This is a genomic window from Pseudomonas rosaeacicularis, assembly GCF_057128745.1.
The window spans coordinates 109516-223320 of sequence record NZ_JBSKHT010000014.1 but is presented as its reverse complement, the minus strand read 5'-3'; the positions used below and the strand labels follow the sequence as shown (position 1 = coordinate 223320).

The following is a 113805-nucleotide window of genomic DNA, read 5'->3' as shown; positions in this document are numbered from 1 at the left end:
TCGCTGATCAGGGGTGATCAAGCCTGCATTGGACGCGATGGCAACAGGGGCGAAGGGTTCAGGGGAGGGAAGAGTGCGGCGAGAAGGGTGAGCTGAAACTGCATACGCTGGCTCGTGGATGCCGTGTAGTGCAGATCTCAAACTGTTTCACCAGTCGACCAATAACGCTTCCGTCCCTCAGGACAACCTCGTTCCAGTCGCAATCTCATCAAACTGCCTTGTGGGCGATACAGACACGAAACGGCTCAAGTTGGGTGGGTTAGAGCGTCGATCCGGAGGCTTTGTGCAAACCTCTGATTAGCGGGAGCGAGGCAATCATGCCTCGTCGGTTCAGACTCGTCAAACGTTTTGTAGTGCTTTTTTACAGGCACTACATATTTGGTCTAATACGACTCATCAGTCAGTTTTGGTCCGATTGGTGTTGGTATTGCGAGGGATATTCGACACTTTGCCATTGCACGGCGAACACGGCTCCCTGTAGGAGCGAACTTCTTCGCGAGACGTCAGGCCGGTTGCACCCGATGACACCGCTTCGCGAACAAGTTCGCTCCTACAGAGAAAAAAGCGTCATCAATCCAGGCTATCGACCTTGACCCGCAAGGTCATGTCCTCACGCCCTTGAGTGGAGTAGCGACGAATCACCCCTTGCTCATCAGCCCGCGATTGATCGCTGGTGCCGGCCAAGGTGATCCACTCACCCAATCGGCCACTGACTTGAGTGTCCGTGCTCTGCACCTTGATCGCGTCCGGTCGTTCCTGACTCATGCGATCACGATTGGTGCTGATGCTCAGATGCACGATGTCACCGGTAATACTGGCGGTCACGTAAAACCCTTGGGTGACATTGCGGTATTGGGTGTTGCTCTGCGGATAGCCGTAGCCATCGGTTTGAGTGGTGGTGATGGGTACGCTTTGCCCAACCTGTATCAACGCCGGTGTCCCTTCGTTGGCCTGCACTTGCTGCACGCCACCGTCACGGCTGGTGGATCCGTAGTTGATGATCCGCGTCTGGTTGCGCCCGCTGACCTGGCCATTCTGCGCGACCACCTGGCCGTTCACCGAGTAACCCGAATTGCTCTGATTGCTACTGTCGCTGGTATCGACGCTGATCAGTAGCCGTTTAGGCGCAGTGTCCAGTTGGCCCAGCAAGTCACGAATTTCGCTGATCTTGTCCGGCTCAGCATTGATGATCAGCTTGTTGCCATACGCGCTGACGGTGCCTTCATTGCCCAGCATCGATTTGACTGTGGGCAACAGATCATCGCTGGTGCGGTAGTTTAGCGGGAGGACTTCAGTGGCAGCAGCGGCAGCAAAACTACACGCCAACAGCAGGGAAGCGAGCAGGGGGCGTAACGACATTTCTGTGATCTCCGCGATGGGGCGCAGCAAAGCGTTGAGTGTGACAGGGTGTCGGCCCCGACAGAGCCAAGTTGAATGGCAGACGGCAAAACGCCCCAACAGTTCCAGCATAGTCAGCTGCAACCCGGGGCGTTCAGGGTCAAGCAACGCTCGACTTATTTTGAATGGCGGACCATATCAACGTGGGCCAAACCCGCTTCGAGGAACTCGTCGCTGACCACGGTGAAGCCAAAGCGCTCGTAGAATGCGGTGGCATACACCTGAGCACTGAGTTTCTGTTGCTTGAGGTCCCGTTGCTCGGCCTGCTCGATGGCTGCATTGAGCAAGGCGTCGCCGACATTCAGCCCGCGCCAGTCCTTTAGCACCGACAGACGACCAATCTCTCCGTCTGGCAGCAAACGCACAGTGCCGATGGGAAAGTCGCCTTCGTAAGCCAGAAAATGCTGGGCACTGGCGTCTTCCGCGTCCCACTCAAGTTCTGGCGGGATCGATTGTTCTGCGACGAACACGGCTTCTCGGATGCGCCGGATGTCGGCATTGTTCTTGTGCCAATCGGCCTTGCGTACGCGGATGCTATTCATCGGCAAATCCCAGACTTCCTTGTTTGACCAGTTCACACACCAGGTCGCGTCCGTTTTCGTCTGCCAGCCAAGGGCCGAGGTTATCGCTGTGCAGCGAGTCGGCGGCGCAGATCAGCTTGAGCAATTCGCGCAGGCTACCTGGCAACAGACGGCTCTGACCGCTGGCGAACAGCAGCAGATCATCGTCAACCTCAGACCACGCCAGACGTGCGCTCGGGTTGCGAATCAGCACGGCGCCCTGTTCCAGGCTGTCCAGCAGTTCGGCTTCTTCCAGTTCCGGTCCGACGACCAATTCCGGATAACGCGGCTCGGTCATGAACTGGCCGAACCAGGTCAGCAGCAGGCGCTCATCGCTCATGTGTTCGGCGAGCAACGCCTTGAGGCGATCCAGCGCGTCGTGCTGGATTTGATTCGGATCACTGACCGGCTGCGCGTCGGCGTCGGTGTAACGCTCTTCGTCAGGAATGAACTGGCTGAGGAAGTCGGTGAAATGCGTCAGCACTTCAGCGGCGCTTGGCGCGCGGAAACCCACCGAGTAGGTCATGCAGTCGTCAACGGCAACGCCGCAGTGGGCCAGACGCGGCGGCAGATACAGCATGTCGCCCGGCTCCAGCGTCCACTCTTCAGTGGCCTGGAAGTCAGACAGAATGCGCAGATCAGCGTGTTCGAGCAGCGGCGTTTCACCGTCGCACATCTGACCGATCTGCCAGTGGCGTTTGCCTTGGCCTTGCAGCAGGAACACATCGTAGTTGTCGAAATGCGGGCCGACGCTGCCACCCGGCGTGGCGAAGCTGATCATCACGTCGTCGATGCGCCAGCTCGGCAGGAAGCGAAAGTTTTCCAGCAGCTCGCTGACTTCCGGCACGAACTGATCAACGGCCTGCACCAGCAGGGTCCATTCGCGTTCCGGCAGTTTGCTGAACTCATCTTCGGCGAAGGGGCCGCGACGCAGTTCCCACGGGCGCTCGCCGTTCTCGATGACCAGACGCGACTCGACTTCTTCTTCGAGGGCCAGGCCAGCCAGCTCGTCGGCGTCGATCGGGTTTTGAAAGTCCGGGATCGCCTGACGGATCAGCAGGGGTTTTTTCTGCCAGTAATCGCGCAGGAAAACGCGTGCGCTAATGCCGCCAAGGAGCTGAAGAGGAATATCAGGATTCATGTGTAACCTATTGAAAAAATGTATTTTTCTGAATGAAATAAAAACGCCCGGCTCAGCCGGGCGTTCAGAGCGCAGGTGCTGTGGTCAGATGCGCTTTGCCTGGGCCACGGCATTGCCAATGTAATTGGCCGGTGTGAGCTTTTTCAGTTCGGCCTTGGCGGCAGCAGGCATGTCGAGGCCGTCGATGAAAGTCTGCAGCGCTTCAGGGCCGATGCCCTTGCCGCGGGTCAGTTCTTTCAGTTTTTCGTACGGGTTTTCGATGTTGTAGCGACGCATGACGGTCTGGATCGGCTCAGCCAGGACTTCCCAGCAGGCGTCCAGATCCGCGGCGATCTTCTGCTCGTTGAGCTCCAGCTTGCTAATGCCCTTGAGGCTCGCTTCGTAGGCAATCACGCTGTGAGCAAAGCCCACACCGAGGTTGCGCAGCACGGTGGAGTCCGTCAGGTCACGCTGCCAGCGGGAGATCGGCAGCTTGCTCGCCAGATGCTGGAACAGCGCATTGGCGATGCCAAGGTTGCCTTCGGAGTTTTCGAAGTCGATCGGGTTGACCTTGTGCGGCATGGTCGATGAACCGATTTCGCCCGCGATGGTGCGCTGCTTGAAATAACCCAGGGAGATGTAGCCCCAGATGTCACGGTCGAAGTCGATCAGGATCGTGTTGTAACGCGCGATCGCATCGAACAGCTCGGCGATATAGTCGTGCGGCTCGATCTGTGTGGTGTACGGGTTGAAACCCAGACCCAGTTCGTCTTCGATAAACGCGCGGGCGTTGGCTTCCCAGTCGATGTCCGAATAAGCCGACAGGTGCGCGTTGTAGTTACCGACAGCACCGTTGATCTTGCCCAGCAGCGGAACGGCGGCGACTTGAGCGATCTGGCGCTCCAGACGGTAAACAACGTTTGCCAGTTCCTTGCCCAAGGTAGTCGGAGAGGCCGGCTGGCCGTGGGTGCGCGACAGCATCGGCACTGCAGCGAAACGGATTGCCAGCTCGCGAATGGATTCGGCGATCTGGCGCATCAGCGGCAGCAGCACGGTGTCGCGGCCTTCGCGCAGCATCAGCGCGTGGGACAGGTTGTTGATGTCCTCGCTGGTGCAGGCAAAGTGGATGAATTCACTGACTTTGGCCAACTCCGGCAATTTGGCCGCCTGCTCCTTGAGCAGGTATTCGATCGCTTTCACGTCGTGGTTAGTGGTGCGTTCGATCTCTTTCACGCGCTCGGCGTGTTCGAGGGCGAAGTCATCGGCCAGCGCGTCGAGGATTGCGTTGGCTTCGGCGGAAAAGGCCGGGACTTCAGGGATTTGCGGGTGAGCCGCCAGGCGTTGGAGCCAGCGAACTTCTACCAGGGCACGAAAACGGATCAGGCCGTATTCGCTGAAAATAGGGCGCAGGGCCTGGGTTTTGCCGGCGTAGCGGCCGTCTACAGGGGAAACCGCAGTGAGCGAAGAAAGCTGCATGGGGTGTTCTCGGACAGTCGGGCAACGAAAAGGGGCGCGTATCATACATTAAAAATTCGCCGAGCCGACTTGGACTCGTCGACGTAGATCGCGCAGTGCATGAAAATTGGGTGGTGGATGGCCTGAAATAAATCAGCCGTGCATCAACGGGTACAGTTCTTTCAATAACTTGCGACGGCTGACGACCAGCTGCCAGCGATGACCGCCCACTTGTCGCCAAAGACGAGCGGAGCGAATACCGGCCAGCAACAGCGCGCGGATCTTCGATGCATTGTTTGGTTGTTGCAGATTGCGCATATCGCCGTGGACCTGAATCCGCTGGCGCAGAGTGCTCAGAGTGTCCTGATACAGCGCGCCGGTGGCCGCAATCACGTTCTCATGGGCGATGCCGAAGTGTTCAACCTGGGATTTGATTTGCGGCAGGCGTTTGCCGATGACCTCCAGCATGTCGTCGCGCTTGGACAACTGACGCTCCAGGCCGAGCATCGACAATGCGTAACGCAAAGGTTCGCGCTGCAGGGTGCCAGGGTCTCTTTCAAGGGCACTGGCGAGGGCGCGATAGCCTTCGCGCAGGTTCAGGTCGTCACCGCCGTAGACCTCAAGCGTGTCCTTGGGGTCCAGCACCAACAGGCTGCCGAGCATACAGCCAACGGCGGCTTCACCGGCCTGCCCGGTCTTGGCGATGCGATCGACCAGCACCGCCGCCTGAAACACACCGCCCAATGCCACCAGTTGCTCTTGAAGCGGACTCATCAATGCCCATCCTTGCTGTGCCAGGGTTCGGCAGTTTCAATGACGCCGCCGCCCAGACAGATCTCGCCATCATAGAAGACAACCGATTGGCCCGGCGTAACGGCGCGTTGCGGTTCGTCGAACGTGGCGCGGTAACCGGTGGCGGTGCGTTCAAGGGTGCATTGCTGGTCGCCCTGGCGATAACGCACTTTGGCGGTCAGTTGGCGCGGGGTGGTGAGATCAATTTCATTGACCCAGTAGATTTCCGAAGCGAGCAGGGCGCGGGAGAACAGCCAAGGGTGTTCGTTGCCCTGGCCGACGATCAGCTCGTTGTGCTCCAGGTCCTTGACCAACACGTACCATGGCTCATCGCCTGCGTCTTTCAATCCGCCGATGCCCAGGCCCTGACGCTGGCCGATGGTGTGGTACATCAGGCCCGCATGGCGGCCAATGACTTCGCCTTCGGTGGTCTTGATTTCGCCGGGCTGCGCGGGAAGATACTGCTTGAGGAAGTCGGTGAAGCGACGCTCGCCGATGAAGCAGATGCCGGTTGAGTCTTTCTTCTTCGCCGTCGCCAGCTCGTACTTCTCGGCGATGGCGCGCACCTGCGGTTTTTCCAGCTCGCCCACCGGGAACAGCGTCTTGGCGATTTGCTCGCCGCCGACCGCGTGCAGGAAGTAGCTCTGGTCCTTGTTCGGGTCCAGGCCCTTGAGCAGTTCGGTGCGCCCGTCGATATCACGGCGACGCACATAATGGCCGGTGGCGATCAGATCGGCGCCGAGCATGAAGGCATAATCAAGGAAGGCTTTGAATTTGATTTCGCGGTTACACAGGATGTCCGGGTTCGGCGTGCGGCCGGCTTTGTACTCTTCGAGAAAGTGCTCGAAGACGTTGTCCCAGTATTCCGAGGCGAAATTGACCGTGTGCAGTTTGATGCCAATGCGGTCGCACACGGCCTGGGCGTCTGCCAGGTCGTCCATGGCGGTGCAGTATTCCGTTCCGTCGTCTTCTTCCCAGTTCTTCATGAACAGGCCTTCCACCTCATAGCCCTGCTCCATGAGCAGGAGGGCGGAAACTGAAGAATCCACGCCGCCGGACATGCCGACAATGACGCGCTTCTTTTCTGTAGGGGAAAAGGCTGAATCAGACATAGGAATTCATTGGGTGACTTGGAAAAGGACGCGATTCTAGCAGGGAGTCGGCGCCAAGGCGAAAAAGCTGTTCAGTCACGTATGACCTCCAGGCTGTGAATCGGCCCGGCAAGGTATTCGTCGATGCAACGCAATACCAGTTCGCTGCGCCAGCGCTCGGGTTGGCTCGCCAGTTCATCGCGGGTCATCCACGGGGCGCCGACGATGCCAGTGTCCAGCGTGCGCTCAGGATGATGCTTGACGGTTTTGGCCGTGAAGCAGACTCGTTGATAGGTCACGCTGTTGCTGGGGGCCGTGTACAGGTAAATGCCCACGACACCGGTGAGTTCAACGTCCCAACCGGTTTCCTCCAGGGTTTCGCGGATCGCGGCGTCACGCAGGGTTTCATCGGGGTCCAGATGACCGGCCGGTTGATTGAGCACCAGCTTGCCGCTTTTCTGTTCTTCGACGAACAGGAAGCGGCCGTTGTCTTCGACGATGGTGGCGACGGTGATGTGGGGTTTGAAATCCATGTGGCAATCTCCCGAAGGCGGACAGGGGCGCTTTGTTGGAGCGAGGCTTGCCCGCGAAGCCAGCGGCGCGGTCAATCAGTTTCGCTACCTCATCGTTAGCTTCGCGGGCAAGCCTCGCTCCAACATCAATAAAAAACCCCGGCACTGGGCCGGGGCTTTTAGTTGCGATCCAGCAAACCTTACTTGAGCGCGTCGATCGCCTCGTTCAGGGTTTTGCTTGGACGCATTGCCTTGCTAGCCAGTTCTGGCGTGGCGAAGTAGTAGCCGCCGATGTCCAGTGGCTTACCCTGCACCGAGTTCAACTCTTCGACGATAGTCGCTTCGTTGTCAGCCAGAGTTTTTGCCAACTGAGTGAACTGCGCTTGCAACGCGGTATCTTCGGTCTGCGCAGCCAGCGCCTGAGCCCAGTACATGGCCAGGTAGAAGTGACTGCCGCGGTTGTCGATGCCGCCGACTTTGCGCGATGGAGACTTGTTGTTGTCCAGGAATTGGCCAGTGGCCTTGTCCAGGGCAGTCGCCAGTACCAGCGCTTTCGGGTTGTTGTAGATCGTGCCCAAGTGCTCCAGAGAGGCTGCCAGTGCCAGGAACTCACCGAGCGAATCCCAGCGCAGGAAGTTCTCTTCAACCAACTGCTGAACGTGCTTGGGTGCCGAACCGCCCGCGCCAGTTTCAAACAAACCGCCGCCATTCATCAGCGGAACGATCGACAGCATCTTGGCGCTGGTGCCCAGTTCCATGATCGGGAACAGGTCAGTCAGGTAGTCGCGCAGCACGTTGCCGGTCACCGAAATGGTGTCCCTGCCAACGCGAATGCGCTCCAGGGACACTTTCATCGCATCGACTGGCGACTTGATGGTGATGTCCAGACCGCTGGTGTCGTAATCCTTCAGGTATTTTTCGACCTTGCTGATCATCACGGCATCGTGGGCGCGCTCAGGGTCCAGCCAGAAAATGGCCGGAGTGTTGCTGGCGCGGGCACGGTTGACGGCGAGCTTTACCCAGTCCTGGATCGGCGCGTCTTTGGTCTGGCACATGCGCCAGATGTCGCCGGCTTCAACAACCTGTTCCATCAGCACAGCGCCTTTGTCGTCCGTTACGCGGACAACGCCATCGGTGTCGATCTGGAAGGTCTTGTTGTGCGAACCGTACTCTTCGGCTTTCTGCGCCATCAGGCCGACGTTCGGCACGCTGCCCATGGTGGTCGGATCGAAGGCGCCGTTTTTCTTGCAGTCTTCGATGACGGCCTGATAGATGGTCGCGTAGCAACGATCGGGGATCAGAGCCTTAGTGTCTTGCAGGACGCCTTCGGTGTTCCACATTTTGCCGGAATCACGAATCATCGCTGGCATCGAGGCGTCGACGATCACGTCGCTCGGTACGTGCAGGTTGGTGATGCCTTTGTCCGAGTTGACCATCGCCAGAGGAGGGCGGGTCGCGTAGACCGCTTGCAGGTCTGCTTCGATCTCGGCTTGCTTGTCAGCTGGCAACGACTTGATGCGCGAGTACAGATCGCCAATGCCGTTGTTCAGGTTGAAGCCGATTTCTTTCAGTACGTCGGCGTGCTTGTTCAGCGCGTCCTGATAGTACTCGGCAACGATTTCGCCGAACATGATCGGGTCGGAAACCTTCATCATGGTGGCTTTGAGGTGCACGGAGAACAATACGCCCAGCTTCTTGGCGTCTTCGATCTCTTTGGCAACGAAAGCACGCAGGGCTTTCTTGCTCAGGGTGGCGCAGTCGATCACTTCACCGGCCAGTACCGAAGTTTTTTCCTTCAGGACCGTGGTAGTGCCGTTCTTGCCAACCAGTTCGATCTTCACTGCGCCGTCTGCTGCGATCAGCGAGGATTTTTCGCTGCCGTAGAAGTCGCCATTGTCCATGTGCGAGACATGGGATTGGGAGTCTGCACTCCAGGCGCCCATCTTGTGCGGGTGCTTGCGAGCGTAGTTCTTCACCGAAAGCGGGGCGCGACGATCAGAGTTACCTTCACGCAGTACCGGGTTCACGGCACTGCCTTTCACTTTGTCGTAGCCAGCCCTGGCAGCCTTGTCAGCGTCGGTGATCTCTTCGTCCGGGTAGTTGGGGACGTCGTAGCCCTTGTCCTGCAGCTCCTTGATCGCCGCTTTCAACTGCGGAACCGAGGCACTGATGTTCGGCAACTTGATGATGTTGGCTTCAGGCGTAGTCGCCAGCGCGCCAAGCTCTGCCAGATCGTCGGACACTTTCTTGTCACCCAGGCGCTCGGGAAAGCTGGCCAGAATACGGGCGGCGAGGGAGATGTCGCGAGTTTCAACAGAGATATCAGCAGAGGAAGTGAAGGCTTCGATGATAGGCAGGAGTGAATAGGTGGCGAGGGCAGGCGCTTCGTCGGTGAAGGTATAGATGATCTTCGAACGGTTGGGCATTTCGGGATAACTCTCTTCTTTGCTGAGCGTACACAAAATTTCGAGATGCGCAGGGTAGGCACTTTCGCCCAAGGTATCGATGAGCCGAAAGTCGAGAATTTCGTCGCGTGATATGGGATGTATCAGTCGAGCGTCAACAGGTTCTGTCTCGGGGTCAAAGTCTCGTGTGAGATGGCTTGGCCCCCGATGACCCAGTGGTCACCGGCCGCAGTATACCACCGGTCCCCAGCATTAATAGGAGGGTAGTGTGAACGCCGTAGGGTCGTGGGAGTGGGTTTGGCGCCATTGGTCGCTGCGCCGAAGTCCCGAAAATTCCCTCAGCCCACGCGTTGCGCGCCCTGCGGCAAGGTGTCGCAGGTTTGTAAGGCGCAACTGAGCAAGTGAATCTCAAGTCGGTTTTCGACTAAAGGCGCATGCGGTTCGCCGTCTTTATGGGCGTGACACTACCCGACCGCGCACGCTGGAATGCCCCTCAGGAAGCGCAAGGCAGCAGCCTGAGGTTTGAAAGCGGTTCTGATTTGCCACGAAGGCGATTTGCAGGCAAAAAAAAGCCGGTCAGTCCGAGGTGTGTACTGACCGGCTTTTCAGGTCTCGCGCTTGAACGGTCCGGCTCAGGCGTGATCTCTTTGCTGCACTTGCGTGTGCGGCTCCTGATTCACTGCTGGGGTTACCGATTCGGTTGCAGAAGCAATATCTACCGCATGCAACCCTTTAGGACCCTGGATAATGTCGAACTTGACCGGCTGGCCTGCCTTCAACGTTTTGTAGCCGTCCATCTTGATAGCCGAGTAGTGGGCGAACAAATCCTCTGTTTTCCCATCCTCAACGATGAACCCATAACCCTTGGCATTGTTGAACCATTTGACTTTACCGCTTGCCATAGTCACATCCCTCTGCAAAGGACTCCGTTGGGAGTATCATCCACCTCATCCGCCGGACCTAAAAAATTTTGGTTGACTGCGCGGACCCTTTTTACCCAATGTGGGTTCTATTGTTTGTAACACCGTTTAGCCGATAGTCAAGGTCATGCGGCGATCCATTTGAAAACCGGTCAGACTGCGACGCACTATTTCAATTCGCCCCCTAACGAACCTTTCTTTCCATGCATGCAATCAGCAAGATTCGACTAACATTCAATCAGGATGATCCGCAATCCCATGAGGATGAAGCGGCAGGCGTCGCGGTTCAGGATGCCAAGCCGATTTTGCAGGTGCCACCGATGTACAAGGTGGTTTTGTTCAACGACGATTACACGCCGATGGATTTCGTTGTTGAAGTCCTCGAGGTCTTTTTCAACCTGAATCGTGAGCTGGCGACCAAGGTCATGCTGGCCGTCCATACAGAGGGACGGGCAGTTTGTGGATTGTTTACCCGCGACATCGCCGAGACCAAGGCAATGCAGGTGAACCAATACGCCAGGGAAAGCCAGCATCCGCTACTCTGTGAGATCGAGAAGGACGGTTAAACGCCGGACACTTGGGTATGAGGTGAAGCTATGTTAAACCGTGAGCTCGAAGTCACACTCAATCTGGCTTTCAAGGAGGCCCGTTCCAAACGTCATGAGTTCATGACCGTGGAACACCTTCTGTTGGCTTTATTGGACAACGAAGCTGCAGCCACCGTACTGCGTGCCTGCGGCGCAAACCTCGATAAACTCAAGCATGACCTGCAGGAGTTCATTGACTCCACCACACCGCTGATCCCCGTCCATGACGAGGATCGTGAAACCCAGCCAACCCTGGGCTTCCAGCGCGTCCTGCAACGAGCAGTCTTTCACGTACAAAGCTCCGGCAAGCGTGAAGTCACCGGTGCCAATGTACTTGTCGCAATTTTCAGTGAACAGGAAAGCCAGGCAGTGTTTCTGCTCAAACAGCAGAGCGTCGCCCGAATCGATGTGGTCAATTACATCGCTCATGGCATTTCCAAGGTGCCGGGCAACGGCGATCATTCTGAAGGTGAGCAAGATATGCAGGACGATGAGGGCGGTGAGTCTTCTTCTTCGGGCAATCCTCTGGATGCCTATGCCAGCAACCTGAATGAATTGGCCCGTCAAGGCCGCATCGATCCGTTGGTGGGCCGCGAGCTTGAAGTCGAGCGTGTCGCTCAGATCCTCGCGCGTCGCCGCAAGAACAACCCGTTGCTGGTGGGTGAAGCTGGCGTGGGCAAGACCGCCATCGCTGAAGGGCTGGCCAAACGCATCGTCGACAATCAGGTCCCTGACCTGCTGATGAACAGTGTCGTGTATTCGCTGGATCTCGGCGCGTTGCTGGCGGGCACCAAATACCGCGGCGATTTCGAGAAGCGCTTCAAGGCGTTGCTTGGCGAGCTGAAAAAACGGCCTCACGCGATCCTGTTCATCGATGAAATTCACACCATCATCGGCGCAGGCGCTGCGTCGGGTGGGGTTATGGATGCTTCCAACCTGCTCAAGCCCTTGTTGTCGTCAGGCGATATTCGCTGCATCGGCTCTACCACGTTCCAGGAATTTCGCGGGATCTTCGAAAAAGACCGTGCACTGGCCCGTCGTTTCCAGAAAGTCGATGTGTCCGAGCCTTCGGTGGAAGACACCATCAGCATTCTGCGTGGCCTGAAAGGGCGTTTCGAGCAGCACCACAACATCGAGTACAGCGACGAGGCACTGCGTGCGGCGGCTGAACTGGCATCGCGCTATATCAATGACCGGCACATGCCGGACAAGGCTATCGACGTGATCGATGAGGCCGGTGCCTATCAACGTCTGCAACCGGTCGAGAAGCGTGTCAAGCGCATCGAAGTCCCTCAAGTTGAAGACATTGTCGCCAAGATCGCGCGTATTCCGCCAAAACACGTCAACAGCTCGGACAAAGAGCTGCTGCGTAATCTGGAGCGCGATCTCAAGCTCACCGTATTTGGTCAGGATGCTGCGATCGACTCGCTGGCAACGGCAATCAAGCTGTCCCGTGCGGGCCTCAAGTCGCCGGATAAGCCGGTCGGTTCGTTCCTGTTCGCCGGGCCTACCGGGGTCGGCAAGACCGAAGCGGCTCGTCAGTTGGCCAAGGCGCTGGGTGTCGAGCTGTTGCGTTTCGACATGTCCGAGTACATGGAGCGTCACACCGTGTCGCGTCTGATCGGTGCGCCACCAGGTTATGTCGGTTTCGATCAGGGCGGTCTGTTGACCGAAGCCATCACCAAGCAGCCGCACTGCGTGTTGTTGCTCGATGAGATCGAAAAGGCGCACCCAGAAGTCTTCAACCTGCTGCTGCAGGTCATGGACCACGGGACCCTCACCGACAACAACGGTCGCAAAGCGGATTTCCGCAATGTCATCGTGATCATGACCACCAACGCCGGTGCTGAAACGGCCGCGCGTGCTTCGATCGGTTTCACCCATCAGGATCACTCCTCTGATGCGATGGAAGTGATCAAGAAGAGCTTCACGCCGGAATTCCGGAACCGTCTGGACACCATCATTCAGTTTGGTCGCCTCAGCCATGAGGTCATCAAAAGCGTGGTGGACAAGTTCCTCACCGAACTTCAGGCGCAACTGGAAGACAAGCGTGTGCTGCTGGAAGTGACCGATGCTGCACGCGGTTGGCTGGCAGAAGGTGGCTATGATGCGCAAATGGGCGCTCGCCCAATGGCGCGTCTGATCCAGGACAAGATCAAGCGTCCTCTGGCTGAAGAAATCCTTTTTGGCGAATTGGCCGAACATGGCGGTGTTGTACACATCGACCTGAAAGACGGCGAAATCACCTTTGATTTCGAGACCACGGCAGAGCTTGCCTGACGCTTCACCGCACTAAAGCAAAAGGCGCCGATTGGCGCCTTTTTGCTCAGTGCCTACCCTTGAAAGCACCCACTTCCTGTAGGAAGGTTCCTGTCGTTGAGCCGTCGAGCCGTCGCCCAGCAAATGCTGATCCTGTTGGAGCGAGGCTTGCCCGCGAAACTAACAACGCGGAGCGTCAGATCAACCGAGGGGTCAACTTCGCGGGCAAGCCTCGCTCCAACAGAGGATGGCCTACAAATCGCACGCACACAAAAACGCCCGGCATAGGCCGGGCGTTTTTGTTAAGACCTGCTTAACGGGCGCGGTATGTGATGCGCCCTTTGCTCAAGTCGTAGGGCGTCAGCTCAACACGCACCTTGTCACCGGTAAGAATACGAATGTAGTTCTTGCGCATCTTGCCGGAGATATGCGCGGTTACGACGTGCCCGTTTTCCAACTCCACACGAAACATGGTGTTGGGCAGGGTGTCGACGACAGTGCCTTCCATTTCGAAGCTGTCTTCTTTCGACATGCAGTAAAGCCCTCGGTATCCAATGAATGGCCCGGTGCAACTGGCAGCCAGGCAAAAGCGGGCTGCATTGTGCCCGAAAACTGAGGGTTAAGCCAAGGGCTTAGTAAAGAGTGACCCATCTTTGGTTAGTCAACAGCTCAATGGGCCTGTATTGCGTCTTGTAATTCATCTTTTTGCAGTTTTTTATCCAGTAACCCAGATACACCGCATGTAATTCCATTCGCGCCGCTTCAGCGATCTGCCACAGAATCGCGTATCGCCCCAGGCTGCGGCGTTCTTCGGCCGGTTCATAAAAGGTATAAACCGCGGAAAGACCGTTGGGCAGCAGGTCGGTAACGGCTACCGCGAGCAGTCGTCCGTCTACACGGAATTCATAGAAACGAGAAAACGGCAGGTCGCGCACCAGAAACGTCGAAAATTGATCGCGGCTGGGCGGAAACATATCGCCGTCGGCATGCCGCTGTTCGATATAACGCTTGTAGAGGTCGAAATACTCTTCGCTGAAATGCGGCTTGGTACTGGTTACTTCAAGATCCGCGTTTCGCTTGAAGATGCGCTTTTGCTGACGGTCAGGCTCGAACAGTCCCACGGGAATGCGGGCCGGCACGCATGCGCTGCAATTCTGGCAGTGCGGGCGATAGAGATGATCGCCGCTACGGCGGAAACCCATGTCCGAAAGGTCGGCGTATACCTGCACGTCCATCGGCTGGCTGGGGTCGAGGAACAGCGTGGTGGCCTGCTCCTCGGGCAGGTAGCTACAGGAATGGGGTTGAGTGGCATAAAACTTAAGCCGCGCCAGCTCTGTCATGATCAACCCTCGAGAAAAAAGCTTTGGTAAGAGTGTATGTCAGGCGAGTCAAACTCGCCTAGGCAGCCAGTCGGCACAATTGCTCTGATCGAGGTGCTGGCGCAAGTAATCGGCAAACGTTGAGCGAGGAATCGAGCGCGCGCCCAGGCTTTGCAGGTGCGTAGTCGGCATCTGGCAGTCAATGAGCACAAAACCCCATGCATCGAGGTGCTCAACCAACGTTGCGAAGCCGACCTTGGACGCATTGTCAGCGCGGCTGAACATCGATTCGCCGAAGAACAGCTGCCCCATCGCCAGCCCATAGAGCCCGCCGACTAACACCTCGCCGTCCCAGACTTCAACGCTATGGGCCAGGCCGCGCTGATGCAGTTGCAGATAGGCCGCCTGCATAGAGTCTGTTATCCAGGTGCCATCAGCGTAACTGCGCGGCGCTGCGCAGGCCTGAATCACCGCGCTGAAATCCTGATCGAAGGTCACTTGATAGCGTTGTTGACGCAGCAATTTGCTGAGACTTTTGGACACGTGAAGTTCATCGGGCAACAGTACCGTGCGTGGATCCGGCGACCACCAAAGGATCGGCTGACCCTCCTGAAACCAAGGAAAACAACCATGTCGATAGGCCTGGATCAGTCGGTCAGGCGACAGATCGCCGCCAGCCGCGAGCAATCCGTTGGGCTCGCGCATGGCCTTTTCCAGTGGCGGGAATTCGAGCTTATTGCGTTGTAACCAGGTCAGCATGACATCCAGACCTTACGAGAGGGGAGGGCGGTAGAGGTCAGTTTGCAACTCCGTGCCGGTAACGCGGTCACACGCGGTTGTCCGGTGTAGCAAATGGTGGCCATTAGGTGTCGAGTCAGCAGTTCATCACCTGTGCCAAAGCAGCGTTTGTCGATCAGTTGCGTCACCTTGAGATAAACCCGTCATAAGCCTTTGTCAGCAAAGAGAATGCATGCTCAAATTACCCGGTCCCGCCTGTGCTTGAACATCTGCGTAGTGCAAGCCAGACTAACGTGGCACGCGGCGTGCAAATCCGTACAATGTGCGACGTTGTTTAACCTCATTTCAAGTCACCTGTCGAGCGTGGGTTCAACATTGTTGACCTCTCGTGGCTGGCCGGATCGGTCAGCGTTACTTCGTCAATGCAGTCGTTCATAGTCAATCATCAGATGTTCGCGCTAGCGCGCAGGAATTGAAGCGTTTTGAAGAAATCCAACGTAGCACCCAGTCCCGTTCCGCTTTGGCGGCAGCATTTGCACTACCGGCTCAAGGAAGGTGCGCTGATTGCCTTTGGCGCCCTGTGCCTGTACCTGATGATGGCCCTGTTGACCTACGATCAGGCCGACCCGGGCTGGAGTCACACCAGCAGTTCCCTCCAGGTACAAAACGCTGCCGGCCGCGCGGGCGCATTTTCCGCCGACATCCTGTTCATGGTGCTCGGCTACTTCGCCTACATCTTCCCGCTGCTGTTGGCCGTCAAGGCCTATCAGGTATTTCGTCAGCGCCACGAGCCTTGGCAGTGGAGCGGCTGGCTGTTTTCCTGGCGCATGATCGGTCTGGTGTTCCTGATTCTTTCCGGCGCCGCGCTGGCCCATATCCATTTCCATTCTGCCGCCGGTCTGCCGGGTTCTGCGGGTGGCGTGCTGGGCGAAGTGCTTGGGGATCTGGCCAAGCGCGCGCTGAATATCCAGGGCAGTACGCTGTTGTTCATCGCGTTGTTCCTGTTCGGGCTGACGGTATTCGCCGACCTGTCGTGGTTCAAGGTTATGGACACCACTGGCAAGATCACCCTGGACTTGTTCGAGTTGTTTTCCGGCTCGATGAACCGCTGGTGGAGCGCGCGCAACGAACGCAAGGAAATGCTGGCGCAACTGCGCGAAGTCGACGCGCGAGTCGATGAAGTCGTAGCCCCGATCGCCCCGGATCGTCGTGAGCAGGCCAAGGCCAAAGAACGTCTGATCGAGCGTGAACAAGCGCTCACCCAGCACATGACCGCTCGTGAAAAGCACATTCCTGCAGTCATTGCTCCTGCACCGGCCAAGGCGCCAGAGCCGAGCAAGCGTGTGCAGAAAGAGAAGCAAGCGCCGTTGTTCGTCGACAGTGCTGTGGAAGGCACCTTGCCGCCGATTTCGATTCTTGATCCGGCAGAAAAGAAGCAGCTTAATTATTCGCCTGAGTCCCTGGCTGCGGTCGGGCACTTGCTGGAAATCAAGCTCAAGGAATTCGGCGTGGAAGTCTCGGTGGACTCGATCCATCCTGGCCCTGTCATTACCCGTTACGAGATCCAGCCGGCTGCGGGCGTCAAGGTCAGTCGTATTTCCAATCTGGCAAAAGATTTGGCCCGTTCGCTCGCTGTGACCAGCGTGCGTGTGGTTGAAGTCATTCCTGGCAAGACCACAGTCGGTATCGAAATCCCCAACGAAGACCGGCAGATCGTGCGCTTCTCCGAAGTGTTGTCGACACCGGAATATGACGACGCTAAATCCCCGGTCACGCTGGCGCTGGGTCACGACATCGGCGGCAAGCCAGTCATCACCGATCTTGCGAAGATGCCGCACCTGCTGGTGGCCGGTACGACCGGTTCCGGTAAGTCGGTGGGTGTGAACGCGATGATCCTGTCGATCCTGTTCAAGTCCGGCCCGGAAGACGCCAAGCTGATCATGATCGACCCGAAAATGCTTGAGCTGTCGATTTACGAAGGCATCCCGCATTTGCTGTGCCCGGTCGTGACCGACATGAAGGACGCCGCCAACGCACTGCGCTGGTCCGTGGCTGAAATGGAACGTCGATATAAGCTGATGGCGAAAATGGGCGTGCGTAACCTGTCCGGCTTCAATCAGAAGGTCAAGGACGCCCAGGACGCCGGTACTCCATTGGTGGATCCGCTTTACAAGCGCGAAAGCATTCACGATGAAGCGCCACTGCTGGTGAAATTGCCCACCATCGTTGTGGTGGTCGATGAGTTTGCCGACATGATGATGATCGTCGGCAAGAAGGTTGAAGAACTGATTGCGCGTATCGCGCAGAAGGCTCGTGCTGCGGGTATCCACTTGATCCTCGCCACCCAGCGTCCGTCGGTTGACGTGATCACCGGTCTGATCAAGGCGAACATTCCGACGCGCATGGCGTTCCAGGTGTCGAGCAAGATCGACTCCCGGACCATCATCGACCAGGGTGGCGCTGAACAATTGCTCGGCCACGGTGACATGCTTTACATGCCTCCGGGCACCAGCTTGCCGATTCGGGTTCACGGCGCGTTCGTTTCCGATGACGAAGTTCACCGTGTGGTGGAAGCCTGGAAACTGCGCGGCACTCCTGATTACAACGAAGACATTCTGGCGGGCGTTGAAGAGCCCGGCAGTGGCTTTGATGGCGGCAGCGGTGGTGGCGACGGCGATGACAGCGAAAGTGATGCGCTGTACGACGAGGCAGTCAAATTCGTCCTTGAAAGCCGCCGCGCGTCGATCTCTGCGGTTCAGCGCAAACTCAAGATTGGCTACAACCGCGCTGCTCGCATGATCGAAGCGATGGAGATGGCGGGGGTCGTGACTTCAATGAACACCAACGGTTCGCGTGAAGTGATTGCGCCAGCCCCGATGCGTGACTGATTGTCAGCACCGCGTCCTATTGACCTGGCGGTGCGCAGCGCATCGTCAGCCTTGAACTGAATCAAAGAGGACTCCCATGCGCCTTATCCGCATGTTGTTGGTATCTGCACTGGCTTTCTCCGCTGTCTCGGCCCATGCCGACAGCAAGGACGTCGCGCGTCTGACACAACTGCTCGAAACCTCGAAAACCCTGACCGGGCGCTTTTCACAGCTGACCCTCGATGGCGGCGGCACGCAACTGCAGGAAACCTCCGGCGAAATGACCTTGCAGCGCCCTGGCCTGTTCAACTGGCACACCGACGCGCCGCAAGAGCAGTTGATGGTGTCCGACGGCAAGAAAGTTTCGCTGTGGGACCCGGATCTGGAGCAGGTCACGATCAAGACCCTCGACCAGCGTCTGACCCAGACGCCGGCGCTGTTGCTGTCGGGTGACGTGTCGAAGATCAACGAAAGCTTCGACATCACCGCCAAGGAGGCGGGCGGCGTGATTGATTTCGTGCTCAAGCCCAAATCCAAGGACACGCTGTTCGACAGCCTGCGCCTGTCGTTCCGTAACGGCCTGATCAACGACATGCAACTGGTCGACAGCGTCGGACAGCGCACCAATATCCTGTTTACCGGCGTCAAGGCCAACGAGCCTGTGGCCGCGAGCAAATTCCAGTTCCAGATCCCGAAGGGCGCTGACGTCATTCAGGAATAAGAGGCTCGGCGTACGTCAATGGACCTGTTCAGCAGTGAACCGATCGCTCAACCCTTGGCCGCCCGCTTGCGTGCGACCAATCTGGATGAGTACGTCGGTCAGCAGCATTTGCTCGCTCACGGCAAACCTCTGCGTGAGGCGCTGGAGCAAGGCGTGCTGCATTCGATGATTTTCTGGGGGCCGCCGGGCGTGGGTAAAACCACGCTGGCAAGGCTTCTGGCGAAAGTCTCGGACGCTCACTTTGAAACAGTCTCGGCGGTGCTGGCAGGGGTCAAAGAGATCCGTCAGGCCGTTGAAACCGCCAAGCAGCAGGCCGGACAATACGGTCGCCGCACGATCCTGTTCGTCGACGAAGTGCACCGTTTCAACAAGTCGCAGCAGGATGCGTTTCTGCCCTACGTTGAAGACGGCACGCTGATCTTCATCGGCGCCACCACCGAAAACCCTTCTTTCGAGCTGAACAACGCGCTGCTGTCCCGGGCCCGTGTCTACGTACTCAAAAGCCTTGATGAAGTCGCCCTGCGCAAGTTGGTGGACCGTGCCCTCACTGAAGAGCGCGGTCTGGGCAAGCATCACCTGAGCCTGGGCGATGAAGGTTTCAAGATCCTGTTGGCCGCCGCTGACGGTGACGGCCGCCGCCTGCTCAACCTGCTGGAAAACGCCTCTGATCTGGCCGAAGACAACAGCGAGATCGACGTCGAGCTGTTGCAAAGTCTGCTGGGCGACAGTCGTCGGCGTTTCGATAAAGGCGGTGAAGCGTTCTACGATCAGATTTCCGCGCTGCACAAATCGATTCGCGGTTCCAATCCCGACGCCGCGCTGTACTGGTTCGCGCGGATGATCGATGGCGGCTGTGATCCGCTGTACCTGGCCCGCCGCGTGGTGCGCATGGCCAGTGAAGACATCGGCAATGCCGACCCGCGCGCGTTGCCATTGTGTATGTCGGCGTGGGATGTGCAGGAACGTCTCGGCAGTCCGGAAGGGGAGCTCGCGGTGGCGCAGGCGATTGTTTATCTGGCTTGTGCGCCGAAAAGCAACGCGGTGTACATGGGCTTCAAAATGGCGATGCGCGAGGCCACCGAGCACGGCTCGCTGGAAGTCCCGCTGCACTTGCGCAATGCGCCGACCAAACTCATGAAGCAGTTGGGTTACGGCGAAGAATACCGTTATGCCCACGACGAACCCGATGCGTATGCGGCCGGCGAAGACTACTTCCCGGACGAGCTGGAGCCGCGTCAGTATTACCAGCCGGTGCCCCGCGGCCTTGAATTAAAGATCGGCGAAAAACTCAGACATCTGGCCGCGCTGGACAGCGCCAGCCCTCGCAAGCGGAGAAAGTAGTGATTCCATTGATTGTTGCTGTGTCCATCGGCGGCGTGGCTGGTACATTATTGCGCTTTGCCACTGGCAATCTGGTGGTTGCCAACTGGCCGCGTTACTTCTATACGGCCACACTGGCCGTTAATATCGTCGGCTGCCTGTTGATCGGCGTGCTGTACGGGCTGTTTCTGATCCGCCCGGAAGTGCCTATCGAGATTCGCGCAGGCTTGATGGTCGGGTTTTTAGGCGGCCTGACGACTTTTTCTTCCTTTTCACTGGACACGATTCGTCTGCTGGAAAGCGGTCAGGCACCCCTTGCCATTGGCTATGCCCTGATCAGCGTACTGGGTGGGCTGCTCGCGACATGGGCTGGCCTGTCCCTGACCCGAATTTAATAAACGTTTAATCAACGAGAGAACGATATGCTCGATTCCAAACTGTTACGTACCCAGCTTCAGGACGTAGCGGATCGCCTGGCTTCCCGGGGTTTCACACTGGACGTGGCCCGCATCGAAGCGCTGGAAACCCAGCGCAAGACGGTGCAGACCCGCACCGAGCAGCTGCAGGCCGAGCGTAACGCGCGTTCCAAATCCATCGGTCAGGCCAAACAGCGCGGCGAAGACATCGCGCCGTTGATGGCCGACATCGACCGCATGGCTGAAGAACTGAGCACCGGCAAGAAAGAGCTGGACGCCATTCAGTCCGAACTCGACGCCATGCTGCTGAGCATGCCGAACCTGCCCCACGAATCGGTGCCGGTGGGTGCCGACGAAGACGAAAACGTTGAAGTGCGCACCTGGGGCACACCTGCGACTTTCGACTTCGAAGTCAAAGACCACGTGGCCTTGGGCGAAAAATACGGCTGGCTGGATTTCGAAACCGCCGCCAAATTGTCCGGCGCCCGTTTTGCTTTGCTGCGCGGCCCGATTGCCCGCCTTCATCGTGCGCTGGCTCAGTTCATGATCACGCTGCACATCAACGAGCACGGCTACGAAGAGGCTTACACCCCGTATCTGGTTCAAGCACCGGCGCTGCAAGGCACCGGGCAACTGCCGAAGTTCGAAGAAGACCTGTTCAAGATTTCCCGCGAAGGCGAAGCGGATCTGTATCTGATCCCGACGGCCGAAGTGTCGCTCACCAACATCGTGGCCGGTGAAATCCTCGACGCCAAGCTGCTGCCGATGAAGTTCGTCGCCCACACCCCGTGCTTCCGCAGCGAAGCCGGCGCGTCGGGTCGCGATACCCGCGGCATGATTCGTCAGCACCAATTCGACAAGGTCGAGATGGTGCAGATCGTCGAGCCTGACAAATCCATGGAAGCACTGGAAGGCCTGACCGGCAATGCCGAGCGCGTCCTGCAGCTGCTGGAATTGCCGTATCGCGTGTTGGCGCTGTGCACTGGCGACATGGGTTTCAGCGCGGTGAAAACCTACGACCTGGAAGTCTGGATTCCGAGCCAGGACAAATTCCGTGAGATTTCTTCGTGCTCCAACTGCGGTGATTTCCAGGCGCGTCGCATGCAGGCGCGCTGGCGCAACCCGGAAACCGGCAAGCCTGAGCTGGTTCACACGCTGAACGGCTCCGGTCTGGCGGTGGGTCGTACGCTGGTGGCCGTGCTGGAAAACTACCAGCAGGCTGACGGTTCGATCCGGGTGCCCGAGGTACTCAAGCCGTGGATGGGTGGGATCGAGGTCATCGGCTAAATGGAATTTCTGCCGCTGTTCCATAACCTTCGCGGCAGCCATGTGCTGGTCGTTGGCGGTGGCGAGATTGCCTTGCGCAAATCTCGCTTGCTGGCTGACGCCGGCGCAGTCCTTAAGGTCGTCGCGCCGCAGATTGGTCCGGAAGTGCGCGAGCTTATCCAAAGCAGCGGCGGTGAGCAGGTGTTGCGCGGTTATCTTGAATCTGACCTGGACGGCTGCGTTCTGGTGATTGCCGCCACCGATGATGAGACCCTGAATGCGCAGGTCTCTCACGATGCCCGCAAGCGCTGTGTGCCGGTCAACGTGGTCGATGCGCCTGCGCTGTGTAGCGTGATTTTCCCGGCGATCGTTGACCGTTCGCCATTGGTGATCGCGGTGTCCAGCGGCGGTGATGCGCCGGTCCTGGCGCGCTTGATTCGCGCCAAGATCGAAACCTGGATACCGCCGACTTACGGCCATCTGGCGGGGCTGGCGGCGCGGTTTCGGCATCAGATCAAAAATCTGTTTCCCAATGTCCAGCAGCGTCGGGCGTTTTGGGAAGAGGTGTTTCAGGGGCCGATTGCCGATCGTCAACTGGCCGGGCAGGGCGCCGAAGCCGAGCGCTTGTTGCAGGCCAAGATCGACGGAGACGCGCCCAGTGCGGCGGGCGAGGTTTATCTGGTCGGCGCGGGTCCGGGCGATCCGGATCTGCTGACGTTCAAGGCGCTGCGCCTGATGCAGCAGGCCGACGTAGTGCTATACGACCGCCTTGTAGCGCCAGCGATTCTCGAGTTGTGCCGTCGAGATGCTGACCGCGTCTACGTCGGTAAGCAGCGCGCCGATCACGCGTTGCCGCAGGATCAGATCAACCAGCAATTGGTGACACTGGCCAAGCAAGGCAAGCGTGTTTTGAGATTGAAAGGCGGTGATCCGTTCATTTTCGGACGCGGCGGCGAGGAGATCGAAGAGCTCGCGGCCCATGGCATTCCGTTTCAGGTGGTGCCGGGTATTACCGCCGCCAGCGGTTGCGCGGCATATGCCGGCATTCCGCTGACTCACCGCGACTATGCTCAGTCTGTAAGATTCGTCACTGGCCATTTGAAAAACAACACCACCGACCTACCGTGGAATGACCTCGTATCCCCCGGCCAAACGCTGGTGTTTTACATGGGGCTGATCGGTTTGCCGATCATCTGTGACGAGTTGATCAAACACGGACGCTCGGCAGATACGCCCGCGGCGCTGATACAGCAGGGTACAACGGTCAATCAGCGTGTATTCACTGGGACGCTCGCCAACCTGCCGCAACTGGTGGCGGAGCATGAAGTGCATGCGCCGACGCTGGTGATCGTAGGAGAAGTGGTCATGCTGCGCAAGAAACTGGCCTGGTTCGAAGGGGCTCAGGCCAGCGTTTGACTGCTTTAGTCTGTAGGAGCCAACTTGTTGGCGAGACTGCTCTGGTGGTGACCCATGAGACCGCTTCGCGAACAAGTTCGCTCCTACAGGGTTACGCGTTTCGCCAAATGCCTTGGCCACTCAACCGCTCGCGGTCATGGGGTGCATTCAAATCCTGCTCCGGCCCTTTCGGCACAATTCCCGTCGGATTGATCGTGCTGTGGCTGGCGTAGTAGTGATGCTTAATGTGGTAGAAATCAACCGTCTCCGCGACGCCCGACCATTGATACAGCTCACGCAGCCAATGGCTTAGGTTTGGGTAATCAGCAATCCTGCGCTGGTTGCACTTGAAGTGGCCGTGGTAGACCGCGTCGAACCGAACAATCGTCGTGAACAACCGAATATCCGCCTCGGTCAGGTATTCCCCGGTCAGGTAGCGTTTTTCGCCCAGCACCGTTTCCAGCTCATCAAGTTCGGCAAACACTTCATCGAACGCTTGCTCATAAGCGCCCTGTGAAGTGGCGAAACCGGCGCGATACACGCCATTATTAACGGCTGGATAAATACGATCGTTCAACTCATTGATCGACGATTGCAACGCGTCCGGGTACAAATCCAGATCGTTGCCAGTCAGGTCGTCAAACGCGGAATTGAACATGCGGATGATCTCCGCCGATTCGTTGCTGACGATTCGCTGCAGCTTTTTGTCCCAAAGCACAGGTACTGTTACGCGGCCGGTGTAGTTCGGGGTGTCGGCCAGGTAGCGCTGATAGAAGAATTGGTGACCGTCGAGAGCATCGCCGCTCGAGCCTTTCTCGGTGTCGAAGGTCCAGCCGTTTTCACGCATCAGCCAGCTGACCACGGAAACGTCGATCAGGTTTTCCAGACCTTTGAGCTTGCGATAGATCAGCGTGCGGTGCGCCCATGGGCAGGCGAGCGAGACGTACAAATGATAGCGCCCGGCCTCGGCCTTGAAGCCACCTTCACCGGACGGGCCTGGCCTGCCATCGGCAGTGATCCAGTTGCGGCGTTGTGCTTGTTCGCGCTGAAACGCCCCGTCTTTGCTGCTTTCGTACCACTGGTCTTGCCAGCGCCCTTCAACAAGAAGGCCCATGTCTGACTCCAAAGTTTGTGTACTTACGCACGTTGGAGAACAGTCTAAGGCCAATCGTTCTAACGAATAACGCAAAGGGTCGGGGCTAATGATCGGTTAAATTGATGCGTTCCGATTCAGCCAAAACTGCTCGGCTTTCACAAACGCCTCGTCACGGCTCAAGCCCAGGCCTTTGAGCGCCAGCGCCATGGTGGAAATCAACGCCAACTGCGGGTAGCTGTCCTGCACCTCACCTTTCCACAGCGCGACGAGATGCGCAGGATCGAGGGTTGCCGGCTTGACGTGTCGACGATCCGACAGCGCTGGCCATTCTTCATCCCACGGATGCCCATCAGTGGTTCCGTACAAATGGCTGATAGTGTCTGGATTGATCTCGACTTCGCCGCCATCCCCCTTCACCACGATCGCGTGATCGCCCAGCAAGCTGCTGGCATCCCGGTGTACGGCCTGATAGCCCGGGTGGAAAATGCTCTGCAGGCCGCAGCGAGCGCCCAGCGGGTTGAGAATTCGAGCCAGTGAGTGGATCGGCGAGCGCAGCCCCAAAGTATTGCGCAGATCGATCATGCGCTGAAGTTGCGGCGCCCAGTCCACCAGCGGGATAAACGCCAGATTGTGCTGCTCCAGTGCATTCCCCACCGCTTGCCAGTTTCGGCACAGCGGGATGCCCAGCAAGTCGAGCAATTGTTCGCTGTAAAGGCGGCCTGCGGTGTGGGCGCCGCCGCCATGCATCAATACCCGAACACCGTTTTGCGACAGGCATTTGGCGGCCAGCAGGTACCACGGCAGATGACGCTTTTTACCGGCATAGGTCGGCCAGTCGATGTCCACTGCAAGCGCCGGGGCATCGAGACGTTCGCGCACGGCCTCGGTGAAACCGGCCAGTTCCTCCGCGCTTTCCTCTTTATGACGCAAAAGCATCAGAAACGCGCCCAGTTGTGTGTCTTCGACCTTTTCGTCCAGCACCATGCCCATGGCTTCGCGAGCTTCTTCGCGGGTCATGTTGCGAGCGCCGCGCTTGCCTTTGCCAAGGATCCGCACAAAAGGGGCAAATGGGTGTTCGGCAGGCGTTTCGGTAACCAGGGCAGTCGGGATGTTCATAGGCAGTTGGTCGGCTTGGGCAGGCCCGCCAGCTTGGCGGCAAGTTTGGCGGGAGTGCCGTTGAACAGGCGATTTAGGTGCAGGCTGTTGCCTTTTTCGGTACCGAGCTTCAGCGCGGTGTACTTGACCAGTGGGCGGGTGGCGGGGGACAACTGGAATTCGGCATAGAACGCGCGCAGTAGCTCGAGGATTTCCCAGTGGTCTGCAGTCAGGACGATATCTTCTTCGAGGGCAAGGGACTCGGCCACAGGGTTCGACCAGTCGTTGAGGTCTTCAAGATAGCCGTCCTTGTCCAGCGCAATGGTGCGCCCGTCCACGATGAGTTGTTTCATAGCCAGGTGTTGACTCTGTCGTACTGGATAGAAAGCTCGACGAAGCCGGGGTAATCAACGGTTTTCACCCAGCGCGGAACGGGAATACTGCGGGCCTTGATGTCTTCATCGAGGGCGAACAGCGTCAGTTCACCGACCCGTGCTTCAAGCACTTTCAAGGGGGCGCTGGATTCGGTCAGCGCGTAAGTAGCGTCGCCGCACAGTAAAATAGCGTCATTGGCGCCCAGCAGGCGCAGGCAACTGGTGAGCCGGGTGTCGGCGAAAGGCGAGTGGGACAGTACGTGTAAGGTCGACATCAGATCGTGATTACCTGGTCGTAGCGGTCCATGAGCGCGCTCATTTCCTGGTCATAAACCAGCGTCAGTGGCTCGACATTCAATTCGTGAGGAAAGATGCCCCGGTCGCCCAGGCTGATGCCGCAGGCGTAGACGTCTTCGACGCCAAACATCGCCAGCGCTTTCAAATTGGCGATCAGGTCTTTCTGCTGCAACTGACTGGCGTCTTGCCGGGATGAGAGCTGAAACACCCCGTCGTCGAGAAACAACATGCCGATCGGCAAATCGAACGCGCCGCCGGCCAACGCTATATCCAGCGCCTCACGGGCACTCAGACCCGACCATGGCGCCTGGCGGGTGACGATCAAGAGAGACTTCGCCATGTCAGGGTCCTCCGAAGCAGATCAGTCGATCAGCCGATTGCACGGCATCGTGCAACTGGCCCAAACCGGACAAATCCCAAGTTGCGGGCAGATTTGCCGCAGGACGGCTGTAACGCTGGGCTTCCTCTTCATTTAGCACTCCACGGCGCAGGGCGGCCGCGATGCACACCACGCCATCGAGTTGATGTTCTGTCACGAACGCGCGCCACTGGGCGGCGATATCCTGTTCATCCTGAGGGGCCACAACATTGGCTGACGCGCTGTATACGCCGTCCTGGTAAAAGAACAGCCGCACGATTTCATGCCCGCCGGCCACGACGGCCCGGGCGAACAGCAGCGCGCGGCGCGAGGAGGGCGCGTGGGCGGCGGAATATAGGGCGATGGCGAACTTCATGGTTGGCTCTGTCGGCGGATGGGCACGGCTAATGGCGCAATGATAAAGAATTCACGATCCCGAGACAGCAAAAAGCCCGCCGAAGCGGGCTTTTTGTTGATACGCGGTCGGTGATCAGTCGTCGCGGCTCATGATGCCGAATATCTGCAACAAGCTGATGAACAGGTTGTAGATCGAAACATACAGGCTGATCGTGGCCATGATGTAGTTGCGCTCGCCGCCCTGAATGATGGCGCTGGTCTGGAACAATATCGCTGCCGAGGAGAACAGCACGAAACCTGCGCTGATCGCCAGTTGCAGGCCGCTGATCTGGAAGAACAGGCTGACCAGCACTGCACCCATCAGGACAAAGAAGCCAGCGGTGATGAAACCACCGAGGAAGCTCATGTCCTTGCGGGTGATCAGTACGTAAGCCGACAAACCACCGAATACCAATGCGGTCATGGCGAATGCGGAGCTGACGACTTCCGCGCCGCCCTGCATGCCGAGGTAGCGGTTCAGGATCGGGCCAAGGATGAAGCCCATGAAGCCGGTGAGGGCGAAGGTCGAAACGATACCCCAAGCCGAATCACGGAGTTTGTTCGTGAGGAAGAACAGACCGTAGAAACCGATCAGCACCACGAACACGTTGGGATAACGGACGTTCATTTGCTGAGCTACGAAGGCCATGACACCACTGAAAACCAGGGTCAGGGCCAAAAGACCGTAAGTGTTGCGCAGGACGCGGCTAACCTCTAGCTGCTCGACCTGCACGCTGTTGTTGACTGCGTAATCCTGTTCGCGCATGGCGCTACTCCTGGTGGTTGAAATGTGAAGTTGCAAAGATCATAACAGAGCGCTTGCCATGGGGTAGTCGCAGAGTTTGACAGCGTGTTTCATTCGGGTATTATGGCGCCCGCAACGCACTGGCCTGCTTGGCTAGCGCACGGGGAATTGGCAGAGTGGTTGAATGCACCGGTCTTGAAAACCGGCGAACGTTAATAGCGTTTCTAGGGTTCGAATCCCTAGTTCCCCGCCAAACAGAAGTACGAAAAAGGGCTGAGCTAATCCTCAGCCCTTTTTTTGTGCTCAGCATTTGGCGCATTCCACCTTGTCCAGCAGCGTTTCGAGTTCTGGCAGCGCAAGCGGCTTGCTGAACAGATACCCCTGACCGTGATCGCAACCCTGTTCCTTGAGCAGCGCCCACTGCTCTTTGGTTTCGACGCCCTCGGCAATCACCTGAAGATTAAGGCTGTGCGCCAGCTCAATGATTGTTCGGGTAATGGCTGCATCTTGAGGGTTGCTCGTCACTTCGCGGACGAACGCGATGTCGATCTTCAGTTTGTCGATGGGAAACCTGCGCAGGTAGGCAAGGCTGGAATATCCCGTACCAAAGTCATCGATAGAGATTTTCACGCCCAGCGTGCGCAGCCGTTGCAGGCTGGCTATGGTGTGCGCGGTGTTCTCCATCAGCGAGCTTTCTGTCAGCTCAACTTCCAGCCAACGCGCTTCGATGCCGTTATCCTCGAGCGCCTGGCTGATGTCGGCGATAAGATCGCCTTCGATGATCTGTTGACCCGACACGTTCACAGCGACCTCCAGCGGCGGCAGGCCGGCACGCTGCCAGTGGGAGATCTGCTTGCACACAGTCGCAATCACCCATTGGCCAACGCGTGAGATCAACCCCATGCTTTCGAGCATTGGCACAAACACCGCCGGGGAAACATTGGGCAGGCCAGCCCGTGGCCAGCGCAGCAATGCTTCCAGCCCACAGACCTGGCCGTCGCTTAATCTGAATTTGGGTTGATAGAACAGTTGAAATGCCTGGTCGTGCACCGCCTGGCGCAAGGCGCTTTCCATTTCCAGCCGTGCCAGCACATCGGCATTCATCTGTGCGGTATAAAACCGATAGGTGTTGCGTCCGACCTGTTTGGCACGGTTCATCGCTGTGTTGGCGTATTTGGTCAGCACATGCGCATCAAATCCATCATCGGGGTAGAGCGAAATCCCGATGCTGGCGGTCATCGAGGTTTCGTGACCGCCGAGCTTGTACGGCTTCTGCAGCACCTCACGGATGTTGTCGATCATTTCCTGGGTGCCGCGTTGCCCCTCGCGCACCATCAGGATCAGCGCGAACTCGTCACCGTCCATTCGGCCTAGTGTGTCGCTGACGTCCAGACAATGGCCCAGCCGTTGGCTCAACTCGACCAGCATCTGATCACCGATCAAATGGCCCCAGGTCTCGTTGACCATCTTGAAATCGTCCAGGTCCACCGTGACCACGGCCAGTTGCCAGCCACTGATCGCCGCCTGGGTCAGGCCCATTTGCAGCGTGGTGTAGAACAGATTGCGATTGGGCAACCCGGTCAGGGTGTCGTAGTGCGCCATTTTAAGCAGGCGCTGGTCAGCTTCCTTGCGATAGGTGATGTCGCGCACGATGCCGACGATGATCCAGTCATCGCCCGTCTTGTAGGCCTGCCGGTGAATCTCTACCGGTACGTGACTGCCGTCCTTGCGGCGGATACGGCTTTCAACGGGCTCGATAGGGCCTTTACCGGCGATGATCTGATCGTAGAGCACTTCAAGCTCGGCAATCGAGGCGTCGCTCAGCTCGGCCAGGCTCAAGCGCAGAAGTTCGTCAGGTGGGTAGCCCATGACGGTGCACGCGGTCCGGTTGAATTCAATCAGTGTCATGGTGGTACGGTTTATCAGGAAGATCGAGTCCTCCGAGGCATCCATCGCGGAGCGGAAGCGTTCCAGGTCGATGGTCCGCTGCTGCAGCTGTTCCTCAATGATCAGGCTCCGGCTTTTCAGATAATCGCCGAAGGCCTTGAGCCGCAACAGGTTGCGCACCCGCAGGCACAACTCTGCGGTCTCCACCGGTTTGCTGAGAAACTCCTCGGCGCCTGCTTCAAGCCCTGCCACACGGGCGCTGTGTTCGCCCAGTGCGGTCAGCATGATGATCGGAATGTTCGCCGTGATTTTGCTCGCCTTGAGCCGGCGCGCGACTTCATAGCCGTCCATCCCCGGCATCATCACGTCCAGCAGGATCAAATCAGGTGGATCGTCCTCGACCATGTCCAAGGCCTGTTCCCCGGAACGGGCAATGAGCGTCTGATATCCCTGATTTTTCAGCACCAGGCTCAGCAGTTTCAGAACGTGCGCTTCGTCGTCGACGATCAACAGTGTGGCGGGGGTATCTGACATAGCACGAACTCAGGCAATGGGGCGCGAGGGCAGAGTGTTTTCCAGCAACGTATCAATCACCCGGTACAGCTCCTGATAACGCAGGGGCTTGACGATGTAGGCGTCACAGCCGGCAAGACGGGTTTTTTCTTCGTCTTCTTTCATGGCCATTGCGGTGAGGGCGATCACCGGGATCGCCGCCGTCTGCACGTTCGATTTCAACAGCGAAGTGGCCGCCAGCCCGTCCATGCCTGGCAACTGAATGTCCATCAGGATCAACTGGGGTTGGCGTTCGCGCGCAATCGCAAGGCCGGTTTCGGCGTCTGCGGCGCATAACACGCTGTGGCCCGCGTTGTTCAACAGCAAGCACGCCAGGCGCATGTTGGCCGCGTTGTCTTCGACGATCAGGATATTGGCCACACAGCCTCCTTCCCGACTGGGCGCAGGGGCAGCCAGGCGACAAAACGGGCTCCGGAGCCTTTACGGCTGGACACCGCGACGCTGCCGCCATGCAGTTCGGTCAATTGCTTGACCAGCGCCAAACCCAGGCCTGTTCCATCAAATTTGCGCGCCAGGCTGCTGTCGATCTGGCTGAAGGCCTTGAACAACTTGCTCATGTCCTCCTCGTCGATACCGATGCCATCATCGCTGACGCTTAATTCGAGAAACTGCGAATAGTTGCTGGGTGGGACTGCAAAGCTGTGCACGGGCCAGTCGCCCGGGATATGTCCAACCTGATCTCGCGCCACCGGTCGCACGGCCAGTGTCACCGATCCGTCCTGCTGGCTGAATTTCACGGCATTGGAAAGCAGGTTGTAGACGATTTGCTTGGTCTTGCGCAGGTCCAGTTCAAGCTCGCCAAAATCAGTGTCGGTTTCCAGCTTCAGCTGAATGCGCTGCCCGGCAGCCTTTTCGCGGACGATCAACAAGCTGTTGCTCAAAAGACTCGCGAGCTCCACAGGTTCCAGTTCCAGCGCCATCATTCCGGCTTCGACCTTGGACAGGTCGAGGATGTCGTTGATCAGCGAGAGCAGATGCTGGCCGCTGGTGAATATGTCGGTGATGTATTCGCGCTGGGGCTCACTCAGGGGGCCGACCATTCCGTCCTTGAGTACCTCGGAGAAGCCGATCACGGCGTTGAGCGGGGTGCGCAACTCATGGGACATGGTCGCCAGAAACTCGGACTTCATGTTGCTGGCGCGTTCGAGTTCGATGTTCTTCTCTTCCAGGGTGCGCTCGAAGCGTTTGCGCTCGGTGACGTCCCTGGCAGCGGCAAACACCCCTTGCAGCTTGCGGTCGCGGTCGTGGAAAGTGGCTGCGTTGTAGGACACCACGGTCTCAGTGCCGTCATAGGCGCGTACGGTAAGTTCGTAATCGCTGACCTTGTGCTCGCTGAGCACGCGTTTGATAGCGGCTTCGGCACGCGCAGGATCGGTGAAGAAGTTTTTGCAGGGCGCCCCGATCAGCTCGTCACGGGTACGGCCGGTCAGCGCCATCATCTGTTTGTTAACGTCCGAGATGATCCCCTGAGGGTCCGTCATCATCAGCGCGTCGATGTTCGATTCGATCAGCGAGCGCGTATAGAACTGTTGATCACGCAAGCGTTGATCGAGCAGGGCTTGAGCGGCTTCTTCCTGTTTGCGGGCGGTGTTGTCGGTGCCGATCAACAGGTAGCCGATGATGGTTTCAGCACTGTCGCGCAACGAAGTCACGGATACCATCGCTGACAGGCGGCTGCCATCCTTGCGGATGTAGGTCAGCTCATAAATGTCTTCGATGCCGCGCGACGCTTTGAACACCAGAGCCTCAAAGCCCGGTGTGATTTCCGTGTTGAGTTCCAGACTGAGGGCCGCAGCGCGCGTGATCAGCTCGGCAGGATCGGAAATGTCCGCCGGGGTCACCCGATTGACGACGTCTTCGGACAAGTAACCGAGCATGCGTTCGGCGCCCACGTTGAAAATCTGGATAACGCCTTTTTCGTCAGTGGCAATGCTGGAGAAGTAAGCGCTGTTGAAAATAGCGTCTTGCAGAGCCCCTGTTTTGAGCAAGGTTTTCTGGCGTCGAAACTCAACAATCTTTTCAGCGCGGGACTGGGGCTCGACGGGTGGACTATTTATCGGCTGTTTGTCCATGGCTCGGATTACCGGTGGCTCGCAAGACTGCTCGCGATAAGTGGGGTTGCCGCATGCTCACGGATAATCGTAGGGAAGAAGTCGAACCAGGTTGACCCTACCAGACTAATGCAAATGAATGGCCTTGAGCCATGACCATCGATCGAAAATCTGTAGGTCCTTCCCGGAAAATACGTTGTTAACATTAATGTTTCCGCAAAAAAAAGGCGGCGTTAAATGACGCCGCCTTCATTAGAGCTAATCCATTTGGATGTACTGACAGTATGGGCTTTTTAGCTGTCCGCTAATTGCTCTTCGTATTCCTTCACATAATCACCAGCCAGTGACTCTTTCTGCTTGTCATCGAGCAGTTTGCCAGCCATTTGGAAAAATTTCTGTTCTTCTTCTTTGAGATGGTGATGAACCTTCTCCGACAGCTTCTTGGCAGTGGCTAACCAAGCCGGGCTCGACATCTCGGTCTCGTCCAGCTCTTCCATCATCTCGTCCATCTCATGATGTTCGGAGATGGCGTGACGGCTCAGGTCGACACCGTTGTCGTATTGCATCAACGGAATGTAAAAGTAGCGTTCTTCGGCGGTTTCGTGGGCTTGCAGCTCAGCCTTCAGCTGTTTATAGGCATCTACACGCTCCGCGCTGTCGCCATGGGTCTGGATGAGGGCGTCGGCATAGCCGCGCTGCCGCTCGTGGCTTTCTCGCAACGCTTCGAAAATGTTCAACGGCAATCCTCCTGATGGCCTTCTGGATTAGAAGTGCTAATGGCTAGACACCTGCGGCAGACGCAGGGTTCAAGAAGTCGCTGACCAGTGATCACTCGATTGCCAGTTCGCTACCCTGCGCCAACGTCCACCGGCGCGCGTGCGAGAGGCTAAGCGTCGGACCAGCGCCCGCTAATCGCCTTGGCCTCAGGCTCTATAGGCAGCTAGAATCGCCGCCTTGCCGAGTAATGACGCCTTTTCAAGCGCAGCTTCGGTCCAGCCCGGAAACAGTCATGGCAAACGCACGCGCGAAGTTCACCGAAGGTTCGGTGGCGCGCCACATTCTAGTAATGACCAGCACAAGTGCCTTGAGCCTGCTTGCGGTGTTTCTGGTGGATATCCTCACGCTCGTCTATGTCGCCAGGCTCCATGATCCTGTGCTGCTGGCGGCGGTCGGCATTGCGAAGGTGTTGATCTTCTTCAACGGCGCGATTGCCAGCGGCCTGATTATCGCGGCCGCCTCTGTGCTTTCGGAGCGCATCAACGAGCGCGAGACGCAAGGCTTCGCCCGGTTCGCCGGGAGCTTGATGGTGATGGTGATGATCGCGTCCGGACTGACAGCCGCCGTGCAATTGGCGGTGATATTCCCGGTGACTCATTTGCTGGGCGCCGACGACATCACTTACCCGGCGGCGCGCAGCTTCATCTGGCTGACCTTGCCTTTTACCGTGGCGCAGTCGGCGATGCAGATGTCCGCGCAAATCCTGCGAACCACCGGTGACAGCCGTCGGGCGCTGTGGGTCGTGCTATCCGGCGCCGTCACGCTGGCGGTTGCCGATCCATTGTTCATCTTCGTGTTCGGCCTGGGGCTCAAGGGGGCAGGGCTTGCGTACGCGCTGTCGGCCGTGGTCTCGGCATCGCTGGGCGTGTTCTGGCTGCGTGGTCGGGTAGGCTTGCTGTTTTCAACTGATCGGGCGCTGCTGCGAGAGCACATGCGGTTAACATTCAAAATCGCGTTGCCGGCGATCATCGCCAGTCTGGCGACGCCCGTTGGCCTGGCGTATCTGTTTTCGTCGCTGGCTGCTTACGGGACATCGACCCTGGCCGCGATGGCGGTGGTGGACCGAGTGATGCAGTTTTCGTACTGCGCTTTTTTCGCTCTGCCCAGCGCGCTGGCCCCGGTACTGGGGCAAAACATCGGCGCGCGGCGGGATGATCGTGTCGGTGCGGCAATCATCTTTACGCGACGGCTGGTGGTCGTCTATGGTCTGGCGGTCTGGGTGGTATTGATCCTGTCGAGCGGGTTTATCGCAGATCTGTGTGAGCTAGAAGGAGCAGGCCGCACGATGTTCATTGCGTTCTGCCAGTTTGGCGGCGGTTTGTGGACAGTCATCGGGCTGGATTTCGTGGCAATCTCGGTCTTCGTTACGATGGGCCGTTCGTGGCTGGTGGCTGCGTTCGGCTGGGCCCGGGCCACGCTGGGGACGGTGCCATTCATTTATGTGGGCAGCCATTTTTTCGGCGGCAGCGCAGCGTTGCCCAGCATGTTTACCGGCAATGCCGTGATTGCAATAATCTCTATATTTACCGCATCCCTGACCGCGCACCGGTATTTTCAACGCAGGGCTCTGCCTGCCTGAATCAGGGGCATCACACTTCTACGCTACGGATCTTTATGTCAGACGATGAATCAGGGACTGAATCAGTCGAAGTCGCATCGCCCAAGCGTCGCAAGGCGCCTAAAGGTGAAATGCGAAGAGCGGCTTTGCTGGATGCTGCAACGGTAATCTTCGCACGGGACGGATACTCGAATTCGTCCATGAAAGATGTCGCGATTCTGGCGGGTATCACGACGGTAGGCTTGCTGCATCACTTCCCCAACAAAGGGGCACTTCTTGATGCGCTTCTGGAGCGCCGGGATCAGCGGGTAATTTCCAGATTCAATGACCTGACGATGGAGATGACTCTTGATGGGTTCATCAAGTTTCTCCGGCTGAGCATGGGGTTCAGTGTGATAGATGCGGCAGAGTGTCAGGCAGCGCTTTTGCTTAATACCGAGAGTCTCTCGGCTGGGCATCCGGCATGGTCCTGGCACAAAGAGCGGTTTGATATGACCCACCGTCATGCTCAGAATCATTTGAAGTTATTGGTACAGGCGGGTGAGATCCGGGCCGATGTTGACGTAGCGGCGTTGGCCCAGGAAATCTTTTCGGTCATGGACGGCTTGCAGATCCAGTGGCTCAGAAGCCCGGCGGATGTGAATGTCAAAGCCGTCTTCGATATCTACCTGCGCCGCTTGCAGGCGGACATTCAAGCTCGTCCATGAGCTTGAGTCCTTCTTCGCTTAGTAAGTCTGTGCCGTCGTCACTTGTACTGCTTTACGCAATGGTACGGGCAGCGGGTTGCTGTCGCGGGTAGTGAGATGTTCCGGGAACAGCGTGATCAGAGTGCGATCAAGCGGCAATGTCTCGGAGTCCGGACCGACCAGGATCTTGAACTTGCCAGCATCGACATCCCAGCTGTCGGTCCTCTCGACGTAATAGGCCAATGAGCGAGAATCGATCGGAATGCTGACAGTCTTGCTTTCGCCGGGCTGCAGGTAAACCTTGGTAAAGCCCTTGAGCTCTTTTTCCGGGCGGTCGACTGCTGGGGTAACCGGATGCACGTACAGCTGTGCCACTTCAAATCCTGCTTTATCGCCGGTGTTGGTCACTTTGAACTTGACGTCGATGGTGCTGCCAGGCGCGAGCACGTTGGTCGACAGTTTCAGATCGCTGTAGTCAAACGTGGTGTACGAAAGCCCGAAGCCGAAAGGATACAGCGGCTTGGCGTGCTTCTTGTCGTAGCCGCGGTAGCCCAGGTAAATACCTTCGCTGTAGTTCATCACGGTCAACGCGTTGTCACCCAGGTACTGCTTGGGATCGGAATAGGACGGATAGCTCGGGTTGTCCTGGATTTTTTTATCGATGGTGATAGGCAGTTTGCCCGACGGGTTGACCTTGCCGAACAGAATCTCGGCAATCGCCTGACCGCCTTGCTGACCTGGGAACCAGGCATGCAGGCTGGCGCCGACTTTGTTGGCCCACGGTTGCATGTCCATCGCGCCGCCGCTGTGCATGACCACAACGGTGTTCGGATTGGCCTTGGTCGCGTAGGTGATCATGTCCGATTGGTACTCGGGCAACGCGTAATCGTGGTCGTTGGATTCGCCCTCGTTTTCGAAGTTGCTGCCGGCAGCGATGACCACGGCGTCATACTTGGACAGATCTTTTGGCGGACGCAACGACGCCCAGCTCATCTGCACCCCGTTCAGCCCACCCAGAACCGGCGTGAAGTTGCCTTGAAGGCGACGATATTCCAGTTTTACGGTGTATTGCTTACCCGCTTTGAGCTGAGCAGTCTTACCCGAGGTGACCAAGGCGTTGATCAAGTCGAAAGACTTCTCCGTGCCATCATTTTCCAGTACCAACTCGTTATTTACCCAGAGCTTGAATGCGCCATCGGCCCGCACCTTGAACACCTGCTCGCCGGAAATGGTCGGCTTGATGGTGGAGGTGAAACGAGCAGAGAAAGCGCCCGGAGTGGTACTGAAACCGGAAACGGCTGTGGCGCCGCTGTCGGTGACGTTGGTGTTGGTAGTCCAGTTCAGGTTTACACCCGGCTCGACTCGCGTGAGGGTGGGCGAACCTGCCAGTTCAGTGTTGGAAAAGTACTCGGCCTTGACACCGCTATTGCTGACGTTGTTGTCACCCTGGCTTGGCTGATACCAGACAGCGGCGTTGGGGTTAAGGCTCATCTCGCGCAGGTATTCTACGTTTGAGGGCTTGGACGCCAACTGCTGCAATCCGCTTAGCTCGGTCACGTAAGTGTTGGCCGGTGAATTTGGTGTGCCAAACGGGGACGTTGGAGGCTGAAACGCCAAGTCGCCAATGACTGCGATTTTAGCGGTCCGCGCCAGAGGTAGCAGAGCACTGCCGCTGGATGTCTTCTCGTTGCGCAGCAGGACAATCGATTCTCGAGCCATGTTCAGCGATGCGCGCATGCCGTATTCAGGATGCTCGAGTGTCTGAGCCTTGTTTATCTGCTTATCGAAGCCGTAGCTCACAAGGCCGCGCAGGTTGCGCTTCACCTTGTCATCGATCACGTTCTGAGTGAGCTGGCCGCTCCACAGATACGGCAACAGCTTGGCTTCGGTAAATTGCAGGCCAGAAGGCATGTCAATGTCGGTGCCGGCCCAAGCGCCTTTGAACGCATCCTGTACCGAGTTGAAGTCGCTCATCACGAAGCCCTGAAAGCCCCATTCGCCTTTGAGCACATCGGTCAGCAAGTGATGGTTCTCGCAGGCGTAATCGCCGTTGATTTTGTTGTATCCGCACATGATCGAGGCCACGTTGGCGTTCTTGACCAGCGACTCGAAGCCAGGCAGATAAAGCTCACGCAGCGTGCGCTCGTCGGCGCGAATGTCGACGTAGTGACGATTGGCTTCTTGCTCGTTTGCCAGGAAGTGTTTGCCGGCAGCCTGAATGCCTTGCGCCTGGATGCCGTTGGCAATTGCAGGGCCCATGACAGCGCCGAGGAACGGATCTTCACCGCTCACGTATTCGGCAGAGCGGCCGCCGAAGGGGGTGCGATACAAGTTGACGCCTGGAGACAGCATTTGCTGACCGCCGGAAATCCGCGTCTCGTAACCGATCGCAAGACCGAACTCTTTGGCGCGATTGATGCTCCAGGTAGCAGCCAGCGCTGACTGCGCCGGGTACTGAGCCCCAAACGTTGCGCCGTTGACGTGTACACCCATCGATGAGTCGTAGGCTACGGTCCCTTCCATGCCCCATTTGCTCAGGCGCGGAATCATGTGGCCGTCATCCACACGCGTGAAATTGATCTTTTCCGACGTATTCATGTTATCCAGCACAGAGCTGACGCGGGCTTCGACGTCGTTACCCGTGGCTGGCGTTACGGCGGCGAGCGCCAGATTGGCCTGCACGATGCTGAAGGTCAGCAGGCTCAAGCCCAGGGTGTGTTTGAAGGCTGACAAGGCATGTGTCCTTTTGGCTGATGTGCTCAGGCTTTGAAGGCGGGCAGGGGTCATGGTCGGTTCACCTGCGCAGGCGCGTCGCCGGTGTCCACGGGTGTATCCAGCAGGCTGGACGCACCTTTTTGCGCGGATGCTCCGAGCGTCGCGGCACCAGACAATTGATCGCGTTTGGCCTCGATCTGCTGCCGAACCACTTGTGCCGAAGAGTCAGTATTGGTCGTGGAAGTTGAGTCCGCGGCGAGGGCGGGTAAACATTGCGCGCATAGAAGTACTGCGCCTATTACAGGCGGCATGAATCGCATCATCGATACGGTCTCGATAGTAAGGGAATGTTGATAGATCAGCCGTCGCAGGTTAAATCCTGGAAGCGGACCGAGGTTAAGTCTGGATGATTACTTAAAAGTTCAATACCTACAAATGCGCTCAAAGAAACACACGTAGTTTTTCGTGAAAGGGGGTCTTTGCATGAGATTTGAACGGGTGGCGAAACGCCCTGTTCTTGAGCTAAAGCTTTTATAAATGCAAATTATTGGTATTTACGGTCTATAAATTTAATTTATTGGCAATTAATCGTCATTTTACAGGCTATTTTTGGAATTAAAATAGAGCATCTAAACCTAGTTGCAATTAGGTTTAGTCACCTGATATGCTTGCTCCGCGTCGAATCCTGATGCGGTTTGATCGCTTGTTATTTTACTTTTTACTTGTCAATTCTGTTTGAGGGTTAAAACCTTTAAGTTTCTCTTCAGTGCTGATTAGTTATCTGTGCGTTTTATGTGGGCAACAAAAAATCTCAAGCCCGATGCTTACAAGTTTCGGGCGTTTTCGTTGTCTGCGCTGACTTCAAAGCCAAGCTCTTTAACAAGCCAAAATATTAAATGACCGGGTCGGCACACGCGGGGCAATACAGCCAATAGCAACGGGCGCGTATTTTTTTGTCTGCCCGGTGCGGTAGCTATGTCCAGTGTTTGCTGAGCGCCATAAGCGAACATTGGCGGCGAAGGCTCATCGCGTTGCCGGGCAGGTTTGCGGCACATCTGTGTTGTCGGTACCCTACGCGGCTGTCGATCAAGGAGTATGAGATGACGCCGCCAACCCCGTCTGACGTGGGCATCGAGCCGCCGACCGTCACCAAACACCGACGCGCACCCAAGGGCGAGAAGCGTCGTGAAGAGCTGCTCGACGCGGCACTGCAAGTATTTTCCCTGGAAGGGTACACCGGGGCCTCTATGGCTCAGGTCGCCGGCATCGTCGGTATTTCGGTAGCCGGGTTGCTGCACCACTTCCCAAACAAGGTCTCTTTGTTGATGGGGGTGCTGGAGCGACGCGATGCGATCAGCCAGAAAATCGCCGACGAGGTGCGCGGTGATAACAGCCTCAGTGGATTGCTCGGCAGTCTGCGGGCAATCAATCGCTCAAACTCGACTGCCCCTGGCGTGGTGCGCGCGTTCACCATTCTCAATGCCGAAAGTCTGTTGAACAATCAACCGGCGTGGGAGTGGTTTCAGAGCCGCTATCGTATGATCCACGGGCGGTTGCTGGAGCAGTTTCAGGGGTTGGCAGACGCGGGGGAGGTTCGGCGGGATGTCAATTTGTCGGGGCTGGTGGAAGAGATTCTGGCGATGATGGATGGGCTACAGATTCAGTGGCTGCGTTTCCCGGAACGATTCGATCTGGTGCAGCGCTTTGATGACTACATCGCCCGGGTCGATGCCGCGATTCGGGTTGCTCCTTAAATGTCGATGCTGCGGTTCGGCTTGCTCCTTAACTGTCATCTGCGATTCGGGTGGCTCCTTGACCGTAGGAGCGCGCTTGCCCGCGAAGCTTTTGATTCGGGGCCAAGCCCGTAGGAGCGCAGCTTGCTCGCGATCCGGTGCGCAGCGCTGGCAGCAATTGTGAATGCCACATTTCTACGACTGCTGCGCAGCCGATCGCGGCCTCGCGTTGCTCGTGCGCTCCTACAGGATTTCGTGTTCACCCACTGACGCCTGATGTACGCAAATCCTCTGTAGGAGCCAACTTGTTGGCGAGCGCTTGATGCGGTGTATCAGGTACATCGCCTCGCGAACAAGTTCGCTCCTACAGGTTCATTGGGCGAACGCGTCGTGTGCCAGTGTTGATCTGTAAAAACCTGCGGGAGCGGGTTCATTTGTAAAAGGGTGGTGCATCCGACGCCGCTTGCATTGTCAGGCCAGTCCCTCACGAATAAACCCGTTCCCCCAGGTTCTCGTGTTTTAAAAAGAGGCTCATCCCTGAGCCAGCGATCTATCCCTGATTCAACGCATCAATTGCCAGCGGCGCTCGACTTGTTGGTGGTGGTAGTGGTGTCGTCGGTGCTGTAACCGTCGCCTTCGCTGGTGTCGCTGTCGTCAGCTTCGTTCTGGTGCATCACGCCGCCGGTGGTAACCGGTGGCAGAGTGACCTTCGTCGAGTTCAACGCTGAACGTGGCAGCGGGTTGCTGGTGGCGGTGGAGAGTTCCTGACGGAACGGATTCACCAGTTTGGCGTTCAGGCGAATGTCCTGCGACGACGAACCCAGGGCGATGTTGAAGGTGTCGGCATCGACCACCCACTGCTTGCTCTTGACGTCGAAGTAGGCCAGCGAACGGTCGTTCAGCTCGATGGTCACGCGCTTGCTTTCACCCGGCTTCAGGAAGACTTTCTTGTAGCCCTTGAGCTCCTTGATCGCGCGTTCAACTTTCGGGTTCTTCTGACCGACATACAGCTCGGCCACTTCAGAGCCGCCGACCTTGCCGGTGTTGCTCAGGTCGAACGACACTTTGATCGGCGCGCCTGCCACCGCAACGCCTGGCGTCACGCTGATATTGCTGTAACCGAACGTGGTGTAGGACAGGCCGTAGCCGAACGGGTAGAGCGGCTTGATGCCTTTCTTCTCGTAGCCGCGATAACCCAGCATCAGGTCGTTCGCGTAGCTCATTTCCTTCAACTGCTCTTCGTTGTCGAAGTTTTTGAAGGTCGAGTAGATCGGGTTGTCTTCGATGTTGCGTTCGATACTGATCGGCAGCTTGCCCGACGGGTTGACCTTGCCGAAGAGGATTTCAGCCAGAGCCTGACCGCCGTTCTGACCTGGGTAGAACGCGTGCAAAGCAGCTGGCACCTGATCGATCCAGTCACTCATCTTCAGACCGGTACCGCCATGCATGGCGACCACGGTGTGCGGGTTGACCTTGGCGATGTTGTTGATCAGATCGTTCTGGAATTCCGGCAGATCGAAGCTGTGGTCGAAACCTTCGCCTTCGTACTGGTTGCTGTTGCCGACCGCGACAACCACAGCGTCGTACTTGGACAGATCTTGCGGAGCGACCAGCGAGGCCCAGCTCATCTGCACGCCGACCAGGCCGCCCATGGTGGAGAGGTAACCGTCACGACGCGAGTATTCGAGCTTGATGTCGTAAGACTTGCCCGCTTCGAGCTTGAGCTTGGCGAAGACCGGAATGGTCGGCGGAATGCTGTTGCTCGGCAGGTGTTCGCCGTCACCGTTGTCGATGATTTTTTCGCCATTGACGTACAGGCGCACCGCGCCGTCAGCCCGGACCTTGAACACTTGCTCACCGCTGACGGTTGGCGTGACCTTGCCGGTGTAGCGGATCGACGTGTTGGAGGTGTCACCACTGACTGGCAGATCTGAATCGCTCGACCAATCCAGATTGACGCGGGTGTCTGTGCGCGTGGCGGCCGGATCACCGGACCAGTTGGCGTTGGTGAAGAACTCGGTTTTGAGGCCCGGGACGTCTTTGCCTGCACTGTCGGTGTTGCTCCAGACGGTGGTGGTCGGGTCCAGTGACAGGCCGTCGATGAACTCGACCTTGGCGTTCGGCGCGATCTGCTTGAGGCCGCTCAACTCGCTGACGTAATGAGCTGCCATGACGTTGGCGCTACCGAAACCGGTAGGCGGTGCGTACTTGGCCAGCTCACCGACCACGGCGATGGATTTGACCTTGGTCTTGTCCAGCGGCAGCAGATTGCTCTGGTTTTTCAGCAGCACGATGCCTTCGCGGGCAGCGTTCAGCGCGATCTTGTTGCTGGTGGCGCTGTTCATGTTGTGTACGGTCGACGGGGTCTTGCTGTCGAACTTGTACAGGTAGATGTTTTTGAGGATGCGACGGACTTTGTCGTCGATGGTCGCCGCGCTCAGTTCACCGCTGTCCAGGTGAGGCTTGAGCACCGAGCTGTTCATCTGGTAGCCCATCATGTCCAGATCGGTACCGGCCTGCGCTGCTTCATAGCCATGCACGACCGCGTTGTAGTCGCTCTGGACGAAGCCTTTGTAGCCCCATTCTTTCTTCAGAATGTCGCGGATCAGGTGCGTGCTTTCGCAGGCGAAGTCGCCGTTCACCTTCTGGAAGGAGCACATAATCATCGCGGTCTTGCCGTTCTTCGAGGCAGACTCGAAACCGGGCAGGGTCATTTCGCGCAGTACGCGCTCGTCGATGGTCTCGTTCAGGTTGAAGCGGTTGGTTTCCTGATCGTTGGCCGCGTAGTGCTTGGTGTTGGCCCACACGCCGCGCGATTGAATGCCGTTGACCACCGCAGGCACCAAGCTTGCACCCAGGAACGGGTCTTCACCGGACAGGTATTCGAACGCACGACCGCCGTACGGCATGCGATACAGATTCACGCCGGGTCCGGTGATGAACTGATAGCCGCCGGTGGCGGTGTCGTAGCCCAGCGCGCGACCCAGATCGATGGCGCGACGCGGGTTCCAGGTGGCGGCAAGGTTAGGGCCGGATGGGTAAACCACACCCTGGTCGTTGCCTTCGCTGGTGTAGCGAACGCCGACACCGCCGTCTGCGCCGTGGATTTGCGGAATGCCTTGTGAGGCCAGCGGCTTCACATCCCAGCCGCCGGTACCGCCGATGTACGCCAGTTTTTCTTCCTGGCTCAATTTCGCCAGGGTTTTTTCAGCGGCCTTGTCGGCGCGCATTTCGCGAGCGGCGAGGGTGGAGTCATCGGCTGCATAAACCTGTGATACCGCCAATGCCAGCAGGGCCAAAGCCGAGTGAGCACCGATCATTTTTTTATTGCGCATATAAAGCTCCAACACATTTAACTGAGTCAATTAGTCGCAGGGCGACTGTTGATGTTTTGTAACTTTCTCCGGGCAATAAAGTGCCGTTATCGTGACTTTTAATTGAAATTAAAAAGACGATATTTGCCGTGTTTCACTGATTTTGTTTTATAGGATTTGTGTTGTAGACGGTGTTTTTGTGACATCGAAGTGATATCGCGTGATATCACTTTGAATCAAAAAAGCGGGTAAATTAAGAGCTTTCTTGCAACAAAAAGTCAAACGAAAGCTGTAAATTGCGTGATTTGACACTTTCTTTTACAAAGTACTGAACCTTCGCTAAACCATTGGGTCGATAGGTTTAAGAAATTTCGGGTGCTCGTCGCTGTTCTTCTGGTGGCACTTAGCTCCACTTTCTTAGTTTGAGCCTCTGGTCTGGTAATTTCAGGGCAGTGCGCACTGCTTTTTATTTAATTGATGTGGAGAAAGTTTATGAAACTGCCCCTGATTGGTGCGAGTGTTGTTCTTGGCCTGACACTTTGTGGCGCTGCAATGGCTGCAGAGTCCACGGATGCCGACGCCACTTCCGGCGCAACGGACTCCACGGTAATGACCCAGTCCCAAGACGCCAAGGCTGTGAAAAAGCAGAAAACCGAAGTGACCAAAGGCGGCCGTCCGCAGAGCAGCAGCTCAAGCACGACCACCAGTGGCACCTCGTCGAAATCCTCGAACTGATGTTCTGAGGTTTCTCGACCGGCTCCCTCCCCAAGCGGGAGCCGTTTGCTCCTTCGATCTACACAGAATTCTTGCTGCTTATGTCTCCAAACCCCGTCGACGCTACCCAATTGCAGATTCCGGATGCCGAGCAGCTCTGCGCCTGGCTGGGCGAGAACGCAGGCCTTAAAGCCGCTGATCTGGACCGCGCCCGGCGCTTGCTTGCTGAGTCCGAAGGCGCCGAGTTGCTGGCGCTGCTGACGCGACTGGGTCTGGTGTCCGAGTTTGAAATGGCCCGCGCCTGGGCCGCCTTGCTGCAGGCACCGTTGATCGTCGCCGATGCAGCTCCCGCGCTGATCGATCCGCTGCCGCCGTTGACCGAGCGCTTCATGCGCCACTATCAGGTGGTGCCGCTGGAATGGCGGGATGACGGTTTGCACGTTCTGGCCGCCAATCCAACCGAGCTGTTCGCCCTTGAAGCGATTGCCTACGGCTGTGAAGTCCCGGTCCGGCTGTCAATCGGGCCACGCAATGACGTGGAAACCCTGATCGAGCGTTATTACGGCCAGGGCCGTTCGGCGATGGGCACCCTGATCGAAAACCTCGACGAAGAGGGCGGTTCGCTGGAAGACATCGAGCACCTCAAGGACCTGGCCTCCGAAGCGCCGGTTATTCGTCTGGTCAACCTGATCCTGCAACGCGCCGTCGAACAGCGCGCCTCCGACATTCATATAGAGCCGTTCGAAAGCCAGCTCAAAGTGCGTTACCGCATCGACGGCGTGCTGCACGAAGCTGAAGCGCCGCCGTCCAGTTCTTCGGCGGCGGTCATCTCCCGAGTGAAGATCATGGCCCGGCTGGACATCGCCGAGCGTCGCCTGCCCCAAGACGGCCGGATCATGCTGCGCATCCAGGGCAAGGAGCTGGATTTGCGGGTGTCCACGGTGCCCACCAGTTTCGGCGAATCGGTGGTCATGCGTTTGCTGGACCGGCAGACCATCAATTTCGATTTCCAGAGCCTGGGTTTCGACGGCGACCGCCTCGATGCGTTTCTCGATGTGCTCCAACGGCCCCACGGCATTTTGCTGGTGACGGGCCCGACTGGCTCCGGCAAAACCACCACCCTTTATACGGCGCTGTCGCAGCTCAACACCGCCGAGCGCAAAATCATCACCGTGGAAGACCCGGTGGAATACCAACTCGAAGGCATCAACCAGATTCAGGTCAAACCGGCCATCGGTCTGGACTTTGCGGGCGCGCTGCGTTCCATCGTGCGTCAGGACCCGGACGTGATCATGATTGGTGAGATGCGCGACCTGGAAACCTGCCGCATCGCCATTCAGTCCTCGCTCACCGGCCACCTGGTGCTCTCGACGCTGCACACCAACAGCGCCGCGGCGAGTATCACGCGGCTGCTGGACATGGGCGTCGAAAGTTACCTGATCGCCTCGACCGTCAACGGCATTCTGGCCCAGCGCCTGGTGCGTCGCCTCGATCCAGAAACCCGCGAAGCCTTCGAAGCGCCGCAGGAGTTGATCGACGAACACGAACTTCATCGCTTCACCGATGAGCGCCCGATTCGGCTGTATCGTCCGCGCGCCGATGCGCCCGGTGGCGGTTATCGCGGCCGCAGCGCGATCACTGAATTGCTGGTGATGAATGAAGAGTTGCGCGGCCTGCTGATGCGCCACGCCGACGCCTCCACGCTGGAGCAGGCCGCCCGCCGTTCGGGTTTGCGCACGCTGCACGAAGAAGGCCTGCGCCAGGCGGTGGCTGGCGTCACTTCGCTCGAAGAAGTGCTGCGCGTAACCCGAGGCGAATGACATGACCCCGTTCAAATACCGTGCCCTTGACGGCCAGGGCGCCGAACAACACGGCGTGCTCGAAGCTAAAGACAAAGACACGGCCGTCGCGCTGCTGCACAAACGCGGGCTGATGCTGCTGCATATAGAAGCTTCAAGTCTGGGCGGCCTGCGGCAGGCGTTGGGTCGCGGCACCCTGAATGGCGCGGCGCTGATGAGCTTCACCCAACAACTGGCGACCCTGCTGGGCGCCGGTCAGCCGCTGGAACGCTCGCTGACCATTCTGCTCAAGCAACCCGGCCAGCCGCAGACCCGCGCCTTGATCGAGCGCATTCGCGAACAGGTCAAAGCCGGTAAACCGCTGTCGGTGGCGCTGGAAGAAGAGGGCCGCCAGTTCTCGCCGCTGTACATCAGCATGGTCCGTGCGGGCGAGGCGGGCGGGGCGTTGGAAAACACCCTGCGCCAGCTCAGCGATTATTTAGAGCGCAGCCAGCTGCTACGCGGCGAAGTGATCAACGCTCTTATCTACCCGGCCTTTTTGGTAGTCGGCGTTCTGGGTGCGCTGGCGCTTTTACTGGCGTACGTGGTGCCGCAGTTCGTGCCGATTTTTCGAGATCTGGGCGTCCCGATTCCCTTTATTACCAAAGCCATTCTGTGGCTCGGGCAATTTCTCGGCGCCTACGGATTGTTGGTGCTGGGCGGGATCATCGCGCTGGTGTGGGGAATGGCCTTGCGCCTGCGCGATCCGCAACGCCGCCTGCGCCGCGACCGCCGTTTATTGAAAACCCGAATCATCGGCCCGCTGTTGCAGCGCATCGAAGCGGCGCGATTGGCGCGCACCCTTGGCACGCTGTTGAGTAACGGCGTGGCGTTGCTGCAAGCGTTGGTGATCGCGCGACAGGTTTGCACCAATCGCGCATTGCAACAGCAGGTGGAACAGGCCAGCGAGTCGGTGAAAGGTGGCGGCACCCTGGCCAGTGCCTTTGGCGCTAATCCGCTGTTGCCGGACCTTGCGCTGCAAATGATCGAGGTCGGCGAACAGGCCGGCGAACTGGACAAGATGCTGCTCAAAGTGGCCGACGTATTCGACGTCGAAGCCAAGCGCGGCATCGACCGCATGCTGGCGGCCCTCGTCCCCACATTGACCGTGGTCATGGCCGCACTGGTGGCGGTGATCATGCTCGCCATCATGCTGCCGCTGATGAGCCTGACCAGCAATATTTGAACCCTTTTTGACGATTTTCACGAGGAAAGCCCTGCAATGAAGCGCACCCAATTCAACGCTCCAACCCGCCGCCAGCGCGGTTTCACCCTGCTGGAAATGCTCGCCGTGATCGTGCTGTTGGGCATCGTCGCGACCATCGTCGTGCGTCAGGTGGGCGGCAACGTCGACAAGGGCAAATACGGCGCGGGCAAGGCGCAACTGGCAAGCCTGTCGATGAAGGTCGAGAGCTACGGCCTGGACATGGGCTCGCCACCGAAAAGCCTTCAGCAACTGGTGGAAAAACCGGCCAACGCCGCCGGCTGGGCTGGTCCATACGCCAAACCTTCGGACATCAAAGACCCGTTCGGCCACGCGTTCGGCTATCGCTTCCCCGGTCAGCACGGCTCGTTCGACCTGATCTTCTACGGTCAAGACGGCCAACCCGGCGGCGACGGCTACAGCGCTGACCTGGGCAACTGGGAATAATCCGACGCCATGATCGCGCCTGCTAAAAGCCGTGGTTTTACCCTACTGGAAATGCTGGTGGTCATCGTCTTGATGAGCATCGGCATCGCGCTGGTCGGGTTCGGCTTGTCTCAGGGTTTGCGCTCGGCCAGCGAACGGCAAGTGGTCGGGCAGATGGTGCAGGCGCTGCGCACGACCCGCAGTGCGGCGATCGTCAGCGGTCAGATTGCCGAGACGAAATTCGATTTGAAACAGCGCACTTTTCAGGCGCCGGGTCAGCGCGTACAGCAATGGCCTGCGGACTTGGGCGTGCAAGTCAACACCGCCGCCGATCTGGACTCCGCCTTTGCTTTCAATCCTGACGGAAGCTCCAGCGGCGGCAATCTGGTGTTGTTTCATGGCGAGCGCAACTGGCGCATCGACGTGGGCTGGCTCACCGGCAGCGTCAAGAGTCGAGCGCTGAAATGAACAGGCGCGAACAGGGTTTTACGTTATTGGAAATGCTCGCCGCGCTGGTGGTCATGGCCGTGTGCAGCAGCGTATTGCTGGTGGCGTTCGGGCAGAGCGCGCGCTCGTTGCAACAGGTCGAGCGCAGTGATCGTCTTAGCCAGGCAGCGCGCTCGGTGCTCGATGATCAGGGCATAGGCGCACTGCAAAGCGGCACCCAGGAAGGCGTATTCGATGGCGACATTCACTGGGCATTGGCGGTCTCGGAGCAGTCCTCCAAAGCCGGACAATCGCGCTTGATGCGTTTGGACCTGACCGTCAGCGAAGGCCGACGTCGCGCCCAGTTCAGCACCTTGCGACTGGTCAGCCCTGCCAAGGGGGCCAGTCTGTGATCAGGCACTCACATCAGCATCAGCGTGGCTTCACGCTGCTGGAAATCATGATCGTGCTGAGCCTGCTGGCGGTGCTGTTGACCCTGGTCGGCGGCGCGATTCTGGGCGCCAATCGAGCGGTGCTCAAGGCCGATCGCTACACCGCGAGCCTGGATGAACGCCGCGCCGCGCAGACGTTTTTGCGCAGCGCCATCAGCCAGGCGTTGCCGCTGGACACCTCGGAAAATGACAGCGAAAGCTCGGGGTTTTTCGAGGGTTCTGCCCAGCGCTTGCAGTTCGTTGCGACCTTGCCCGGTAATCTCGGCGGCGGCATTCAACTGCACACCGTTGAGCTGGGCGGCCCTGAATCGGATCGGCGCTTGCAGATCGCCTTCGCTCAGGTGCAAGGCAATGTGCTGCGCGCCTGGGGCGAACCGCAGGTGTTGTTGCACGGGGTGCGCAGCATGAACCTGAGTTACCGCGGCTTCACGGCGAAGGGTGAGCCCACCGGTTGGGTCTCGCCGTGGCCGTGGCCCAACCGTTTACCCCGTGCGGTACGCATTGAGGTGCAGATGAAAGGCCCGGTGGGCTGGCCGACCGAAGTGGTTGCCTTGCGTCTGGACTTGTCCGGCGGGACGGGCGGATGAAAAGACAAAAGGGCATCGCCCTGTTGCTGGTGTTGTGGGCACTGGCCTTGCTCAGCCTCTTGCTCGGCGGTCTGGCCGGTTGGGTGCAACTTGAAACCCGTCAGGGGCTCTGGCAACGCCAGCACACTCAGGCGTTACTGGCCGCCGAGGCGGGGATGAATCAGGCGGTGCAGGCGCTGCTCGACAAGTCACATCGCCCACGCTGGGTCGCTGACGGTCGCGGCACGCCGCTGCGTTTTGACGAGGCGCAACTGGTGGTGGGCGTGACCAGCGAGCGCGGCAAGCTGGACCTGAACGCGGCGCAGGTCGATGACGTGTCGAAGGTGGCTCAGGCCTGCGGCGCCACTCGCAATCAGGCGGCGCAGCTTGCCAAAGCGCTGCAAGCCAGACGTGGCGGTGATGAACCGCCACTGCGGGTGATCGAAGAACTGCGGCAACTGCCGGGCATGACGCAAGTGCTCTACAGCCGTCTGCTCCCGGAAGTCACGCTGTGGAGCGGTCTGGACCGGCCGGAACCGGCCTTCGCCACGCCGCTGTTGAAGCGCGCCTTGAACATGCCCAATCAGGCGGCGGTCGGCGCCGATCCGGGGGACGTGGTCACCATCGAAAGTCAGGCACAGCTGCCGAGCGGTTACAGCGCCCGGTTACAAACCACTGTTTTATTGAACCCATCGGAGGGTAACGCTCAGCCTTATCGGGTGCTGCGTTGGCAAGAATGAGTCTTTTATCTTCAGCGCGAATGGCGCCGGTCCGTGCCCGTCTCGACGTGATCGTCAGGCAGTGGCGGGCAAGCCCCGCGCAACGCTTGTGGCAGCTGTGGCTCGACGAGTTGCGCGGCTGCTTGCCTGCGCGCGCGCGGCATTGGCTGGTGGACGAAACCCCGGTGCAAACTTGGCAATGGCCTTTGAGCGCGCCATTGGCGACCCGCCGCAGCGATGCTCGACAAGTGCTGATGTTGCCGGTTTCAGCGGTGATGGTTCAGCGCCTGCAATTGCCCTTGGCGGCGTCCCGGGACTTGATGTCGGTGGTCGGCTACGAGCTGGACAAGTTCACGCCGTTCCCCCGCGATCAGCTGTATTACGTGGCGCGGCAGGACGGCCGCAGCGCTGGCTTGGTGCAAGTCACGCTGGTCGCCATTGCCCGCGCACGGCTGGACAAGATTCTCGCGGAATGCGCGGACCTTGGCCTGACGCCCAATATCGTCGACGTGTCCACCAAAGAAGGCATGCAGATGGGCATTGATCTGCTGCCCCATTCGCTGCGTCCCGCGCAAGCCCGAACCGGACGCGGCTGGCAGCGTAAACTGGCCTGGCTGTGTGGCGGATTGCTGATCGCGGTGATGGTGCTGTGGTTGCAGGATCGCCAGCAGTTGCTGGATGAGATGCAGGCCACCGTGCAGGCACAAAAAGGCGATGTCGCGCAGATCCAGCAACTGCGTCAGCAACTGACCAACACCCAGGGCGCCGTTCAATACCTGGCGCAACGCAAAGCCGCGCAGCCGACCATGGCCGCTTTGCTCAGCGAACTGACAGCGTGCCTGCCCAAAGACACCTGGATCGATCAGCTGGAAATCGATGACAGCGCCGAGGTTTCGCTCAGCGGCCAGAGCGCGAAGGCCAGCGCCTTGATCGCCCGTCTCAAGGACTGCCGCAGTTTGGAGAATCCGCAATTTCAGGGCGTGATTCAGCCCGATGCCGACACCGGCAAAGACCACTTTTCCCTGCGCGCCCACTTACACCAGGAGGCCGCACATGCGTCGACCCCTGACACCCCGTGAACGTCGCGGCGCCGCGCTGATCGTCCTGGCTTTCGTGCTGTGCGCCGCGTATTGGCTGCTGATCGACAGCTGGTTCGCCGGTCCCTTGCGCAATCTCGACGAGCAGGCCGATCAGCTGCGCAGCCAGCAACAGCGATACGCTGGCCTGCTGCAACAGGGTGACTCCCTGCGCAAGCAACTGCAAAAGGCGCAAAAGGACCCGGCCAGCAGCACCAGCCTGTTGCCCGGCGAAGACCCCAGCGCCGTGGCTGCCGATTTGATGCAGCGGGTAGCCGATCTGATCGCCAGTCATGCCGACACCGGCGCCGGTTGCAGCCTGACCCAGCGCATGCCGATCACCCCGGAACAAGAGGGCAACGAGCCTTATCGTCAGGTCAAAGTCAGTTTGACCCTGGAGTGCGGCATCGAGCCGTTGATGGCGATCCTGCATGAACTGGAGTACCAGCGGCCCTTTCTGTTCGTCGACGACATGAGCATTCGTCGCGACGCCAACGCACCGCTCAAGGGTGGCGCGGGCAAGCTGGTCGCACATTTGCTGGTGCGCGGTTATCTGCAACCGGCGCCGATTGCGCAGGCGGCCACTGCCGGCCAAGACACCGCCGCTGAGCAGGCCACGCCATGATCGGTTCATTGAAAACAGTCGAAATAGCCTTGGCCGCTGTCGCCGCACTGCTGCTGTTGCTGGTCGCCTTCGTGCTCAGCGGCATGGGCCATTCCGCCGATTGGCTGGAAGCCCGTGCGCCTCGTCAAAACGTCGCTGCGCAACAGGCACCGAACGTGCCCGCCGCTGAACTGGCCAGCCTGTCGAACACCTGGCAAACGCCGTTGTTCAGCACTGATCGCACCCCGGATGTGTCGCTGCGCAAATCCACGCAGGCCTCAAGTCTGGCCGGTCTGACCCTCACTGGCGTCATCCTCAACGGCGACATGCAGGTTGCGTTCATCCGCGAGAAAAGTGGCCCGGCGCTCAAGGTCCATCGCGGCGAGCGCCTGCCCAACGGCTGGACGCTTGAGTCACTGACGCCGCTGCGAGCGCGTTTCACGCTCGATGGCCGCAGCGAGTCCCTGACTCTGCCGGTGCTGAAACTGCCTCCGCCGTCCACCGAACCCCCGATTTCCCTTTCCAACGAATCCACGCCATGAACCCTTTCTCAGGAGTGAGTAACATCGCTACTTTGCGCACACCCTTGCTTTGCCTGGCCACCGCCGTCGCCCTTGGTGGCTGCGCGACCTCGCCCAACACACTCGATCCAGACAGCGGGATGCTGCGTGAAGCGCTACAGGGAACAGGTTCGCAACGTCCGCCGGTGGACCCGCGCAGCGAGCAGATCCCGCTGGATTCGCAACAGCAACCTGCGGCCAGCGCGCCGACCCGCCAGGTGATCAAGGGCAATCAGCGCTTCGTGCGCACGCCTGCGGTCAAGGCCGTGGCTCAGCCGGTTGGCGCCACGGGGAACCAGGAAGCCGCAGGCGGCGATATCGTCTTCAACTTCACCAACCAGCCGATTCAGGCGGTGGTCAACAGCGTCATGGGCGACCTGCTGCATGAGAGCTACAGCATCGCCGAAGGGGTGAAGGGCGATGTCAGTTTCTCCACCTCCAAACCGGTGGACAAGCAGCAGGCGTTGTCGATTCTTGAGACGCTATTGTCGTGGACCGACAACGCGATGATTCGCCAGGGCAATCGCTACATGATTCTGCCTGCCAGTCAGGCGATCACCGGAAAAATGGTGCCGCAGATGTCCACCGCGCAGCCGTCGGCAGGGTTGTCGGCGCGGCTGTTCCCGTTGAGCTACATCTCCGCCACCGAAATGCAGAAACTGCTCAAGCCGTTCGCTCGGGAAAATGCCTTCTTGCTGGTGGACCCGGCGCGAAATGTGTTGAGCCTGGCGGGTACGCCCGAGGAGTTGGCGAACTATCAGCAGACCATCGACACCTTCGATGTCGATTGGCTCAAGGGCATGTCGGTGGGCGTGTTCGGTTTGCAGCGCGCTTCGGTGGGCGAGTTGATGCCCGAGCTGCAAAAAATGTTCGGCCCCAACAGCGGTATGCCGCTGGCGGGCATGGTGAGATTCCTGCCCATCGAACGCACCAACTCGGTGGTGGCGTTCTCCTCGCAGCCGGAATACCTGAACGAAGTCGGCACCTGGATTCATACCATCGATGAAGGCGGCGGCAACGAGCCGCAGATGTACGTCTACGACGTGCGCAACATGAAGGCCACTGATCTGGCCAAATACCTGCGCCAGATCTACGGCACCGGGGCGATTAAGGAAGAGTCGGCGGCCAAGGTCGCGCCCGGTTTGCGCACCCGCTCGATGTCTTCGCTGACCAGCAACAGCAGCGGCTCAGGTGGCCTGGGCGGCGGCCTCGGCGGCAACAGCAGCAGCGGTGGACTGAGCAGTGGCGGTGGTTTGAATAGCGGAATGAATCAGCAGGATTCAGGCGCTGAGGATCAAGCGACTGCCGGCGAAGATGAAAGCGCTGACAGCGAAACCGGCGACGGCACTGAGTCGGCAGGGTCGGATGAGTCCGGCAGCAAAAAAGGCCTGGACGCCAGCACCCGGATTTCCGCCCAGAAGAGCAGCAATCAGTTGCTGGTGCGCACGCGCCCGGCGCAATGGAAAGAGATCGAAGCGGCCATCAAGCGTCTGGACAATCCGCCGTTGCAGGTACAGATCGAGACGCGGATTCTCGAGGTCAAACTGACCGGCGAACTGGATCAGGGCGTGCAGTGGTACCTCGGTCGTCTGGCCGGTAATTCCACCAGCACCACTGTCGCCAATACCGCTGGCAGCCAAGGCGCGCTGGGCGGTGGCGGGGCCTCGTTGGGCTCGACCGATTCACTGTTTTATTCCTTCGTCAGCACCAATTTGCAGGTGGCGATTCACGCGCTGGAAAGCAATGGCCGCACGCAGGTGCTGTCGGCGCCGTCGCTGGTGGTGATGAACAACCAGAACGCGCAGATTCAGGTCGGCGACAACATCCCGATCAGCCAGACCACGGTCAACACCAGCACCTCCGACACCACCCTGAGCAGCGTCGAGTACCTGCAAACCGGCGTCATCCTGAACGTCGTGCCGCGGATCAATCCGGGCGGTCTGGTGTACATGGATATCCAGCAGCAGGTTAGCGATGCCGACGACAGTGTGCTGGTCAACGGCAACCCGCGCATCTCTACCCGTTCGGTGTCCACGCAAGTGGCGGCGCAGAGCGGGCAGACGGTGTTGTTGGGCGGTTTGATCAAGCAGGACAACAGTGAATCGGTCAGCGCTGTGCCGTATCTGGGGCGTGTGCCGGGGCTGAAGTGGTTGTTCGGTAATAGCAGCAAGTCCAAGGACCGTACTGAGTTGCTGGTGCTCATCACCCCGCGCGTCATCAATAGCAGCAGCCAGGCGAGGCAGGTCACTGATGATTATCGTCAGCAGATGCAATTGCTCCGGCCGCAGGGGGCAGTGCAGTCGATGCAGATGAACTAATACGTTGAGGATCACTCGATCCCCTGTGGGAGCAATCGGAGGTAACAACGGTCGCGATGCGGTATTTCGGGTGTATCGGGATGGTGTGTATATCCGTTATCTACGGTGGACGATCTTGCTGCGTGTCACTCGGTCCCTTGTAGGAGCAATCGGAGGTAACGACGGTCGCGATGCGGTGGGGCTGGTGTACCGGGATGGTGTGTATATCCGTTATTTGTGTGGGCTGTGGTTATGGTTCCGCCCTTACGGCGGGTCACTTTTTTCAAGAGCCAAAAAAGTAACCAAAAAGGCCCTGCTCCTGGTTTGGCCCGACTTCGTCGGATTCCCTCACTCCGGAGACGCTCCGTGGGCACGCGCCGAACGGACATCCATGTCCTGACGGCGCTTGGCGGGCGTCCCTGCCCGCCATCCCACTGCGCGCCGCCTGCGTTCGGCCTGCACCCAAGTCGCGTTTTGTGGTGTCTGGGCTGGCGTGGATGAAGATCAAAAGCGAATGAGAAAGCCTGATCGTTCCTCACGCTCCGCGTGGGAATGCAGCCCGGACGCTCCGCGTCCAATGACGCGGAGCGTCATGAGAAGCGCTACCACGCAGAGTGGGGGAGCGATCATCTTTGGATTGTGTATATATCCGTTATCTGCGTGTGCTGTTGTTATGGTTCCGCTTTTACAGCGGGTCACTTTTGTAAAAGCGACAAAAGTAACCAAAAGTGCTTTGCTCCCGGTTTGGCCCGACGAAGGAGGGCCGGACATCGGAGCAGGGCCTTTTTGGTTACTTTTTCGGCTCTTGGAAAAAGTGACCCGCTGTAAGAGCGGAACCAATATCAGCAACACCAAAAACAACGGATATACACACCATCTGAAGCGTGTCAGCTACACCGCATCGCAGCCTCGCGGTGCTCGTCAGCTCCTACAGGGGATCGCGTTATCCGCACCAGCGAAATCGATATCAGACACACCCAAATAACGGATATACACACCATCTGAAGCGTGTCAGCTGAACCGCATCGGTCGAGCGCGACCCCGAAGCCTCGCGTTGCTCGTCAGCTCCTACAGGGGCTCGCGTGACCCGGACTGCCGCTTATCTCACACCAACTGCACTAACGTGAAACCCTCAGGTCGGATACCGGAGCTGCCAATATAGCTTGCAGCGTTTGAGGAGCGCAGTGAATGATTGAGGCCGTGCTTGCCCGTGAAACCAATCGCCGTCAGTTACAGCAGATCATCTCGGGGTTGTCCGATGGCGTGATCTTGCTCGAACCCGACCAGACCATCCTCTGGGCCAACGAAGCCGCGTTGCAAATGCACGGCGTCAGCAAGCTCGCCGAGCTTGGCACCAACGGCGACCAATACCGCGAGCGCTTCGCCTTGCGCTACCGCAACAACCACCCGCTTGATGCCGATCAATACCCCTTCAGTCGGGTCGCGGCGGGGGACAGCTTCAGCGATGTGGTCGTTGAAGTGAGCGCGGTGGGCGATGAACAAGAGCGCACGAAAGTCCACCGCATTCGCAGCATGATCATCGAAGACCAGCAAGGCGCGCCTGAATCGCTGGTGCTGATCATCGCCGACGCCACCGAATGGGCCAGCGCCGAACAGCGCTTCGAGAAAACCTTCAACGCCAATCCCGCGCCTGCCGTGATCTGCCGCCTGAGCGACTTGCGCTACATCAAGGTCAATCAGGGCTTTCTGGAGATGACCGGGCACACCCGCGACAACGTCATCGGTCGCTCGGTCTATGAACTCGATGTACTGGAAAACGCCGAGCGCAAGGACCTCGCCATCGAGCGTCTGAACCAGGGTGCGACCATTCCGCAAATGCAGGCCGAGCTGAGATTGCCGGAGGGCGGCACCAAGCTGGTGATCGTCGCCGGCCAGCCGTTGGACATGAATGAGGAGGACTGCATGTTGTTCTCCTTTACCGACCTGGAACCCCGGCGCAAGGCTGAAACCGCCCTGCGCCAGAGTGAAGAGCGTTTTGCCAAGGCGTTCCGGCTGACACCGGTGCCGACCCTGGTGTGCAGCGCCGACCGTCAGCACGTCGTGGATGCAAATGAAGCGTTCCTCAATACCTTCGGCTACAGCGCGATGGAGCTGACGGGGCGCTCGGTGGCGGAGCTTGATTTCATCGAGGGCAAAGGTGTCACAGAGCAACTGTTCGATGGCCTGGAAAAAACCGGGAACGTCCAGGGCCTGGACATCAAGCTGCGCAAGAAGGGTGACGAGGTCATCGACTGCGTGCTGGCGGCTGACACTGTGATCATTCAGGACAAAGCCTGTTATCTGCTGGTGCTGATGGACATCACCGAACGCAAGCGCTCAGAGCTAGAGTTGGTGGAAGCGATCGAGGAAGTGATGCAGGACGCATCGTGGTTCAGCCAGACACTGATCGAGAAACTGGCGAATGCCAAAAGCGTCAATGCGAGCACCGTGCCCAATGCCTCGTTCACCGATTTGACCGCACGCGAACGTGAAGTGTTGGGCTTGATCTGCGAAGGCCTGGCCGACAAGGAAATCGCCGCGCGGCTCAAGCTGGCGCCCAACACCGTGCGCAATCACGTCGCGACGGTGTACTCCAAACTCGACGTTCATAGCCGCAGCGAAGCCATCGTCTGGGCCCGCGAGCGCCACCTGTTCGCGGGTAAAAAGCGCGAGAAGGGCAAGTAGATGATTGATGACTGTAAGTCGGAGTGATCATAAACCGGCGTTTTTGACTGGGCGGGAGACCGTGGGAGCGGACCTGTCCGCGAAGGGGACGGTACATCCGACACATGTGTATTGACCATGACCTCGTCTTCGCGGACAGGTCCGCTCCCACGGAATTTAGGCCAGCTGCGCGATAGCGTGGGGTCATGGCGACGGTAGGCTAGCGCGACAGTCAGGTGCAAATGCACTACGCCAACCCCCTCGAATTCACCTGTTGGCCGATGAACGCTTTTTCTACTCTTGATCACATGCCGGGCAACCAATGCATTGCGCGTCCGGCTTCTCATTCAAGAAAGCAGATAAGGAAAACACCATGAAAGCCGAACAAATCAAAGGCGCGGTAGAGCAGGTTGCAGGCAAGGCTCAGGACTGGGCCGGTGACCTGACCGGCAATGATCGCCTGAAAGCCGAAGGCAAAATCCGCCAGACAGCAGGTGAACTGCAAGAGCAGTACGGCGACGTGCTGGATGAAGTCACTTCATTCGCCAAACGCCGGCCCCTGGCAAGCGTGGCCATCGCCGCAGGTGTCGCGATGTTGCTGACTCGGTTGTTGAGCCGTCGTAACGACTGATCATGCGCCAAGGCAGACGGCCCATGTGGCGTCTGCCTTCAGGATCACGCTTCGGGAATCACCGCAATCACGTCGATTTCCATCAGCCATTGTGGCTGCCCCAACGCCGACACCACCAACCCGGTAGAGATCGGAAACACCCCCTTCAGCCATTTCCCCACCACCAGATACACCTCCTCGCGGTAGCGCGGGTCGATCAGGTAAATGGTGATCTTGACGATGTCCTGCAACTGGCTGCCAGCTTCTTCCAACAGCTGCTTGATGTTCTTCATCGCCTGCTCAGCTTGAGCGCCGGCGTCCCCCAAGCCAATCAGATTGCCTTCGAAATCAGTCCCCAACTGCCCGCGCACGTACACGGTATTGCCTGCGCGCACGGCTTGGCACAGGTCGTTGTCGAGCTTCTGATTGGGGTAGGTGTCCTTGGTGTTGAACATGCGGATGCGAGTATGAGTGGGCATGATGGGCCTGCTATTCATCGAACGATAAAAGTGAAGTCGGCCGTTCCCTGGCCTCGATTAAAAAAGGTCAAACGACCGCGTCGGACACCGGCGGCGCGTCGAAATAATCAGCCCGCACAGCGGCGCCGATCAGGTTGACAATCAAGCGTCCGGCCGTGATGCAGCTGATGTTGTTGACGTCGGTGCTCGGAGTGATTTCGACGATGTCCATGCCGACCACTTTGCCCTTGTTCACCAGCCCGTGAATCAGCTTGCGGATCTGCACGTAAGTGATGCCGCCCAACGCAGGTCCGGCCACACCCGGCATGATCGAAGGATCAAGGCCATCAGCGTCGATGGTCAGGTAGTAATTGCCGTTGTCCGGAATCATGTCCAGCACCGACTGCATGCCGTTGTCGTGCACGTCATACGCGGTGATCAGATGCGCGCCGTAATCCACCGCCGCCTGGAAGTCCCCTGGGCGGCCGCTGCCCTGGGCGCGCAGGCCGATCTGGAAGATCTCGCCGATATGCTCCATCTCCGAAGCGCGGCGGATCGGGCTCGACAAGCCGTCGCGCACGCCGTTGATCTCATCGCGCCAATCCAGGTGCGCGTCGATGTGGATCAGGGTGATCTCGCCGCGACCTTCGTAGGCGCGCAGGATCGGGATCGGAATGCTGTGGTCGCCACCGAGGATGATCGGCAACGCGCCCGCATCGAGAATCTTGCGGATCGCCTGCTCGGAACGCAGGCCGTGGCTGTTGAGGTCGGTCGGGTCCGCCGGGACGTTGCCGCAGTCCACCACTTTCAGCGCGCGGTTGTCGTAGATCGGGCCGCCGACGTCGAAGTCGTAGTGGTGCAGGGCGCGGCAGATGCGATCGCTCATGGCACGAATCGCATCCGGCGCTCTGCTTTGGTCGCAGGTGATGTGCTCGGCCACGTAGGCCTTGCCGAACGGCATGCCGATGATCGCGACGTGGGCGTCAAGGGTGTCAAGGTCAGTGCAGATCGGCGACCACAAAAAGCTCTGGTGTTTCTTGGACGGTGGAACGGTCAGTGGGAAGTCCATGGGTGTCTCCTGAACAAAATAAGTAAAAACCACAGCGAAAAAGCGATCAGCCTTCCATCGAAAGGAAGCGGCGCAGCTCGGGGGTTTGGGGATTGGAAAAGAGGGTTTCGGGTTCGCCGGACTCATGCACCAGGCCTTGGTGCATGAAGATCACCCGGTCACTGACCCGGCGCGCGAAGGCCATTTCGTGGGTGACCATGATCAGCGTCATGCCTTCTTTGGCCAGGCCTTCGACCACCTGCAACACTTCGCCGACCAGCTCCGGGTCGAGCGCAGACGTGATCTCATCGCAGAGCAAGACCTGCGGGTTCATCGCCAGCGAACGGGCGATCGCCACTCGCTGTTGCTGGCCACCGGACAACTGATCCGGGAAGGCATCGAAGCGCTCGCCCAAGCCAACCCGCGTGAGCAATTTGCGCGCGTGACGTTCGGCCTCGGCGCTTGAAGTTTTCTGCACAAGACGCGGCGCAAGCATCACGTTCTGCCCGGCGCTCAAATGCGGGAACAGGTTGAAATTCTGAAAAATCATGCCGACGTTCTGGCGCAGTTCGCGCAGCCCATTGCGGTCATCCGGACGCACCAACTGGCCGTCGACCGTGACGCTGCCTTCCTGATACGCCTCAAGCCCGTTCATGCAGCGCAGCAGCGTGCTCTTGCCCGAACCGCTTTTGCCGATGATGCACACCACTTCCTTGCGGGCGATCTGCAGGTCCACGCCCTTGAGCACTTCGTTGTCGCCGAAGCGTTTGCGCAGGCCGCGAATGTCGACCAGTGCAAAGCCGGGGGAGAGGTGTTGAGTGGGTGAAGTCTTCATGTTGTCGGCCCTCTATCGGCGCAGTTTCTGTTCAAGCACGCGGCTGTACCAGGACAGCGGAAAGCACAGCGCGAAGTACATCAACGCGACCGAGCCATAGATGAAAAACGGTTGGAACGTGGCGTTGGTGATGATCTGTCCGGCGCGGGTCATTTCGACGAAACCGATCACCGAAGTCAGCGCCGTGGCCTTGACCACCTGCACCATGAAACCGACGGTGGGGGCGATGCCGACGCGTACTGCCTGGGGCAGGATCACGTAGCGCATCTGCTCGCCGAACGTCAGCGCCAGACTGCTGGACGCTTCCCATTGGCCCAGCGCGATGGACTCGATGTTGCCGCGCCAGATCTCGGTGAGATAAGCGCTGGCGTACAAGGTCAGGCACACCGACGCGGCCACCAGCGGGGTGGTTTCGATGCCGAACATGGCCAGACCGAAATACACCAGAAACAATTGCAACAGCAGCGGCGTGCCCTGAAACAACTGCACGTAAAGCATCACCAGCCCGCGCACAAAACGGTTGCCGGTCAAGCGCAGCACCACCAGCAGTGCGCCCACCAAACCGCCGCCGATGAAGGCGATCAGCGACAAACCGATGGTCCAGCGCATCGCCAGCAACAGGTTTCGGGCGATGTCCCACAGCGTGAATTCGAACATGGGTTTTCCCTCAGCGACCGAAGATGAAACGCGGACCGACCCAGTTCAGCAGGCGGCGCAGGGCGATGGCGAGCAGCAGGTACAGGGCTGCCACGACGATGTAGGTTTCGAAATTACGGAACGAGTTACTGGCGATCTGGTTGGCGGCGTAGGTCAGCTCTTCGGTGGAAATCTGGCTGCACACCGCCGAGCCGAGCATGATGATGACCATCTGCCCGACCAGCGTCGGCCATATGCGTTTGAGCGCAGGTGGCAGCACCACGCGGGTGAACACCTGCCAGCGATTCAGCGCCAGGCTTTGCGCCGCTTCGATCTGGCCATCGGGCGTGGCTTCGATGCCGGAGCGGGCGATCTCGCTGACGTAGGCGCCCAGGTTGATCACATTGGCGACGATCGCCGCCGTCAGCGCGGTCATTTTCAGGCCCAGCCCTGGCAAGCCGAAGAAGATGAAAAACAGCTGAATGATGAAGGGCGTGTTGCGGATCAGCTCCACGTAAAGCCCCACTGTCCAGCGCGCCCACTTCGGGCCTTTGCTGCGAACCAGCCCGCAGGCGATGCCCAGCAGGGTTCCGACCACTGCTGAAAACAGCGTCAGGAAAATCGTCAGCAGCATGCCGTCCAGTATCAGCGGCCACTGCTTGAATACGACCGAGAAATCTAAAGTCATGAGGCGTTTGGCTCCACGGAATTCAAATGGGGGAGCAACTCGCGAATGCGCGGCAGGTGTTCCAGGTGTTCAAGCCGTTCGAGCAAGGCCTGTGCATCAGTGGCGCCCATCACGGGCCTGACGCAGTGCATGAATTTGCTCCGCAATTGCGCCTGCGAGAGTGGGTTGAACGCCGAACCCAAAGGCATGGCGCAGAAGCGTTCGGTGCAGGCGCCGTCGCTGCTGATGACGTTGACCCACGCGCCTTCAGGCGCTGAGACCAACAGGTCCGACTGCCAGCGTTCACTGCTGATCATCCGCACGCGGCGCATCAACTGTTGCAGGTCGGCACGGTTGATCGTGGCGTCGTTGAGTGAATCGAGGGTGATCTCGTCCAGCAGGCAGGTGGCCGCCATGGCGAATGGCATGCTGAATTGCGCCTGCTGGCGCTGGGTCGGCGCGTCGTGAATCAGGTTGGCGATGACGATCGGCGGGACGTCACAGATGATCTCGGCGATGTCATCTGCGTTGATAGATGCCAGCCGCAGGATCTCACGCAAGGCATCCACCGCTGCGTGTGACGACAGGCAGATCGGGATGCGTTTGATGTCCACGCCCGGGGCGAGCAGGCTCCATTCGTGACCTAGCGCTGGCAATGGCGAGAGCACGCCGCCGTTGAACATCACCGACAAACCTCTGCTGTGCTCGACGATGTCCAGCGGGCCCTGGCTGCCGTGGCTGGCCAACAGTGCGGCGATCACGCCTGCCTCGCTGGTTCGTCCGGCGATGAGCATTTTTGCGTCGGTGCCGAAACCGGCTTTCATGCCGCCAGTGCCGGTCAACGCCAGTCCCAATGCCGAAGCGGTTTGCGTAGCGTTCAGGCCCAGTGCGTGGCACGCCGCTGCGCAGGAACCGACAACGCCCAGCACACCCGTCGTCCACCAACCACGATCATAAATCTGCCGGTTCAGCGCCTTGGCCAATGCGTATTCACATTCGGCCCCCACCACAAACGCTGTCAGCAGCACCGCACCGCTCAGGTCACGCATCTGCGTCACGGCCAGCGCTGCGGGCAGGATCACCACCGAACCATGGACGAAACCCGGGTAGGCGTTGTCGTCGAAATCCAGTGCATGCCCGGCGGTTGAGTTGACGAAAGCCGCCGCTGGCGCGCTGAGCAATTGTGTATCGCCCAGCACCGTCGAATGGCCCGCAGCGGCGGTCAATTGGCAGACCGCCCGCGCCTGGCTGGCGACCTCGCTGTGGCTGCCCGCCACCGCGACGCCGAGGGTGTCGATCAGGCAGCGCTTGGCGGCGTGTTGCACCGAAAGCGGGATGTCCGCCAGCCGAACCGCTGCGCTCCAGCGCGCCAGTTCGACCAGGGTGGGGGAGAGGGCGCCCATGCTTACTCTGGAAGCTCGCCAGCCGGTGCGCCCAGCCATTTCTGGCTGATGGCGTCCAGGGTGCCGTCGGCCTTGGCTTCACGAATGATCTCGTTGACCTTGGCGCGCAGTTCCGGCTGATCCTTGTTCATGCCGATGTAGTTCGGCGCGTTGGACAGCACCACCTTCAGCTCGATGTCCATCTTCGGATTCTTTTGCTTCAGCGCGGCAGCGACGGTGGTGCCGATGGCGACCATTTGCGTCTGCCCGGAAAGGAACGCTGAGATGGTGCTGTTGTTGTCTTCAAAACGCTTGGTTACGGCTTCCGGCGCGGCGTCGGTCAGCTCTTTGTCCTGCATCGAGCCACGGGTCACGGAAACGGTTTTGCCGGCCATGTCGCCCAGGGTTTTGACCGGCAGTGCCGCTGCGCCGAACACCGCGTCGAAGAACGGCGAGTAGGCAATGCTGTAGTCGATCACCTTCTCGCGCTCGGCGGTTTTGCCCAGGGAGGAGATGGTGAAATCAGCCTTGCCCGACTGGATGTAGGCCACGCGGTTAGGCGCGGTGACCGGCACCAGTTGCAGCTTTACGCCGAGCTTTTTCGCCATCAGCGTGGCGACGTCGATGTCCAGACCCTGGGGTGCCATGTCCGGCCCGACGTAGCCATACGGCGGATAATCTACCGGCACGGCAACGCGCAGCTGGTTGCTTTTCATGATGCGATCCAGCGCGTCGCCGGCCTGGACGAAGGTGCTGGAAAACAGGGCGCAGAGTCCCGCCACGATCAGTGTTTTAGTAAAGGGCTTGCACGGATTGACGTTCATGGTGGTGCTCCGAGGGTTAAGCGGTTCGAGGTTCAAATCAGTTGCAGATGCAGGAAAGTGTTCAGCCCAGATCCCACCATTCGCCCAGGCTCAGCAGTTTTTCTTCGGTGCGGGTAACCGAGGCTTCGCCGTCCTGGTTGGCGTGCGCCGACATCAGCGCCACCAGCATTTCGCTGACCAGCATGGCCGGCACGACGGTGTCGTAGAAGGACGGGGTCTGGTTCTTGACGATGATGGTTTCAGCGGCCATCCGCGCGGTGGGCGAAGTGACGCTGTCGGTGATGGTGATGATCCGCACGCCTTGCTGGTGCAGGTAATTGGTCAGGGTGATCAGGCGTCGGGAGTAGCGCGGCAAACTGCACACCAGCGCGACGTCTTTGGCGCTGGTCTGGTTGATGATCGACATCACGCCGCTCTCGCCGGCGCCCTCGACCAGCCGCACGTTTTTCGCGAAATAAGAGGCCACATGGGAGAACTGAAACGCCACGCCGAACGAGGAGCGCATACCCAGGCAATAGACTTGTCGTGCGCCGGCCAGCAGGGCGACGGCGCGGGACATCGCCTCGAGGTTGTCGGGGTTGCACATCGACTGGATCTGCTCGATGGCGTTGTTGGCCATGTCCTCGATTACCTGATGCTCACCGACGCGCTGCTTGAGTTCGACCAATCCATGGGCTCGCGAGCCGTAGGCGTTGCTGTTGCCGCGTAACGAATCGATGAACAGCTCGCGCAGCTCGTCATAGCCCGACAGGCCCATGCGTTTGGCCAGGCGGGTCATGGTCGAAGGCGGAACATTGGCCAGCCGCGCCAGATCGCGCATCGACATCACCGCGACTTCATGCAGGTTGTCCAGAATGAAGCTGGCCGCCGCGCGCTCCTGCCGAGGGAAAGTCTCGAACTGCTGCTTGAGCTGTGCGCAAAGAAGGTCACGGTTCATCGGCAATGCCACGCATGAAGGCGGAAGATGCGAGAGAATTTGCAACAGCTGTGCCAGAAAATTTTGAAATGATTCAAGTGAACCACTTTGCAGGCGCGGTGTTTTGTCACACGCACCTGCGTGGCCCGCGTGGGTCATTCGATTTCGGTTGGTTTGATTCAAAGATTGATTGAGATGAATCGTTTTGGCTTTGCGGCCGTTGCGATTGGTTTCGGTTAAGGCCGCCTATGCAGTCGATTACCGCAACCCAATGGTGCGCCGCACCGCAGCAGTGCGGCGATTGATCAACCTGCGCCTGGCTTGGAACCGTGGGAGCGGACGTGTCCGCGAAGAGGCCAGTGAATCCGACACATCTACAGCGTCTGATAGATCGCTTTCGCGGACAGGTCCGCTCCCACAGTTTTGTGGCCTGCGCGGGTTACCAACTCTCGAGGCAACGTCATGTATTGAATTGGGGGAGCAGTCGAAATCTGCATCCCCGACAGCATCCCGACAGCTTCCCCCGGTCAATTGCGGGCTGACATCCGGATGATGCTGCGTATGATGGGCCGGACGTTTTTTGCATAGGGCCTTGCCACAATGATGAAGTTTTTCGCCGCGCTGTTGTGCGTATTTTCCGGACTGGCCCACGCCCAGCCTGCCTTGCTAACCGACCTTGCCTTGCCGTATCTCGCTTCAAGTCCCGCCGCTGCCAAAGACGCGCCGCTGGTGATCTTTCTTCACGGCTATGGCAGTGACGAGCGCGACCTGTTCGGTATCAAGGACGACCTTTCCCCCGATTACACCTATCTTTCCGTTCGCGCGCCGCTGGACATCGACGGCGGCGGCCACAAGTGGTTCAGCCAGGACACCGACGTCGCCGACTACGAAGGCGTGATCAGCGACATCGATACGAGTACCACGTTGCTGACGCAGTTCATCGAGCAGGCGACCAAGAAGTACGACACCCAGCCCGACAAGGTGATCCTGATCGGTTTCAGTCAGGGCGCGATGATGACCTATCAAATTGGCTTGCAGCACCCCGAGCTTGTGCGCGGCATTGCGTCGCTCAGTGGCAAGATTCTCTCGGCGCTGAACGCTCGGTTGAAACCTGATGATCGGCTCAAGAACCTGAAAGTATTCATCGGCCATGGCACGGCGGACACCCGTGTGGCGTACACCGGTGCGACCAATGCCAACGTGGCGCTGAAAAAGCTGGCCTTGGTACCCGAGCTTCATTCCTATCCCGGTTTGGGGCACAGCATCAACGGCAACGAAATCAGCGATCTGGATAAGTGGCTGGACGCGTCGCTGGGTCGTGCTGATCAGGATTGAGGACGGGACGATCAACGATCCCTGTGGGAGCGGACCTGTCCGCGAAAGCCATTGATCAGCCGATAGAGATGTGTCGGCTGTATGGACCTCTTCGCGGACAGGTCCGCTACCACGATTTATGTAGGCCGCGCGCGCAGTGGAGTTCTACAACCCCTGACTCCCGCGAATCAACTCATACGCCCGGCGTGCCAGCGGGTTGACCGTGTTGGGCCGGATCCAAAGGTGATACGTCACATCCGGCAGCCTCGGCAGGCCGTCCGCCTCACCCAGCACGCGCATGTCGGGGCCGAGCATTTCCATGCTGCGCGGCGTCACGCCCAACCCTGCGCGGGTCGCAGCCTTGATGCCGATCAGGTTTGACGCCAGATACGCCTGTCGCCACGGGATGTTTGCCCGCTCCAATGCCTCCAGCGCATAGCGCCGATAAATGCTCGGTTCATCCACCAGGATCAGCGGAATCGGCTCCCCCGGCACATGCTGGTACTGCGCCGAACAAATCCACCAGACCGGCGAGGTGCGCAACGCAAAGCCCTCAAGCCCTGGATCTTCGCGGGTGGAAATCACCATATCCACCTTGCCGCGATGCAGGTCCTCCATCAGAAACGGACTGCGCCCGACGTCGATCTCCAGCCGCAAGCGCGGTGCCGACCGGGCGATGTGGCTGAGGATCGGCGGCAGAATGGTGTCGGCGATGTCATGGGGCGAGCCAATGCGCAGCACACCGCTGAGGCTGCTTTCACGCAGGGAATTGAGGGCGTCGTCGTTGAGCGAGAGCATCTGCCGTGCATGGCGCAACAGTTGTCGGCCGGGGTCGGTGAGCTGTTTCTGCCGGCCCTGTTTCTGGAACAGGCTGACGCCAATCTGTTGCTCCAGACGCTGCATGTGCTGGGTCACCGAAGATTGCGTACGCGCCAATTGCACTCCGGCTTCGGCGAAGCTGTGGTGGTCGACGACAGCAACGAAAGTGCGCAGCAGTTCGAGGTCGAGGGTGGTGGACATGGTGGTGGGCTCAGCAAAAATTAGGTCGTAACTCGATCAAATTGTAGGAGCTGCCGAAGGCTGCGATGCGATTGCCGGGGCAATGTCGGTTTTACTGACACTGCGTTTCGCAGCCTTCGGCAGCTCCTACAGGGATAATTATTCATATCATCGAAGAAGGTAAATACATTACGTTTTTTTATGAATTACGAAAATATTTTTCCACGTTGATCAGCTAAGGCCCACGATTTACGAGCTTTTAGCAAATTGTTCCAAGCGCTGAATCCTAAAAGTTATAACCATATTTGATATTTGCATTTCCGTTCTCAACCCCCTGTCCCTAGGATGCCCCTCATCCGTAAGCCCTTCTTCAGAAGGGGCGACGACCATGACCTGAGGGGAACATCCATGCCGTACCTGCGCTCGCCTGCCACACGATTTCTGCCGCTGCTGTTCGGCGCTCTGCTCACGCTGGGCGCCAGCGCGATGGTTCAGGCCGATGCCACGCTGGACAAAATCCAGGAGCGTCATCGTCTGGTAGTCGGCGTGCTGCTGTCGGGCGGACCGTTTGGTTCGATTGATCCCTCCACGCAAAAACCACTGGGCCTGAATGTTGATCTGGCTCAGGACATCGGCCGCCAGCTCGACGCCGAAGTCGAGCTGGTGCCGGTGCTGCCTGCCAACCGCGTGCAGTTCCTGCAACAGGGCAAGGTCGATCTGCTGATCGCCAACATGGAATGGACCGCCGAGCGCGGGCAGATTCTGGGCTTCGTGCCCACGCCGTTCTATCGCGTGGGCGGTACCGCAGCCGTGCTCAAGGACAGCAAAATCACAAAATGGGAAGACCTCAAAGGCCAACCGGTCTGCACCTCCCAGGGCAGCAGCTACGTCAAGCCGCTGACCGAATTCGGCGCCGAACTCAAGGCGTTCAAAAGCTCATCCGAATCGCTGCTGGCCCTGCGCGGCAACAACTGCGTCGCCGCTGTGCATGACGCCACGCTGATCAACCCGTTGATCGCCGACAGCGCCGAATGGAAGGACTACCGCGCCATCAGCCCGGAGCTGAACCCGGCGCCTTCGGTGATCTGGACCCGTCCGGGCGAAACCGACACCCAGGCCAAACTCGATGCCATCGTCAAACAATGGCACCGCAGCGGCTGGTTGATCGACGCTGAAAAGCGCCACCACATCACCCCGGCATCGCCTGCATTGGTCGAGCTGCAAAAGCAGTTCCAGACCGGCGCCTGATCCCGTTTCCTTTGATCATCCGACGTTCAGGCGTCGGGGCTCTCTCAATAAGCTCGCCCCAGGCAATCACCCATGAATAGCTTCGCTTTTGGCAAAACCCTCACCGCACTCGGCCTGATCCTCTGCGCCTCGCTCGTCCACGCCGACGCGACGCTGGACAAGATTGCCCAGCGCCACAAAATCAGCATCGGCGTGATCCTCAGCGGCCCGCCGTTCGGCACCATCGACCCGAAGACCGGCGAGCATCTGGGCTACAACGTCGAGTTGGCCAAGGGCATCGGCCAGAAGCTGGGTGTGGAAGTGGACACCGTTTCAGTGCTGGCGCCCAACCGCGTGCAGTTTCTGCAACAGGGCAAGGTCGACATCCTGATCGCCAACATGCAGTACACCGATGAGCGCGCCGAGATTCTCGATTACGTGCCGACCCCCTATGAAGAAGTCGGCGGCGCGGCCTTGATCCGCAAAGGCGCGGGCATCAGCAAGTGGGAAGACCTCAAGGGCAAACCGGTATGCGTGTCCCAGGGCAGCAACTTCATCAAGCCGTTGCAGGAAACCTACGGCGCCGAGATCAAGGCCTTCCGCAGCCAGTCCGAGTCGCTGTTGTCCCTGCGCGGCAATGGCTGTGTGGCGGCGGTACACGTCAGCCCGACCATGCACGCCTTGCTCAGCGATGCCGATTGGGCCGGTTTCGAAATCCCATTGTCCACGGACCTGATCCCGTCCAAATCGGTGATCTGGGTCCGCAAGGGCGAAAAAGACACTCAGGCCAAGCTCGACGCCATCGTGCGCGACTGGCACCGCAGCGGCTGGCTGATCGAAGTGGGTGAGCGCACCGGCATGGCGCCGTCCCAAGCCCTGCGTGACCTGCACGAGCAGTTCCGCAACGCCGCGCCGCTTGCCAGCCAGTAAGCCCTTGAGCGAGAAACCTGATGAGCAATGACCTTTTTCAGACCCTGCAGCAGTTGCTGGGCGACAAGCACGTGCTACGCGCCGATGAAGCCGCCGACCAGTTGACCGACAAGCAAGGCACGTACGTTGGCAGCGCGCTGGCGGTGGTGCATCCGGCCAACACCGAAGAAGTCGCTGCGGTGGTCAAGGCCTGCGTCGCGCATCAGGCGCCGATTGTGGTGCAGGGCGGCAACACCGGTTTGATGGGCGCTGCAACGCCGGATGCCAGCGGGCGTTCGGTGTTGCTGTTGCTTGACCGTCTGAACCGCGTGCGCCAGGTCGATACCGACAACGACACCCTGACCGTCGAAGCCGGCTGCATCCTGCAAAACGTGCAGGACATCGCGCGTCAGGCAGGGCGGCTGTTTCCCCTGAGCCTGGGCGCGCAGGGCAGTTGCACCATTGGCGGCAACCTCGGCACCAACGCTGGCGGCACGGCGGTGTTGCGCTATGGCAACACCCGCGAACTCACGTTGGGCCTGGAAGTGGTCACCGCCGAAGGTGAAATCTGGAATGGCCTGCGCGGCTTGCGCAAGGACAACACCGGTTACGACCTTCGGGACCTATACATCGGCAGCGAAGGCACGCTGGGCATCATCACTGCCGCCACGCTGAAACTGTTCCCGTTGCCCAAGGCGCAATGCACGGCGCTGCTGGCCTTCGATTCGCTTGCCCAGGCGGTGAGTTTTCTGTCCCACGCCCGCTCAGGTTTTGGCGCCAGCCTGACCGCCTTCGAGCTGCTGACCGCCGATTGTCTGGCGCTGCTGCGCGAGCAATTCCCGGACGGCCCACAACCGTTCATCCACGCAGCCCAACCCTGGTTCGCCCTGCTGGAACTGTCGGACAACCACAGCGAAACCCACGCCCGCGAATCCTTCGAGCATGTGCTGGGCGAGGCGTTTGAAGCCGACTTGCTTGCTGATGCGTTGATTGCCGAGAGCGTAGCGCAGAGCGAAGCGTTGTGGCTGCTGCGCGAGAACATGAGCGAGGCGCAGAAGAAAGCCGGTCGCAACATGAAGCACGATATTTCGATCCCGATTTCGCGCATCGTCAGTTTCGTCACCGAGACCGACGCGCTGCTGCAACGGCACTTCCCCGGCGTGCGCAACTTCACCTTCGGCCACTTGGGCGACGGCAATCTGCATTACAACGTCGCCCATCCGCTGGACTCGACGGTCGAGGCACACATGAAAAACTACGCAGCCCTCAGCCAGATCGTGCACGACAGCACGGCGGCCCATGGTGGTTCGATCAGCGCCGAACACGGCATCGGCCAGCGCAAACTGGCGATGCTGCCGCGCTACAAAAGCCCGGTGGAACTGGACCTGATGCGCCGCATCAAGCAGGCGCTGGACCCGCACAACCTGCTCAACCCAGGCAAAGTCCTGGCGAGTGTCGCCACTCAAACAGAAAGGACAGCGCCATGACCGTTCATTTGTCACTGCGCGTACAACGCGTTTCGTTGTCAGCCAACGCGGCGGCGAAATCCCGCGTCACCGAACTGCGCGAGGCCGGTCGCGACATCATCGACATGACCACCGGCGAGCCGGATTTCGACACCCCGGAGCACATCAAGCAAGCGGCGTACAAAGCCATCGACGGCGGGGCGACCAAGTACACGCCGACCCCCGGCGTGCGCAAGTTGCGTGAAGCGGTGCAGCGCAAGCTCAAGGCGGAAAACCGTCTGGACTATCCGCTGCCGTCCATCGTCATCGCCAACGGCGCCAAGCAGATCATTTTCAACGCCTTCGCCGCGACCCTGGACGACGGCGATGAAGTGCTGGTGCCGGTGCCTTACTGGCCGTCGTTCCCGGACATCGTAAGGATCAACGGCGGCGTACCGGTGTTCATCGAATGCGGCCTGGAGCAGGGCTGCAAACTGACCCCGGCGCAGCTCGAACACCACATCACCGAGCGCACCCGCTGGTTGATTCTCAACGGCCCCGGCAACCCCAGCGGCGCGGTGTACAGCGAAGCGGAGTTGTTGGCGTTGGCCGAGGTGTTGCGCCGTCATCCGCAGGTGCTTGTGCTGCTGGACGAGCTGTACGAACACATCCGCTTTGACGGCCAATCGGCATTGAGCCTGCTCAACGTCGCACCGGACTTGCAGCCGCGCGCGCTGCTGGTGGGCGGTGTGTCGAAAACCTACGCCATGACCGGCTGGCGCATCGGATTCGGCGCAGGCCCGAAAGAATTGACCACCGCCATGACGGTTGTGCAGTCCCAAGCCACCTCCGGCGCTTCGTCGGTGGGGCAGGCCGCCGCATTGGCCGCGTTCGAAGGCGGTCTGGATTTCCTGCCGGCGCAGGTGGCGGCCTATCACCGGCGTCGGGACATTCTGGTCAGCGCTTTGAAAGAGGTGGACGGCCTGCAAGTGCTCACGCCTCAGGGCGGGTTTTTCGTGTTCGTGCGCTGCGCCGGATTGCTTGGCCGCGTGCGTCCCGATGGCCAGCGCTTGAACAGCGATGACGACGTGGTCGATTACCTCCTCGAAGAAGGCGTGGCCGGTGTCGCAGGCAATGCCTATGGCCTGTCGCCTTGGTTTCGCTTGTCGATTGCCACCGCCACCGACAGCGTGACCGAAGCCGGGCGGCGCATTGCGGCCGCTTGTGCGCAGCTGCGCGTCGAGGCGTTGGCATGAGTCATTGGCTGGAAATGTTTGTGCAGTGGACGGCGAAGCTGGGGCTGAACTACAGCTTCCTGCTGGACGCCTATCAACGCGGCTCGATGGTCGACGGCGCGCTGACCACCATTGCGCTCTGCGCCTGCACCATCGTCGGCAGTCTGCTGGCCGGTGTGAGCCTGGCGGCGATGCTGACGTCGGGCAAACCGTGGTTGGCGAAACCTGCGCGGGTGTTCATCGAAGTCACCCGCAACACCCCGACGCTGGTGCAGCTGTACTGCGCGTTCCTGGTGCTGAACATGCTGTTGACCCAGGCCGTGGGCGCGGCGAATCCGCTGACACCGTTCGCCTGGGTGGTGATCGTGATTTCCCTGCACAAGGGTGCGTTCCATGCCGAGGCCCTGCGCGCCGGGATCGAAGCGGTGCCCGCCGTGACCATGGAGGCCGCCAGTTCGCTGGCCTTCAGCAGCCGCCAGCTGCTGTGGAATGTGCAGTTGCCGCTCGCGGTGCGCTTCGCCTTGCCGTCACTGATCAACAACCTGATCGATCTGGTGAAGATGACCGCCGTGGCCTCGGCCATTGCGGTGGGTGACATCACCTACGCCTCGATCATGATCTGGACCCAGAGTGACAACGTGCTGGAGCTGATGATTTTGCTGCTGACTTTTTTTGGCCTGTTGAGTTTTATCGTCAACTGCGCCGGTCGTGCCCTGGAAACCCGACTGAGGATGCCCGGTTATGGCCATTGAATCCTCCGCACCTGCGCCGCTGAACTGGCCGCGCCGGCACGTGGGCAAACTGTCGTTGCTGTTGATCGCCGTGCTCTGGCTGGTGTTCGGCGCACCCAATAGCCCGGTGTTCAAATCGCTGGTGGAATGGTCGCCGGCGCTGGCAAAAGGGTTTGGACAGAACATTTTGATCAGCCTGTTGGCGATTGCCATCGGCTCGCTCTTGGGCCTGCTGGTGGGCGCGCTGGCAATGTCGCCGTTCTGGCTGACGCGCTTACCGGCCAAGGTCTGGGTGCAGATCTTTCGCAATGCGCCGTGGCTGGTGTTGATCTATTTCACGACCTACGTGTTCCCGTTTGAGATTCATATTGGCAGCAGCTGGATCTCGTTTCCGGACTGGGTGAAAGTCACCATCGGCCTGGCACTGCCGGCCAGCGCCAATGTCGCGGAAATCTTTCGCGGCGCCATCGGTTCGATCCCCAGCACCCAATGGGAAGCGGCTCGTTCGCTTGCATTCACCCGTGGGCAGATTTTCCGTTCCATCATCCTGCCGCAGTGCTTCAAACGCATGCTGCCGCCGTGGATGAACCTCTACGCCGTAATCACCATGGGCACCGCGCTGGCCTCGCTGGTGGGCGTGCATGACCTGATCGACACCGCGCAGATCGCCAGTAACACCGTCAACCGCACCGGCTTTACCGTGCTGATTTACTTCAGTGTGCTGGCGCTGTTTTTCGCCTATTGCTACCCGATTTCCCGACTCACTCAACGCCTGGAGCGACGTTATGCCTTCTCCTGAAACGCTCGCCGCCGAACCCCTGGTCAGCCTGCGCGATATTCATTTGTCGTTCGGCCAGAACCGCGTGCTCAAGGGCATTGATCTGGACGTGCAGCGCGGTCAGGCGGTGTCGATCATCGGCCCGTCCGGCTCGGGCAAATCCACCATCCTGCGCTGCATCACCGGATTGCTTTCGCCCCAGCGCGGCAGCATTCGCGTGGGCAGCACCGAGGTGCAGAAGCTGACCAGTGAGGCGCAGCGCATCGAGCTGCGCAAGAAGGTTGGGTTCGTGTTCCAGCAGTACAACCTGTTCCCGCATCTGTCGGTGCTGGAAAACCTGGTGATCGCGCCGCGCAAAGTACTGGGTCGCAACTCGGTGGATGCCGAGAAAGAAGCGCGAGCGTTGCTGGCCAAAGTGCGCATGGAGCACAAGGCCGATGCGTATCCGGGCCAGTTGTCTGGCGGTCAGCAGCAGCGGGTGGCGATTGCCCGGGCGCTGGCGATGCGGCCTGAGTTGATCCTGTTTGACGAAGTGACTTCAGCGCTGGACCCGGAAACCGTGGGCGAAGTGCTGACGGTGATTCGCGAACTGACCGAGGAGGGCATGACCTGCGTGCTGGTGACCCACGAAATGCGTTTCGCCGAGGACATCAGCGACGTGGTGTATTTCACCGAGAACGGCCTGATTGTTGAAAGCGGCAGCGCCGAACAGATTTTCCAGCGGCCCACCAGCGAGCGTACACAAGAGTTTTTGCGCCACGCCCTGGGCGACGCCGGCCGCCGCCCTGCCGTGAATGGCGACCCGTATTTGTTGAGCAATATCAGCCGGTACAGTTTGTCGGTGTGATGACTGGCATCGCCCTCTCTGGAACGACTGAATACCCGTGGGAGCGGACCTGTCCGCGAATGCAATCTGCCAGACGATAAATTTGTATCGGCCTTGCCGGCCCCTTCGCGGACAGGTCCGCTCCCACAGGGATCGAGTCACAACTGAACTAATAAAAGGAGCACCTGATGAGCACCGAAAACCGCAGCCAAGTGATCGAAGATTTCCTGCAGAAAATCCGCGTCATCCACGCCCGTGGCGTTGACCGCGACGCGCTGACAGAAATCGTCAGCCTGCTGGAAGACCTCGCCCAGCGGCACGACCTTTTCAACTTCGCAAGCTTCCCCTCGCCAGTGCCGGGGGAGGGTGATACCGCTTTCCGTTACCGCCTGAACGATGACGGCGAAACCCCGACGCTGTACATGAACTCGCTGCTGCCGGGCAAAAGCACGCTGCCGCACAACCACGAAACCTGGGCGGTGATCGTTGCCGTACAAGGTCAGGAAATCAACTACGTGTGGGCGCGCACCGACGACGGCAGCAACCCTGAATTCGCCAAAATCGAGCTGGAAAAAGAAGTCGTCGTCCAGCCTGGCACCTCGATCAGCTTCCTCGGCGAAGACCTGCACGGGATCAAGGTCGATGGCGAAACCCCGACCCTGCATTTCCACCTGTACGGTCGCCCGCTGGAATCGTTGAACGGCCGTTATGGCGTCAACCTGGAAGGCAAAGTGCTCAATTACAACGCCTCGCAAATGGCCCCTTCGATCAAGGCCTACGCATGATCGATCTGTATTTCTGGCCGACGGGCAACGGCCTAAAAATTGCGATTTTGCTCGAAGAGCTGGAGCTGCCTTACACCGTGCGGCCGATCAACATCCGCACTGGCGAGCAGAAGCAGGACTGGTTCCAGGCGATCAGCGCCAACGGGCGGATTCCGGCGATTGTCGACCACGCGCCTGCTGGCAATGACGAGGCCCTGAGTCTGTTTGAATCCGGGGCTATCCTGAATTATCTGGCGAACAAGGCCGGGCAGTTTTTGCCGGCCGATGGCAGCGTTGAGCGCCAGCGCGTGCAGGAATGGCTGTTCTGGCAGGTCGGGCATGTCACGCCGTACCTGAGCCAGTTGCAGGTGTTCAAGGAAAAAGCGCCGGAGCCCATTGCGTTCGCGCTGGACATGCTCGGTGCCGAGGCGGCGCGCTTGTACGGCGTGCTGGAAAAACGCCTGGGTGAAGTGCCGTTTGTGGCGGGGGAATATTCGATTGCCGACATGGCGATCTTCCCTTGGATTCAGCCGGCGCGCCAAGGTCAGGACCTGACGCAATACCCCAACATCGACGCCTGGCGCGAACGCATCAAAGCCCGGCCTGCGGTGCAACGCGCTTACGCCAAAGGCCGGGAAGTGGCGGCTAATGAGAAGTCGTTGGCGTTGCAATAAGGACTCACGCGCAACCCCTGTAGGAGCCAACTTGTTGGCGAGGCTTGATGCGGTGTTCGTGGGCAGCCCGTCTCGCGAATAAATTCGCTCCTACAGAAAAACCGTGGACACAGAGAGAATCAAGAGAACCCCATGAGCCAGACCATCACCCCCCAACAACTGCAAAGCTGGCTGTTCGACGGGCAGGAAATCGCGTTGTTCGACATCCGCGAGCACGGTCAGTACGGCGAAGCGCACCTGTTCCACGGCGTGAATCTGCCCTATAGCCGCCTCGAGCTGGAGGTCCGCCGTCTGGCGCCGAACCCCGGCGTGCGTCTGGTCATTTATGACCAGAGCGGTGGCAACGTCGCTTCCCGCGCTGCCCAGCGACTGAGCGAACTCGATTACAGCCGCGTGCATATCCTCGAAGGCGGCGCCGACGGTTGGCAGGCCGCGGGTTTCGAGCTGTTTGCCGGCGTTCACGTGCCGTCCAAGGCGTTCGGCGAAATCGTCGAAGAAGCCAGCCACACCCCGCACATCAGAGCCACGGAACTGGCGGCGTGGCAAGCCAAAGGCACGCCGCTGGTGGTGCTCGACGGTCGCCCGTTCGATGAATACCGCAAGATGACCATCCCCGGTTCCATCTGCTGCCCCAACGGCGAGCTGGGTTATCGCTTGCCCGATCTGGTGACCGATGACACCACCCCCATCGTGGTCAATTGCGCCGGTCGCACCCGCAGCATCATCGGCGCGCAAACGCTGATCGATCTGGGCGTGAAAAACCCGGTCTACGCGTTGGAAAACGGCACCCAAGGCTGGTATCTGGCCGACCTGCCGCTGGAACACGGCAGCACCCGTCGTTATAGCGAAGTGGCCCCGAGTGCGTCGTTGGACGTACAACGCCAGGCTGCGCAGCAACTGGCGCAACGTACAGGCGTCGTGACGGTTGATGCCGCTCAAGTGGCCAAATGGGCTGAGGACAAAAATCGCAGCCTGTTCCTGTGCGACGTGCGCACTCCGGAAGAATTCGCCCTCGGCAGCTTGCCCGGCGCGCAACACACCCCGGGCGGCCAGCTTATTCAGTCCACCGATCTGTACGTCGGCGTACGTCAGGCCCGCTTGGTGCTGGTGGACGACGACGGCATTCGTGCGCCGATTGTGGCGAGCTGGTTGCGCCAGCTGGGGCATGAGGCGTATGTGCTCGAAGGCGGCATTCACAGCGGTCTGGCATTGCCACTCAATGACAACGCGGTCACGTCTTCATTGCCAACACTAAGCGCTGCCGAGCTGTTCGACGCAGTCAAGGACAACGCCGTGGTCGTGGTCGATCTGCGCCCGAGCATGGCGTTCCGCAAGGGCCATATCGAAGGTTCGAGCTGGTCGATTCGGCCGTTATTGGCTGCGCAGGTCAGCAGCGAAACGCGGCCGTTGGTGCTGATCGCGGACACGCCAGCGGTGGCTGAAATCGCCGCGCGGGAATTGCTGGATGCCCAGCGCGCTCAGGCACGGGTTCTGGCGGGCGGCATCAGCGCCTGGCAATCGGCCGGTCTGGCGTTGGTGGAAGACGCCAACACGCCAACCAATGCGCAGTGCATCGATTTTCTGTTCTTCACCCATGACCGCCACTCCGGCAACAAAGACGCGGCGCGGCAATACCTGGCCTGGGAGATCGGCTTGCTCGGGCAGATGACCGAGCAGGAAATCGCTAGCCTCAAACCCCTCGGCGCCCGCCAGACCCAAGATCGAGTGCGTACACGCCTGGTGCACGCGGCGCGGGGCGAGAAGGGCAGCGGCGTGCGTGGCGTCAACCCGCCAGTCTCGCGCATGAGTACGGTGCTGTTCGACAGCCTGCACGAGATGCGCGACGCCCGTAAACGCCGGGACAGCGAGCGCGTGCTCAGCTACGGCGCGCGGGGCAATCCCACGGCATTCGAGCTGGAAGATCTGGTGACTGAGCTTGAAGGCGGCTATCGCACGCGCCTGTTTGGCACCGGTTTGGCCGCTGTGGCGCAGACGTTCCTGGCGTACCTGCGCCCTGGCGACCATGTGCTGATCACCGACGCGGTGTACTCGCCGGTGCGTCAGGTGGCCGAAGAGTTTCTGGCGCCGTTCGGCATCGAATACAGCTTCTTTGCCGCTGATGGATCGGGGATCGAAGCGTTGCTTCAAGCCAATACCAAGATGGTCTACGCCGAAGTGCCAGGCTCGCTGCTGTATGAGTTGTGCGACCTGCCGGCCATTGCTGCGCTGTGCAAACCGCGCGGGATTCTGCTGGCGGTGGACAACACTTACGGCTCTGGGTACCAATACCGGCCGCTGACTCTGGGCGCTGACATCTCGATCATGGCGTTGACCAAATACCTGTGCGGGCACAGCGATGTGGTGATGGGCAGCGTCTGCACCACGCAAGCGGTCTGGCAGCCACTGGCCGTGATGACCGACACCTTCGCCAGCACCGTCAGCCCCGATGACGCGTATCTGGTGCTGCGCGGCGCTCGCACGTTGGCGGCGCGGCTGGATGTGCATCAGCGTCAGGGCTTGCAGGTCGCGCACTGGTTGCAGGGTCATCCGCAGGTCAAGCGAGTGTTCCATCCGGCGTTGCCCGAGCACCCAAGCCATGCGTTGTGGAAGCGCGATTTTACCGGGAGCAACGGGCTGTTGACGTTCGAGTTGGCGGACAGTGATCCGCAGCTGCTGGAGGGCTTTATCGACGGGTTGCAGCTGTTCGGGCTGGGCGCGTCGTGGGGCGGGTTCGAAAGCCTGGTGATCGTGGCCAGCGTCAAGGACCGGGTGAATGCCGAGGATAAAGCGCTGAACCCTTTGCTGCGGCTGCATATCGGTCTGGAAGACGTCAGCGCGTTGATCGAGGATCTGGAGCGAGGCTTTGCGGCGATTCGGTGACCAAGCCTCGCTCCAACACGGGTAAGTCCATATCAGTATCTGTAGGAGCGAACTTGTTCGCGAGACGTTGTGTCAGCCGATGATGATGTCGACGCTGCCGGCCTCTCGCGAATGAATTCGCTCCTACAGGGGTGCGTGATTGCCATAGAGGCTGTCAGACACCCCGACATTCAACCGCGTGAGTTCTTCAAAAACGCCAACAACGCCACTAGCGGAAACGCGCTGCCAGCAATCACGATCCAGCCCCAGCCGCCATGGTCGTAAAGCCCGCTGGCAATCCCCGAACCGATGGCGCCGCCGATGAAAATGCTGGTCATGTACAACGCATTCAGGCGGCTGCGGCTCTTGGCGTCCAGGGCGTAAACAGCCCGTTGCCCAAGCACCATATTCATCTGTACACAAAAATCCAAAATCACGCCCGTGATCGCCAGGCCAATCACCGCAAACGCCGGATGAATCAAACTCGGCAGAAAACTCAACGCCGCAAACAACAACGCACACAGGCTCGCCACCCGCGTATGCCCCGCATCCGCCAGACGACCACTGATGGGCGCAGCAATCGCGCCGATGGCACCGACCAGCGCGAAGATCGCGATCTGGCTCTGGGACAGTCCGTAATTGCGCGCCAACTCCAGCGGCACGGCGGTCCAGAACAGGCTGAAGGTGGCGAACATGCACGCCTGATAAAACGCCCTCTGACGCAGCACCGGTTGCGTGCGCATCAGCGTCCACAAGGAGAAAATCAGCTGGCCGTACGAGGCGCTGTGATCAGGCTGACGCTTGGGCATGGTCGTCGCCAGCACCACGCTGATCAGCGCCATCAACGCCGCGGCCGAGCCGAACACCGCGCGCCAGCCGAAGTGGTCGGCGACCAGGCTGGACAGCGGGCGTGCCAGCAAAATCCCCAGCAACAAACCGCCCATGATCCCGCCGACCACGCGTCCGCGAGACTCTTCAGGCGCCAGATGCGCGGCCAGCGGCACCAGAATCTGCACCGACACCGAGCTGAATCCCACCAGCAGCGACACCATTAAAAACACGTTGGGTTGCTGGGCAAACGCCGCGCCCAGCAGGCTCACAATCGCCACCCCGGTGGTGGTGATCATCAGTTTGCGGTTCTCCAGCAGATCGCCCAGCGGCACCAGAAAGAACAGCCCGAGTGCGTAGCCGATTTGCGTCAGAGAGACGATGAAACTCGCCATGGTGCTGCTCAGGCCGATGTCAGGCGCGATCAGGCCGATGATGGGTTGGGCGTAGTAAATATTGGCCACGATGGCGCCGCAGCAAAAGGCGAAGAGTATTGCCAGGCCTTTGGTCATGGTCGGCGCGCGAGTCTGGGTGGTCATGAAGTTTCTCGATCAAAAGAGGTAAGGGTGTCACACAGCGGGTGGGGTGCAAACGGCCCCGTGGGAGCGGACCTGTCCGCGAAGGCGCCAGTGAACCTGGTACATCTGCGTCGCCTGGCACATTGCATTCGCGGACAGGTCCGCTCCCACGGGGTTGATGTCTGTCGCGATGAATTAATCCACCTCAATATCCAGCCGCTTCAACCGCGAGGCCAGGGTCGTCGGCTTGATCCCGAGCAACTCTGCGGCGCCGCCTTTGCCGAACAACTTGCCGTTAGCCACCTTCAACGCGGCGTGCATGTTATTACGCTCCAGATCGCGCATCTGTGCTTCGGTGAGGAAGCCACCGCTCAACGCGTCAGGAGTCGCTGCAGGGGCGAGGGCCTTGGGCTCATCCGGCAAATCCAGATTCAAATCCGCACCGCTTGAGGTGATCAGCCCGCGCTCAATCACGTTTTGCAGCTCGCGAATGTTCCCCGGCCACGAGTACGCCTGCAACCGTTCAATGTCGCTATTACGCAAACGCCGCCCCGGCATGTTCAGGCGCTTGCCGGTTTGCTTGAGAAAGTGCGCAGCCAGCGGCGCGATGTCCAGCGGGCGCTCGCGCAGGGCCGGGGAGTGGATCGGAAAGACGTTCAAGCGGAAATACAAATCCTCTCGAAAATGCTTGGCCCCCACCTCCTGACGCAGATCGCGGTTGGTCGCGGCGATGATGCGCACGTCCACCTTGCGTGTGCGCTCTTCACCGACGCGCTCGAACTGGCCTTCCTGCAACACCCGCAGCAACTTGCTTTGCAGCTCCAGCGGAATTTCGCCAATCTCGTCGAGAAACAGCGTGCCGCCATCGGCCAGTTCAAAACGCCCGACCCGATCACGCACAGCGCCGGTAAACGCGCCACGAATGTGCCCGAAGAATTCGCTTTCGAACAGCTCGGTCGGGATCGCCGCGCAGTTGACCCGAATCAGCGGGTGCGCGCTGCGGCGGCTGGCCTGATGGATGGCGCGGGCGATCAATTCCTTGCCGGTGCCGGATTCGCCGTTGATCAACACGCTGGCATCGGTAGGCGCCACCACGTCGATCTGCTTGATGATTTTAAGGATCGGCGCGCTCTGCCCGACGATCTCGCGAAAGTTGTGCTCAATGTGAATCTCTTCCTGCAAATAGGCGTTCTGGTCTTCCAGGCGCTGCTTGAGCACCTTCAGTTCTTCCAGCGCGTTGTGCAGTTGATTCTCGGTGGTGCGGCGTTCGGTGATGTCGCGAAACACCACCACTGCGCCAGCGATGCGGCCATCGGAAATGACCGGCGTGCTGGTGAATTCCACCGGAAAGCACGAGCCGTCGTGGCGCCAGAACACCTCTTGCCGACCTTCGTGCACCACGCCGTCGTGCACCGCTTTGTAGATCGGGCAGTCTTCCACCGGGTAGTGGCTGCCGTCGGCGTGGCTGTGGTGATGAATACGGTGGATGTTCTTGCCGAGCATGTCTTTGACTTCCCAACCCAGCATCCGCGCGCCAGCCGGGTTGACGAAGGTCGCCAGGCCGTCGCTGTCGATGGCGTAGATGCCATCGCCCACCGAGCTCAATAACAGTTGGTTGTCGCGTTCCGATTCCTGAAACAGATTGAGGATGTTGCGCCATTCGATCAGCCCGCCGCGCATGGTGCGCTCAGTGTAGGCCTGGTCTTGCTGGTACTTCTGCGCGCTGGCTTCGCGCAGGACCAGTATCAGCTGCGGGCTGCCTTTGATCAGCAGAACGGTGGCGGAAATTTCCAGCTCAATGCGCTCGCCGGTTTTGCAGTTGCAGCTTAAGTCATCGGTCCAGCCGCGGCCTTTGTCCATCACCGCTTGGGTGAAGACGATCAGGTCGGCCAATTGGTGGCCGAACAGCTTGCTCACCGGCAGTTCCAGCAATTCCTGACGCGGGTAGCCCAGCAGCTTGCAGGCGGCGATGTTGAGATCACCGAAGCGATCGGCGAACGGGTCGAGCAGGGTGATGGCCTCGGCGCAATGCTCGAACACCATGTGCCGCGACGAATAGGCCAGGTCCGCCCAGCCGATCAGAGAGTCTGGTTCGTTCATGATTACGAAATCTCGTGATTTGCCGCTACGAATATTCGTATTTCTACGGGAATGCGTGATTTCGCGAAAGCATCAGATGGGAGGGATAGTTGCGGATAAGATAGCGATCTTCTGTGAAATCAGCAGGTTATGTCTTGGTTGAAACGACTTTTTATTTTTGGCACGGCGTTCGCTCTAGTGCTTGTGTCTTCAGGTAACGAACCCGGACACCCAACAATACCCGCGCCAATGGAGCCAAGACATGCCTATCGTAGAAACCCCGCACTACCAGGACGGCGACTTTCTGGTCAATTACGAAGAGAAAGTCTTCGAAGACGTGAAAGCAGAACCCGGCGAAAAGGCCCTGATCACCTTCCACACCATTGCCTTCGAAGGGTCCATCGGCCTGGTCAACATGCTTCAGGCCAAACGTCTGCTGCGCAAGGGCTTCGAAACCAAAATCCTGCTCTACGGGCCGGGCGTGCAACTGGGCGTGCAGCGCGGTTTCCCGACCTTGGGCGCCGAGGCGTTTCCTGGTCATCTGGCGGTGAACAATCAGATCAAGGCGTTCATGGCTGAAGGCGGTGAGGTCTACGCCTGCCGCTTCGCCCTGCAAGCGCTGTACGGCCAGACCGAAAAAGCCCTGATCGAAGGCATCCGCCCGATCAACCCGCTGGACGTCATGGACCTGCGCCTGCTGATGCGCCGTGAGGGCGCGATGATCATTGATACCTGGACGGCGTAAGTCTCAACACGCAAATACCCTGTAGGAGCTGCCGAAGGCTGCGATAAGGCCAACAGGCCTTCATTGCGATGACTGGCCAATCGCAGCCTTCGGCAGCTCCTACAGGTTTTGTGCAAGCCGCGATATATTTCAGGACCGAACCATGACCACCATCCGCGCCGCCGCCGTTCAGTTCAGCCCCGTGCTGTATTCGCGCCAAGCCACTGTCGCCAAGCTGTGTCGCACCCTGCTGGACTTGGGCCGCGAGGGCGTGCAGTTCGCGGTCTTCCCGGAAACCGTGGTTCCGTATTACCCCTATTTCTCCTTCGTCCAGCCGCCATTCGCTATGGGCAAGGAACACCTCAAACTGCTGGAAGAATCAGTCACCGTGCCCTCCGACGTCACCCGGCAGATCGGCGAGGCCTGTCGTGAAGCGGGCATCGTCGCCTCCATCGGCGTCAACGAGCGCGAAGGCGGCACGATCTACAACGCACAACTGCTGTTCGACGCCGACGGCACGCTGATTCAGCACCGGCGCAAGATCACCCCGACCTATCACGAGCGCATGGTCTGGGGGCAGGGCGACGGTTCCGGTCTGCGCGCCGTGGACAGCGCCGTCGGCCGCATCGGCTCGCTCGCCTGCTGGGAGCATTACAACCCGCTGGCGCGCTACGCCTTGATGGCCGACGGCGAGCAAATCCACGTCGCCATGTTCCCCGGCTCCCTGGTGGGCGACATCTTCGCCGAGCAGATCGAAGTCACCATCCGCCATCACGCACTGGAGTCGGGCTGCTTCGTGGTCAATGCCACGGCCTGGCTCGATGCCGATCAGCAGGCACAGATCATGGCCGACACTGGTTGTGGGCTTGGGCCGATTTCCGGCGGCTGCTTCACCGCCATCGTCACGCCGGAAGGCCGTTTATTGGGCGAGCCGTTGCGCAGCGGTGAGGGCTCGGTGATCGCCGACCTTGATCTGAAACTCATCGACAAACGCAAACGCATGATGGATTCGGTCGGCCATTACAGCCGCCCGGAATTGCTCAGCCTGCTGATTGATCGCACACCCACCGCCCATGTCCACGAGCGCGCGCCGCAACTGAGCACGCCAGCCGTAAAAACCGAGGAGCTTGCCCATGCAGACCAATGAATTATTGGCCGAGCTGCAGTGCCATGGCGTGCGCTGGCCGGCTTCGCAAAACGGCCTGTCGCGCAAGGGCGGCGCCGGGCCTTCGGACCACAAGGCGCTGACCTTCGGCAGCCGGACCATGATGGTGCCGATCCTCAATCAAGCGTCTCAAAACTCGCCGTACCTGGCCGAGCCCAGCGCGGACGGCAGCCAGGCGTTGATCTTTCGCGAGGGCCTGCAGGTCGGCCAGGTGCAAATGCCCGGTGTGCCGAACTTCTATGGCTTGAGCACCGCTGAAGGCATCCCGTACTGGAAAATCGCCACGCTGCACAGCAAGGACGTGCTCGCCACCACCGTGTTGCAGCACTGCATCCGCTTCAATGACCGGGCGACCTCCTGCCAGTTTTGCGCCATCGGCCAATCCTTGGCAGCGGGCAAAACCATCGCCCGCAAACGCCCGCAGCAACTGGCGGAAGTGGCGAAAGCAGCGGTGGAACTGGATGGCGTCAAGCACATGGTGATGACCACCGGCACCCCGCAGACACCGGATCGGGGCGCGGCGATTTTATGTGAATCCGCCGCCGCCGTGACGGCTGCCGTAGCGCTGCCGATTCAGGCGCAATGCGAGCCACCGGACGATGACATCTGGTTTCAGCGGCTGGCCGACAGCGGTGTGGTATCGCTGGGCATGCACCTGGAAGCAGTCACCGAGCAAGTGCGTCAACGGATCATGCCGGGCAAGGCCGAGGTGCCGCTGAGCCGGTATTTCGAAGCGTTTGAAGCGGCGGTGAAGGTCTTCGGTCGCGGTCAGGTCAGCACCTACATCCTGGCCGGTCTTGGTGACAGCGAAACCGCGATCACCGACATGAGCGAACGTTTGAGCGCCATGGGCGTTTACCCGTTCGTTGTGCCGTTCGTGCCCATCGACGGCACGCCGCTGGCCCATCACCCCAAACCCGACAGCGCGATGATGGCCCGACTGTATCCGCAGATCGGCGCCAGCTTACGGCGCCACGGTTTGCATTCCGATCAGATCAACGCCGGCTGCGCCAAATGCGGCGCGTGCTCGGCGCTGAAGAATCACGAGTAAGCCTTCAACTTTCGGGAGACGGATCATGCAGAACCTGGCCTACGCACTGGTCGACAGCACGTTTGAACCGTTTCGCGCAGGCGAGTTGGTCGTCAAGCCCGCCAGCGAGCACTGGGAGAAGCAGGCGTATTTTGCTTTGCGCCGCTCGGTGTTTTCCGATGAGCAGCAGCTGCTGGCCCAAGACAAGGACAGCCATGACTTTCAGGCCATCGCCATTGTTGCGTTGGCCGGCAGTTGTGGCATGGCCGATCAGGTGGTCGGCGCGGTGCGCATCTATCAGCCGGAGCCGGGCGTGTGGTTTGGCGGGCGCTTGTGTGTGGCGCCTGCTTATCGGCGGCACAGCATGATCGGCAAGGCGCTGGTTAACGAGGCCGTGTCCCGCGCCAAAGAGCTGGGCTGCGAGACCTTTCGTGCCACGGTTCAGGCGAACAACGAAGCGTATTTCCACGTCCTGCACTGGCAAACGCTGGGGCACATGGTGTTGCTCGATCAGCCCCACTGCCTGATGCAGGCCGATCTGCCGAGCTACCCGTTGATGCCGCGCCAGGTTTCGCTGCGCTCGTTGAAGGTCACACGTCATGACTGACTCAATGGATTTGAGCGCGCTGCTGGACACCTTGCGCAACACCCCGGCGATGCGCTCCAAGCAAGCGATTCAGCAACCGGCGCGCGCCATTGGCCCGGTCAAAACTGCGCTGAGCCGCGCCCAGTTGTACGCGCTGCCTGGCGATGACACGGCCGCCATCGCTTGCGGCGAGCAGTTTCAATTGCTGGCCATTGAGGGCATGTTGCCGGGTTTCGTCAAGGCGGCGCCGTGGTTTGCCGGGTGGTCGGCGGTGATGGCCAACGTCAGCGACATCACGGCCATGGGCGGTCGGGCGGCGGCGGTCGTCAACGCCTACTGGCACCACGACGATGCCGCCGCGCAAGAAATCCTTGCCGGGATTCGTGCCGCCTGTGACGCCTACGGTCTGCTGCTGGCGGGTGGTCACACCAGCCTCGCCGAAGGCAATCCAACCGCGCTGGCAGTGGCGATCACGGGCATTGCCAGCAAGTTGCTGTCGACGCTGCATGTGGCGCCCGGTCAGGTGATCGCCATGGCGGTCGACCTAGAAGGTGACTGGCACGCCGACAGCACTTATTGGAAGGCTTTCGAAGGCGTGCCCGCCGAGCGCCTGCGCAGCAAGCTCGAAGTGCTGCCGCGTCTGGCCGAAGCCGAGCTTTTGCGTGCAGCCAAGGACATCAGCAACGCCGGGGTGTTGGGCAGCTTGTTGATGCTGCTGGAAACCACCGGTTGTGGCGCCGACATCGACCTGACTCAGCTGCCATGCCCCTCCGATGCCGAGCTCGAACGCTGGCTGCAAGTGTTCCCCAGTTACGGCTTTCTCATGACCCTGAACGAAGCTGACTGGCCCAACGTGCAGGCTGCGTTTGCCTTCGAAGGCCTGCGCTGCGAGCGCATCGGGCAGGTCAATGACAGCGGTGCGTTGCGGGTGCATGCCGGCGCCCAAAATGAAACGTTCTGGGACCTGGGCGAGCAGCTGTTCACCGGTTTCAGTTATCCCGATCTCGATCTTTCCCCTTTGTTTGCAAAGAAGGAGCACTGACATGCCCGCCGTCAATTTCAAAATCCGCTGGCCCAACGGCAAAGAGGCCGCCGGGTATTCACCCTCCACCGTGATCTACGAGCACTTGCAGGAAGGCGCGAGCTACTCGCTGGCGGATTTTCTTGCGCGCATCGAAGGCGGCTTGAACAACGCCTCAGAGCGAGTCAAGCAGGTGAAGGGTTTCTATTGCAGCTCGGCGATGGACACCCTGAGTTCGCTCAAAGGCCAGGCCCATTACCAGGAAGATGGCGCGGTGGAAGTCATCAGCATGCGCACCGAAGGTGGTGGGCGCGTGCCGGGGGCGGGGTGGAGTTCGTTTTGAGCTGAGATTTGCGTCGCCTGATCTGACCTCTTCGCGGACAGGTCCGCTCCCACATGGGATTTCCATCGTCCCTCAAACCGTGGGAGCGGACCTGTCCGCGAAGGGGCCAGCATCGGCAACATCTTTTTTTGAATATCAACGCATTTGAACTGATACCGAATCGCCCGGAGAACCCCATGCCCAGCCCCATCACCACCCTCAAACCCCAACACCACAACGTCATCATCGTCGGCGGCGGGCAGGCCGGGTTGTCTGCCAGTTACCACCTGCAACAGCACGGCATCGAGCATCTGCTGCTGGAAAAACATAGCCTGACCCACACCTGGCGCCACCAGCGCTGGGATGCGTTCAGCCTGGTGACGCCGAACTGGCAGTGCGCGCTGCCGGGCTATCGCTACAGCGAAGAACACGGCGGCACCGACCCCCACGGCTTCATGAAGAAAGACGAAATCAACGCTTATCTTTCGGGCTTCGTCAAAACAGTCAACGCCCCGGTGCGCGAAGGGGTAGCGGTCAAGCGCGTGGTGCCCCGCGACGCCGGTGGTTTTGAGGTGCACACCTCTCAGGGAGAGTTCACCGCCGACCAAGTGATCTGCGCATCCGGTGGTTATCACACGCCGATCATTCCACGTCTGGCTGAACGCTTGCCGGCGGGCATCACCCAGATTCACTCTGAGCAATACCGCAATCCGCAGTCGCTGCCAGGAGGCAACGTGCTGGTGGTCGGCTCCGGGCAGTCCGGCGCGCAGATCGCCGAAGACTTGCACTTGGCCGGGCGCAAGGTCTACCTGGCTGTGGGCGATGCACCCCGTTGCGCACGTTTTTATCGCGGCAAGGACGTGGTTGAGTGGCTGGCGCACATGGGCTATTACGACATCGGCGTCGACACCCATCCGCTGCGCGAAGGCGTGCGCGACAACACCAACCATTACGTCACCGGCCGCGACGGTGGGCGCGACATCGACCTGCGCAAGTTCGCGTCTGAGGGCATGGAGCTGTTCGGTCGGCTGGAAGGTTTGAGCGGCAGCGTTTTGCAGTTCAGCGATAACCTGAGCGCCAGTCTGGACAGTGCCGATGCGGTCTATAACCGGATCAATGCCTCCATCGACAAATACATTGCCGAGCAGGGCATCGATGCGCCCGCCGGGACGCGTTATGAACCGCTGTGGACGCCGCCGCACGAGCGCGCAGAACTGGATCTGGCAGAGCAGGGCATCACCAGCATTATCTGGTGCATCGGCTTTACCCCGGACTTCACTTGGGTGGAGGCGCCGGTTTTCAACGGCCGAGGGCATCCGGGGCATCAGCGTGGGGTCACGGCGCAGGAAGGCCTGTATTTTTTGGGCTTGCCGTGGCTGTACACCTGGGGTTCGGGCAGATTTTCCGGCGTGGCGCGGGATGCGGAATATGTGGTGGGGCATATTGCAGGGTTGGCGCAGCGGCATAAAAGGCGCATCTCGTCCAGCAATCCGGTGTGCTGAAGTCTGCGGAGCGGCGATTGCGGCAACGCTTGGCATCAAGTTCGATACGTGTATATTGAATGCAAAATACAAAAACCGCAGGCATCGATATGACAAACACTCTTGATCGAACCGTAGCAGTTCCGTTTACAGGCCCCACCTTGTTGGGTACACCACTTCTGAACAAAGGCACCGCGTTCAGCCCGCAGGAGCGCGACGCCCTGCATCTGCAAGGACTTCTTCCGCAGCAAGTCGAAACCATCGAACAGCAGGCGCAACGCGCCTATCACCAGTATCAGGCGTGTACCGGGGATCTGGAAAAGCATGTGCTGTTGCGCTCGATCCAGGACTTCAACGAAACCTTGTTCTATCGACTGGTCGACGACCATATCGACGAAATGCTGCCGATTATCTACACCCCCACCGTTGGCAAAGCCTGTCAGGAATTCTCGCGGATTTATCGCAGCCATCGGGGCGTGTTCATCAACATTGCCGACAGTGGCCGTCTCGATGAGATCCTCAATAACGTCACCAAAGACCATGTGAAGGTCATCGTGGTCAGCGATTGTGAGCGCATTCTCGGGCTGGGGGATCAGGGTGTCGGTGGCATGGGCATTCCCATTGGTAAATTGTCGTTGTACACCGCGTGCGGAGGCATCAGCCCGGCGTACACGCTTCCGGTTGTGCTGGATGTGGGGACTGACAACCCCAAGTTACTGGCAGACCCGTTGTACTTCGGCCGGCGCGAGAAACGCATTCGCGGTGCCGAATATGATGCGTTCCTGCAAGCGTTCGTCGAAGGCATTCAGCGGCGCTGGCCTGACGCTATTTTGCAGTTCGAAGATTTCGCCCTGACCAATGCCATGCCGCTGCTGGCCCGCTACCGGGATCAGCTTTGCTGCTTCAACGACGATATCCAGGGCACGGCTGCCGTCACTGTCGGCACCCTGTTGGCCGCGTGCAAGGTCAAGGGTCAGCGTCTGTCCGATCAAACTGTTGCGTTTGTCGGTGCAGGTTCTGCGGGCTGTGGCATCGCCGAGCAGATCATCGCCGCCATGCAACTGGAAGGCTTGACGCCGGAAAAGGCTCGCAGCCAGGTCTATCTGCTCAACAGCAAGGGCTTGTTGACCGACCGGCAGCCCGATCTTTATGACTTTCAGCAACGTCTGGCCCACTCCAGCGATGCACTTGAGCACTGGACGTTCAGCGGGCAATGGCCGTCGCTGCAAGACGTCGTGAGCAACGCCAAACCGACGGTGCTGATCGGGGTTTCAGGCAAGGCCGATCTGTTTACGCAGGAGGTGATTCAGACAATGTATGCCCATTGTCCGAAGCCGATCATCATGCCGCTGTCCAACCCCACTTCGCAGATCGAAGCGCATCCTAAAGACATTCTCCAGTGGACCGAAGGGCAGGCACTCGTCGCCACGGGCAGCCCGTTTTTGCCCATTGAGATGGATGGCAAAACCTTTCCCATCGCGCAGTGCAATAACTCCTATATCTTCCCGGGGATCGGGCTGGGGGCCATTGCCAGCAAGGCTACGCGGATCACCGACGGTATGCTGATGGCCTCGGCTCAAGCGCTTGCCGAAAGTGCCGGAGCAGGGCAGATGCTGCCGCCACTGAGGGATGTCCAAGCGGTGAGCAAACGCATCGCACTGGCTGTCGGTCAGGCGGCTCAGCGCGACGGTGTCGCCCCTCCGTTAACGGACGAGGCGCTGCAAACGTCCATTGAGGCGCATTTCTGGAAGCCGGTCTATCGGCACTACGCGCGCCGACCCGAGTAAGCAAAGACGCAAAAAAATCCCGCCAGCCTGGCGGGATTTTTTTATCTAACGTCTGCAAAGCGGGCAGCGTTACTTGCTGATGATGGTTGAGACGTGGGGATCGGTTGCCGGTCCTACGGTTGGTTTCACCTGCTCGAATTTGTTCTGGGGTTTCATGCGGAACGACAGAATTACCCCGATCGCCAGCAGCACGATGCTCACCAGAAATGGTAGCTGCCAGTTGCCGAACTTATCGATCAACAGGCCTGCCGCTACCGGACTGACGATGGCAGCCATCGCTGATCCGGTGTTCATCATCCCGCTCGCGGTGCCACAGTGGTCAGGCGCGATATCCATCGGGATCGCCCACATCGGCCCAATCGTCATCTCCGAAAAGAAGAAACCGATTGCCAGACACGCCAGTGACACGTGCAGGTTGGTGGTGAACATCAGAGGCAACAGTGCGAGCAGTGTCAGAGACAAGCAGATCGCGACCATGAGGCTTCGCGCTTTATTGAGGTTCTTGGTGCGCGCATAAATACGATCACTGACAATGCCGCCCAAGGTATCCCCGACGACACCGCCGAAAAACACCGTCGATGAAAAGATCGCGGTGTTCTTGAGGTCCAGGCCCATGTTCATGAAGTACATCGGCACCCAACTGAGCAACAACCAGAGCGTCCAGCCGTAGCAGAAGTAGACAATCGTGACCGGCGCCATGCGCTTGAACAGTCGCCCCCAGGCCAGAGGCACGTTGCTTTTCACTTTGGTCGCAGGCAGCACGTCCAGTTCTTGTTGGGAAATACGGGGGTGGTCCTTGGGCAGTTCGGTGAAGACCAGCGCCCAGAGGCAGACCCAGACAAAACTGATCCCGGCACAGACATAGAACGATTCTCGCCAGCCGTACGTTGCCATCACTGCGATCATTGCCGCTGGCGCCAAGGCATTACCCAAACGGGCGAAGGCGTGGGTGATGCCTTGTGCGAAGCCTCTTTTTTCTTTGGGAACCCAGCGCGCCATGGCGGCTGTGGCGGCGGGGAACGTGGCACCTTCGCCAAGCCCCAGAAGCACGCGCGCCACGATCAGTGAAACGAAACCACCGGCAAGGCCCGTCAATACAGTAGCGCTGGCCCAGATCAGTCCGCACACCACCAGTGTGCGCTTGGCACCGAAGCGGTCGCTGACCCAGCCGCCGATGATTTGAAAGATGAGGTAGGGGTAGGCAAAAGCAGAGAAGACGATGCCGATCTCTGTTTTGGTCAGATTGAATTCCTTACCAAAACCGACCGCTGCGGTACTGACGTTGACGCGGTCCAGGTAAGTAATGAAGTACATGGCGCACAGCATGAATAGCACCACCGTGGTGGGGCGCAGACGTAAAAACTTCATGTTCTATCTCCAGTTTCTTATTGTTCACGCTGACAAACGCGTTGATTCGGGATAGTTGAGTCGTAACGGGGGAGTTGCTGCTCTGGGCGCAACTCCCTATTGGATCACTCGCGTCGCAGCGGTACCGATTGCCCTCCCAGGTAATCCATGGCGGCCAGCACACCGCTCGATTGCAGTTTCACGCCGGCCATTTGCAAGCCCATCTCGCAACCGGTGAGCGTGGCCATCAACATCAGATCGTTGCAGTCACCCAAATGACCGATGCGGAACATACGGCCTTTCATTTTGCCTAGCCCGGTCCCCAGGGACATGTCAAAGCGCTCGTAAATGATCTTGCGCACGGCGTCGGCGTCGATGCCCTCAGGCGTCATTACACCGGTCAGTACCGGGCTGTAGACCGCAGGGTCGGCGCACTGGATTTCCAGTCCCCAGGCGGTCACGGCAGTGCGGCAGGCTTGCGCCAGACGGTTATGGCGGATGAACACGTTCTCCAGTCCTTCGCCAAGGATCATGTCCAGCGCTTCTGACAGCCCGTAAAGCAGATTGGTGTTGGGGGTATACGGCCAGTAGCCGGTCTTGTTCATCTCAATGATTTCGTCCCAGGCCCAGAAACTGCGGGGCAGCCCGGCCGATTTGCTGGCCTCGATGGCTTTAGGCGAGAGGGCATTGAAACTGATGCCCGGGGGGAGCATGAGGCCTTTTTGCGAGCCTGAGACGGTGACATCCACGCCCCATTCATCATGGCGGTAATCGGCCGATGCCAGACCGGAAATGGTATCCACCAGCAGCAGTGCAGGGTGGCTGGCGGCATCGATTGCCTGGCGCACCGCCGCAATATCGGAGGTCACGCCGGTGCTGGTCTCGTTGTGCACAACGCACACCGCTTTGATGCGTTGATCACGATCGGCGCGCAGATGCTCCTCGATCATCCGTGCATCGACACCACCACGCCAACCTTCTATGCCTGGCCGGCCAATGAACTGCGGTTTGAGCCCCAAGCTCAGCGCCATTTTCTGCCAGAGCGTGGCGAAGTGGCCGGTTTCGAACATCAGCACTTCATCACCCGAACTCAGGGTGTTGCACAGCGCGGCCTCCCAGGCTCCGGTGCCCGAAGCAGGGTAGATGACCACCGGATGCTGCGTCTTGAAGATCTGTTTGATGCCTTCCAGGACCTTGAGCCCCAACTCGCCGAACTCCGGGCCTCGGTGATCGATGGTGGGGTAGCTCATGGCGCGCAGGATGCGATCGGGGACAGGGCTGGGACCAGGAATTTGCAAAAAGTGACGGCCGGCAGGGTGGAAGTCGAGCTTTAGCATGGGTGGCTCCTTGTTGTTGTATTTTGCATTCAAAATACGTTAGCACGTCGCTTGGGTGTGTCAAACGTCGTAATTGCGCTAACATTCTTCAATGTGTGAGCCGCTTTAGAATAAGGCGTGACCTTTGATGAGGGTTTTGAATGCAAAATTTTGAAGAGCTGGAAGAGCAAGAGTCCCCACGGTTGATGCCCAAGGTCGAGCGTCAACGTCTGCATGACACCGTGGTTGAGCACCTGCGCAGCTTTATTACCGAAGGGGTTCTGGGCCCCGGCACAAAACTCAACGAACGCGAATTGTGTGAAACCCTCGGCATCTCCCGCACGCCACTGCGAGAAGCACTGAAGGTCCTGGCCGTGGAGGGCTTGATTGAGATCAACCCCAATCGCGGTGCGAGTGTCGCGCGCATGTCTGAGCTGGAAATCCGCGAAACCTTTGAGCTGATGAGCGGCATCGAAGCTTTCGCTGGAGAGTTGGCCTGCGAACGGATCACAGCTCAGGAACTGGAAGACATCAAGGCACTGCATTACGCCATGGTGGTCAGCAAAAACCAGAACGACCTGGCTGGTTACTACCAGCGTAACCGCGCTATCCACGACCTCATAAACCTGGCGGCCCGAAATTCGGCGTTACGTCAGGTCTACCTGTCATTGAATCGCCGCATCCAGGCGCTGCGTTACCTGTCCAACCAGCAGGCGCCCAAATGGGAGCGGGCTTTGCACGATCACGAAGAAATGATTGAAGCGTTGCAGGCGCGAGACGGCAAACGCATGAGCAGCATTCTTCGGCACCATCTTCTGGAGAAACGTGACGCAATCATGTTGATGGTCCGCGATCACGCCGAGCACCCCAAGTCTATCCGTCGCTAGGTAGGGCAGAGGCCAGAGGCCAGACGGATGACCCTTGACGGTTACTTGTAACGAGATAATACTTCGCTGAGATTCATATAGATGACTACATAAATACAACAGCGAAGCACTCGAACATGAACCGACTCTCCAGCGACGTCCGTCTCCCGCTTTATCAACGCCTGCGCGATCAGCTTGCTGAGCAGATCGCCAACAATCGCTGGCGTCCGGGGGAAGCGATTCCCACCGAAGCTGCACTTTCCAGCGAGTACTGCCTGTCCACCGGCACGGTGCGAAAGGCCATCGACATGCTTGTCGCCGAAAACATCCTTGAGCGCCAGCAGGGGCGGGGCACGTTCATTCGTCGTCCGCAGTTTCAGTCTTCGTTGTTCCGCTTCTTCCGTTTCCAGACCGCCTCCGGCGAGCGCCAGGTCCCGCAAAGCCGCATCCTGTCCATTGAACCAGTCAGTGCGCCGTCCGCCGTGGCTCAGGCGTTGGGGCTGCCGCTGGACGCGCCGGTGATTCGCATGATTCGCCTGAGATTGCTCGATGCCCAGCCGGTGCTGGCCGAGGAAATCTGGTTGCCTCAGGTTCAATTCCAGACGCTGCTCGAAATCGACCTGACCCGTGAGGGGCCGCTGTTGTATCCGATCTACGAGCAGTTCTGCGGCCAGGTCGTGGCCTACGCCGAAGAAACCCTGACCGCCGAAGCCATCAGCGAAGTTCATGCCCGATTGCTGCAAGTGCCGGTGAACAGCCCCGTGGTGGTGATCGAGCGTCTGGCACGCAACTACGCCGGGCAACCGCTGGAATGGCGCCGCTCGCGCGGGCATGCCGAGCATTTCCGTTACAGCGTGGACATTCGCTAACGACACGATCCCCTGTAGGAGCCAACTTGTTGGCGAGGCGTCTTGGAGCCTACATCGGGACGGACGCCTCGCGAACAAGTTCTCTCCTACAGAACAGCGGTGCGCCAAAACAACTGCCATACGCACACTCATAAGGACAAAAAACCATGTTCAGCTGGTATCGCCAAGTCACCCCGCGTGAGCGCAAAACGTTTTGGGCCTGCTTCGGCGGCTGGTCGCTCGACGCACTGGAAGTACAAATGTTCGGCCTGGCGATCCCGGCGCTGATCGCAGCGTTTGCCCTGAGCAAGGGCGATGCCGGTCTGATCAGCGGCGTGACCCTGGTGACCTCGGCCATCGGTGGCTGGGTCGGCGGCACGCTGTCGGATCGCTACGGCCGCGTCCGTACGCTGCAATGGATGATCCTCTGGTTCTCGGTCTTCACCTTCCTCTCGGCCTTCGTCACCGGCTTTCACCAGTTGCTGATCGTCAAGGCCCTGCAAGGCTTCGGCATCGGCGGTGAGTGGGCGGCGGGCGCGGTGCTGATGGCCGAAACCATCAACCCGCAATATCGCGGCAAAGTCATGGGCACCGTGCAAAGCGCATGGGCCGTGGGCTGGGGTTTGGCGGTCGGCGTGTTCACGTTGATCTACACCTTCGTCCCGGCGGAAATTGCCTGGCGCGTGATGTTTCTGGTGGGCTTGCTGCCGTCGTTCCTGATCATCTGGGTTCGCCGCAACGTCGAAGAGCCCGACAGCTTTCAGAAACTGCAGAAAGAAAACGCCATTCCGCAAAGCTTCTTCAAATCCCTGGCCGGTATTTTCCGCCCCGAACTGATCCGCGTGACCCTGCTTGGCGGTCTTCTGGGCCTCGGCGCCCACGGTGGTTACCACGCGGTGATGACCTGGCTGCCGACGTTCCTGAAAACCGAACGCAACCTGTCGGTGCTCAACTCCGGCGGCTATCTGGCGGTGATCATTTTCGCCTTCTGGTGCGGTTGCGTGGCCAGCGGTTTCTTGATCGACCGTATCGGTCGGCGCATGAACATCGTGGTGTTTGCTTTGGCGTGCGTCGTCACCGTGCAGTGCTACGTGTTCCTGCCGCTGACCAACACGCAAATGCTGTTTCTCGGCTTCCCGCTGGGCTTTTTCGCGGCAGGTATTCCGGCCAGCCTCGGGGCGCTGTTCAACGAGCTGTACCCGGCTGACGTTCGCGGGGCAGGGGTGGGCTTTTGCTACAACTTCGGCCGCGTGTTGTCGTCGGTGTTTCCGTTTCTGGTCGGTCACATGAGCGAGTCGATGTCGCTGGGTTCAGCCATCGGTATCGACGCCGGCATTGCCTATGGCGTGGCGGTGATTGCCGCGCTGTGCCTGCCGGAAACCCGTGGCCGTAGCCTTGAAGCGACGTCTGCGGCCGCTCAGGGTTCTGCCAACGGCGAAACCGCCCGCGCCTGATTTTTTACCTGCGCGGTGCGTTCCTTGCCCAATGGCACGCACCGCGATTCCCTCCATAGATGAGAGCCATGTCTGATACCTGTTCCCAACCGATTCTCGGCATCGATGCCCATGCCCACGTGTTCAGCAGGGAGCTGGATCTCACCACCGCACGACGTTACACACCGGACTACGACGCGACGCTTTCGATGTACCTGGACAACCTGCACGAGCACGGTTTGAGTCATGGCGTGTTAGTGCAGCCAAGCTTTCTCGGTACCGACAACAGCTACCTGCTGGCGGCGCTGCAACAAGCGCCCGAGCAGTTGCGCGGGGTTGTGGTGGTGGAGCGCGACATCAGTCGCGAGCACTTGAACGAGATGGATCGCTGCGGCGTAGTCGGTGTGCGTTTAAACCTGATGGGCAAGGCGCTGCCTGACTTCTCCGAGCCTGCGTGGCGCAGCTTGTTTGCGCACCTCGTCGAGCTGGATTGGCACGTTGAGCTGCACCGCCAGGTGGAGGATTTGCCAGCGTTGATTCGCGGGCTGATGCCGTTCGGGATCAAGATCGTGGTCGATCATTTCGGTCGTCCGGATGCGCGTCTGGGGATCGATCAACGGGGGTTTCCAGAACTTCTGGAGCTGGGTCAGAGCGGACAAGTGTGGATGAAGGTGTCTGGCATTTATCGCCTGGGCGGCAGCGAGCAGCAGAACCTGGATTTCGCCCGTGAGGCTCTGCCGCTGCTGGAGCAGAGCTTCGGCCTGCGCCGGCTGGTGTGGGGCAGCGACTGGCCGCACACGCAGCATGAAAGCAACATCAATTACGCAAGCGTCGTGCAGCAATTGCAGGCGTTAGGCTGCTCGGCGCAGCTGGTGCGCTCGCTGCTGATCGAAGCGCCGCAGGCGTTGTTTGATTTCGCGGTGGTTGAGGTTTGAAGTGTTCTGCAGCTTGGCGCTGAACCCGTGGGAGCGGACTTGTGCCTTCCTCAGATTTCAGCCCCGGCGCAGATCCCTTGTGGAAGCGGACCTGCCCGCGAAAGCATTGGCTCAGCCCATGAAGGTGAATCGGCTGTACATAAGTCTTCGCGGACAGATCCGCTCCCACGGGATTTTGCGCGTTGCTCAAGATTCAGCCCCGGCGCAGATTCAGTGTGGGAGCGGACCTGTCCGCGAATGCATTGGCTCAGCCCATGAAGGTGAATCGGCTGTACATAAGTCTTCGCGGACAGGCCCGCTCCCACAGGATTTGCGGGTTCAGCCACGCCGCAGATTCATTGCGGGAGGGAGCTTGCTCGCGAATGCAGGCGAATGACCGACAGATAGATGTCGGATGTACCGAAGCCTCGCGAGCAAGCTCCTTCCCACAGTGCTAGCTGCTTTTCCACCCACCTCCCAACGCTACCATCAGTCCGACGCTGGCCTGCACCCGGCTGGTGTCCAGCACCTGCAATCTGCGCTGGGCCTGCAACGCCGTGGTCTGCGCTGTAACCACATCCAGATAATCCGTCGCGCCAGCCTCGTAACTGCTCATCGCCATTTTTTCAGCGCTGTTGGCCGCATCTACTGCCGCCTGTTGGTCCGCCGATTCCAGCTGCAAATCTCGCAGTTGCCCCAGGTTATCTTCCACCTCACGCACCGCCTTCAAGACCTGACTGTGGTACTGCGCCGCCGCTTCCTCAAATTCGGCTTTGGCCTGGCGTTCGTTGGCGCTGCGCCGTCCGCCGTCGAAGATCGGCAGGTTCACCAACGGCCCAAGCGCCCAATACCGATTGGCCGCCGCCAGCAGATTCCCGCTGCCACCGGTCATGCCGCCGAACATCCCGGTCAGGCTGAAATCTGGGTACCACGCCGCTTTCGCTACGCCGATGTTGGCGTTTGCCGCAAATACCCGGCGCTCGGCCGCCGCGATGTCGGGCCGTTGTTGCAACAGACTGCCCGGTAACGCCTGGGGTATGCCTGGCAACGGGATCGGCTGTGGGTCGGCGGCCAACGCGAAATCACTCGGCAGCTTGCCGACAAGTTCAGCGATGGCGTGTTCGGTTAGGTTGCGTTGCGCACGCACATCATCAAGCTGCGCCTGGGCTTCGGCCAGTTGGCTTTGCGCGCGGGTCAGGTCCAGTTCCGACGCGATCTTGCCTTCATAGCGGTCTCGGGTCAGTTGCAAGGCCTGGGTGTAATCATCCAACGAAGTCTTGAGAATCTGGCTCTGCGCATCCAGCCCGCGGGCCTGCACATACAGCGTTGCCAGTTGCCGCTGCAGGCTCAGCCGCGCCACGGCCAGATCGTCCGCCGAGGCTTGCGCTTGCGCATCGCCTGACGCCACTTGATTGCGGATCTTGCCCCACAGGTCGAGATCGAAACTCAGACTCAGGCCAACAGTGTCGCTGTTGTAGACCGAAGGCTGAGTGTCGCCGCGCAGCGGCCTGCGGTCCGACTGACGCTGACGCACCGGGCCGCCGCTGGCGTTGATCTGCGGGAATAATCCCGCGTGCAGCTGACTGGCGAAGGCCTGCGCCCCATCGAAATGCGCGAGCGCGGCGGCCAGGTCCGGGTTGGCGTTCAGCAGTTGCTGTTGCAGGTCATCCAGTTGGCGATCACCGAGCAACGTCCACCACCGGGCCTGCAACTGATCGGCCGGTTGCGCCGGATGCCATTCACTCACCGGTTGTTCCTTGTAGTGCTCAGGTAGCGTCGTGACCGGCGTCTGATACGTCGGCGCCAGCGAACAGCCCTGCAACGTCATCGCGATCACCAGCGCCAAACCTTCAAGCCTTGGGCGCATGAGTACCTCCGGCGTCGGCCAGTTGCACCGGATCGTTTTCACGCAGAGCGTCGGGCGGGTTGTCGACAATGCGATCGGCAGGCTTCAAACCCTGATCGATCACCAGTCGGTCGCCCAGATCCATCGCGATGTGGATATCGCGCAAATGTACATGTCCAGCGCCGTCCAGGGTCGCGACCTGAGTGCCTTTGGCGCGGAAAATCAGCGCGCTGGCGGGGATGCTCACGGCACGGCTGTTGGCCGCGACCTTGAGCGTTGCTTCGGCGTAATCGCCAGGCATCAGCGCGCCGTCGGCGTTGTCCGCTTCGAATTGCGCGAGCAAGGTGCCGGAACGCGGATCGACCGCCGTGGAGTCGCCCAGCAATCTGGCGCTGAAGGTCTGGCCTGGATGTTCCGGCACCGTCAGTTGCACCTGCATGCCGGGGGTGATGACGCTGGCGTAGTTCTGTGGCACCGGCACATACAGGCGCAAACGATGGGTGTCGGCCATGTTGAACAGCGGCGCGGTGCCGCCGTCATCGGCTTTGATCAACTGACCGATGTCGGTGTTGCGCGCCGTGATGGTCCCGGCGAACGGCGCGCGAATGGTTTTGTACGCCTCCAGGTCCGACAGCCGTTGATAGTCCGCCGCAGCGGCCTGCATGTCCGCCTTGGCAGCCAGCGCGCCGGAGGCTTTTTCGTCCACTTCCTGCTGCGACACCGAATGCGTGGCCAGCAAATGCTGCCAGCGGCTGGCGGTGGTTTCGGCGATGCGTGCGGTGGCTTGCTCTTGCGCCAGGTGAGCGCGGGTCTGGGCCAGTTGCTGGTCGAGTTCCGGGCTGTCGATCTGCGCCAGAATCTGTCCGGCCTTGACCTGCGTACCGATGTCGGCACTCCAGCTTTTCAGGTAGCCGCTGACCCGCGCATTGATCGGCGCCTTGCTCCAGGCCTCCAGATGCGCGGGCAACTGCAGCGTATCGCCCGCTGCGTTTTGCGAGGGCTGGATCACGCTGACCACCGGCAGCGAGTGGCTTTGCGTCCAGGCATCGACCTCGTGTTCATTCCGGGTGCGGGCGGCCAGACCGTTGGCGACCAACAGCGCCGCCAAGGTCAAGCCGCCGACGCCGACCAGCATCAGGCGTTTGCGCGAAGGGGCGTTTTCAGACGACATGGGGTGTTTCTCCACTGTGAGCGCTTGGTTGAGCAATAGGTTTGGAATGGCGGTGCACCAGGCTGAACACCACCGGCACAAACAGCAGCGTGGCGGTGGTGGCGAGGATCAGGCCGCCGATCACGGCGCGTCCCAGCGGCGCGTTCTGTTCAGCGGAAAGCGCCAGCGGCAGCATGCCGAGAATCATCGCCAGCGCGGTCATGCACACCGGTCGAAAACGGGTGTAGCCGCCTTCCAGCGCCGCCAGCATCGCGTCGCCGTGTTCGGCCAGCCGTTCGCGGCAGAAACTCACCACCAGAATCGAGTTGGCGGTGGCCACGCCCATGCACAGGATCGCCCCGGTCAATGCCGGTACCGACAGCGAGGTGTTGCTCAAAAACAGCATCCAGACGATGCCGGCCAAGGCGGCGGGCAGGGCCGTGATGATCACGAACGGATCGATCCACGACTGGAAATTCACCACGATCAGCAGGTAGATCAGCACCACCGCGCCAATCAGCCCGAGGCTCAAACCGCTGAAGGCTTCGTTGAGCGCGTCGATTTGACCGTGCAACGTCACCGTCGCGCCTTTGGGTCGCAGGTGCGCGGTGTCGTCGATGACTTTTTGCACATCCTTGGCGACGCCGCCCAAGTCCCGGCCCTGCACGTTGGCGTACAGATCGAGGGTCGGCTGGATGTTGTAGTGCGTGACCACCGCCGGGCTTTCGACGCGCTTGATGGTCGCCAGCCCGCCGAGGATTTGCGACTGGCCGTTGCTGCCGGTAATCGGCAGCGCTTCAAGGGTCGGCAGGCTGTCGAGACGGTATTGCGGCGTGGCGGCGACCACCGAATACGACACACCGTTTTTCGGGTTCAGCCAATACGTCGGCGCCACTTGGGACGTACCGGCCAGTGAGGCGCCGAGGCTGGTGGTGACGTCGTGCTCGGTGATGCCCAGTTGCTTGGCGCGCAGGCGATCAACGTCCACTTGCAGCGACGGGTAACCGGTGGATTGCTGGATGCGCAAATCGGCGATGCCCGGCACGTGTTGCAGGCGCCGTTGCAGTTCCAGGGCGTAGGCGCGGTTGGCTTCGCCATTGGGGCCGGAGACTTTCAGGTCCAGCGGGGCGGGGGCGCCGAAGTTGAGGATCTGGCTGCTGATGTCGGCAGGCATGAAAGCAAAGTGGCTGCCGGGGAAGCTTTGCGGCAGGGCTTCGCGCAGGCGTTTGACGTAATCGGCAGTCGGCGCGTGCTCGGGTTTGAGCGCCACCTGAATGTCACCATCCTGCGGGCCAATCGTGCCGCTGCTGCTGTAGGCCATGTCGATGCCACTGAGCGGGATGCCGATGTTGTCGATCACCGTGTCCAGCTCGTCCGCCGGAATGATCTCGCGGATGCGCTGCTCGATGCGGTCGAACGCGGCGGCGCTTTCTTCAATGCGGGTGCCCAGCGGCAAGCGCACGTGCAGCGACAACGCGCCTGCGTCGGTGGCCGGGAAGAAGTCTTCCCCCAGGCTTGGCAGCAAGGCAAAGCTTGCCAGCACACAGGCGAGAAACCCCAGCAAAAAGCGTTTGCGGGCTTTCAACGCCAGGCCGAGCAAGCCGTAATAAACGTCTCGGACGGCAGAGAAGCCACGCTCGAAACCCTGCTGGAATTTCAACCCGGCCAGCAGCAGCGGGTTGCGCCGAGGCGCGTGTTGATCACCTTCGTGGTGGTTGATGAATTCATCTTCCGGGTGATGCCCCGGACCGCTTTCCAGCACATGGGGCTTGAGCAGGAACATCGCCAGGGTCGGCACCAGCGTGCGCGACAGCAGAAACGAGCTGGCCATGGCGAAAATCACCGCCAACGCCATGGGCCGGAACAGGTAGCCGGCGATGCCCTGGAGCATGAACATCGGCACGAACACGATGCAGATGCACAGCAGCGAAACGAACGCCGGGCCGACGATTTGCCGGGCGCCATCCAGGATCGCGTCCTTGACCGCCTTGCCTTGTTCCAGGTGCCAGTTGATGTTCTCAATGGTCACCGTGGCGTCGTCCACCAGAATCCCCACGGCCAGTGCCAGCCCGCCGAGGGTCATGACGTTGAGCGTCTGGCCGCTGACCGCCAGCAGCGCAATGGCTGACAACACGGCCAGAGGGATCGATGCGGCGATGATCAGCGTCGAGCGCCAACTGCCGAGGAACAGCAGGATCATCACGCTGGTCAGCAACGCGGCGATGATGCCTTCGCGAGCGACGCTGCCCACCGACTGTTTCACGAACACCGAGGCATCGCCCAGCAGTGACGTTTTGAGCGCAGGCGGCAGGGTTTCATTGATCAGCGGCAGCATGTTGCGGATGCCGTCGACGATAGACAGCGTCGAGATATTGCCGTTTTTAAGCGCCGGCATCAGCACCGCGCGATGGCCATCGACTCGCACGATATTGGTCTGCGGGGGCGAGCCGTCACGCACATGGGCCACCTGGCCGATGGTGATCAACGCTCCGTCGACAGTCTTGATCGGCAGGTCGTTCAGCTCATCGATGGCTTTGGGGCTGTTGTTGAGCAGCACGGTGTATTCGTCGCTGCCCATCTTCGCCGTGCCCACCGGGATGATCTGGTTACCGGCGGCCAGCGCATTGCCGACGTCCTGCGCCGACAGTCCTTTGGCGGCCAGCGCCTGTGGGTCAAGGTCGAGGGTGATCTGCCGTTGTTTGCCGCCCATGGGCGTTGGCATCGCCAGCCCCGGCACGGCGCTCAGCGGCAGACGAATGCTGTTCTGCACCAGATCGCGAATCTTCGCTTCGGACAGCGTCGGGCTGGAGAACGCCATTTGCAGGATTGGCACTGTCGAGGCGCTGTAATTGAGGATCAGCGGTGGGGTGATCCCCGCCGGCATCTGCTTGAGTACGGTTTGTGAGACCGCTGTCACCTGAGCGTTGGCGGTGCGGATATCGACGCCGGGCTGGAAGAAAATCTTGACGATGCCCATGCCCGGCAGCGATTGCGACTCGATGTGCTCGATGTCGTTGACCGTGGTGCTCAGCGAGCGTTCATAGGTGTAGATCACGCGTCCGGCCATGGCGTCAGGCGACAGACCGGCGTACTGCCAGACCACCGCGACCACCGGAATACCGATGTCGGGGAACACATCGGTCGGCGTTTTAAGCGCCGCCATCGGCCCGACGATGCAGATGAATATTGCCAACACGAGGAACGTGTAGGGCTTTAGCAATGCAGTCTTGACCAGCCCGAGCATGCCGGAACCTCCCATTTCGATTCACGGCAGTCTTGGCGCCGGGACCTAACAGGCAGCCGTCAGGCGAATGAACAAATAGTTAGCCCGGTGCACAAGGAGCTTTCATGGGGGATTCATTTGTTGTTCATCTGCGGCACGCGCAGCCTTGGCTCATCGAAATTCACCCTGCGCCACAGGGATTTTTCCATCTGCCGAGGTTTATGTCATGAACGCCAAATCGTTGCTGCTTGTGCCCATGTTGGGTCTGGTCGCCGTCCTGTCCGCCTGTGCAGGCCCCATGCCCAAAGCCGATCCGAGTGAAGCCTGGATCGGCCTGCAGGAAGAGCCTGCCGGTGTGCTGATGGCGGAGGACCTGGACGGCAAGCGACTCAATGACGGGCGCTATTTCGAAGTCAAACCCGGTGCCCACAAACTCGACTTGGACCTGATCGTCGAGGGCTACGGCGATGACGGTGAAATGAACTGCCAGACCGGCATCAAATTCGATCAGTTCAAGGCCGGCGAGCATTACAAGCTGGTCGAGTCCAGTCTGGGCGAGGAATACCGCGTCAAGCTCGAAGACTCCCACGGCAAACAGCTCGGCCACAGCAAAGACTTCACCTGCCTGCCAGGCTAAACAGAACGCTCCCTTCAACGGTCTTCGTTGAGCCCACGGTGAAAGCTGTGGGCTTTTTTTGTCTGCAAGCCGGATTCCTGCGCCCTCCGGGCAGAAGCGGATGGCGCGGTGCTCGATGATGATCGTTCCCACGCTCCGCGTGGTAACGCCGTTTTGACGCTCCGCGTCACTGGCGAACTGGACGCGGAGCGTTTGCCGATGCATTCCCACGCGGAGCGTGGGAACGATCAAAGCTGTGGCGGGATCGGGGCCGCTTCGCAGCCCATCGTCGGCAAGCCGGACGCCTACGCCCTCCGGGCAGAAGCGGACGGTGGCATTCACCCCAACGCCAACACCTGCCGGCACTCCAGCACCAGACTCGCGCCACCCGACGGGCTGGTGCCGATGTGCAGTTTGAAGCCGTGCAGGTTGACGATGGCGGCGACGATGGACAGACCCAGACCAAAGCCGCTCTGCTGATTGCCGCTGTCGCTGCGGTAGAAACGTTTGAACACGGCCTCGCGTTCGGCGGCAGGGATGCCGGGGCCGGTGTCCTGGACTTCGATGAAGGTGGCATCACCTTCGGCGCGGGCTATCAAAGTGACCACGCCGCCCGGTGGAGTAAATTTGATCGAGTTGCTTAGCAGGTTCGACAACGCTTCAAACAGCAGCGCCCGATCCCCCACCAGCGGCGGCAGGTGTTCGGCAATCTTCAGCTCCAGCGACACGCGACCTTCTTCGGCCAGCGGCAGGTAGAAATCATGCAGTTCCTGCAGCAATGGGCGCGGGTCCAGCCGATCAAAGGCCGAGCGACGTTGATGGTCTTCAAGCTCGGAAATCCGCAACAGCCCGCGAAACCGCGCCATCAGCGTATCGGCGTCGGCAATCACCTGGGCCATTTGCTCACCTTGGGGCGAGTCTTCCGGGGACTGCTGCTGAATCCGGTACAGCTGCGCGCGCAGACGAGTGAGCGGGGTGCGCAGGTCATGGGCAATGTTGTCGCATACGCCCTTGACCTCGTTCATCAACCGTTCGATGCGATCGAGCATGGCGTTGACGATGTCCGCCAGCATGTCCAACTCATCGCGGCGATCGGACACTGGCAGACGCCGCGCCAAATCCCCTGTGACGATGGCTTCGGCGCTGGCCTGGATCGCGCGAATACGTTGCAGTGGTCGCCGCCGCAGCAAATGCCAGCCGGCGATACCCGGCAGAATGGTCAGCGAAATGCCCCACAACAGCGCCCGCAGGATCAACGTGGTCACGGCAAACAGCGAACCGTTGTCGCGCACCAGCACCAGCCAGCGGTTGTCCAGCGTGTGAATGGCCACGGCGTCGCAACTGGCGCGAGGCAGGTTCGGATCATCGGAGTCGATGCAGGTGTCCAGTTCCTCGATCTGGCCATTGAGCGGCAAGCCGGCAGGAATGGCGTGGATTGGCCCGCTGATCGGTTTCAGGTCTTTGTCGAACAAGCCGTAGGCATCGACTGAGCGCATGTCGAACTTGTCGCTGGTGGCGAGGGCGTCGTCCAGTTGCGCGCCCTGAAAACGCGAGAATAACTGTTGGCGCTGCATCAGCGAGTGGCGGGCGAGGGTGTTCAGGTAACTGGTGACTTCCCAGTACAGCACCCCCATAAGGATGCTGCTCCAGGCCACGAACAAGAAACTGTAGAGCGCCAGCAATCTACTGCTGGAAGAACGCCAGCCCTTAGACGGGTTCGGCAATGACATATCCTGAGCCTCGAACGGTTCGAATCAGGGGCGTCAGGGTAGGGGGATCGATTTTCTTGCGCAAGCGACCGATGTGTACGTCGATGAGGTTGGTGCCGGGGTCGAAGTGATAACCCCAGACTTCCTCGAAAATCATCATGCGGGTGATGATCTGGCCATTGTTGCGCATCAGGAATTCGAGCAGTTTGTATTCAGTAGGCAACAGGTTCAGCGGCTGGCCTGCGCGACTGGCTTCACGAGAGATCAGGTTCAGCTCCAGATCTGCAACGCGCAGCATGGTTTCAGCCTGAGTGCTCGGATGGCTGCGGCGCAGCAGCACCTCGACCCGGGCGGCCATTTCGTCTGATGCAAAGGGTTTGGACAGATAGTCATCGCCACCTGCGCGCAAACCGCGAACACGTTCATCGACATCAGACAGGGCGCTGATCATCAGAATCGGCGTGGAAATCCCCAGCGCGCGCATGGTGGTGACAATCGCCAAACCATCCACTTCAGGGAGCATACGGTCCAGGGTAATCAGGTCGTAATCACCGCTGACGGCGCGTACCAAGCCTTCGCGGCCGTTGTCGACCCAGTCTACGTGGAGGCCGTGGCTGCTTAACTCAGCTACGATCTCCTTCGCGGTTACGGCATCGTCTTCGATCGTCAAAATTCGGGTCATTGGTTTGCCTGAAGCAATTGCGACTGGAAGCTGTAGTTTGCCTATAAATGCAGCAGATATTTCTGAATAAATATTTAGGAAAGGGGCTGGCGCGGTTATTTGGTCCCTGTAGGAGCCAACTTGTTGGCGAGAAATGGAGGCGGCGAATCAGGTCCGGCGCCTCGCGAATAAATTCGCTCCTACAGAAAGTCAGGCGTTACTTCTGGGGTAGACGTTCTTCCTGAGTCTGGTTTTTCTTGCTGGAGTTACCTTTCTCCTCTTTAGGCGTCCCGCTCTCACTCCTGATCTGCGCATGGCTGATCAGGGCAAAAATAAAGCTGCCACCAATGATGTTGCCCGCCAGCGTCGGGCCTGCAAACACCAGCCAGAAATCCTTCCACGGCAGTTCACCGGCAAACACCAGATACGAGACTTCCGCCGAGCCGACGACGATGTGAGTGAAATCCCCCAGCGCCATCAAGTAGGTAATCATCACGATGATCACCACCTTGGCGGCTTCCATCGAGGCGATCATCCAGACCATGGTGGCGATCATCCAGCCGGAAATAATACCCTTGGCGAACATGGTGCCGACGTCGTTTTCCATGATCTTGCGACCGATCTCAAGAAAAGCGTGGTCAGTCTTGGTGTCGAAAATCGGCAGGTGCAGCATCACGTACGCCACCAGCAAGGTGCCGCACAAATTGCCCACCAGCACCACGCCCCACAGGCGGAATAACCGGGCAATATTGCCAAGGGTAAATTTGCTCATGATCGGCAACACGGCCGTGATGGTGTTCTCGGTGAACAGTTGCTGACGCGCCAGAATCACCGCCAGAAAGCCCGCGCAATAGCCGAAACTGGCGATGGCCTTGAAACCTTCGCTGTCGGGCAGTCTTGAATTGAGCAACCCCATGGCCATCAGCGACAGGCCCATGGTCAGGCCGGCCGCCAGGGCTGACCACCACAGGGCGGTGACGCTGCGCTCAAGCTCATGATCACCCTGGGCGCGGATGGTTTCGTGCAGGACCGCCGCGCGGGGCGGCTGGTTTTCGTCGATGTCCTGTTCTTCCTTGGCGGTCAGCCCTGGGGTCTTGCCGTCTTCTTCTTCCTGATTTTGCATGGGTGTTCCTTGGGGCGATGATCTTGGGGAGACGGCATGGCGTATGAATGCTGCGCCGGACTGTTGCTTGAGACACAATCTGTCATCCGTCGTTCGCCCCTGAACGATGTCGTTTTGCCGCACCCTGGGAGAGTAAGTGTGACCCTTCAGATTCGAGATGCAATCCGCGCTGACGCCGAGGTAATTCTGGGCTTCATCACTGAGCTGGCGATTTATGAAAAAGCCGAACACGAGGTGCTGGCTGACGTCGCTGATATCCAGCGCAGCCTGTTCGACGACCCGGCGTCCCCGGCCAAAGCGCTGATCTGCCTGCTGGATGACGAGCCGATTGGTTTTTCCGTGTACTTTCTCAGCTATTCCACCTGGCTGGGCCGCAAGGGGCTGTATCTGGAAGATCTGTACGTGTCGCAACAGCATCGCGGTGTTGGCGGGGGCAAGGCGCTGCTGCGGCATCTGGCGAAGATGGCGGTCGACAGCGGCTGCGGGCGTTTTGAATGGAGCGTGCTGGACTGGAATCAGCCGGCGATTGATTTCTATAAATCGATTGGTGCCGAACCGCAGGATGAGTGGGTGCGGTATCGGATGGAGGCCGCGAACCTGACTGATTTCGCCTCAGGCAAACGCTGATCACTTTGCGAGCGAAACCCCTGTAGGAGCGAATTTATTCGCGAGCCGTCATCATGTGTACGCCTGTAAAACGTCTCGCCAACAAGTTGGCTCCTACAGAGAAGGGCTCAGCATATCCGGGCTCTGAATACGCCCAACCCCTGCCGCCAGCATCTCGCTCCACGCGTTGTCCAGCGATCCACCCAGATCTATCGCCCGACACGCATCCTCGATCACCCAGGTATTGAACCCCGCCGTCCGCGCATCCAGTGCTGACCAGGCGACGCAGAAATCCAGCGCCAGGCCGACCACGAACACGCTGTCGATCCCGCGCTCTTTCAAATACCCAGCAAGCCCTGTGTGGGTGGTACGGTCGCCTTCGATAAACGCCGAATAGCTGTCGATCCCGAGATTGCAGCCCTTGCGCAGGACCAGTTGCGCATGTGGCAGGTGCAGGTCCGCGTGCAGATCGGCGCCGTGGGTGGCTTGAACACAATGGTCCGGCCACAAGGTCTGCGGGCCGTAGGGCAGGGTGATGCTGTCGAACGGTGCATGTCCGGCGTGAGTCGAGGCGAAAGAAATATGGCCCGCCGGGTGCCAGTCCTGCGTGATGACCACGTTGCGAAATTGCGCGCCCAGGCGATTGATCAACGGCACCACGGCGTCGCCATCGGCCACCGCCAGCGCACCACCGGGCAGGAAGTCGTATTGCATGTCGATGACCAGCAAGGCGCAGCGCGGGGCGGAGGGCGAAGGTGGGGGGGTTGAGGTCATCAGCTAAAGTCCTTGATGAAAATTCTTTATGTCGACGCGGCCCTCGTGGGAGCGGACCTGTCCGCGAAGACTTACGTACATTCGATACATTTTTGGCGTCTGTAGCATTGCATTCGCGGACAGGTCCGCTCCCACAGTTGGTCGCCGTAGTCAGCCAAACAACCGAATCGGCGTTCCCGCGTGCCACGCCTGTATGTCTTCAATCATCTGGCTAAAGAACATCCGGTAATTGTTCTCGGTCACGTAACCCACATGGGGCGTGGCGAGCAGGTTGGGCAGCGAACGAAACGGATGATCGACCGGCAGCGGCTCTTGGCCGTAAACATCCAGCGCGGCGCCGGCAATTTTCTTCTGTTTGAGCACTTCCACCAGGGCGTCTTCGTCGACAATCGGACCGCGGGCGGTATTAACCAGATACGCCGTCGGTTTCATGCGGTTCAACGACTCCGCGTCCACTAGGCCCCGGCTGCGATCACTGAGCACCAGGTTCACCGAGATCACGTCCGACTGCTCAAACAGCTCGGCTTTGCTGACGTAAGTCACGCCATGCTCGGCGGCACGTTCGGCGGTGAGGTTTTCGCTCCAGGCGATGACCTTCATGTCGAACGCCTGGCCGTATTTGGCGACCTTCTGGCCGATGCTGCCCAGCCCGACGATGCCCAACGTCTTGCCATACAGATCGCTGCCAATGCCGATCTGCCAGTTGCCGGCGCGTAGGGAGTTGGCTTCATCGACGATGTTTCGGGTCACCCCCATGATCAGCGCCCAAGTCAGTTCCGGCGCGGCGAACTTGTAGCTCTCGGTGCCGGCGACCTGAATCCCCAGGCGCTTGGCCCCCGCCAGGTCCAGTGCGGCATTGCGCATGCCACCTGTCACCAGCAACTTTAACTTCAGCAATTGACTGAGCAGCGCTTCGTCGAAAATCGTGCGTTCGCGCATCACGCAGATGACCTCAAAATCCTTCAGGCGCGAAACCATGGTTGCGGTGTCGGCCGGGAATTCATGCAGGAAACTTACCTCGCCAATCGCGTCCAGTCCGGACCAGTCCACCACGTCGCTGGCCACCGATTGCCAGTCATCAAGTACTGCGATTTTCACAGGAGCAGCCTGAGTCATTTGGGAGAGGCCTCATTCAAGCAAGACATTGGATTTGTGGCGCCCACACTACGCCCAGGCATGTGTCAGTGGAACAGGCGCCGGAGGGATTTCATGTGATTTTTGCACTGCACAAAACGCTGCGCGTTAGCCAAATAGCCCAGCAGCGATGTTGATGGAGAAGCCGAGAATCGCGGTGTTGAACACAAACCCGATCAGCGATTGCGCCAGCACCACTTTGCGCAGCGCGCGAGTGGCAACGCCCACATCCGAGGTCTGCACGGCAACGCTGAGGGTGAAGGAGAAGTACAGAAAGTCCCAGTAATCGGGGTTCAACTCGCCATCGGCGAAACGCAGGGCGGGGTCTTTGCCGCGCCAGGTGTAGAACAGTCGCGCGTAATGCAGGCTGAAAATCACCCCGGTGATCAGCCACGAACCGACAATGGTCAGCCCGGTAAACGCGTAATGCAAAGCCTTGTCTCCCGGCTGCATGGCCTTGGCCCCTGACAGCTCCAGAACGATGGCCGCTAAACTCGCAATCGCCGCCACGCAGACCATGACCAGCACCAGCCCGGCGTTCTCGTCCTCGATCTCGGCGATACGTTTCACGTCCTCGGCTTTGGAGCGCGAGGTGCGCAGCATGATCAGCGCAAGGTAAATCCAGACGCCGACGTTCCAGGCGATCAGGCATTTGGTAATCAGGGTGATCTGCGGGGCGATAAAAGCAGAAGTGATACCCGCCGTCACACCCAGGGCGACAGCGATGGAAAGGCGAGGGTGGGTCTGGGAAAGAAGAGGCATGACAGGCTTCGCGGCAGGGACATGCAGGCACATTAGCATGCAGCGACAACGCAAAGAAAAACGGCGCGCAAGGGGATACGCGCCGGTCGCCAGATGGCAATTAGCTGAAACTGCATAAGCTCAGTCGATCGGGAGACCGCATTGGAGCGAGCGGAGTTGGTCTCAGACCGCTAATTCGGCACCGCCGCAGATCTAAATGTGGGAGCGAACCTGTTCGCGAAGACCGCGGTTCAGCCGATAGAAATGTGCCGGGTGCACGGGCCTCTTCGCGGACAGGTCCGCTCCCACGGTTAGCATCAGCCTTCGCTCCAACCTCTCAACGGACCAGACACGGCGCCTTGTTGTTGAATTTCCAGTCCGGAATCAAGAACTGCATCGCCGCCGCATCATCCCGCGCGCCCAGACCCATGCCTTTGTACAGCTCGTGGGCCTTGGCCACCTGATCCATGTCCAGCTCCACGCCCAGGCCCGGTTTTTTCGGCACCTGCACGTTACCGCCAACAATTTGCAGTGGCTCTTTGGTCAGGCGCTGGCCGTCTTGCCAGATCCAGTGGGTGTCGATGGCGGTGATGTTGCCCGGCGCGGCGGCGGCCACGTGGGTGAACATCGCCAGCGAGATATCGAAATGGTTGTTGGAATGCGAGCCCCAGGTCAGGCCCCATTCGTTGCACATCTGCGCCACGCGCACCGAACCCTGCATGGTCCAAAAGTGCGGGTCGGCCAGCGGGATGTCCACCGATTGCAGCTGAATCGCGTGGCCCATTTCACGCCAGTCGGTGGCGATCATGTTGGTGGCGGTGCGCAGGCCGGTGGCGCGACGGAACTCGGCCATGACTTCACGCCCTGAGTAACCGTTCTCGGCGCCGCACGGGTCTTCAGCGTAGGCCAGCACCTTGTGTTGATCGCGGCACAGGCGGATGGCTTCTTTCAACGACCAGGCGCCGTTAGGGTCCAGGGTGATACGCGCCTTAGGGAAACGCTCGGCCAACGCCGTGACCGCTTCGATTTCGGCATCGCCGCTGAGCACGCCGCCCTTGAGTTTGAAGTCCTCGAAGCCATAACGCTGATGCGCCGCTTCAGCCAGACGCACCACCGCTTCAGGGGTCAGGGCTTCTTCGTGACGCACGCGGAACCAGTCGTTGTCGGCGTCTTCTTCGGTGCGATAGGCCAGGTTGGTTTTCTTCTGATCGCCGACGTAGAACAGATAACCGAGCATCTTCACTTCATCACGCTGCTGGCCTTCACCGAGCAGAGCGGCGACCGGCACTTCCAGGTGCTGACCGAGCAAATCGAGGAGGGCTGCTTCAAGACCGGTGACTGCGTGAATAGTGATGCGCAGGTCAAATGTCTGCAGGCCACGGCCGCCGGAATCGCGTTCAGCGAACGCGTGACGCACGTCGTTGAGAATCTTCTGGTACGTGCCGATGGTCTTGCCCACCACCAACGAGCGGGCGTCTTCGAGGGTCTGGCGAATGCGCTCGCCACCGGGAATTTCGCCGACGCCAGTGTGGCCGGCGTTGTCCTTGATGATCACGATGTTACGAGTGAAATATGGGCCGTGGGCGCCGCTCAAGTTGAGCAGCATGTCGTCATGGCCGGCCACGGGCACGATCTGCAAGTCAGTGATGACAGGGGCATTGCCGGTGTGCTGATTGTTTTGAGTGCTCATTGTTTAATCCTTGGCTTGATGCTTTGAAAGCTCATTCAATGGTCGGAATCAAGGGTGCGCGGTGGTCGGGGAAGCACCCGCGGCCATCGGCGCAGCGTCATGTTTCTTGGTGGTGCGTACGAAGAACACCAGCACGGCTGCGATGATCGACGTCGCGGTCAGGCCATACAGCCCGCCCTGAATCGAGCCGGTGTGTTGCTCCAGCAAACCGAAGGTGGTCGGCGCAACGAAGCCGCCCAGATTGCCCACCGAGTTGATCAGCGCGATGACGCCAGCGGCAATCCGCGCATCCAGATAACCCTGAGGAATCGGCCAGAACAGCGACGAGGCAGACTTGAAGCCCATGGCCGCAAAGCAGATGGCGATGAAGGCAAATATCGGCCCGCCAATGGTCGACATGAACATCCCGGCCGCAGCGATCAACAGGGCACCGGCGACCCAGGCCTGTTGATGCTTCCACTTCGCCGACAGCGAGGCGAACGCGTACATGGCGACGATCGCGATAAACCAAGGGATCGAGTTGAACAGGCCGACCTGGATATCCGAGAGATCGCCCATCTTCTTGATGATGCTTGGCAGCCAGAACGTGGCAGCGTAGATGGTCAGCTGAATGAAGAAGTACATCAGGCAGAACATCAGGATCTGCCGGTCTTTGAGCAGCTTTCCGATGGAAAGCTTCACAGGGCTTGCCGCTTCACGGGCGGCCTGTTCAGCATCGATGGCTTGAGTCAGGGCGTCTTTTTCAGCCTGATTCATCCACTTAGCGTCTTGGGGTTTTGAGTCCAGCCAGAACCAGACGAATACGCACAGGCCGACCGAGAACAGGCCTTCGATGAGGTACATCCACTGCCAACCGTGCATGCCAAAGCCTTCGATTTGCAGCAGCAGGCCGGACAACGGACCGGAGATCACCGAGGCAAATGCCGAACCGCTGAGGAAGATCGCAATGGCCTTGCCACGTTCAACGCCGGGCAACCAGCGGGTGAAGTAATAGATCACGCCAGGGAAGAAACCGGCCTCGGCCACGCCCAGCAGGAAACGCAGGATGTAGAAGTGGGTTTCGGTCTGGATGAAGGCCATGCACGCGGCGACGATGCCCCAGGTGAACATGATCCGGGTCAGCCAGATGCGCGCACCGACTTTCTGCATGAGGATGTTGGAGGGGACTTCGAAGAGTGCGTAAGCGATGAAGAACAGGCCGGCGCCAAAACCGTAGGCGGCGGCACCGATGCCCAGATCGTGCTCCATGTGGCTACGCACGAACCCGATGTTGACCCGGTCGATGTAGTTCACGATGAACATGATGACGAACAGCGGAAGGATGTGGCGTTTGACTTTGGAGACCGCCGATTGCAGGACGGAATCCGGGCTGTCATGCGCCCCGGTAGAGGATGCGTTCACTGTGTTGACTCCCACTGATTATTTTTATGCGGGTTGTAGCCTGGTGTGTGTGTAACGAGGGTCGTTGCCCTGTTGCCAGTCATCATACAAGTTAAGTGGGGGCGCGCAACTGAATTTGCTGGATTTGCCTGTTGTCTGATCGGCAAAAATTTGAGCCTATCATACAAGTTGAATGAGCAGGATAGCCAGGGCCAGAACCTCGTATTCAGGGGCATCCCACCCGTGAGTGGTGGTGCGGGAGGGCTGATTTCTGATCGTTGTCTGCCTGCAACGCCGTGTAAAAAGACAAGTTCAAGAAGGCAAAATCCAGTCGCTCGTGTGCTCGGTGATATGCTCGCCGCTTCCCGACCCAGGCTTTTTTCGGACTCGACTCCATGCAAGACCCCACCCAGAACCTGATTCCCAAACGCCGCGCTCACAGTCTGGCGACTGATCTGGTCACTGACCTCAGTCAGCGCATTCTGATGGGCAAGATCGCACCGGGCGACAAATTGCCTTCCGAGAGCGAAATCGTCGGCCAATACGGCGTCAGTCGCACGGTGGTGCGCGAGGCGATTTCCAAATTGCAGGCATCGGGGCTTGTTGAGACACATCAGGGCAAGGGCACGTTCGTGCTGCAGCGCGCAGAGCAAAGCGGCTTGCATCTGAAAGTGGAAACGGCGTTCAGCGTGCGTCACATCATCGAATTGCGCATGGGCCTGGAAACCCAGGCGGTGGCGCTGGCCGCCATGCGTCGCACCCAGGAACAGCTCACGGCGATGCGTCAGGCGCTGGACGATTACCAGGACTTGCTGGCCAAGGAGGATAGCTGCGTGGAGCCCGACAAGCGCTTTCACCGGCTGATTGCCGAGGCCACGGGCAACCCGTATTTCGTCGAGATCATGCAGCATCTGGGCGCCACCATCATCCCGCGCAGCCGCATCGCCAGCAGCGAACGGGCCGGAGCCAACCTGACGCGCCATGCCTATTTCGCCAATCTGGAACACGAAGCCATCCTCAGCGCCATCCGCCGTCAGGACCCGGATGCGGCGAGGGCTGCGATGTGGACGCATCTGAGTAATAGCCGCGAAAGACTGGCTCCATTGGAATGACGTCCGTGTGCTGTAGGAGCGAACTTGTTCGCGAGGCGGTTTATCGGCACTGCAGACGGGCACGGATTTTGTGGGAGCGGACCTGTCCGCGAATGCAATCGGTCAGGCGCTGCAAATGTGTGGGATTTATAGGCCTTTTCGCGGACAGGTCCGCTCCCACGGGATTTGGACTTACATCAGATTGCTGTGGCGTCCAAAGTCCCCTGTAGGAGCGAACTCTTCGCGAGGCGGTTTATCGGCACTGCAGACGGGCACGGATTTTGTGGGAGCGGACCTGTCCGCGAATGCAATCGGTC

Annotated in this window: 102 protein-coding genes and 1 tRNA gene; 53 read left to right on the top strand and 50 right to left on the bottom strand. The window is 59.6% G+C overall.

Features of this window, described 5'->3' with window-relative positions:
- Positions 1 to 570: 570 nt before the first annotated feature.
- The 9 genes from ACWKWM_RS19465 to cspD form a co-directional block, all read right to left on the bottom strand.
- The gene (locus ACWKWM_RS19465; protein WP_483847697.1) at positions 571 to 1359 is read right to left on the bottom strand and encodes a secretin N-terminal domain-containing protein; all 789 of its coding nucleotides are present in this window, start codon (positions 1357 to 1359) and stop codon (positions 571 to 573) included.
- A 155-nt stretch (positions 1360 to 1514) separates the two neighbouring features.
- Positions 1515 to 1940 (bottom strand): GNAT family N-acetyltransferase, encoded by a 426-nt coding sequence (locus ACWKWM_RS19460; RefSeq protein WP_483847696.1) that lies wholly within the window; start codon positions 1938 to 1940, stop codon positions 1515 to 1517.
- Positions 1933 to 3099 carry a ribosomal protein uL16 3-hydroxylase gene (locus ACWKWM_RS19455; RefSeq protein ID WP_483847695.1) on the bottom strand — a complete coding sequence of 389 codons (1167 nt, stop codon included), beginning with the start codon at positions 3097 to 3099 and terminating at the stop codon, positions 1933 to 1935. Before ACWKWM_RS19455 ends, ACWKWM_RS19460 begins: the two co-directional genes overlap by 8 nt.
- Before the next feature lie 84 nt (positions 3100 to 3183).
- Positions 3184 to 4554 (bottom strand): adenylosuccinate lyase, encoded by a 1371-nt coding sequence (gene purB / locus ACWKWM_RS19450; RefSeq protein ID WP_483847694.1) that lies wholly within the window; start codon positions 4552 to 4554, stop codon positions 3184 to 3186.
- Between the two features lie 132 nt (positions 4555 to 4686).
- The gene (gene hflD, locus ACWKWM_RS19445; RefSeq protein WP_483847693.1) at positions 4687 to 5307 is read right to left on the bottom strand and encodes a high frequency lysogenization protein HflD; all 621 of its coding nucleotides are present in this window, start codon (positions 5305 to 5307) and stop codon (positions 4687 to 4689) included.
- The gene (gene mnmA / locus ACWKWM_RS19440) at positions 5307 to 6437 is read right to left on the bottom strand and encodes a tRNA 2-thiouridine(34) synthase MnmA (RefSeq protein ID WP_483847692.1); all 1131 of its coding nucleotides are present in this window, start codon (positions 6435 to 6437) and stop codon (positions 5307 to 5309) included. The genes hflD and mnmA overlap by 1 nt, the downstream gene beginning before the upstream one ends.
- Before the next feature lie 71 nt (positions 6438 to 6508).
- A complete protein-coding gene (locus tag ACWKWM_RS19435; protein WP_483847691.1) occupies positions 6509 to 6949 on the bottom strand; it encodes an NUDIX hydrolase in 441 nt (146 codons plus the stop codon).
- A gap of 179 nt (positions 6950 to 7128) precedes the next feature.
- On the bottom strand, positions 7129 to 9354 hold the full coding sequence (locus tag ACWKWM_RS19430; RefSeq protein WP_483847690.1) for an NADP-dependent isocitrate dehydrogenase: 2226 nt from the start codon (positions 9352 to 9354) through the stop codon (positions 7129 to 7131).
- 611 nt (positions 9355 to 9965) lie between these two features.
- Positions 9966 to 10235 (bottom strand): cold shock domain-containing protein CspD, encoded by a 270-nt coding sequence (gene cspD, locus ACWKWM_RS19425; RefSeq protein WP_483847689.1) that lies wholly within the window; start codon positions 10233 to 10235, stop codon positions 9966 to 9968.
- 221 nt (positions 10236 to 10456) lie between these two features.
- Between cspD and clpS the strand changes: the two genes are divergently transcribed.
- Positions 10457 to 10819 carry an ATP-dependent Clp protease adapter ClpS gene (gene clpS / locus ACWKWM_RS19420; protein ID WP_483838731.1) on the top strand — a complete coding sequence of 121 codons (363 nt, stop codon included), beginning with the start codon at positions 10457 to 10459 and terminating at the stop codon, positions 10817 to 10819.
- 30 nt (positions 10820 to 10849) lie between these two features.
- The gene (clpA, locus tag ACWKWM_RS19415) at positions 10850 to 13120 is read left to right on the top strand and encodes an ATP-dependent Clp protease ATP-binding subunit ClpA (protein WP_483838732.1); all 2271 of its coding nucleotides are present in this window, start codon (positions 10850 to 10852) and stop codon (positions 13118 to 13120) included.
- 292 nt (positions 13121 to 13412) lie between these two features.
- Here the strand turns inward: clpA and infA are convergent, their stop codons facing one another.
- From infA to aat, 3 genes are all read right to left on the bottom strand, one after another.
- Positions 13413 to 13631: a translation initiation factor IF-1 gene (gene infA / locus ACWKWM_RS19410; protein WP_002553999.1), complete on the bottom strand. Its 219-nt coding sequence runs from the start codon at positions 13629 to 13631 to the stop codon at positions 13413 to 13415.
- A gap of 100 nt (positions 13632 to 13731) precedes the next feature.
- The gene (locus ACWKWM_RS19405) at positions 13732 to 14439 is read right to left on the bottom strand and encodes an arginyltransferase (RefSeq protein ID WP_483847688.1); all 708 of its coding nucleotides are present in this window, start codon (positions 14437 to 14439) and stop codon (positions 13732 to 13734) included.
- Positions 14440 to 14487: 48 nt separating this feature from the next.
- Positions 14488 to 15177 carry a leucyl/phenylalanyl-tRNA--protein transferase gene (aat, locus tag ACWKWM_RS19400; RefSeq protein WP_483847687.1) on the bottom strand — a complete coding sequence of 230 codons (690 nt, stop codon included), beginning with the start codon at positions 15175 to 15177 and terminating at the stop codon, positions 14488 to 14490.
- Positions 15178 to 15638: 461 nt separating this feature from the next.
- On the opposite strand from aat, the gene ftsK reads away from it, so the two are divergent.
- The 6 genes from ftsK to cysG all read left to right on the top strand — a co-directional run bounded on the left by ftsK (position 15639) and on the right by cysG (position 23162).
- Entirely contained in the window at positions 15639 to 18044 is a 2406-nt protein-coding gene (ftsK, locus tag ACWKWM_RS19395; protein ID WP_483847686.1) for a DNA translocase FtsK, read from the top strand.
- Between the two features lie 76 nt (positions 18045 to 18120).
- On the top strand, positions 18121 to 18744 hold the full coding sequence (lolA, locus tag ACWKWM_RS19390) for an outer membrane lipoprotein periplasmic chaperone LolA (RefSeq protein ID WP_483847685.1): 624 nt from the start codon (positions 18121 to 18123) through the stop codon (positions 18742 to 18744).
- 18 nt (positions 18745 to 18762) lie between these two features.
- Complete coding sequence (locus tag ACWKWM_RS19385; RefSeq protein ID WP_483847684.1) at positions 18763 to 20085, top strand: replication-associated recombination protein A; 1323 nt, start codon at positions 18763 to 18765, stop codon at positions 20083 to 20085.
- Complete coding sequence (crcB, locus tag ACWKWM_RS19380) at positions 20085 to 20459, top strand: fluoride efflux transporter CrcB (protein ID WP_483847683.1); 375 nt, start codon at positions 20085 to 20087, stop codon at positions 20457 to 20459. Before ACWKWM_RS19385 ends, crcB begins: the two co-directional genes overlap by 1 nt.
- 27 nt (positions 20460 to 20486) lie before the next feature.
- Entirely contained in the window at positions 20487 to 21767 is a 1281-nt protein-coding gene (gene serS / locus ACWKWM_RS19375) for a serine--tRNA ligase (protein WP_483847682.1), read from the top strand.
- Positions 21768 to 23162 carry a siroheme synthase CysG gene (gene cysG / locus ACWKWM_RS19370; protein WP_483847681.1) on the top strand — a complete coding sequence of 465 codons (1395 nt, stop codon included), beginning with the start codon at positions 21768 to 21770 and terminating at the stop codon, positions 23160 to 23162.
- Between the two features lie 91 nt (positions 23163 to 23253).
- Here cysG and ACWKWM_RS19365 read toward each other — a convergent pair whose 3' ends face one another.
- From ACWKWM_RS19365 to ACWKWM_RS19335, 7 genes are all read right to left on the bottom strand, one after another.
- On the bottom strand, positions 23254 to 24255 hold the full coding sequence (locus ACWKWM_RS19365) for a glutathione S-transferase family protein (RefSeq protein ID WP_483847680.1): 1002 nt from the start codon (positions 24253 to 24255) through the stop codon (positions 23254 to 23256).
- Between the two features lie 96 nt (positions 24256 to 24351).
- Positions 24352 to 25353, bottom strand: a complete 1002-nt coding sequence (locus ACWKWM_RS19360) for a glycosyl transferase family protein (protein ID WP_483847679.1) — start codon at positions 25351 to 25353, stop codon at positions 24352 to 24354.
- A complete protein-coding gene (locus ACWKWM_RS19355; protein WP_483847678.1) occupies positions 25350 to 25685 on the bottom strand; it encodes a TusE/DsrC/DsvC family sulfur relay protein in 336 nt (111 codons plus the stop codon). Before ACWKWM_RS19355 ends, ACWKWM_RS19360 begins: the two co-directional genes overlap by 4 nt.
- Positions 25682 to 25981: a sulfurtransferase complex subunit TusB gene (tusB, locus tag ACWKWM_RS19350; protein ID WP_483847677.1), complete on the bottom strand. Its 300-nt coding sequence runs from the start codon at positions 25979 to 25981 to the stop codon at positions 25682 to 25684. Before tusB ends, ACWKWM_RS19355 begins: the two co-directional genes overlap by 4 nt.
- The gene (tusC, locus tag ACWKWM_RS19345; RefSeq protein ID WP_483847676.1) at positions 25981 to 26343 is read right to left on the bottom strand and encodes a sulfurtransferase complex subunit TusC; all 363 of its coding nucleotides are present in this window, start codon (positions 26341 to 26343) and stop codon (positions 25981 to 25983) included. The genes tusB and tusC overlap by 1 nt, the downstream gene beginning before the upstream one ends.
- A gap of 1 nt (position 26344) precedes the next feature.
- Positions 26345 to 26737 carry a sulfurtransferase complex subunit TusD gene (gene tusD, locus ACWKWM_RS19340; RefSeq protein ID WP_483847675.1) on the bottom strand — a complete coding sequence of 131 codons (393 nt, stop codon included), beginning with the start codon at positions 26735 to 26737 and terminating at the stop codon, positions 26345 to 26347.
- Between the two features lie 114 nt (positions 26738 to 26851).
- Positions 26852 to 27523: a Bax inhibitor-1/YccA family protein gene (locus ACWKWM_RS19335; RefSeq protein ID WP_483838747.1), complete on the bottom strand. Its 672-nt coding sequence runs from the start codon at positions 27521 to 27523 to the stop codon at positions 26852 to 26854.
- Positions 27524 to 27664: 141 nt separating this feature from the next.
- Here ACWKWM_RS19335 and ACWKWM_RS19330 point away from each other — a divergent pair.
- A tRNA-Ser gene (locus ACWKWM_RS19330) sits at positions 27665 to 27755 on the top strand.
- Between the two features lie 50 nt (positions 27756 to 27805).
- Here ACWKWM_RS19330 and ACWKWM_RS19325 read toward each other — a convergent pair.
- The 4 genes from ACWKWM_RS19325 to ACWKWM_RS19310 form a co-directional block, all read right to left on the bottom strand.
- Positions 27806 to 29923 (bottom strand): putative bifunctional diguanylate cyclase/phosphodiesterase, encoded by a 2118-nt coding sequence (locus tag ACWKWM_RS19325; protein ID WP_483847674.1) that lies wholly within the window; start codon positions 29921 to 29923, stop codon positions 27806 to 27808.
- 9 nt (positions 29924 to 29932) lie between these two features.
- On the bottom strand, positions 29933 to 30322 hold the full coding sequence (locus ACWKWM_RS19320; protein WP_483847673.1) for a response regulator: 390 nt from the start codon (positions 30320 to 30322) through the stop codon (positions 29933 to 29935).
- Positions 30307 to 32034 (bottom strand): PAS domain-containing sensor histidine kinase, encoded by a 1728-nt coding sequence (locus ACWKWM_RS19315; protein WP_483847672.1) that lies wholly within the window; start codon positions 32032 to 32034, stop codon positions 30307 to 30309. Before ACWKWM_RS19315 ends, ACWKWM_RS19320 begins: the two co-directional genes overlap by 16 nt.
- A 272-nt stretch (positions 32035 to 32306) precedes the next feature.
- Positions 32307 to 32750 carry a hemerythrin domain-containing protein gene (locus ACWKWM_RS19310; RefSeq protein WP_483847671.1) on the bottom strand — a complete coding sequence of 148 codons (444 nt, stop codon included), beginning with the start codon at positions 32748 to 32750 and terminating at the stop codon, positions 32307 to 32309.
- 272 nt (positions 32751 to 33022) lie between these two features.
- Here ACWKWM_RS19310 and ACWKWM_RS19305 point away from each other — a divergent pair, with 272 nt between their 5' ends.
- Positions 33023 to 34369 carry an MATE family efflux transporter gene (locus ACWKWM_RS19305; protein WP_483847670.1) on the top strand — a complete coding sequence of 449 codons (1347 nt, stop codon included), beginning with the start codon at positions 33023 to 33025 and terminating at the stop codon, positions 34367 to 34369.
- Between the two features lie 35 nt (positions 34370 to 34404).
- Positions 34405 to 35055, top strand: coding sequence for a TetR/AcrR family transcriptional regulator (locus ACWKWM_RS19300; RefSeq protein WP_483847669.1), 651 nt, complete (start codon positions 34405 to 34407; stop codon positions 35053 to 35055).
- Between the two features lie 18 nt (positions 35056 to 35073).
- Here ACWKWM_RS19300 and ACWKWM_RS19295 read toward each other — a convergent pair whose 3' ends face one another.
- Positions 35074 to 37821 carry a beta-glucosidase gene (locus tag ACWKWM_RS19295; RefSeq protein WP_483847668.1) on the bottom strand — a complete coding sequence of 916 codons (2748 nt, stop codon included), beginning with the start codon at positions 37819 to 37821 and terminating at the stop codon, positions 35074 to 35076.
- Positions 37818 to 38060 (bottom strand): hypothetical protein, encoded by a 243-nt coding sequence (locus ACWKWM_RS19290; RefSeq protein WP_483847667.1) that lies wholly within the window; start codon positions 38058 to 38060, stop codon positions 37818 to 37820. Before ACWKWM_RS19290 ends, ACWKWM_RS19295 begins: the two co-directional genes overlap by 4 nt.
- Positions 38061 to 38849: 789 nt before the next feature.
- Between ACWKWM_RS19290 and ACWKWM_RS19285 the strand changes: the two genes are divergently transcribed.
- A complete protein-coding gene (locus tag ACWKWM_RS19285; protein ID WP_483847666.1) occupies positions 38850 to 39503 on the top strand; it encodes a TetR/AcrR family transcriptional regulator in 654 nt (217 codons plus the stop codon).
- Between the two features lie 548 nt (positions 39504 to 40051).
- Here ACWKWM_RS19285 and ACWKWM_RS19280 read toward each other — a convergent pair.
- A complete protein-coding gene (locus tag ACWKWM_RS19280; protein ID WP_483847665.1) occupies positions 40052 to 42817 on the bottom strand; it encodes a beta-glucosidase in 2766 nt (921 codons plus the stop codon).
- A gap of 471 nt (positions 42818 to 43288) precedes the next feature.
- Between ACWKWM_RS19280 and ACWKWM_RS19275 the strand changes: the two genes are divergently transcribed.
- The 14 genes from ACWKWM_RS19275 (at position 43289) to ACWKWM_RS19210 (ending at position 56973) form a co-directional block, all read left to right on the top strand.
- Entirely contained in the window at positions 43289 to 43531 is a 243-nt protein-coding gene (locus ACWKWM_RS19275) for a hypothetical protein (protein WP_483847664.1), read from the top strand.
- Positions 43532 to 43611: 80 nt separating this feature from the next.
- Positions 43612 to 45330, top strand: coding sequence for a type II secretion system ATPase GspE (gene gspE, locus ACWKWM_RS19270; protein WP_483847663.1), 1719 nt, complete (start codon positions 43612 to 43614; stop codon positions 45328 to 45330).
- A 1-nt stretch (position 45331) separates the two neighbouring features.
- On the top strand, positions 45332 to 46534 hold the full coding sequence (gene gspF / locus ACWKWM_RS19265; RefSeq protein ID WP_483838761.1) for a type II secretion system inner membrane protein GspF: 1203 nt from the start codon (positions 45332 to 45334) through the stop codon (positions 46532 to 46534).
- 36 nt (positions 46535 to 46570) lie between these two features.
- A complete protein-coding gene (gene gspG, locus ACWKWM_RS19260; RefSeq protein WP_483847662.1) occupies positions 46571 to 46999 on the top strand; it encodes a type II secretion system major pseudopilin GspG in 429 nt (142 codons plus the stop codon).
- Between the two features lie 9 nt (positions 47000 to 47008).
- Positions 47009 to 47446, top strand: coding sequence for a GspH/FimT family pseudopilin (locus tag ACWKWM_RS19255; RefSeq protein WP_483847661.1), 438 nt, complete (start codon positions 47009 to 47011; stop codon positions 47444 to 47446).
- Entirely contained in the window at positions 47443 to 47817 is a 375-nt protein-coding gene (locus ACWKWM_RS19250; RefSeq protein WP_483847660.1) for a type II secretion system protein, read from the top strand. Before ACWKWM_RS19255 ends, ACWKWM_RS19250 begins: the two co-directional genes overlap by 4 nt.
- Positions 47817 to 48443: a type II secretion system protein GspJ gene (locus ACWKWM_RS19245; protein ID WP_483847706.1), complete on the top strand. Its 627-nt coding sequence runs from the start codon at positions 47817 to 47819 to the stop codon at positions 48441 to 48443. Before ACWKWM_RS19250 ends, ACWKWM_RS19245 begins: the two co-directional genes overlap by 1 nt.
- Entirely contained in the window at positions 48440 to 49162 is a 723-nt protein-coding gene (locus tag ACWKWM_RS19240; protein ID WP_483847659.1) for a type II secretion system minor pseudopilin GspK, read from the top strand. Before ACWKWM_RS19245 ends, ACWKWM_RS19240 begins: the two co-directional genes overlap by 4 nt.
- On the top strand, positions 49159 to 50220 hold the full coding sequence (locus tag ACWKWM_RS19235; protein WP_483847658.1) for a PilN domain-containing protein: 1062 nt from the start codon (positions 49159 to 49161) through the stop codon (positions 50218 to 50220). The genes ACWKWM_RS19240 and ACWKWM_RS19235 overlap by 4 nt, the downstream gene beginning before the upstream one ends.
- Positions 50195 to 50842 carry a type II secretion system protein GspM gene (gene gspM / locus ACWKWM_RS19230; RefSeq protein WP_483847657.1) on the top strand — a complete coding sequence of 216 codons (648 nt, stop codon included), beginning with the start codon at positions 50195 to 50197 and terminating at the stop codon, positions 50840 to 50842. The genes ACWKWM_RS19235 and gspM overlap by 26 nt, the downstream gene beginning before the upstream one ends.
- Positions 50839 to 51363, top strand: a complete 525-nt coding sequence (locus ACWKWM_RS19225) for a type II secretion system protein N (protein WP_483847656.1) — start codon at positions 50839 to 50841, stop codon at positions 51361 to 51363. Before gspM ends, ACWKWM_RS19225 begins: the two co-directional genes overlap by 4 nt.
- Entirely contained in the window at positions 51360 to 53699 is a 2340-nt protein-coding gene (gene gspD / locus ACWKWM_RS19220) for a type II secretion system secretin GspD (protein ID WP_483847655.1), read from the top strand. The genes ACWKWM_RS19225 and gspD overlap by 4 nt, the downstream gene beginning before the upstream one ends.
- Positions 53700 to 54866: 1167 nt before the next feature.
- On the top strand, positions 54867 to 56363 hold the full coding sequence (locus ACWKWM_RS19215; protein WP_483847654.1) for a helix-turn-helix transcriptional regulator: 1497 nt from the start codon (positions 54867 to 54869) through the stop codon (positions 56361 to 56363).
- A 352-nt stretch (positions 56364 to 56715) separates the two neighbouring features.
- Positions 56716 to 56973 (top strand): CsbD family protein, encoded by a 258-nt coding sequence (locus ACWKWM_RS19210; protein WP_483847653.1) that lies wholly within the window; start codon positions 56716 to 56718, stop codon positions 56971 to 56973.
- Positions 56974 to 57017: 44 nt separating this feature from the next.
- On the opposite strand, the gene ACWKWM_RS19205 is transcribed toward ACWKWM_RS19210, so the two are convergent.
- The 8 genes from ACWKWM_RS19205 to ACWKWM_RS19170 form a co-directional block, all read right to left on the bottom strand.
- Positions 57018 to 57431 (bottom strand): RidA family protein, encoded by a 414-nt coding sequence (locus ACWKWM_RS19205; RefSeq protein WP_483847652.1) that lies wholly within the window; start codon positions 57429 to 57431, stop codon positions 57018 to 57020.
- Positions 57432 to 57498: 67 nt separating this feature from the next.
- Positions 57499 to 58479, bottom strand: coding sequence for an agmatinase (locus ACWKWM_RS19200; protein WP_483847651.1), 981 nt, complete (start codon positions 58477 to 58479; stop codon positions 57499 to 57501).
- 46 nt (positions 58480 to 58525) lie between these two features.
- Positions 58526 to 59293, bottom strand: coding sequence for an amino acid ABC transporter ATP-binding protein (locus tag ACWKWM_RS19195; RefSeq protein ID WP_483847650.1), 768 nt, complete (start codon positions 59291 to 59293; stop codon positions 58526 to 58528).
- A gap of 12 nt (positions 59294 to 59305) precedes the next feature.
- Positions 59306 to 59950, bottom strand: a complete 645-nt coding sequence (locus ACWKWM_RS19190; protein ID WP_483847649.1) for an amino acid ABC transporter permease — start codon at positions 59948 to 59950, stop codon at positions 59306 to 59308.
- A 10-nt stretch (positions 59951 to 59960) separates the two neighbouring features.
- A complete protein-coding gene (locus ACWKWM_RS19185) occupies positions 59961 to 60617 on the bottom strand; it encodes an amino acid ABC transporter permease (protein WP_483847648.1) in 657 nt (218 codons plus the stop codon).
- Positions 60614 to 61999 (bottom strand): MmgE/PrpD family protein, encoded by a 1386-nt coding sequence (locus tag ACWKWM_RS19180; protein ID WP_483847647.1) that lies wholly within the window; start codon positions 61997 to 61999, stop codon positions 60614 to 60616. Before ACWKWM_RS19180 ends, ACWKWM_RS19185 begins: the two co-directional genes overlap by 4 nt.
- A 2-nt stretch (positions 62000 to 62001) precedes the next feature.
- Positions 62002 to 62802, bottom strand: a complete 801-nt coding sequence (locus ACWKWM_RS19175) for a transporter substrate-binding domain-containing protein (RefSeq protein ID WP_483847646.1) — start codon at positions 62800 to 62802, stop codon at positions 62002 to 62004.
- A gap of 61 nt (positions 62803 to 62863) precedes the next feature.
- On the bottom strand, positions 62864 to 63739 hold the full coding sequence (locus ACWKWM_RS19170) for a MurR/RpiR family transcriptional regulator (protein WP_483847645.1): 876 nt from the start codon (positions 63737 to 63739) through the stop codon (positions 62864 to 62866).
- A gap of 5 nt (positions 63740 to 63744) precedes the next feature.
- Between ACWKWM_RS19170 and ACWKWM_RS19165 the strand changes: the two genes are divergently transcribed.
- Positions 63745 to 63912, top strand: coding sequence for a hypothetical protein (locus ACWKWM_RS19165; RefSeq protein ID WP_483847644.1), 168 nt, complete (start codon positions 63745 to 63747; stop codon positions 63910 to 63912).
- Positions 63913 to 64318: 406 nt separating this feature from the next.
- Positions 64319 to 65053, top strand: coding sequence for an alpha/beta hydrolase (locus tag ACWKWM_RS19160; RefSeq protein WP_483847643.1), 735 nt, complete (start codon positions 64319 to 64321; stop codon positions 65051 to 65053).
- A gap of 144 nt (positions 65054 to 65197) precedes the next feature.
- On the opposite strand, the gene ACWKWM_RS19155 is transcribed toward ACWKWM_RS19160, so the two are convergent.
- Positions 65198 to 66052, bottom strand: coding sequence for a LysR substrate-binding domain-containing protein (locus tag ACWKWM_RS19155; RefSeq protein WP_483847642.1), 855 nt, complete (start codon positions 66050 to 66052; stop codon positions 65198 to 65200).
- A 387-nt stretch (positions 66053 to 66439) separates the two neighbouring features.
- Here ACWKWM_RS19155 and ACWKWM_RS19150 point away from each other — a divergent pair, with 387 nt between their 5' ends.
- The 10 genes from ACWKWM_RS19150 (at position 66440) to metC (ending at position 77500) form a co-directional block, all read left to right on the top strand.
- Complete coding sequence (locus ACWKWM_RS19150) at positions 66440 to 67279, top strand: transporter substrate-binding domain-containing protein (protein WP_483847641.1); 840 nt, start codon at positions 66440 to 66442, stop codon at positions 67277 to 67279.
- 72 nt (positions 67280 to 67351) lie between these two features.
- Positions 67352 to 68188, top strand: a complete 837-nt coding sequence (locus ACWKWM_RS19145) for a transporter substrate-binding domain-containing protein (RefSeq protein WP_483847640.1) — start codon at positions 67352 to 67354, stop codon at positions 68186 to 68188.
- Between the two features lie 20 nt (positions 68189 to 68208).
- Complete coding sequence (locus tag ACWKWM_RS19140; protein WP_483847639.1) at positions 68209 to 69654, top strand: FAD-binding oxidoreductase; 1446 nt, start codon at positions 68209 to 68211, stop codon at positions 69652 to 69654.
- Positions 69651 to 70868, top strand: coding sequence for an aminotransferase class I/II-fold pyridoxal phosphate-dependent enzyme (locus tag ACWKWM_RS19135; RefSeq protein ID WP_483847638.1), 1218 nt, complete (start codon positions 69651 to 69653; stop codon positions 70866 to 70868). The genes ACWKWM_RS19140 and ACWKWM_RS19135 overlap by 4 nt, the downstream gene beginning before the upstream one ends.
- On the top strand, positions 70865 to 71599 hold the full coding sequence (locus tag ACWKWM_RS19130; RefSeq protein ID WP_483847637.1) for an amino acid ABC transporter permease: 735 nt from the start codon (positions 70865 to 70867) through the stop codon (positions 71597 to 71599). Before ACWKWM_RS19135 ends, ACWKWM_RS19130 begins: the two co-directional genes overlap by 4 nt.
- The gene (locus ACWKWM_RS19125; protein WP_483847636.1) at positions 71589 to 72377 is read left to right on the top strand and encodes an amino acid ABC transporter permease; all 789 of its coding nucleotides are present in this window, start codon (positions 71589 to 71591) and stop codon (positions 72375 to 72377) included. Before ACWKWM_RS19130 ends, ACWKWM_RS19125 begins: the two co-directional genes overlap by 11 nt.
- Positions 72364 to 73203, top strand: coding sequence for an amino acid ABC transporter ATP-binding protein (locus tag ACWKWM_RS19120; RefSeq protein ID WP_483847635.1), 840 nt, complete (start codon positions 72364 to 72366; stop codon positions 73201 to 73203). The genes ACWKWM_RS19125 and ACWKWM_RS19120 overlap by 14 nt, the downstream gene beginning before the upstream one ends.
- 167 nt (positions 73204 to 73370) lie before the next feature.
- Positions 73371 to 73967, top strand: coding sequence for a cysteine dioxygenase family protein (locus ACWKWM_RS19115; RefSeq protein ID WP_483847634.1), 597 nt, complete (start codon positions 73371 to 73373; stop codon positions 73965 to 73967).
- Positions 73964 to 74620, top strand: coding sequence for a glutathione S-transferase family protein (locus tag ACWKWM_RS19110; RefSeq protein ID WP_483847633.1), 657 nt, complete (start codon positions 73964 to 73966; stop codon positions 74618 to 74620). Before ACWKWM_RS19115 ends, ACWKWM_RS19110 begins: the two co-directional genes overlap by 4 nt.
- Positions 74621 to 74752: 132 nt before the next feature.
- On the top strand, positions 74753 to 77500 hold the full coding sequence (gene metC, locus ACWKWM_RS19105) for a cystathionine beta-lyase (protein ID WP_483847632.1): 2748 nt from the start codon (positions 74753 to 74755) through the stop codon (positions 77498 to 77500).
- Positions 77501 to 77670: 170 nt separating this feature from the next.
- On the opposite strand, the gene ACWKWM_RS19100 is transcribed toward metC, so the two are convergent.
- Together ACWKWM_RS19100 and ACWKWM_RS19095 are read right to left on the bottom strand one after the other, a co-directional pair.
- Positions 77671 to 78846: an MFS transporter gene (locus tag ACWKWM_RS19100; RefSeq protein ID WP_483847631.1), complete on the bottom strand. Its 1176-nt coding sequence runs from the start codon at positions 78844 to 78846 to the stop codon at positions 77671 to 77673.
- A 174-nt stretch (positions 78847 to 79020) separates the two neighbouring features.
- A complete protein-coding gene (locus ACWKWM_RS19095) occupies positions 79021 to 80925 on the bottom strand; it encodes a sigma 54-interacting transcriptional regulator (RefSeq protein ID WP_483847630.1) in 1905 nt (634 codons plus the stop codon).
- 241 nt (positions 80926 to 81166) lie between these two features.
- Between ACWKWM_RS19095 and ACWKWM_RS19090 the strand changes: the two genes are divergently transcribed.
- The 8 genes from ACWKWM_RS19090 (at position 81167) to ACWKWM_RS19055 (ending at position 89020) form a co-directional block, all read left to right on the top strand.
- The gene (locus ACWKWM_RS19090) at positions 81167 to 81649 is read left to right on the top strand and encodes an MSMEG_0572/Sll0783 family nitrogen starvation response protein (protein ID WP_349802329.1); all 483 of its coding nucleotides are present in this window, start codon (positions 81167 to 81169) and stop codon (positions 81647 to 81649) included.
- Positions 81650 to 81791: 142 nt separating this feature from the next.
- Positions 81792 to 82775 (top strand): Nit6803 family nitrilase, encoded by a 984-nt coding sequence (locus ACWKWM_RS19085; protein WP_483847629.1) that lies wholly within the window; start codon positions 81792 to 81794, stop codon positions 82773 to 82775.
- Positions 82762 to 83844 carry an MSMEG_0568 family radical SAM protein gene (locus tag ACWKWM_RS19080; protein WP_483847628.1) on the top strand — a complete coding sequence of 361 codons (1083 nt, stop codon included), beginning with the start codon at positions 82762 to 82764 and terminating at the stop codon, positions 83842 to 83844. Before ACWKWM_RS19085 ends, ACWKWM_RS19080 begins: the two co-directional genes overlap by 14 nt.
- Positions 83845 to 83869: 25 nt before the next feature.
- Positions 83870 to 84430, top strand: coding sequence for an MSMEG_0567/Sll0786 family nitrogen starvation N-acetyltransferase (locus ACWKWM_RS19075; RefSeq protein WP_483847627.1), 561 nt, complete (start codon positions 83870 to 83872; stop codon positions 84428 to 84430).
- Positions 84423 to 85451: a sll0787 family AIR synthase-like protein gene (locus ACWKWM_RS19070; RefSeq protein WP_483847626.1), complete on the top strand. Its 1029-nt coding sequence runs from the start codon at positions 84423 to 84425 to the stop codon at positions 85449 to 85451. The genes ACWKWM_RS19075 and ACWKWM_RS19070 overlap by 8 nt, the downstream gene beginning before the upstream one ends.
- Position 85452: 1 nt before the next feature.
- Entirely contained in the window at positions 85453 to 85773 is a 321-nt protein-coding gene (locus ACWKWM_RS19065; protein WP_483847625.1) for an MSMEG_0570 family nitrogen starvation response protein, read from the top strand.
- 176 nt (positions 85774 to 85949) lie between these two features.
- Positions 85950 to 87254 (top strand): MSMEG_0569 family flavin-dependent oxidoreductase, encoded by a 1305-nt coding sequence (locus ACWKWM_RS19060; protein ID WP_483847624.1) that lies wholly within the window; start codon positions 85950 to 85952, stop codon positions 87252 to 87254.
- A gap of 89 nt (positions 87255 to 87343) precedes the next feature.
- Positions 87344 to 89020 carry an NAD-dependent malic enzyme gene (locus tag ACWKWM_RS19055; protein WP_483847623.1) on the top strand — a complete coding sequence of 559 codons (1677 nt, stop codon included), beginning with the start codon at positions 87344 to 87346 and terminating at the stop codon, positions 89018 to 89020.
- A 69-nt stretch (positions 89021 to 89089) separates the two neighbouring features.
- On the opposite strand, the gene ACWKWM_RS19050 is transcribed toward ACWKWM_RS19055, so the two are convergent.
- Together ACWKWM_RS19050 and ACWKWM_RS19045 are read right to left on the bottom strand one after the other, a co-directional pair.
- Positions 89090 to 90388 (bottom strand): MFS transporter, encoded by a 1299-nt coding sequence (locus ACWKWM_RS19050; protein WP_483847622.1) that lies wholly within the window; start codon positions 90386 to 90388, stop codon positions 89090 to 89092.
- Between the two features lie 104 nt (positions 90389 to 90492).
- Positions 90493 to 91704, bottom strand: coding sequence for a pyridoxal-phosphate-dependent aminotransferase family protein (locus ACWKWM_RS19045; protein WP_483847621.1), 1212 nt, complete (start codon positions 91702 to 91704; stop codon positions 90493 to 90495).
- Positions 91705 to 91844: 140 nt separating this feature from the next.
- Here ACWKWM_RS19045 and ACWKWM_RS19040 point away from each other — a divergent pair, with 140 nt between their 5' ends.
- The 4 genes from ACWKWM_RS19040 to ACWKWM_RS19025 all read left to right on the top strand — a co-directional run bounded on the left by ACWKWM_RS19040 (position 91845) and on the right by ACWKWM_RS19025 (position 95765).
- Positions 91845 to 92570 carry a GntR family transcriptional regulator gene (locus ACWKWM_RS19040; protein ID WP_483847620.1) on the top strand — a complete coding sequence of 242 codons (726 nt, stop codon included), beginning with the start codon at positions 91845 to 91847 and terminating at the stop codon, positions 92568 to 92570.
- A gap of 116 nt (positions 92571 to 92686) precedes the next feature.
- Complete coding sequence (locus ACWKWM_RS19035; protein WP_483847619.1) at positions 92687 to 93418, top strand: GntR family transcriptional regulator; 732 nt, start codon at positions 92687 to 92689, stop codon at positions 93416 to 93418.
- 146 nt (positions 93419 to 93564) lie between these two features.
- Positions 93565 to 94851, top strand: a complete 1287-nt coding sequence (locus ACWKWM_RS19030; protein WP_483847618.1) for an MFS transporter — start codon at positions 93565 to 93567, stop codon at positions 94849 to 94851.
- Between the two features lie 68 nt (positions 94852 to 94919).
- The gene (locus tag ACWKWM_RS19025; RefSeq protein WP_483847617.1) at positions 94920 to 95765 is read left to right on the top strand and encodes an amidohydrolase family protein; all 846 of its coding nucleotides are present in this window, start codon (positions 94920 to 94922) and stop codon (positions 95763 to 95765) included.
- A gap of 433 nt (positions 95766 to 96198) precedes the next feature.
- On the opposite strand, the gene ACWKWM_RS19020 is transcribed toward ACWKWM_RS19025, so the two are convergent.
- Genes ACWKWM_RS19020 through ACWKWM_RS19010 form a run of 3 tightly spaced genes read right to left on the bottom strand, consistent with a single transcriptional unit; the run spans position 96199 to position 101984 of the window.
- On the bottom strand, positions 96199 to 97611 hold the full coding sequence (locus tag ACWKWM_RS19020; RefSeq protein ID WP_483847616.1) for an efflux transporter outer membrane subunit: 1413 nt from the start codon (positions 97609 to 97611) through the stop codon (positions 96199 to 96201).
- A complete protein-coding gene (locus ACWKWM_RS19015) occupies positions 97595 to 98761 on the bottom strand; it encodes an efflux RND transporter periplasmic adaptor subunit (RefSeq protein ID WP_483847615.1) in 1167 nt (388 codons plus the stop codon). The genes ACWKWM_RS19020 and ACWKWM_RS19015 overlap by 17 nt, the downstream gene beginning before the upstream one ends.
- Positions 98751 to 101984 (bottom strand): efflux RND transporter permease subunit, encoded by a 3234-nt coding sequence (locus ACWKWM_RS19010; RefSeq protein ID WP_483847705.1) that lies wholly within the window; start codon positions 101982 to 101984, stop codon positions 98751 to 98753. The genes ACWKWM_RS19015 and ACWKWM_RS19010 overlap by 11 nt, the downstream gene beginning before the upstream one ends.
- A 205-nt stretch (positions 101985 to 102189) precedes the next feature.
- Between ACWKWM_RS19010 and ACWKWM_RS19005 the strand changes: the two genes are divergently transcribed.
- A complete protein-coding gene (locus ACWKWM_RS19005) occupies positions 102190 to 102600 on the top strand; it encodes a PA0061/PA0062 family lipoprotein (protein ID WP_483847614.1) in 411 nt (136 codons plus the stop codon).
- A 317-nt stretch (positions 102601 to 102917) separates the two neighbouring features.
- On the opposite strand, the gene ACWKWM_RS19000 is transcribed toward ACWKWM_RS19005, so the two are convergent.
- The 3 genes from ACWKWM_RS19000 to ACWKWM_RS18990 form a co-directional block, all read right to left on the bottom strand.
- A complete protein-coding gene (locus tag ACWKWM_RS19000; protein WP_483847613.1) occupies positions 102918 to 104309 on the bottom strand; it encodes a sensor histidine kinase in 1392 nt (463 codons plus the stop codon).
- Positions 104287 to 104970, bottom strand: coding sequence for a response regulator transcription factor (locus ACWKWM_RS18995; RefSeq protein ID WP_483847612.1), 684 nt, complete (start codon positions 104968 to 104970; stop codon positions 104287 to 104289). Before ACWKWM_RS18995 ends, ACWKWM_RS19000 begins: the two co-directional genes overlap by 23 nt.
- A 196-nt stretch (positions 104971 to 105166) precedes the next feature.
- A complete protein-coding gene (locus ACWKWM_RS18990) occupies positions 105167 to 106072 on the bottom strand; it encodes a formate/nitrite transporter family protein (RefSeq protein WP_483847611.1) in 906 nt (301 codons plus the stop codon).
- 138 nt (positions 106073 to 106210) lie between these two features.
- Here ACWKWM_RS18990 and ACWKWM_RS18985 point away from each other — a divergent pair, with 138 nt between their 5' ends.
- Positions 106211 to 106699, top strand: coding sequence for an N-acetyltransferase family protein (locus ACWKWM_RS18985; RefSeq protein WP_483847610.1), 489 nt, complete (start codon positions 106211 to 106213; stop codon positions 106697 to 106699).
- A 93-nt stretch (positions 106700 to 106792) separates the two neighbouring features.
- Here the strand turns inward: ACWKWM_RS18985 and pncA are convergent, their stop codons facing one another.
- From pncA to ACWKWM_RS18960, 5 genes are all read right to left on the bottom strand, one after another.
- Positions 106793 to 107452 (bottom strand): bifunctional nicotinamidase/pyrazinamidase, encoded by a 660-nt coding sequence (gene pncA / locus ACWKWM_RS18980; RefSeq protein ID WP_483847609.1) that lies wholly within the window; start codon positions 107450 to 107452, stop codon positions 106793 to 106795.
- Positions 107453 to 107602: 150 nt separating this feature from the next.
- Complete coding sequence (locus tag ACWKWM_RS18975) at positions 107603 to 108568, bottom strand: D-2-hydroxyacid dehydrogenase family protein (RefSeq protein ID WP_483847608.1); 966 nt, start codon at positions 108566 to 108568, stop codon at positions 107603 to 107605.
- A gap of 126 nt (positions 108569 to 108694) precedes the next feature.
- On the bottom strand, positions 108695 to 109348 hold the full coding sequence (locus ACWKWM_RS18970; RefSeq protein WP_483847607.1) for a DUF1345 domain-containing protein: 654 nt from the start codon (positions 109346 to 109348) through the stop codon (positions 108695 to 108697).
- Positions 109349 to 109664: 316 nt separating this feature from the next.
- Positions 109665 to 111017, bottom strand: coding sequence for a glucarate dehydratase (gene gudD, locus ACWKWM_RS18965; protein WP_483847606.1), 1353 nt, complete (start codon positions 111015 to 111017; stop codon positions 109665 to 109667).
- A 48-nt stretch (positions 111018 to 111065) separates the two neighbouring features.
- Positions 111066 to 112418: an MFS transporter gene (locus ACWKWM_RS18960; RefSeq protein WP_483847605.1), complete on the bottom strand. Its 1353-nt coding sequence runs from the start codon at positions 112416 to 112418 to the stop codon at positions 111066 to 111068.
- A gap of 374 nt (positions 112419 to 112792) precedes the next feature.
- Here ACWKWM_RS18960 and ACWKWM_RS18955 point away from each other — a divergent pair, with 374 nt between their 5' ends.
- Complete coding sequence (locus tag ACWKWM_RS18955; protein ID WP_483847604.1) at positions 112793 to 113509, top strand: FadR/GntR family transcriptional regulator; 717 nt, start codon at positions 112793 to 112795, stop codon at positions 113507 to 113509.
- Positions 113510 to 113805 lie beyond the last annotated feature (296 nt).

Bases quoted from the DNA above. Each gene is read 5' to 3' on its own strand.
- ACWKWM_RS19465 (WP_483847697.1), bottom strand. From the start codon at position 1,359: ATGTCGTTACGCCCCCTGCTCGCTTCCCTGCTGTTGGCGTGTAGTTTT.
- ACWKWM_RS19460 (WP_483847696.1), bottom strand. From the start codon at position 1,940: ATGAATAGCATCCGCGTACGCAAGGCCGATTGGCACAAGAACAATGCC.
- ACWKWM_RS19455 (WP_483847695.1), bottom strand. From the start codon at position 3,099: ATGAATCCTGATATTCCTCTTCAGCTCCTTGGCGGCATTAGCGCACGC.
- purB (WP_483847694.1), bottom strand. From the start codon at position 4,554: ATGCAGCTTTCTTCGCTCACTGCGGTTTCCCCTGTAGACGGCCGCTAC.
- hflD (WP_483847693.1), bottom strand. From the start codon at position 5,307: ATGAGTCCGCTTCAAGAGCAACTGGTGGCATTGGGCGGTGTGTTTCAG.
- mnmA (WP_483847692.1), bottom strand. From the start codon at position 6,437: ATGTCTGATTCAGCCTTTTCCCCTACAGAAAAGAAGCGCGTCATTGTC.
- ACWKWM_RS19435 (WP_483847691.1), bottom strand. From the start codon at position 6,949: ATGGATTTCAAACCCCACATCACCGTCGCCACCATCGTCGAAGACAAC.
- ACWKWM_RS19430 (WP_483847690.1), bottom strand. From the start codon at position 9,354: ATGCCCAACCGTTCGAAGATCATCTATACCTTCACCGACGAAGCGCCT.
- cspD (WP_483847689.1), bottom strand. From the start codon at position 10,235: ATGGCAAGCGGTAAAGTCAAATGGTTCAACAATGCCAAGGGTTATGGG.
- clpS (WP_483838731.1), top strand. From the start codon at position 10,457: ATGCATGCAATCAGCAAGATTCGACTAACATTCAATCAGGATGATCCG.
- clpA (WP_483838732.1), top strand. From the start codon at position 10,850: ATGTTAAACCGTGAGCTCGAAGTCACACTCAATCTGGCTTTCAAGGAG.
- infA (WP_002553999.1), bottom strand. From the start codon at position 13,631: ATGTCGAAAGAAGACAGCTTCGAAATGGAAGGCACTGTCGTCGACACC.
- ACWKWM_RS19405 (WP_483847688.1), bottom strand. From the start codon at position 14,439: ATGACAGAGCTGGCGCGGCTTAAGTTTTATGCCACTCAACCCCATTCC.
- aat (WP_483847687.1), bottom strand. From the start codon at position 15,177: ATGCTGACCTGGTTACAACGCAATAAGCTCGAATTCCCGCCACTGGAA.
- lolA (WP_483847685.1), top strand. From the start codon at position 18,121: ATGCGCCTTATCCGCATGTTGTTGGTATCTGCACTGGCTTTCTCCGCT.
- ACWKWM_RS19385 (WP_483847684.1), top strand. From the start codon at position 18,763: ATGGACCTGTTCAGCAGTGAACCGATCGCTCAACCCTTGGCCGCCCGC.
- serS (WP_483847682.1), top strand. From the start codon at position 20,487: ATGCTCGATTCCAAACTGTTACGTACCCAGCTTCAGGACGTAGCGGAT.
- cysG (WP_483847681.1), top strand. From the start codon at position 21,768: ATGGAATTTCTGCCGCTGTTCCATAACCTTCGCGGCAGCCATGTGCTG.
- ACWKWM_RS19365 (WP_483847680.1), bottom strand. From the start codon at position 24,255: ATGGGCCTTCTTGTTGAAGGGCGCTGGCAAGACCAGTGGTACGAAAGC.
- ACWKWM_RS19360 (WP_483847679.1), bottom strand. From the start codon at position 25,353: ATGAACATCCCGACTGCCCTGGTTACCGAAACGCCTGCCGAACACCCA.
- ACWKWM_RS19355 (WP_483847678.1), bottom strand. From the start codon at position 25,685: ATGAAACAACTCATCGTGGACGGGCGCACCATTGCGCTGGACAAGGAC.
- tusB (WP_483847677.1), bottom strand. From the start codon at position 25,981: ATGTCGACCTTACACGTACTGTCCCACTCGCCTTTCGCCGACACCCGG.
- tusC (WP_483847676.1), bottom strand. From the start codon at position 26,343: ATGGCGAAGTCTCTCTTGATCGTCACCCGCCAGGCGCCATGGTCGGGT.
- tusD (WP_483847675.1), bottom strand. From the start codon at position 26,737: ATGAAGTTCGCCATCGCCCTATATTCCGCCGCCCACGCGCCCTCCTCG.
- ACWKWM_RS19335 (WP_483838747.1), bottom strand. From the start codon at position 27,523: ATGCGCGAACAGGATTACGCAGTCAACAACAGCGTGCAGGTCGAGCAG.
- ACWKWM_RS19325 (WP_483847674.1), bottom strand. From the start codon at position 29,923: ATGTCAGATACCCCCGCCACACTGTTGATCGTCGACGACGAAGCGCAC.
- ACWKWM_RS19315 (WP_483847672.1), bottom strand. From the start codon at position 32,034: ATGGACAAACAGCCGATAAATAGTCCACCCGTCGAGCCCCAGTCCCGC.
- ACWKWM_RS19305 (WP_483847670.1), top strand. From the start codon at position 33,023: ATGGCAAACGCACGCGCGAAGTTCACCGAAGGTTCGGTGGCGCGCCAC.
- ACWKWM_RS19300 (WP_483847669.1), top strand. From the start codon at position 34,405: ATGTCAGACGATGAATCAGGGACTGAATCAGTCGAAGTCGCATCGCCC.
- ACWKWM_RS19295 (WP_483847668.1), bottom strand. From the start codon at position 37,821: ATGACCCCTGCCCGCCTTCAAAGCCTGAGCACATCAGCCAAAAGGACA.
- ACWKWM_RS19290 (WP_483847667.1), bottom strand. From the start codon at position 38,060: ATGCCGCCTGTAATAGGCGCAGTACTTCTATGCGCGCAATGTTTACCC.
- ACWKWM_RS19285 (WP_483847666.1), top strand. From the start codon at position 38,850: ATGACGCCGCCAACCCCGTCTGACGTGGGCATCGAGCCGCCGACCGTC.
- ACWKWM_RS19280 (WP_483847665.1), bottom strand. From the start codon at position 42,817: ATGCGCAATAAAAAAATGATCGGTGCTCACTCGGCTTTGGCCCTGCTG.
- ACWKWM_RS19275 (WP_483847664.1), top strand. From the start codon at position 43,289: ATGAAACTGCCCCTGATTGGTGCGAGTGTTGTTCTTGGCCTGACACTT.
- gspE (WP_483847663.1), top strand. From the start codon at position 43,612: ATGTCTCCAAACCCCGTCGACGCTACCCAATTGCAGATTCCGGATGCC.
- gspF (WP_483838761.1), top strand. From the start codon at position 45,332: ATGACCCCGTTCAAATACCGTGCCCTTGACGGCCAGGGCGCCGAACAA.
- gspG (WP_483847662.1), top strand. From the start codon at position 46,571: ATGAAGCGCACCCAATTCAACGCTCCAACCCGCCGCCAGCGCGGTTTC.
- ACWKWM_RS19255 (WP_483847661.1), top strand. From the start codon at position 47,009: ATGATCGCGCCTGCTAAAAGCCGTGGTTTTACCCTACTGGAAATGCTG.
- ACWKWM_RS19250 (WP_483847660.1), top strand. From the start codon at position 47,443: ATGAACAGGCGCGAACAGGGTTTTACGTTATTGGAAATGCTCGCCGCG.
- ACWKWM_RS19240 (WP_483847659.1), top strand. From the start codon at position 48,440: ATGAAAAGACAAAAGGGCATCGCCCTGTTGCTGGTGTTGTGGGCACTG.
- ACWKWM_RS19235 (WP_483847658.1), top strand. From the start codon at position 49,159: ATGAGTCTTTTATCTTCAGCGCGAATGGCGCCGGTCCGTGCCCGTCTC.
- gspM (WP_483847657.1), top strand. From the start codon at position 50,195: ATGCGTCGACCCCTGACACCCCGTGAACGTCGCGGCGCCGCGCTGATC.
- ACWKWM_RS19225 (WP_483847656.1), top strand. From the start codon at position 50,839: ATGATCGGTTCATTGAAAACAGTCGAAATAGCCTTGGCCGCTGTCGCC.
- gspD (WP_483847655.1), top strand. From the start codon at position 51,360: ATGAACCCTTTCTCAGGAGTGAGTAACATCGCTACTTTGCGCACACCC.
- ACWKWM_RS19215 (WP_483847654.1), top strand. From the start codon at position 54,867: ATGATTGAGGCCGTGCTTGCCCGTGAAACCAATCGCCGTCAGTTACAG.
- ACWKWM_RS19210 (WP_483847653.1), top strand. From the start codon at position 56,716: ATGAAAGCCGAACAAATCAAAGGCGCGGTAGAGCAGGTTGCAGGCAAG.
- ACWKWM_RS19205 (WP_483847652.1), bottom strand. From the start codon at position 57,431: ATGCCCACTCATACTCGCATCCGCATGTTCAACACCAAGGACACCTAC.
- ACWKWM_RS19200 (WP_483847651.1), bottom strand. From the start codon at position 58,479: ATGGACTTCCCACTGACCGTTCCACCGTCCAAGAAACACCAGAGCTTT.
- ACWKWM_RS19195 (WP_483847650.1), bottom strand. From the start codon at position 59,293: ATGAAGACTTCACCCACTCAACACCTCTCCCCCGGCTTTGCACTGGTC.
- ACWKWM_RS19190 (WP_483847649.1), bottom strand. From the start codon at position 59,950: ATGTTCGAATTCACGCTGTGGGACATCGCCCGAAACCTGTTGCTGGCG.
- ACWKWM_RS19185 (WP_483847648.1), bottom strand. From the start codon at position 60,617: ATGACTTTAGATTTCTCGGTCGTATTCAAGCAGTGGCCGCTGATACTG.
- ACWKWM_RS19180 (WP_483847647.1), bottom strand. From the start codon at position 61,999: ATGGGCGCCCTCTCCCCCACCCTGGTCGAACTGGCGCGCTGGAGCGCA.
- ACWKWM_RS19175 (WP_483847646.1), bottom strand. From the start codon at position 62,802: ATGAACGTCAATCCGTGCAAGCCCTTTACTAAAACACTGATCGTGGCG.
- ACWKWM_RS19170 (WP_483847645.1), bottom strand. From the start codon at position 63,739: ATGAACCGTGACCTTCTTTGCGCACAGCTCAAGCAGCAGTTCGAGACT.
- ACWKWM_RS19165 (WP_483847644.1), top strand. From the start codon at position 63,745: ATGCCACGCATGAAGGCGGAAGATGCGAGAGAATTTGCAACAGCTGTG.
- ACWKWM_RS19160 (WP_483847643.1), top strand. From the start codon at position 64,319: ATGATGAAGTTTTTCGCCGCGCTGTTGTGCGTATTTTCCGGACTGGCC.
- ACWKWM_RS19155 (WP_483847642.1), bottom strand. From the start codon at position 66,052: ATGTCCACCACCCTCGACCTCGAACTGCTGCGCACTTTCGTTGCTGTC.
- ACWKWM_RS19150 (WP_483847641.1), top strand. From the start codon at position 66,440: ATGCCGTACCTGCGCTCGCCTGCCACACGATTTCTGCCGCTGCTGTTC.
- ACWKWM_RS19145 (WP_483847640.1), top strand. From the start codon at position 67,352: ATGAATAGCTTCGCTTTTGGCAAAACCCTCACCGCACTCGGCCTGATC.
- ACWKWM_RS19140 (WP_483847639.1), top strand. From the start codon at position 68,209: ATGAGCAATGACCTTTTTCAGACCCTGCAGCAGTTGCTGGGCGACAAG.
- ACWKWM_RS19135 (WP_483847638.1), top strand. From the start codon at position 69,651: ATGACCGTTCATTTGTCACTGCGCGTACAACGCGTTTCGTTGTCAGCC.
- ACWKWM_RS19130 (WP_483847637.1), top strand. From the start codon at position 70,865: ATGAGTCATTGGCTGGAAATGTTTGTGCAGTGGACGGCGAAGCTGGGG.
- ACWKWM_RS19125 (WP_483847636.1), top strand. From the start codon at position 71,589: ATGGCCATTGAATCCTCCGCACCTGCGCCGCTGAACTGGCCGCGCCGG.
- ACWKWM_RS19120 (WP_483847635.1), top strand. From the start codon at position 72,364: ATGCCTTCTCCTGAAACGCTCGCCGCCGAACCCCTGGTCAGCCTGCGC.
- ACWKWM_RS19115 (WP_483847634.1), top strand. From the start codon at position 73,371: ATGAGCACCGAAAACCGCAGCCAAGTGATCGAAGATTTCCTGCAGAAA.
- ACWKWM_RS19110 (WP_483847633.1), top strand. From the start codon at position 73,964: ATGATCGATCTGTATTTCTGGCCGACGGGCAACGGCCTAAAAATTGCG.
- metC (WP_483847632.1), top strand. From the start codon at position 74,753: ATGAGCCAGACCATCACCCCCCAACAACTGCAAAGCTGGCTGTTCGAC.
- ACWKWM_RS19100 (WP_483847631.1), bottom strand. From the start codon at position 78,846: ATGACCACCCAGACTCGCGCGCCGACCATGACCAAAGGCCTGGCAATA.
- ACWKWM_RS19095 (WP_483847630.1), bottom strand. From the start codon at position 80,925: ATGAACGAACCAGACTCTCTGATCGGCTGGGCGGACCTGGCCTATTCG.
- ACWKWM_RS19090 (WP_349802329.1), top strand. From the start codon at position 81,167: ATGCCTATCGTAGAAACCCCGCACTACCAGGACGGCGACTTTCTGGTC.
- ACWKWM_RS19085 (WP_483847629.1), top strand. From the start codon at position 81,792: ATGACCACCATCCGCGCCGCCGCCGTTCAGTTCAGCCCCGTGCTGTAT.
- ACWKWM_RS19080 (WP_483847628.1), top strand. From the start codon at position 82,762: ATGCAGACCAATGAATTATTGGCCGAGCTGCAGTGCCATGGCGTGCGC.
- ACWKWM_RS19075 (WP_483847627.1), top strand. From the start codon at position 83,870: ATGCAGAACCTGGCCTACGCACTGGTCGACAGCACGTTTGAACCGTTT.
- ACWKWM_RS19070 (WP_483847626.1), top strand. From the start codon at position 84,423: ATGACTGACTCAATGGATTTGAGCGCGCTGCTGGACACCTTGCGCAAC.
- ACWKWM_RS19065 (WP_483847625.1), top strand. From the start codon at position 85,453: ATGCCCGCCGTCAATTTCAAAATCCGCTGGCCCAACGGCAAAGAGGCC.
- ACWKWM_RS19060 (WP_483847624.1), top strand. From the start codon at position 85,950: ATGCCCAGCCCCATCACCACCCTCAAACCCCAACACCACAACGTCATC.
- ACWKWM_RS19055 (WP_483847623.1), top strand. From the start codon at position 87,344: ATGACAAACACTCTTGATCGAACCGTAGCAGTTCCGTTTACAGGCCCC.
- ACWKWM_RS19050 (WP_483847622.1), bottom strand. From the start codon at position 90,388: ATGAAGTTTTTACGTCTGCGCCCCACCACGGTGGTGCTATTCATGCTG.
- ACWKWM_RS19045 (WP_483847621.1), bottom strand. From the start codon at position 91,704: ATGCTAAAGCTCGACTTCCACCCTGCCGGCCGTCACTTTTTGCAAATT.
- ACWKWM_RS19040 (WP_483847620.1), top strand. From the start codon at position 91,845: ATGCAAAATTTTGAAGAGCTGGAAGAGCAAGAGTCCCCACGGTTGATG.
- ACWKWM_RS19035 (WP_483847619.1), top strand. From the start codon at position 92,687: ATGAACCGACTCTCCAGCGACGTCCGTCTCCCGCTTTATCAACGCCTG.
- ACWKWM_RS19030 (WP_483847618.1), top strand. From the start codon at position 93,565: ATGTTCAGCTGGTATCGCCAAGTCACCCCGCGTGAGCGCAAAACGTTT.
- ACWKWM_RS19025 (WP_483847617.1), top strand. From the start codon at position 94,920: ATGTCTGATACCTGTTCCCAACCGATTCTCGGCATCGATGCCCATGCC.
- ACWKWM_RS19020 (WP_483847616.1), bottom strand. From the start codon at position 97,611: ATGCGCCCAAGGCTTGAAGGTTTGGCGCTGGTGATCGCGATGACGTTG.
- ACWKWM_RS19015 (WP_483847615.1), bottom strand. From the start codon at position 98,761: ATGTCGTCTGAAAACGCCCCTTCGCGCAAACGCCTGATGCTGGTCGGC.
- ACWKWM_RS19010 (WP_483847705.1), bottom strand. From the start codon at position 101,984: ATGCTCGGGCTGGTCAAGACTGCATTGCTAAAGCCCTACACGTTCCTC.
- ACWKWM_RS19005 (WP_483847614.1), top strand. From the start codon at position 102,190: ATGAACGCCAAATCGTTGCTGCTTGTGCCCATGTTGGGTCTGGTCGCC.
- ACWKWM_RS19000 (WP_483847613.1), bottom strand. From the start codon at position 104,309: ATGTCATTGCCGAACCCGTCTAAGGGCTGGCGTTCTTCCAGCAGTAGA.
- ACWKWM_RS18995 (WP_483847612.1), bottom strand. From the start codon at position 104,970: ATGACCCGAATTTTGACGATCGAAGACGATGCCGTAACCGCGAAGGAG.
- ACWKWM_RS18990 (WP_483847611.1), bottom strand. From the start codon at position 106,072: ATGCAAAATCAGGAAGAAGAAGACGGCAAGACCCCAGGGCTGACCGCC.
- pncA (WP_483847609.1), bottom strand. From the start codon at position 107,452: ATGACCTCAACCCCCCCACCTTCGCCCTCCGCCCCGCGCTGCGCCTTG.
- ACWKWM_RS18975 (WP_483847608.1), bottom strand. From the start codon at position 108,568: ATGACTCAGGCTGCTCCTGTGAAAATCGCAGTACTTGATGACTGGCAA.
- ACWKWM_RS18970 (WP_483847607.1), bottom strand. From the start codon at position 109,348: ATGCCTCTTCTTTCCCAGACCCACCCTCGCCTTTCCATCGCTGTCGCC.
- gudD (WP_483847606.1), bottom strand. From the start codon at position 111,017: ATGAGCACTCAAAACAATCAGCACACCGGCAATGCCCCTGTCATCACT.
- ACWKWM_RS18955 (WP_483847604.1), top strand. From the start codon at position 112,793: ATGCAAGACCCCACCCAGAACCTGATTCCCAAACGCCGCGCTCACAGT.